Annotated in this window: 110 protein-coding genes (1 of these 110 running past the window's edge); 59 read left to right on the plus strand and 51 right to left on the minus strand. The window is 72.0% G+C overall.

Annotated elements, in window-relative coordinates; genetic code table 11:
• Positions 1 to 200 precede the first annotated feature (200 nt).
• Entirely contained in the window at positions 201 to 776 is a 576-nt protein-coding gene (locus tag ISU07_RS16550; protein ID WP_194707938.1) for a hemerythrin domain-containing protein, read from the plus strand.
• On the opposite strand, the gene ISU07_RS16555 is transcribed toward ISU07_RS16550, so the two are convergent.
• Positions 773 to 1,321: a DUF1707 SHOCT-like domain-containing protein gene (locus tag ISU07_RS16555; RefSeq protein ID WP_323742656.1), complete on the minus strand. Its 549-nt coding sequence runs from the start codon at positions 1,319 to 1,321 to the stop codon at positions 773 to 775. The two genes, ISU07_RS16550 and ISU07_RS16555, sit on opposite strands and share 4 nt — an antisense overlap.
• Positions 1,322 to 1,357: 36 nt before the next feature.
• Here ISU07_RS16555 and ISU07_RS16560 point away from each other — a divergent pair, with 36 nt between their 5' ends.
• Positions 1,358 to 1,723, plus strand: a complete 366-nt coding sequence (locus tag ISU07_RS16560) for an MmcQ/YjbR family DNA-binding protein (RefSeq protein ID WP_323742657.1) — start codon at positions 1,358 to 1,360, stop codon at positions 1,721 to 1,723.
• Positions 1,724 to 1,739: 16 nt separating this feature from the next.
• Here ISU07_RS16560 and ISU07_RS16565 read toward each other — a convergent pair whose 3' ends face one another.
• Entirely contained in the window at positions 1,740 to 2,438 is a 699-nt protein-coding gene (locus tag ISU07_RS16565; protein ID WP_323742658.1) for an ion channel, read from the minus strand.
• Positions 2,439 to 2,513: 75 nt separating this feature from the next.
• Between ISU07_RS16565 and ISU07_RS16570 the strand changes: the two genes are divergently transcribed.
• From ISU07_RS16570 to ISU07_RS16580, 3 genes are read left to right on the plus strand one after another with little or no spacing between them, the layout of a single operon-like run.
• A complete protein-coding gene (locus ISU07_RS16570; protein ID WP_194707940.1) occupies positions 2,514 to 3,023 on the plus strand; it encodes a hypothetical protein in 510 nt (169 codons plus the stop codon).
• A 1-nt stretch (position 3,024) separates the two neighbouring features.
• The gene (locus ISU07_RS16575; RefSeq protein ID WP_194707941.1) at positions 3,025 to 3,525 is read left to right on the plus strand and encodes a hypothetical protein; all 501 of its coding nucleotides are present in this window, start codon (positions 3,025 to 3,027) and stop codon (positions 3,523 to 3,525) included.
• 20 nt (positions 3,526 to 3,545) lie between these two features.
• Positions 3,546 to 4,544, plus strand: a complete 999-nt coding sequence (locus ISU07_RS16580; RefSeq protein ID WP_323742659.1) for an NAD(P)/FAD-dependent oxidoreductase — start codon at positions 3,546 to 3,548, stop codon at positions 4,542 to 4,544.
• A gap of 215 nt (positions 4,545 to 4,759) precedes the next feature.
• On the opposite strand, the gene ISU07_RS16585 is transcribed toward ISU07_RS16580, so the two are convergent.
• Positions 4,760 to 5,347 carry a TetR family transcriptional regulator gene (locus ISU07_RS16585; RefSeq protein ID WP_323742660.1) on the minus strand — a complete coding sequence of 196 codons (588 nt, stop codon included), beginning with the start codon at positions 5,345 to 5,347 and terminating at the stop codon, positions 4,760 to 4,762.
• 25 nt (positions 5,348 to 5,372) lie between these two features.
• Here ISU07_RS16585 and ISU07_RS16590 point away from each other — a divergent pair, with 25 nt between their 5' ends.
• The 3 genes from ISU07_RS16590 to ISU07_RS16600 are packed head-to-tail and all read left to right on the plus strand — an operon-like array spanning position 5,373 to position 8,423.
• Positions 5,373 to 6,641 carry a glycosyltransferase family 4 protein gene (locus ISU07_RS16590; protein WP_228522069.1) on the plus strand — a complete coding sequence of 423 codons (1,269 nt, stop codon included), beginning with the start codon at positions 5,373 to 5,375 and terminating at the stop codon, positions 6,639 to 6,641.
• Positions 6,628 to 7,341: a class I SAM-dependent methyltransferase gene (locus ISU07_RS16595; RefSeq protein WP_194707943.1), complete on the plus strand. Its 714-nt coding sequence runs from the start codon at positions 6,628 to 6,630 to the stop codon at positions 7,339 to 7,341. The genes ISU07_RS16590 and ISU07_RS16595 overlap by 14 nt, the downstream gene beginning before the upstream one ends.
• Positions 7,341 to 8,423, plus strand: a complete 1,083-nt coding sequence (locus ISU07_RS16600) for a prenyltransferase/squalene oxidase repeat-containing protein (RefSeq protein ID WP_194707944.1) — start codon at positions 7,341 to 7,343, stop codon at positions 8,421 to 8,423. Before ISU07_RS16595 ends, ISU07_RS16600 begins: the two co-directional genes overlap by 1 nt.
• Here ISU07_RS16600 and ISU07_RS16605 read toward each other — a convergent pair.
• Positions 8,382 to 9,047 carry a class I SAM-dependent methyltransferase gene (locus tag ISU07_RS16605; RefSeq protein ID WP_194707945.1) on the minus strand — a complete coding sequence of 222 codons (666 nt, stop codon included), beginning with the start codon at positions 9,045 to 9,047 and terminating at the stop codon, positions 8,382 to 8,384. The genes ISU07_RS16600 and ISU07_RS16605 overlap by 42 nt on opposite strands.
• A gap of 97 nt (positions 9,048 to 9,144) precedes the next feature.
• On the opposite strand from ISU07_RS16605, the gene ISU07_RS16610 reads away from it, so the two are divergent.
• A complete protein-coding gene (locus ISU07_RS16610; protein ID WP_194707946.1) occupies positions 9,145 to 9,687 on the plus strand; it encodes a hypothetical protein in 543 nt (180 codons plus the stop codon).
• Positions 9,687 to 9,974, plus strand: coding sequence for a transcriptional regulator (locus ISU07_RS16615; protein ID WP_194707947.1), 288 nt, complete (start codon positions 9,687 to 9,689; stop codon positions 9,972 to 9,974). The genes ISU07_RS16610 and ISU07_RS16615 overlap by 1 nt, the downstream gene beginning before the upstream one ends.
• A 110-nt stretch (positions 9,975 to 10,084) precedes the next feature.
• Here the strand turns inward: ISU07_RS16615 and ISU07_RS16620 are convergent, their stop codons facing one another.
• The 5 genes from ISU07_RS16620 to ISU07_RS16640 all read right to left on the minus strand — a co-directional run bounded on the left by ISU07_RS16620 (position 10,085) and on the right by ISU07_RS16640 (position 17,552).
• Complete coding sequence (locus ISU07_RS16620) at positions 10,085 to 12,985, minus strand: M36 family metallopeptidase (protein WP_194707948.1); 2,901 nt, start codon at positions 12,983 to 12,985, stop codon at positions 10,085 to 10,087.
• A 165-nt stretch (positions 12,986 to 13,150) separates the two neighbouring features.
• Positions 13,151 to 14,401 (minus strand): NAD(P)/FAD-dependent oxidoreductase, encoded by a 1,251-nt coding sequence (locus ISU07_RS16625; RefSeq protein ID WP_194707949.1) that lies wholly within the window; start codon positions 14,399 to 14,401, stop codon positions 13,151 to 13,153.
• A 5-nt stretch (positions 14,402 to 14,406) separates the two neighbouring features.
• Entirely contained in the window at positions 14,407 to 14,961 is a 555-nt protein-coding gene (locus ISU07_RS16630; protein WP_194707950.1) for a LemA family protein, read from the minus strand.
• Complete coding sequence (locus ISU07_RS16635; protein WP_194707951.1) at positions 14,958 to 15,653, minus strand: DUF3137 domain-containing protein; 696 nt, start codon at positions 15,651 to 15,653, stop codon at positions 14,958 to 14,960. The genes ISU07_RS16630 and ISU07_RS16635 overlap by 4 nt, the downstream gene beginning before the upstream one ends.
• 63 nt (positions 15,654 to 15,716) lie before the next feature.
• A complete protein-coding gene (locus tag ISU07_RS16640) occupies positions 15,717 to 17,552 on the minus strand; it encodes an amylosucrase (RefSeq protein ID WP_323742661.1) in 1,836 nt (611 codons plus the stop codon).
• Positions 17,553 to 17,660: 108 nt separating this feature from the next.
• Between ISU07_RS16640 and ISU07_RS16645 the strand changes: the two genes are divergently transcribed.
• Entirely contained in the window at positions 17,661 to 18,338 is a 678-nt protein-coding gene (locus ISU07_RS16645) for a response regulator transcription factor (RefSeq protein WP_194707952.1), read from the plus strand.
• Between the two features lies 1 nt (position 18,339).
• Here the strand turns inward: ISU07_RS16645 and ISU07_RS16650 are convergent, their stop codons facing one another.
• On the minus strand, positions 18,340 to 19,011 hold the full coding sequence (locus tag ISU07_RS16650) for an MBL fold metallo-hydrolase (protein WP_194707953.1): 672 nt from the start codon (positions 19,009 to 19,011) through the stop codon (positions 18,340 to 18,342).
• Position 19,012: 1 nt separating this feature from the next.
• On the minus strand, positions 19,013 to 19,720 hold the full coding sequence (locus ISU07_RS16655; RefSeq protein WP_194707954.1) for a maleylpyruvate isomerase family mycothiol-dependent enzyme: 708 nt from the start codon (positions 19,718 to 19,720) through the stop codon (positions 19,013 to 19,015).
• A 68-nt stretch (positions 19,721 to 19,788) separates the two neighbouring features.
• Here ISU07_RS16655 and uvrA point away from each other — a divergent pair, with 68 nt between their 5' ends.
• The 11 genes from uvrA (at position 19,789) to ISU07_RS16710 (ending at position 32,279) form a co-directional block, all read left to right on the plus strand.
• Positions 19,789 to 22,782, plus strand: a complete 2,994-nt coding sequence (uvrA, locus tag ISU07_RS16660) for an excinuclease ABC subunit UvrA (protein WP_194707955.1) — start codon at positions 19,789 to 19,791, stop codon at positions 22,780 to 22,782.
• Positions 22,783 to 22,916: 134 nt separating this feature from the next.
• Positions 22,917 to 23,351, plus strand: a complete 435-nt coding sequence (locus tag ISU07_RS16665; protein WP_194707956.1) for a Rieske (2Fe-2S) protein — start codon at positions 22,917 to 22,919, stop codon at positions 23,349 to 23,351.
• A 143-nt stretch (positions 23,352 to 23,494) separates the two neighbouring features.
• Entirely contained in the window at positions 23,495 to 25,462 is a 1,968-nt protein-coding gene (uvrC, locus tag ISU07_RS16670) for an excinuclease ABC subunit UvrC (RefSeq protein WP_323742662.1), read from the plus strand.
• A gap of 2 nt (positions 25,463 to 25,464) precedes the next feature.
• Positions 25,465 to 26,346: an RNase adapter RapZ gene (gene rapZ, locus ISU07_RS16675; RefSeq protein ID WP_194707957.1), complete on the plus strand. Its 882-nt coding sequence runs from the start codon at positions 25,465 to 25,467 to the stop codon at positions 26,344 to 26,346.
• Position 26,347: 1 nt separating this feature from the next.
• Positions 26,348 to 27,298, plus strand: a complete 951-nt coding sequence (locus tag ISU07_RS16680; protein WP_194707958.1) for a gluconeogenesis factor YvcK family protein — start codon at positions 26,348 to 26,350, stop codon at positions 27,296 to 27,298.
• 54 nt (positions 27,299 to 27,352) lie between these two features.
• Complete coding sequence (whiA, locus tag ISU07_RS16685; protein ID WP_194707959.1) at positions 27,353 to 28,339, plus strand: DNA-binding protein WhiA; 987 nt, start codon at positions 27,353 to 27,355, stop codon at positions 28,337 to 28,339.
• A gap of 155 nt (positions 28,340 to 28,494) precedes the next feature.
• Positions 28,495 to 29,490: a type I glyceraldehyde-3-phosphate dehydrogenase gene (gene gap, locus ISU07_RS16690; RefSeq protein WP_194707960.1), complete on the plus strand. Its 996-nt coding sequence runs from the start codon at positions 28,495 to 28,497 to the stop codon at positions 29,488 to 29,490.
• 3 nt (positions 29,491 to 29,493) lie between these two features.
• A complete protein-coding gene (locus ISU07_RS16695) occupies positions 29,494 to 30,693 on the plus strand; it encodes a phosphoglycerate kinase (protein ID WP_194707961.1) in 1,200 nt (399 codons plus the stop codon).
• Between the two features lie 5 nt (positions 30,694 to 30,698).
• Positions 30,699 to 31,487, plus strand: coding sequence for a triose-phosphate isomerase (gene tpiA / locus ISU07_RS16700; protein WP_194707962.1), 789 nt, complete (start codon positions 30,699 to 30,701; stop codon positions 31,485 to 31,487).
• A 99-nt stretch (positions 31,488 to 31,586) separates the two neighbouring features.
• Positions 31,587 to 31,823, plus strand: a complete 237-nt coding sequence (gene secG / locus ISU07_RS16705; protein WP_194707963.1) for a preprotein translocase subunit SecG — start codon at positions 31,587 to 31,589, stop codon at positions 31,821 to 31,823.
• 96 nt (positions 31,824 to 31,919) lie between these two features.
• Complete coding sequence (locus ISU07_RS16710; RefSeq protein WP_194707964.1) at positions 31,920 to 32,279, plus strand: RNA polymerase-binding protein RbpA; 360 nt, start codon at positions 31,920 to 31,922, stop codon at positions 32,277 to 32,279.
• Positions 32,280 to 32,295: 16 nt separating this feature from the next.
• Here ISU07_RS16710 and ISU07_RS16715 read toward each other — a convergent pair whose 3' ends face one another.
• The 7 genes from ISU07_RS16715 to tkt form a co-directional block, all read right to left on the minus strand.
• A complete protein-coding gene (locus ISU07_RS16715; RefSeq protein ID WP_194707965.1) occupies positions 32,296 to 32,670 on the minus strand; it encodes a hypothetical protein in 375 nt (124 codons plus the stop codon).
• A 97-nt stretch (positions 32,671 to 32,767) separates the two neighbouring features.
• Positions 32,768 to 33,514, minus strand: coding sequence for a 6-phosphogluconolactonase (gene pgl / locus ISU07_RS16720; RefSeq protein ID WP_194707966.1), 747 nt, complete (start codon positions 33,512 to 33,514; stop codon positions 32,768 to 32,770).
• A complete protein-coding gene (locus ISU07_RS16725) occupies positions 33,511 to 34,419 on the minus strand; it encodes a glucose-6-phosphate dehydrogenase assembly protein OpcA (protein ID WP_194707967.1) in 909 nt (302 codons plus the stop codon). Before ISU07_RS16725 ends, pgl begins: the two co-directional genes overlap by 4 nt.
• A 13-nt stretch (positions 34,420 to 34,432) precedes the next feature.
• On the minus strand, positions 34,433 to 35,980 hold the full coding sequence (zwf, locus tag ISU07_RS16730) for a glucose-6-phosphate dehydrogenase (protein ID WP_194707968.1): 1,548 nt from the start codon (positions 35,978 to 35,980) through the stop codon (positions 34,433 to 34,435).
• Positions 35,977 to 37,635, minus strand: a complete 1,659-nt coding sequence (locus tag ISU07_RS16735; RefSeq protein WP_323742663.1) for a glucose-6-phosphate isomerase — start codon at positions 37,633 to 37,635, stop codon at positions 35,977 to 35,979. The genes zwf and ISU07_RS16735 overlap by 4 nt, the downstream gene beginning before the upstream one ends.
• Positions 37,632 to 38,738 (minus strand): transaldolase, encoded by a 1,107-nt coding sequence (gene tal, locus ISU07_RS16740; RefSeq protein ID WP_194707969.1) that lies wholly within the window; start codon positions 38,736 to 38,738, stop codon positions 37,632 to 37,634. Before tal ends, ISU07_RS16735 begins: the two co-directional genes overlap by 4 nt.
• 39 nt (positions 38,739 to 38,777) lie before the next feature.
• Positions 38,778 to 40,898, minus strand: a complete 2,121-nt coding sequence (tkt, locus tag ISU07_RS16745) for a transketolase (protein ID WP_323742664.1) — start codon at positions 40,896 to 40,898, stop codon at positions 38,778 to 38,780.
• Positions 40,899 to 41,054: 156 nt separating this feature from the next.
• On the opposite strand from tkt, the gene ISU07_RS16750 reads away from it, so the two are divergent.
• Complete coding sequence (locus tag ISU07_RS16750) at positions 41,055 to 42,008, plus strand: heme o synthase (RefSeq protein ID WP_194707971.1); 954 nt, start codon at positions 41,055 to 41,057, stop codon at positions 42,006 to 42,008.
• Here the strand turns inward: ISU07_RS16750 and ISU07_RS16755 are convergent.
• The 6 genes from ISU07_RS16755 to ISU07_RS16780 form a co-directional block, all read right to left on the minus strand.
• Positions 41,998 to 42,936: a hypothetical protein gene (locus tag ISU07_RS16755; protein WP_194707972.1), complete on the minus strand. Its 939-nt coding sequence runs from the start codon at positions 42,934 to 42,936 to the stop codon at positions 41,998 to 42,000. The genes ISU07_RS16750 and ISU07_RS16755 overlap by 11 nt on opposite strands.
• 163 nt (positions 42,937 to 43,099) lie before the next feature.
• A complete protein-coding gene (locus tag ISU07_RS16760) occupies positions 43,100 to 44,095 on the minus strand; it encodes a COX15/CtaA family protein (protein WP_323742665.1) in 996 nt (331 codons plus the stop codon).
• Positions 44,086 to 44,862: an ABC transporter permease gene (locus ISU07_RS16765; protein ID WP_194707973.1), complete on the minus strand. Its 777-nt coding sequence runs from the start codon at positions 44,860 to 44,862 to the stop codon at positions 44,086 to 44,088. Before ISU07_RS16765 ends, ISU07_RS16760 begins: the two co-directional genes overlap by 10 nt.
• Positions 44,859 to 45,584 carry an ABC transporter ATP-binding protein gene (locus ISU07_RS16770; RefSeq protein WP_323742666.1) on the minus strand — a complete coding sequence of 242 codons (726 nt, stop codon included), beginning with the start codon at positions 45,582 to 45,584 and terminating at the stop codon, positions 44,859 to 44,861. The genes ISU07_RS16765 and ISU07_RS16770 overlap by 4 nt, the downstream gene beginning before the upstream one ends.
• A 9-nt stretch (positions 45,585 to 45,593) precedes the next feature.
• Positions 45,594 to 46,787: an NAD(P)-binding domain-containing protein gene (locus ISU07_RS16775; RefSeq protein WP_194707974.1), complete on the minus strand. Its 1,194-nt coding sequence runs from the start codon at positions 46,785 to 46,787 to the stop codon at positions 45,594 to 45,596.
• Between the two features lie 57 nt (positions 46,788 to 46,844).
• Positions 46,845 to 49,199, minus strand: a complete 2,355-nt coding sequence (locus ISU07_RS16780) for a xanthine dehydrogenase family protein molybdopterin-binding subunit (protein WP_194707975.1) — start codon at positions 49,197 to 49,199, stop codon at positions 46,845 to 46,847.
• Between the two features lie 94 nt (positions 49,200 to 49,293).
• On the opposite strand from ISU07_RS16780, the gene ISU07_RS16785 reads away from it, so the two are divergent.
• The 10 genes from ISU07_RS16785 (at position 49,294) to ISU07_RS16830 (ending at position 57,693) form a co-directional block, all read left to right on the plus strand.
• A complete protein-coding gene (locus tag ISU07_RS16785; protein ID WP_194707976.1) occupies positions 49,294 to 50,283 on the plus strand; it encodes an ATP-binding cassette domain-containing protein in 990 nt (329 codons plus the stop codon).
• On the plus strand, positions 50,280 to 51,125 hold the full coding sequence (locus tag ISU07_RS16790) for an ABC transporter permease (RefSeq protein WP_194707977.1): 846 nt from the start codon (positions 50,280 to 50,282) through the stop codon (positions 51,123 to 51,125). Before ISU07_RS16785 ends, ISU07_RS16790 begins: the two co-directional genes overlap by 4 nt.
• 62 nt (positions 51,126 to 51,187) lie before the next feature.
• Entirely contained in the window at positions 51,188 to 51,865 is a 678-nt protein-coding gene (locus ISU07_RS16795) for a helix-turn-helix transcriptional regulator (RefSeq protein ID WP_194707978.1), read from the plus strand.
• Positions 51,862 to 53,280, plus strand: coding sequence for a Fe-S cluster assembly protein SufB (sufB, locus tag ISU07_RS16800; protein ID WP_194707979.1), 1,419 nt, complete (start codon positions 51,862 to 51,864; stop codon positions 53,278 to 53,280). Before ISU07_RS16795 ends, sufB begins: the two co-directional genes overlap by 4 nt.
• Positions 53,280 to 54,458, plus strand: a complete 1,179-nt coding sequence (gene sufD / locus ISU07_RS16805; RefSeq protein WP_194707980.1) for a Fe-S cluster assembly protein SufD — start codon at positions 53,280 to 53,282, stop codon at positions 54,456 to 54,458. Before sufB ends, sufD begins: the two co-directional genes overlap by 1 nt.
• Positions 54,458 to 54,805, plus strand: a complete 348-nt coding sequence (locus tag ISU07_RS16810) for a non-heme iron oxygenase ferredoxin subunit (protein ID WP_194707981.1) — start codon at positions 54,458 to 54,460, stop codon at positions 54,803 to 54,805. Before sufD ends, ISU07_RS16810 begins: the two co-directional genes overlap by 1 nt.
• Complete coding sequence (gene sufC, locus ISU07_RS16815; RefSeq protein WP_194707982.1) at positions 54,802 to 55,581, plus strand: Fe-S cluster assembly ATPase SufC; 780 nt, start codon at positions 54,802 to 54,804, stop codon at positions 55,579 to 55,581. The genes ISU07_RS16810 and sufC overlap by 4 nt, the downstream gene beginning before the upstream one ends.
• Positions 55,582 to 55,586: 5 nt before the next feature.
• Positions 55,587 to 56,852: a SufS family cysteine desulfurase gene (locus tag ISU07_RS16820; protein ID WP_194707983.1), complete on the plus strand. Its 1,266-nt coding sequence runs from the start codon at positions 55,587 to 55,589 to the stop codon at positions 56,850 to 56,852.
• Between the two features lie 5 nt (positions 56,853 to 56,857).
• Positions 56,858 to 57,316, plus strand: a complete 459-nt coding sequence (sufU, locus tag ISU07_RS16825) for a Fe-S cluster assembly sulfur transfer protein SufU (protein ID WP_194707984.1) — start codon at positions 56,858 to 56,860, stop codon at positions 57,314 to 57,316.
• Positions 57,313 to 57,693 (plus strand): metal-sulfur cluster assembly factor, encoded by a 381-nt coding sequence (locus ISU07_RS16830; RefSeq protein WP_194707985.1) that lies wholly within the window; start codon positions 57,313 to 57,315, stop codon positions 57,691 to 57,693. The genes sufU and ISU07_RS16830 overlap by 4 nt, the downstream gene beginning before the upstream one ends.
• A gap of 79 nt (positions 57,694 to 57,772) precedes the next feature.
• On the opposite strand, the gene ISU07_RS16835 is transcribed toward ISU07_RS16830, so the two are convergent.
• Both ISU07_RS16835 and ISU07_RS16840 read right to left on the minus strand, forming a co-directional pair.
• Complete coding sequence (locus ISU07_RS16835; protein ID WP_194707986.1) at positions 57,773 to 58,585, minus strand: HAD-IIA family hydrolase; 813 nt, start codon at positions 58,583 to 58,585, stop codon at positions 57,773 to 57,775.
• 21 nt (positions 58,586 to 58,606) lie between these two features.
• Complete coding sequence (locus ISU07_RS16840) at positions 58,607 to 59,497, minus strand: hypothetical protein (protein ID WP_194707987.1); 891 nt, start codon at positions 59,495 to 59,497, stop codon at positions 58,607 to 58,609.
• 41 nt (positions 59,498 to 59,538) lie between these two features.
• On the opposite strand from ISU07_RS16840, the gene ISU07_RS16845 reads away from it, so the two are divergent.
• Positions 59,539 to 60,147 carry an acVLRF1 family peptidyl-tRNA hydrolase gene (locus ISU07_RS16845; protein ID WP_323742668.1) on the plus strand — a complete coding sequence of 203 codons (609 nt, stop codon included), beginning with the start codon at positions 59,539 to 59,541 and terminating at the stop codon, positions 60,145 to 60,147.
• 9 nt (positions 60,148 to 60,156) lie between these two features.
• Here the strand turns inward: ISU07_RS16845 and ISU07_RS16850 are convergent, their stop codons facing one another.
• The 3 genes from ISU07_RS16850 to ISU07_RS16860 form a co-directional block, all read right to left on the minus strand.
• Positions 60,157 to 61,497, minus strand: a complete 1,341-nt coding sequence (locus tag ISU07_RS16850) for a serine hydrolase domain-containing protein (RefSeq protein WP_194707988.1) — start codon at positions 61,495 to 61,497, stop codon at positions 60,157 to 60,159.
• Positions 61,498 to 61,522: 25 nt separating this feature from the next.
• On the minus strand, positions 61,523 to 62,446 hold the full coding sequence (locus tag ISU07_RS16855) for a glycosyltransferase domain-containing protein (protein WP_194707989.1): 924 nt from the start codon (positions 62,444 to 62,446) through the stop codon (positions 61,523 to 61,525).
• A gap of 93 nt (positions 62,447 to 62,539) precedes the next feature.
• A complete protein-coding gene (locus tag ISU07_RS16860; protein WP_194707990.1) occupies positions 62,540 to 63,049 on the minus strand; it encodes a GbsR/MarR family transcriptional regulator in 510 nt (169 codons plus the stop codon).
• Positions 63,050 to 63,103: 54 nt separating this feature from the next.
• Here ISU07_RS16860 and ISU07_RS16865 point away from each other — a divergent pair, with 54 nt between their 5' ends.
• From ISU07_RS16865 to ISU07_RS16875, 3 genes are read left to right on the plus strand one after another with little or no spacing between them, the layout of a single operon-like run.
• On the plus strand, positions 63,104 to 64,006 hold the full coding sequence (locus ISU07_RS16865; protein WP_323742669.1) for an ABC transporter ATP-binding protein: 903 nt from the start codon (positions 63,104 to 63,106) through the stop codon (positions 64,004 to 64,006).
• Positions 64,003 to 65,568: an ABC transporter permease gene (locus tag ISU07_RS16870; RefSeq protein ID WP_194707992.1), complete on the plus strand. Its 1,566-nt coding sequence runs from the start codon at positions 64,003 to 64,005 to the stop codon at positions 65,566 to 65,568. The genes ISU07_RS16865 and ISU07_RS16870 overlap by 4 nt, the downstream gene beginning before the upstream one ends.
• 10 nt (positions 65,569 to 65,578) lie before the next feature.
• Positions 65,579 to 66,496, plus strand: coding sequence for a phosphotransferase (locus tag ISU07_RS16875; protein WP_194707993.1), 918 nt, complete (start codon positions 65,579 to 65,581; stop codon positions 66,494 to 66,496).
• Here ISU07_RS16875 and ISU07_RS16880 read toward each other — a convergent pair whose 3' ends face one another.
• Positions 66,497 to 67,309 carry a bestrophin-like domain gene (locus tag ISU07_RS16880; protein WP_194707994.1) on the minus strand — a complete coding sequence of 271 codons (813 nt, stop codon included), beginning with the start codon at positions 67,307 to 67,309 and terminating at the stop codon, positions 66,497 to 66,499.
• Between the two features lie 7 nt (positions 67,310 to 67,316).
• Complete coding sequence (ypfJ, locus tag ISU07_RS16885) at positions 67,317 to 68,273, minus strand: KPN_02809 family neutral zinc metallopeptidase (RefSeq protein WP_194707995.1); 957 nt, start codon at positions 68,271 to 68,273, stop codon at positions 67,317 to 67,319.
• Between the two features lie 71 nt (positions 68,274 to 68,344).
• Here ypfJ and ISU07_RS16890 point away from each other — a divergent pair, with 71 nt between their 5' ends.
• Both ISU07_RS16890 and ISU07_RS16895 read left to right on the plus strand, forming a co-directional pair.
• Positions 68,345 to 69,943, plus strand: a complete 1,599-nt coding sequence (locus ISU07_RS16890) for an ABC-F family ATP-binding cassette domain-containing protein (protein WP_194707996.1) — start codon at positions 68,345 to 68,347, stop codon at positions 69,941 to 69,943.
• A 20-nt stretch (positions 69,944 to 69,963) separates the two neighbouring features.
• Entirely contained in the window at positions 69,964 to 70,767 is an 804-nt protein-coding gene (locus ISU07_RS16895) for an enoyl-CoA hydratase/isomerase family protein (RefSeq protein ID WP_194707997.1), read from the plus strand.
• 89 nt (positions 70,768 to 70,856) lie between these two features.
• Here the strand turns inward: ISU07_RS16895 and ISU07_RS16900 are convergent, their stop codons facing one another.
• The 4 genes from ISU07_RS16900 to ISU07_RS16915 form a co-directional block, all read right to left on the minus strand.
• Positions 70,857 to 71,801, minus strand: coding sequence for a PDR/VanB family oxidoreductase (locus ISU07_RS16900; protein WP_194707998.1), 945 nt, complete (start codon positions 71,799 to 71,801; stop codon positions 70,857 to 70,859).
• Between the two features lie 68 nt (positions 71,802 to 71,869).
• Positions 71,870 to 72,562 carry a DUF5995 family protein gene (locus tag ISU07_RS16905; RefSeq protein WP_194707999.1) on the minus strand — a complete coding sequence of 231 codons (693 nt, stop codon included), beginning with the start codon at positions 72,560 to 72,562 and terminating at the stop codon, positions 71,870 to 71,872.
• A 40-nt stretch (positions 72,563 to 72,602) separates the two neighbouring features.
• Positions 72,603 to 73,220: a dihydrofolate reductase family protein gene (locus ISU07_RS16910; RefSeq protein ID WP_194708000.1), complete on the minus strand. Its 618-nt coding sequence runs from the start codon at positions 73,218 to 73,220 to the stop codon at positions 72,603 to 72,605.
• Positions 73,217 to 74,056, minus strand: coding sequence for a hypothetical protein (locus tag ISU07_RS16915; RefSeq protein ID WP_194708001.1), 840 nt, complete (start codon positions 74,054 to 74,056; stop codon positions 73,217 to 73,219). Before ISU07_RS16915 ends, ISU07_RS16910 begins: the two co-directional genes overlap by 4 nt.
• A gap of 35 nt (positions 74,057 to 74,091) precedes the next feature.
• Here ISU07_RS16915 and ISU07_RS16920 point away from each other — a divergent pair, with 35 nt between their 5' ends.
• From ISU07_RS16920 to ISU07_RS16930, 3 genes are read left to right on the plus strand one after another with little or no spacing between them, the layout of a single operon-like run.
• Positions 74,092 to 74,550, plus strand: a complete 459-nt coding sequence (locus tag ISU07_RS16920; RefSeq protein ID WP_194708002.1) for a GNAT family N-acetyltransferase — start codon at positions 74,092 to 74,094, stop codon at positions 74,548 to 74,550.
• A gap of 28 nt (positions 74,551 to 74,578) precedes the next feature.
• On the plus strand, positions 74,579 to 75,643 hold the full coding sequence (locus ISU07_RS16925; RefSeq protein ID WP_194708003.1) for a VanZ family protein: 1,065 nt from the start codon (positions 74,579 to 74,581) through the stop codon (positions 75,641 to 75,643).
• Positions 75,644 to 75,687: 44 nt separating this feature from the next.
• Positions 75,688 to 76,689, plus strand: coding sequence for a TolB family protein (locus ISU07_RS16930; RefSeq protein WP_194708004.1), 1,002 nt, complete (start codon positions 75,688 to 75,690; stop codon positions 76,687 to 76,689).
• Here the strand turns inward: ISU07_RS16930 and ISU07_RS16935 are convergent.
• Positions 76,673 to 77,332, minus strand: coding sequence for a hypothetical protein (locus ISU07_RS16935; RefSeq protein ID WP_194708005.1), 660 nt, complete (start codon positions 77,330 to 77,332; stop codon positions 76,673 to 76,675). The genes ISU07_RS16930 and ISU07_RS16935 overlap by 17 nt on opposite strands.
• Entirely contained in the window at positions 77,322 to 77,861 is a 540-nt protein-coding gene (locus tag ISU07_RS16940) for an RNA polymerase sigma factor (RefSeq protein WP_194708006.1), read from the minus strand. The genes ISU07_RS16935 and ISU07_RS16940 overlap by 11 nt, the downstream gene beginning before the upstream one ends.
• Before the next feature lie 154 nt (positions 77,862 to 78,015).
• Between ISU07_RS16940 and ISU07_RS16945 the strand changes: the two genes are divergently transcribed.
• Both ISU07_RS16945 and ISU07_RS16950 read left to right on the plus strand, forming a co-directional pair.
• Positions 78,016 to 79,881: an ABC transporter ATP-binding protein gene (locus ISU07_RS16945; protein ID WP_228522090.1), complete on the plus strand. Its 1,866-nt coding sequence runs from the start codon at positions 78,016 to 78,018 to the stop codon at positions 79,879 to 79,881.
• A gap of 73 nt (positions 79,882 to 79,954) precedes the next feature.
• Complete coding sequence (locus ISU07_RS16950) at positions 79,955 to 80,710, plus strand: SDR family oxidoreductase (protein WP_194708007.1); 756 nt, start codon at positions 79,955 to 79,957, stop codon at positions 80,708 to 80,710.
• Here the strand turns inward: ISU07_RS16950 and ISU07_RS16955 are convergent.
• Positions 80,596 to 81,477: an SURF1 family cytochrome oxidase biogenesis protein gene (locus ISU07_RS16955; RefSeq protein WP_194708008.1), complete on the minus strand. Its 882-nt coding sequence runs from the start codon at positions 81,475 to 81,477 to the stop codon at positions 80,596 to 80,598. The genes ISU07_RS16950 and ISU07_RS16955 overlap by 115 nt on opposite strands.
• Before the next feature lie 71 nt (positions 81,478 to 81,548).
• Here ISU07_RS16955 and moaA point away from each other — a divergent pair, with 71 nt between their 5' ends.
• Positions 81,549 to 82,544 carry a GTP 3',8-cyclase MoaA gene (gene moaA, locus ISU07_RS16960; protein ID WP_194708009.1) on the plus strand — a complete coding sequence of 332 codons (996 nt, stop codon included), beginning with the start codon at positions 81,549 to 81,551 and terminating at the stop codon, positions 82,542 to 82,544.
• A gap of 20 nt (positions 82,545 to 82,564) precedes the next feature.
• Here the strand turns inward: moaA and ISU07_RS16965 are convergent, their stop codons facing one another.
• Together ISU07_RS16965 and ISU07_RS16970 are read right to left on the minus strand one after the other, a co-directional pair.
• The gene (locus ISU07_RS16965) at positions 82,565 to 82,786 is read right to left on the minus strand and encodes an acetone carboxylase (RefSeq protein ID WP_194708010.1); all 222 of its coding nucleotides are present in this window, start codon (positions 82,784 to 82,786) and stop codon (positions 82,565 to 82,567) included.
• A 121-nt stretch (positions 82,787 to 82,907) separates the two neighbouring features.
• A complete protein-coding gene (locus ISU07_RS16970) occupies positions 82,908 to 83,234 on the minus strand; it encodes a DUF3099 domain-containing protein (RefSeq protein WP_194708011.1) in 327 nt (108 codons plus the stop codon).
• 89 nt (positions 83,235 to 83,323) lie between these two features.
• Here ISU07_RS16970 and ISU07_RS16975 point away from each other — a divergent pair, with 89 nt between their 5' ends.
• Genes ISU07_RS16975 through fabI form a run of 3 tightly spaced genes read left to right on the plus strand, consistent with a single transcriptional unit; the run spans position 83,324 to position 85,087 of the window.
• The gene (locus ISU07_RS16975; protein WP_194708012.1) at positions 83,324 to 83,536 is read left to right on the plus strand and encodes a dodecin; all 213 of its coding nucleotides are present in this window, start codon (positions 83,324 to 83,326) and stop codon (positions 83,534 to 83,536) included.
• Positions 83,537 to 83,577: 41 nt separating this feature from the next.
• The gene (locus ISU07_RS16980) at positions 83,578 to 84,315 is read left to right on the plus strand and encodes a beta-ketoacyl-ACP reductase (RefSeq protein ID WP_323742670.1); all 738 of its coding nucleotides are present in this window, start codon (positions 83,578 to 83,580) and stop codon (positions 84,313 to 84,315) included.
• Position 84,316: 1 nt separating this feature from the next.
• The gene (gene fabI / locus ISU07_RS16985; protein ID WP_194708014.1) at positions 84,317 to 85,087 is read left to right on the plus strand and encodes an enoyl-ACP reductase FabI; all 771 of its coding nucleotides are present in this window, start codon (positions 84,317 to 84,319) and stop codon (positions 85,085 to 85,087) included.
• Positions 85,088 to 85,091: 4 nt separating this feature from the next.
• Here the strand turns inward: fabI and ISU07_RS16990 are convergent, their stop codons facing one another.
• Both ISU07_RS16990 and ISU07_RS16995 read right to left on the minus strand, forming a co-directional pair.
• Positions 85,092 to 87,602: a polynucleotide kinase-phosphatase gene (locus ISU07_RS16990; protein WP_194708015.1), complete on the minus strand. Its 2,511-nt coding sequence runs from the start codon at positions 87,600 to 87,602 to the stop codon at positions 85,092 to 85,094.
• On the minus strand, positions 87,599 to 88,978 hold the full coding sequence (locus ISU07_RS16995) for a 3' terminal RNA ribose 2'-O-methyltransferase Hen1 (RefSeq protein WP_194708016.1): 1,380 nt from the start codon (positions 88,976 to 88,978) through the stop codon (positions 87,599 to 87,601). The genes ISU07_RS16990 and ISU07_RS16995 overlap by 4 nt, the downstream gene beginning before the upstream one ends.
• A gap of 153 nt (positions 88,979 to 89,131) precedes the next feature.
• Between ISU07_RS16995 and ISU07_RS17000 the strand changes: the two genes are divergently transcribed.
• Both ISU07_RS17000 and ISU07_RS17005 read left to right on the plus strand, forming a co-directional pair.
• Positions 89,132 to 90,820: a Mur ligase family protein gene (locus ISU07_RS17000; RefSeq protein WP_194708017.1), complete on the plus strand. Its 1,689-nt coding sequence runs from the start codon at positions 89,132 to 89,134 to the stop codon at positions 90,818 to 90,820.
• A 55-nt stretch (positions 90,821 to 90,875) separates the two neighbouring features.
• On the plus strand, positions 90,876 to 94,712 hold the full coding sequence (locus ISU07_RS17005) for an adenylate/guanylate cyclase domain-containing protein (RefSeq protein ID WP_194708018.1): 3,837 nt from the start codon (positions 90,876 to 90,878) through the stop codon (positions 94,710 to 94,712).
• 4 nt (positions 94,713 to 94,716) lie between these two features.
• Here the strand turns inward: ISU07_RS17005 and ISU07_RS17010 are convergent, their stop codons facing one another.
• Positions 94,717 to 95,742 carry a hypothetical protein gene (locus ISU07_RS17010; protein WP_194708019.1) on the minus strand — a complete coding sequence of 342 codons (1,026 nt, stop codon included), beginning with the start codon at positions 95,740 to 95,742 and terminating at the stop codon, positions 94,717 to 94,719.
• A 186-nt stretch (positions 95,743 to 95,928) separates the two neighbouring features.
• On the opposite strand from ISU07_RS17010, the gene ISU07_RS17015 reads away from it, so the two are divergent.
• On the plus strand, positions 95,929 to 96,420 hold the full coding sequence (locus ISU07_RS17015; RefSeq protein ID WP_194708020.1) for a cyclic nucleotide-binding domain-containing protein: 492 nt from the start codon (positions 95,929 to 95,931) through the stop codon (positions 96,418 to 96,420).
• On the opposite strand, the gene ISU07_RS17020 is transcribed toward ISU07_RS17015, so the two are convergent.
• Genes ISU07_RS17020 through ISU07_RS17035 form a run of 4 tightly spaced genes read right to left on the minus strand, consistent with a single transcriptional unit; the run spans position 96,417 to position 102,273 of the window.
• Complete coding sequence (locus tag ISU07_RS17020; protein WP_194708021.1) at positions 96,417 to 97,133, minus strand: metallophosphoesterase family protein; 717 nt, start codon at positions 97,131 to 97,133, stop codon at positions 96,417 to 96,419. The genes ISU07_RS17015 and ISU07_RS17020 overlap by 4 nt on opposite strands.
• Positions 97,134 to 97,175: 42 nt before the next feature.
• On the minus strand, positions 97,176 to 98,492 hold the full coding sequence (locus ISU07_RS17025) for a serine hydrolase domain-containing protein (protein ID WP_194708022.1): 1,317 nt from the start codon (positions 98,490 to 98,492) through the stop codon (positions 97,176 to 97,178).
• On the minus strand, positions 98,489 to 101,260 hold the full coding sequence (cphA, locus tag ISU07_RS17030; protein WP_323742671.1) for a cyanophycin synthetase: 2,772 nt from the start codon (positions 101,258 to 101,260) through the stop codon (positions 98,489 to 98,491). The genes ISU07_RS17025 and cphA overlap by 4 nt, the downstream gene beginning before the upstream one ends.
• A complete protein-coding gene (locus ISU07_RS17035) occupies positions 101,257 to 102,273 on the minus strand; it encodes a cyanophycinase (RefSeq protein WP_194708023.1) in 1,017 nt (338 codons plus the stop codon). The genes cphA and ISU07_RS17035 overlap by 4 nt, the downstream gene beginning before the upstream one ends.
• A gap of 34 nt (positions 102,274 to 102,307) precedes the next feature.
• Here ISU07_RS17035 and ISU07_RS17040 point away from each other — a divergent pair, with 34 nt between their 5' ends.
• The gene (locus tag ISU07_RS17040) at positions 102,308 to 102,844 is read left to right on the plus strand and encodes a SixA phosphatase family protein (RefSeq protein ID WP_323742672.1); all 537 of its coding nucleotides are present in this window, start codon (positions 102,308 to 102,310) and stop codon (positions 102,842 to 102,844) included.
• Positions 102,845 to 102,881: 37 nt separating this feature from the next.
• On the opposite strand, the gene serB is transcribed toward ISU07_RS17040, so the two are convergent.
• The gene (gene serB / locus ISU07_RS17045; RefSeq protein ID WP_194708025.1) at positions 102,882 to 104,126 is read right to left on the minus strand and encodes a phosphoserine phosphatase SerB; all 1,245 of its coding nucleotides are present in this window, start codon (positions 104,124 to 104,126) and stop codon (positions 102,882 to 102,884) included.
• Positions 104,127 to 104,185: 59 nt separating this feature from the next.
• Between serB and ISU07_RS17050 the strand changes: the two genes are divergently transcribed.
• A complete protein-coding gene (locus tag ISU07_RS17050; RefSeq protein WP_194708026.1) occupies positions 104,186 to 104,542 on the plus strand; it encodes a VOC family protein in 357 nt (118 codons plus the stop codon).
• A gap of 8 nt (positions 104,543 to 104,550) precedes the next feature.
• Here the strand turns inward: ISU07_RS17050 and ISU07_RS17055 are convergent, their stop codons facing one another.
• Positions 104,551 to 105,291 (minus strand): hypothetical protein, encoded by a 741-nt coding sequence (locus ISU07_RS17055; RefSeq protein ID WP_194708027.1) that lies wholly within the window; start codon positions 105,289 to 105,291, stop codon positions 104,551 to 104,553.
• A gap of 52 nt (positions 105,292 to 105,343) precedes the next feature.
• Between ISU07_RS17055 and ISU07_RS17060 the strand changes: the two genes are divergently transcribed.
• The 5 genes from ISU07_RS17060 (at position 105,344) to ISU07_RS17080 (ending at position 109,604) form a co-directional block, all read left to right on the plus strand.
• The gene (locus ISU07_RS17060; protein ID WP_194708028.1) at positions 105,344 to 106,144 is read left to right on the plus strand and encodes an ABC transporter ATP-binding protein; all 801 of its coding nucleotides are present in this window, start codon (positions 105,344 to 105,346) and stop codon (positions 106,142 to 106,144) included.
• A 123-nt stretch (positions 106,145 to 106,267) separates the two neighbouring features.
• Positions 106,268 to 106,732: an NfeD family protein gene (locus ISU07_RS17065; RefSeq protein WP_194708029.1), complete on the plus strand. Its 465-nt coding sequence runs from the start codon at positions 106,268 to 106,270 to the stop codon at positions 106,730 to 106,732.
• Between the two features lie 34 nt (positions 106,733 to 106,766).
• Complete coding sequence (locus ISU07_RS17070) at positions 106,767 to 107,921, plus strand: SPFH domain-containing protein (protein WP_194708030.1); 1,155 nt, start codon at positions 106,767 to 106,769, stop codon at positions 107,919 to 107,921.
• Between the two features lies 1 nt (position 107,922).
• Positions 107,923 to 108,687 carry a sulfite exporter TauE/SafE family protein gene (locus ISU07_RS17075; protein WP_194708031.1) on the plus strand — a complete coding sequence of 255 codons (765 nt, stop codon included), beginning with the start codon at positions 107,923 to 107,925 and terminating at the stop codon, positions 108,685 to 108,687.
• Between the two features lie 17 nt (positions 108,688 to 108,704).
• Positions 108,705 to 109,604 carry an alpha/beta fold hydrolase gene (locus ISU07_RS17080; RefSeq protein ID WP_194708032.1) on the plus strand — a complete coding sequence of 300 codons (900 nt, stop codon included), beginning with the start codon at positions 108,705 to 108,707 and terminating at the stop codon, positions 109,602 to 109,604.
• Here ISU07_RS17080 and ISU07_RS17085 read toward each other — a convergent pair.
• Entirely contained in the window at positions 109,589 to 110,545 is a 957-nt protein-coding gene (locus ISU07_RS17085) for an alpha/beta hydrolase (protein ID WP_194708033.1), read from the minus strand. The two genes, ISU07_RS17080 and ISU07_RS17085, sit on opposite strands and share 16 nt — an antisense overlap.
• Before the next feature lie 115 nt (positions 110,546 to 110,660).
• Positions 110,661 to 111,881: an HNH endonuclease signature motif containing protein gene (locus tag ISU07_RS17090; protein ID WP_194708034.1), complete on the minus strand. Its 1,221-nt coding sequence runs from the start codon at positions 111,879 to 111,881 to the stop codon at positions 110,661 to 110,663.
• A gap of 540 nt (positions 111,882 to 112,421) precedes the next feature.
• Here ISU07_RS17090 and ISU07_RS17095 point away from each other — a divergent pair.
• Positions 112,422 to 113,027, plus strand: the 5' portion of a protein-coding gene (locus ISU07_RS17095) for an NPCBM/NEW2 domain-containing protein (protein ID WP_194708035.1). Its footprint extends 186 nt past the window's final position; the window shows 606 of its 792 coding nt (coding positions 1–606); the start codon lies at positions 112,422 to 112,424; its stop codon lies off the right edge, out of view.

Here is a 113,027-nt window from a genome sequence, read left to right on the forward strand (position 1 = left end):
CGCCGCCGTGGTGGGTCTGGCGGCTCGTCGTGAGGGACGAGCGACGAGTGGGTAGGCGGCGGGATCTTCTCGTGCAGCCGCCGGCGACCACGGTCCCGATGCCCGCCGCAGGCGACCAAACAAGACACCAACCACAGACAAACCCCGCCTAGGTCTCCAGGGGTGAGGCACGCACGTGCCGTCATCCCTAGCGTGCCCTCATGACCGCGATCGATCTCGGCAGGCCGGTGTCCGGCGACGTCGTCGAGCTGATCCTCGAGGACCATCGGAGGTTCGAGGCGCTGCTGCGCGACCTCCGGGACAGCACGTCCGACCGGGACGCGGTCCGGCGGGCGTTCGCGACCCTGCACGTCGCGCACGCGGAGGCCGAGGAGAAGCACGTGTACCCCAAGCTGCGCCGCACGGACGCGATCACGGGGCACGAGGCGGAGCACGGCGAGGAGGAGCACGCCGAGGGGCACCAGACGCTGCTGGCCGTCCTCGAGCTCAAGGGCACCGACACCCAGGCGTTCGACGACGCCGTCGAGGAGCTGGCTGAGCTCGTGAACCACCACCTCACCGAGGAGGAGCTGACGATCCTCAACCCCGCGCGCGAGGAGGTCGGCGAGCGGGTCCGCGAGGAGCTCGGCGAGGCGTTCGCCATCGAGCGCAACCGGCAGATCGACGACGGCTGCGGGACGTTGACCAACGTACGCCGCATCGTCGCCGCCGCCCGCAAGGCCGGCGTGCTCGACGGCGAGGAGGACGAGGGCGGGGACGAGAGCGGGGAGGACTAGCTCGGGGGCGGGAGCTGCCGCTTCTGCAGCTTGCGCATCTCCCTCTCCTGCCGGCGCACGATGGCACGCTTGTTGGACTCGATGATGTCCTTCTTCTGCACGACGGAGTGCAGGAACGGGATCGCCGTCGCGATCATCGGGAAGACAGGCCACGGGAACCCGCCACCGACGGCCAGCCAGATCGCCCAGCAGATGAGTGTCGGGACAAGGAAGCCCATGAGGACCTCGCGACGGCCCTTCTCCCACTTGGCGATCGCCTGCTCCTCGATCGACCGCGTGTCCAGGGCACCCGCGCCGACGTAGGGCACCACGGCGGAGGTCGGCACCAGGTCGGCCAGCACCTCGGGCAGCTCGCCGAGGGTCTTGGCCCCGGCGACGGCGTCGGAGCGCTCGTCGTACTCCTCGCGGTCCAGGCGGCCCTCGGCGTACGCCTCGCCGAGCGTGCGCAACACGATGTCGCGGTCCGCGTCGGACGCGCGCATCGGGGCGTGCTCGGGGTGCCGCGGGTCGTGGTCGAACTCCCGCCACACCTCCGGTCCGGTCACGGGCACATGGTAGGCGGGCGTGGTAGGCAGGGCCCCGTGGACGTCGCGCGCATGCAGGCCCACTGCCTCGGCAAGCCGGGGGCGTGGCCCGACAACCCCTGGGAGCACGACCACCCCGTCGTCAAGGTCGGGCCGGGGGAGCGCGGCAAGATCTTCGCGTTCCTCGGCGGCGACAGCGTGGGCGTCAAGAGCGGCCGCAGCCGCGAGGTCGCCGACGAGTGGCTCCTGCGGTACCCGCAGGACGCGACCGTGATGGCGTACATCGGCCGGTCCGGGTGGAACACCCTGGCCCTCGGCGGCGCGATCCCCGACGACGAGCTGCTCGAGGCCGTGGACGACTCCTACCGGCTGGTCGTCGAGGGACTGCCGAAGAAGCTGCGGCCCGACGGCTGGGACGGCTGAGACAGCGACGCGCGAGCTACCGGTTGGCCGCCCGCGCGACGGTCAGCCCGACCAGGCGGGCGATCACCAGCGCGACGTACAGCACCCCGGCCACCTGCTCGACCATCACCAGCGACCGGGCATGACCCAGGATCGGGACGATGTCGGAGAGACCGACGCTGGTCAGGTTGGTGAAGGAGAGGAACAACAGGTCGAAGAACCGGTGCGCCTCGGCCCCGCCCGCCCCGACGAACGACCCCGGCCAGACGGCCTGGCACGCGACGTACACGTAGGCGAAGCCCCAGGCGACGACCGTGAACGCGGCCCCGGTGGCGTACAGCTCGTCGGTGGTCACGCGGTCGTCGTGGAAGAGGTACCGGATCATCCCGTAGCTGACGTAGAAGTAGAACGGCGCGTGCAGCAGGGCCGAGGTCAGCACGACGCCGTCGCTGTCGGGGAAGAACGCCTCCAGCACGCTGAACACCATGGCCGGCCCGCCGAGCAGCACCGCGATCCAGCCGAGGGCCGGCGTGCGCCGCACCGCCCACAGCGCGATGAGCACCACGCCCGTGCCCATCGCCCCGAGGAAGGCCCGGCCGGCGGTGTTCGCGTCGGCGAACGGGTAGGCCAGGACGGCGAGGAGCTGGGCGGCCAGCAGCACGCCCGAGGGGTGCCGGCGCACGGCCTCCAGCAGCCCGGCGGACGGGTGGTGGTCCGGCTCGGGCTCGGGAGGCACAGGCCGATCCTAGGAGCCGCGCCCCGGCTCGAGGGGTTGCCGGACGGGAGCGTCGCCAACACCTACGATGCCGGGGTGAGGGAGGCCGGGGAGGGCCGACCTGTCGCGCTCTGGGCGCTGGTCTCCGTACTGGTGCTCGCGTGCGTGGTCGGGGGAGTGCAGGTGGCGCACGCGCACGACTCGCGCGAGCGCGCCGCCGAGCGGCAGCAGCGGTACGCCGACGCGCTGGCCGCCGCGCGCACCGAGGCCACGGCCTTCGTCAACGTCCGCCACGACACCGCCGAGGAGGACCTCGGCCGGATCGCCGCCGGCGCCACCGGACCGCTGAAGGACCGGTACGTCGAGGATGCCGACCGGTTCGTCGCCGCCCTGCGCCGGGACAAGACGGTCACCACCGGGTCCGTCGTGTGGGCCGGCGTCGTCCGGGTCGACGCCAACGGCGCGACCGTGCTCGTCGCGACCACGGGCACCCGCGCCGACCGCACGACCAAGGGCGAGGAGGTCTCCCGCGACCTGCGGCTGCGCCTCGAGCTGGTGCCGGTCGACGGCGACTGGCTGACCTCGGACATCAGGCCGGTGGGCTGACGTGCGCCTGCTGGGGAGACGCGTGCTGGCGGTGGTCGCCCTCGTGCTGGCCGGCGTGGTCGGCGTCGAGGTCTGGTACCTCGCCGTCGAGCCCCCCGCCTCCGCCGAGCACCGGCCGGTCGTGCTCGGTGACCTCGAGGCGCGCGCGGTCGTGGACGAGGCCGCCCAGTCGCTGACCGAGATCACCTCGACCAGCTTCCACAACTACGACGACCAGGTCACCCAGGCCACCACGCTGATGACGCCGGAGTACGCCGAGTCCTACCGCGCCACCGCCGAGTCGCTGCGCGCGACGTTCATGGACCGGCAGCGGGAGGTCGCCGCGCAGGTCGTCGCCTCCGCCGTCGTCCGCGCGACCAGCCAGCAGGTGCAGGCCCTGGTGTTCCTGGACTCGCGGCTCAGCGAGCGCGGCTCGGCGCCGATCACGCTGCCGTACCGCACCCTCGTCACCATGACCCGCAGCGGCCACGACTGGCTGGTCTCCGACATCGAGACCCAGTAGGCACCCCTAGGATCGCCAGCGTGGCTCCTGAGGTGAGAGAGATCGAGACCGACCTGCTCATCATCGGCGCCGGGCCGAGCGGCCTGTACGCCACGTACTACGCGGGGTTCCGTGGCCTGCGCGTCGCGCTCGTCGACTCGCTGCCGGAGCTCGGTGGCCAGGTCACCGCGATGTACCCGGAGAAGATGATCTTCGACGTCGCCGGCTTCCCCGCGATCAAGGGCCGCGACCTGGTCGCGGGTCTGGTCGAGCAGGCCGCCAGCGCGCACCCGGAGTACTTCCTCGACCGCACCGCCACCGGCCTCAGCCACGACGAGGACTCGGTGACCATCACCCTCGACGACGGCACGAGCGTCCGGGCCGGCGCCGCGATCATCACCGCGGGCATCGGCAAGTTCAGCCCTCGCCCGCTGCCTGCGGGCGACGGGTGGGTCGGCCGCGGCATGGAGTTCTTCGTGCCGAGCTTCGCGCCGTACGCCGGCAAGGACGTCGTCATCGTGGGTGGCGGCGACAGCGCGTTCGACTGGGCGCTGCACCTCGAGCCGGTCGCCAGGTCGGTCACCCTCGTGCACCGCCGCGACGCCTTCCGCGCGCACCAGCGCACGGTCGACCAGGTGCTGTCCTCTTCCGTCGAGGTCGTCACCAAGGCCCAGGTGACCGCGCTGCTCGACAACGGGTCGGGCAACGGCGTGGTCGAGGAGGTCGAGATCACCGTCGACGGCGCGGAGCCGATACGCCGCCCTGCCCAGGCGGTCGTGGCGGCCCTCGGCTTCGTGGCCGACCTCGGCCCGCTCCAGCAGTGGGGGATCGAGGTGCAGAAGCGGCACATCGTCGTGGACGCCTCGATGCGCACCAACCTGCGCCGCGTGTTCGCCGCCGGCGACGTCACGGAGTACCCGGGCAAGGTCCGGCTCATCGCGGTCGGGTTCGGCGAGGCGGCCACCGCCGTCAACAACGCCGCGGTCGCCATCGACCCCACCGCCCACGTGTTCCCCGGTCACTCCAGCGAAGGCACCTGACCTCCCGTCCCCTCATGCTGGTCGAGCCGCGAGGCCGGCCACGGCCGAGCGTGTCGAGACCGTGGGATCGCTCACGGGGTCTCGACACGGGCTCGCTGGCGCTCGCCCGGCTCGACCACCATGGGCTGGTTGAGGTGCGAGGAGCGCCAGCGACGAGCCTCGAAACCACGTCGCGAGAAGTGGTTTCGAGGCTCGGCCGTGAACGGCCTCGCACCTCAACCACCGGGGGCGAGCAGGAGGCGTACCGCGGTCTCCAAGGACCGCGACACCTCGGCGGAGCTGGTCCGGCCCGTCACCCAGCCGACCAGTGCGGCCAGCCAGACGTCGCGGACGACTGCGGCGGCGGCGAGGTCGTCGGGCGTCGGGTCCGCGTCGGGACGGATGGCGTGGGCCAGCATGCCGACCAGCAGCCGGCTGACGGCGCGGATCTCGTCGCGGGCCGAGGAGTCGGCGAAGACGAACGCCCGGGTGAGCGCCTCGGTGACGCGCGGCTCCTGCTGCATCCGGGCGGTGGTCGCCGCCAGCAGCTCGGTGACCCGCTCGGCCGCGGTGTCGCCAGACGGCTCGCGGGTGAGCGGCTCGGCGGCCTCGAGGTCGCGGGCCAGCGCGGAGACGAGCAGGTGCACCTTGGAGGGGAAGTAGCGGTACAGCGTCCCCAGCGCCACGTCGGCGTCCTCGGCGACGGCGCGCATCTGCACCGCGTCGTACCCGCCCTCCCTCGCCAGCGCGACCGTCGCGTCGAGGATGCGCTCCCGCCGGCGCCGTTGCGCGACCGCCTGGACGGCCGACTCCCTCCCGCTCACCAGGCTCATGATAGGAACACGTTCTATGTCAGTGCCGGGCCCGCTGCGGATCGCGTTGCTGTCCTACCGCAGCAAGCCGCACTGCGGGGGGCAGGGTGTCTACGTCCGCCACCTCAGCCGTGAGCTGGTCGCGCTCGGGCACGACGTCGAGGTGTTCTCGGGCCAGCCGTACCCCGACCTCGACCCCGGCGTCCGGCTGACGAAGGTGCCGAGCCTGGACCTGTACCGCGAGCCGGACCCGTTCCGGGTCCCCAAGCCGCGGGAGTTCCGTGACCTGGTGGACGTGGAGGAGTTCCTCACCATGTGCACGGCCGGCTTCCCCGAGCCGAAGACCTTCGGCCGGCGCATCGCCCGGGCGATGAGGGGGCGGGTCGGCGACTTCGACGTGGTGCACGACAACCAGGTGCTGGCCCACGGCATCCTCGACATCGAGGAGCTCGGACTGCCCGTCGTGACCACGATCCACCACCCGATCACCGTCGACCGCCGGCTGGACCTCGCGGCCGCGGACGGCTGGCGGCGCCGGCTGGCGATGCGGCGCTGGTACGGCTTCCTCCGCATGCAGACCAAGGTGGCCCGCCGCGCCCGCTCGATCCTGACCGCCTCGACCGCGTCCAAGCGGGACATGGTGGCCGACTTCGGCGTCGACCCGGCCCGGGTGCGGATCATCCCGCTCGGGGTCGACGACGGGTTCCGGCCGCCGACCGGGCCGCGCGTACCCGGCCGCATCCTGGCCATGGCCAGCGCGGACATGCCGGTCAAGGGCATCGCCACGCTGCTGGAGGCCTTCGCCAAGCTGCGCACCGAGCGCGAGGACCTCGAGCTGCTGCTGGTCACCAAGCCGCAGGCCGGCGGCCGCACCGAACAGCTGGTCGACGGCCTCGGCATCCGCGAGCACGTCCGTTTCGTGCACGGCATCAGCGACGCGCAGCTCGTCGAGGTGATGGGGTCGGCCGAGATCGGCTGCGTGCCGTCGCTGTACGAAGGCTTCTCCCTGCCGACCGCCGAGCTGATGGCCTGCGGCACGCCGCTGGTCGTCTCCGACGCCGGGGCCATCCCCGAGGTGGTCGGGCCCGACGGCCTCTGCGCCGACCTGGTCCCGCCCGGCGACGTCGGCGCGCTGGCCGCGGCGATCGCGGCGCTGCTCGACGACCCCGGACGGCGCGAGAGGTACGGCGCGGCCGGGCGGGCCCGCGTCGAGGAGCGGTTCAGCTGGCGGGCCGTCGCCGCCGCGACCGCGGCGGCGTACCAGGACGAGATCGACGCGAGGTTGCGGCGCGATGCTCACCGTTGACTTCGACCGCCTCGGCCTGCTGCCCGGAGACCGCGCGCTCGACATGGGCTGTGGCGGAGGCCGGCACGCGTTCGAGATGTACCGCCGCGGCGCCGACGTCGTCGCGTTCGACCAGGACGCCGACGAGCTGGCCGGGGTGCGGGACCTCTTCGCGGCCATGAAGGCCGAGGGCGAGGTGCCGGAGGGCGCCGAGGCGGACGTCAAGGAGGGCGACGCCTTGTCGCTGCCCTTCGCGGACGGCGAGTTCGAGCGGGTGGTCGCGGCGGAGGTGCTCGAGCACATCCCCGCCGACATCCAGGCGATCGGCGAGCTGGTGCGGGTGCTGCGCCCGGGCGGCACGATGGCCGTCACCGTGCCGCGGTGGTTCCCCGAGATCGTCTGCTGGCAGCTGTCCCGGGAGTACCACGACACCCCCGGCGGCCACATCCGGATCTACACCGACAAGGAGCTGGCCACCAAGGTCGAGAACGCCGGCCTGGAGCTCCTCGGCAAGGGGTACGCCCACGGCCTCCACGCGCCGTACTGGTGGCTCAAGTGCGCGGTCGGCGTCCACAAGGACGACAACCCGGCGGTGAAGGCGTACCACCGCCTGCTGGTCTGGGACATCATGAAGAAGCCGCGCACGACCCGGTACGCCGAGCGCCTGCTCGACCCGGTGATCGGCAAGAGCCTGGTCCTCTACTTCCGCAAGCCCGCCTGATGCTGACGTCCGGCGAGCTGGCCGCCTCGGCCCGGTCGATCATGGCCATGCAGGAGGCCGACGGCGCGATCCCGTGGACCACCGGCGCGCACACCGACGTCTGGAACCACCTCGAGTCGGCCATGGCGCTGACCGTCGCGGGCGAGCACGAGGCGGCCGAGCGGGCCTACGCGTGGGTGCTCGAGCGGCAGCGGGCGGACGGGTCCTGGCCGATGAAGTACGTCGCGGGCGAGGTCGTCGACGCCAGCGGCGAGACCAACATGTCGGCGTACCTCGCGGTCGCGGTGTGGCACCACTGGCTGGTACGCCGCGAACCGGCGTTCGTGGCCCGCTGCTGGCCCGCGGTGCGCCGGGCGCTCGACTGGGTCGTCTCGCGGCAGCTGCCGTTCGGCGGCATCGCGTGGGCCCAGGAGTGGGACGGCGACCGGCCCGCGCGGACGCACCAGGACGCGCTGCTCGCGGCGTCGTCGAGCGTGCACCACGCGCTGCGCGCGGGCGTCTCGCTGGCCGCGCTGGTCGACGACCCGCAGCCGCACTGGGAGCTGGCCGGCGGCCGGCTGCGGCACGCGATCGCCGCGCACCCGGACCTGTTCCTGGACAAGTCCGAGTTCTCGATGGACTGGTACTACCCCGTGCTCGGCGGTGCGGTCCGCGGCCCGGACGCCGACCGCCTGCTCGAGGCCCGGTGGGACGACTTCGTGGTCCCCGGTCTCGGCATCCGCTGCGTCATCTCCAACGAGTGGGTGACCGGAGCCGAGACCTGCGAGCTCGCTCTCGCGCTGGAGGCCATCGGCGACCGGGAGCGGGCGCAGCGCCTGTTCGCCGACATGCAGCACCTGCGGGAGCCGGACGGCCGCTACTGGACCGGGTACGTCCTCCCCGACGACGTCCACTGGCCCGACGAGCACTCCACCTACACGACGGCCGCGGTGATCCTGGCCGCGGACGCCCTGTCGGACACCACGGCCGGCGCCGACATCGTCCGCGGCCGGACCCTGGTCCCGGCCTTCGAGCCGGTCGACCTCGAGTGCGGCTGTCCCTCACCCCACCGGGTCGCCGGCGGCACCCGCCGTTCGGCGTAGCACCCGCAGCGAGCCGACCGCCTTGCGGTCCTCGACGTACGACCCGCCCGCCAGCGCGCGCAGGTACAGCTCGTAGGGCGGCCGCCCGCCGTCCGCCGGGTCCGGGAACACGTCGTGGATCGCCAGCAACCCGCCGGGCATCACCCAGGGAGCCCAGCCCTCGTAGTCGTCCATGGCCGGCTGCTCGCCGTGCCCGCCGTCGACGAACAGCAGCGACAGGGGAGTGCGCCAGTGCGCGCTGACCACCAGCGACGGCCCGACGACCGCCACCACGTGGTCCTCCAGCCCGGCGCGCTCGACCGTCCGGCGGTACGCCGGCAGGGTGTCCATCCGCCCGGACTCGGCGTCCACGAGCGAGGAGTCGTGGTGCTCCCAGCCGGCCTGGTTCTCCTCCGACCCACGGTGGTGGTCCACGGTGAACACCGTGCCGCCGACCTCCCGGGCGGCCGCGCCGAGGTAGATCGCCGACTTGCCGCAGTACGTGCCGACCTCGAGCACCGGACCGTGCGGCAGCCGCTCGCGGGCCAGCGCGTGCAGGGCCAGCCCCTCCTCCTCGGGCATGAAGCCCTTGGCTGCGCGAGCATGTGCGAGCCAGTCCACCGGCCCGTCAGGCTCCTGCGTCATCGAGCACCGCCTCCGTGTGCAGCCGGGTCACGGGGCGCCACGCTAGGCGACGCGCTGCTGCTTGCCAATCTGGAAAGTACGACGCATACTTTCCAACATGGAAAGTGACGACGAGCTGACCGCTCTGCGCGACGCCGAGCGGGCCCGCGACCAGCTGGCGGCCGACCTGGTGGTGCCGCCGCGGTTCGACGAGGCGATCGGTGCCGCGGTGGCGTTCCAGATCGCGACCAGCGTCGTGGCGCTCACGGTCGACCAGACGTGGGCGCGGTCGCTGCTCCCCGTGGGTGTGGTGGCGTTCGGCGTGGTCGCGGCCCTCCAGGTCCTGCGGTTCCGCCGGCTCAACGGCGTCCGGGTGCGTGGCTTCGTGAGCCGGGTGATCCTCGGGTCGGCCACGACGGCGTCGTTCGGGTACGCCGTGGCGCTGGTGTCGGCGTACGTCGCGGCGCTGCGCGACCTCTGGTGGCTGGTCGGCCTGGCCGCCGTCGCCGGCGGCGTGGTGTACGTGCTGAGCGGCCGGCGCTGGCTGCGCGCCTACCGCCGGGAGCCGGACCGCCTCGGCCCCGGCGAGTCGGCCCTGTGGCTGGCGCTGGTGGTCGTGTTCGCGGTGGCCGCCCTCGTGCTGCTGGTGCTTCAGCGCTGATGGCCGATCTCGACCCGCATCTCCAGGCCCCGGCCCGGCTCAAGCTGGTCACCATGCTGTCCGCCGTCAGCGAGGCGGAGTTCGCGGTGGTCCGGGACCGGCTGGACGTCAGCGACTCGGTGCTCTCCAAGCACCTGTCGGCGCTCGGCGAGGCCGGGTACGTGCGGATGCACAAGGGCACCCACCAGGGCCGGCGCACCACCTGGATCGCGCTGACCCACCGCGGCCGCAAGGCCCTCACCAGCCACGTCGCGGTGCTCCGGGCGCTGATCGCCGACGTCCCATGAGACGCGTCCGCTGGTCGAGGAAGGCCGTCAGGCCTGTCACGAGACCCGGTGAGGATGGTCGCCGGGCCTCGTGACGGTCGCTGGCGCGACCTCCTCGACCAACGTGCCGGCTACGGAGCCAGCGTGCCGTACACCTCGAGCTCGGTGAGGTCGGTGAAGCGGCACCCGTCGTACGGGCCGTTCGGGCAGTTCACACCGAAGTCCGGGACCTGGTTGCCCAGGATCGTGAACTTCACGAACTGCACGCCGTTGACGCCCGAGGTCGGCGTCAGCGGGACCAGCTTGGCCCGGTCGGCCTCGGTGAACTCGCCGCTGTAGGCCAGCGTCCAGGACACCCCGTCGGCCGAGGTCTCGATCTGGAACTTGCCGGTCGAGGCGCTGCCGGCGTCACCACAGGTGGCGGTCGGGTCGACCGCGAACTGGGTGATGTTCACCTTGTGACCGAGGTCGACGGTGAGGAACTTGGGCACGAACTGGTTGGTCGGCTTGCCCCTCTTGTTGCCGGTCGTGCTGCCCCAGCCCGTGGCCTGCGAGGTGTCGAGGGCCTGCTCCGGTCCGCAGGCGAAGACCGTGAGGTCCGGGCCGTTGAAGCCGACCACCTTGGCGCCGCCACTGGTGGCCGCCCAGTCGCGCCGGACCGCGAAGTCCCGCGTCGTGGTGGAGGCGCCGACCTGCACCGACGTGCGGATCGGGTCGAACCCGGCGCCGTTCACGACCAGCTTGTTGTAGGTGCCCGCGGGCACCGGGCCGATCGAGTACGTGCCGTCGGCGGCGGTGACCGCCGTCGGGTTCGCGATGCCCTCGCCCTGGAACGCCAGGGTCACCGGGACGCCGGCGACCGGCTGGCCGGTGCCGAGCTCGGTCACCCGGCCGGTGAGCAGGCCCCTCTGGCCGGATGTCGGCGGCCGCGAGCTGCTCGCGGCCGGCGTGCCGTCGCTGCCGCCCAGTGAGCCGGCGAAGAAGCCCATGCCCCTCTTGGCGAAGACGTTCCAGATCTTCTTGTGGTACTTGCCCTTGTACACCGCCTGGTCGGCCACCAGGATCGCGTTGCGCGCGTCCAGGTACGACGGGTTGCCCGCCGTCAGCTCCAGGCCGCGGGTGACCAGGGACAGCGAGACGCGGGAGCCCAGCTTGTCGCGCAGCGACCAGAGGGTCTGGCCCCAGATCTCGCCGTCGGCGTGCACCTCGTTGAAGCCGATGACCTTGCCGTAGTCGGCGTACGTGTAGCCGCCCTTGTGGCCGGTCGTGGACAGGGACGACTGCGGGCAGGCCTCGGGCGGCGAGGCCGGCGTGCAGTCCATGCCCTGGGTGCGGACGAGGGCGCCACCGAGACCGTCGTAGGCGTAGATGTCCATGTCGGCCACGCCCTTCTTGTCGGACTCCAGACCCTGGCCCACGAGGTAGTCGTTGGCGTACCAGTCGCTCCAGGCCTCGCCCATGGCGCCCGCCTGGACGGGGCCGAGGGTGCTGTTGCCGTTGACGTCGACGACCAGGCGGTTGGACAGGCCGTGGGTGTACTCGTGGTAGACGGTGTTGGCCTCGTCACCGGTGTTGTTGGCCGGGAACGGCTCGTCGAAGTCGGAGTACGTCGTGCCGGGCAGGTGCTGCAGGTACATCTGCATCCGCGGCGAGGTGCCGTCCGGCGGGGTGTTCATGTTGGCGTTGTCGACGTGGTCGCTGTCGGGGAGCCCGCCGGCGGTGTCGGCGCCGTCCATCGTCTGGGTCTCGACCGCGTCGTGGCCCTTGCCCTTGCCGGAGGAGTTGACCGTCTCGAAGTTGCCCGCCGCCTCGGTGAAGCCGATCGGCTTGGCCAGCAGGTGGTCGTGCCAGTTGTTCACGAAGAAGAAGACCTGCGCGGCGTTCTGCGCGCGGTTGACCTTCCACGAGAACGGCTTGTCGGGGTTCCACGAGCAGGGGAGGTCCTTGCAGAACGACATGTTCTTGACCATGAAGCGCTTGAGCGGGTCGTTGACGCGGCCGCCGGGACCCGGGTGCACCTCCTCCGAGGGGTTGGCCTTGTCGTCGTCGTTGACGTCGGAGTAGGTGTGCGAGTTGTTGCCCTTGAGGGCGCCCGCCCCGCGCGGCAGCCAGCCGTTGCGGGTGAAGTTCACCGAGATCACGTTGCCGCCGCGCTTGCTGCCCGGGTAGTTGCGGAACACCTGGCCGATGGCCTCGCCGGAGGCGTCGTCGCCGAGCGGGTTGCGGTAGAGCAGGCGGCCGGAGGCGGCGTCCACGACCTGGGTCGCCGGGTCGGCGACCGACATCACGGTGGTGGCCCAGGCGAGGTACGTGCCGCGGGCGGTCACGAACAGGACCTGCTCGGCGTGGTCGCTGCTGCCCGCGCGCTCGTCGGTCGCGCCGAGGCGCGTGCGCGCGTCGGCGATGGCCGCCGTGGACGAGGCGATCTCGGGGTTTGCCGGCGCCGGCAGGTGGGCCTTGCTGACCGGCGAGCCGCCGACGGTCAGCAGCTTGCCGTCCTTGGTCACGGCCGCGGTGAGGCCGTTGCCGAAGACGTTGTGCCCGCCGATGCGCTGGATCCAGTAGAGGTGGTGGATGCCGGCGATGTCGACGTACTCGCGCTTGAGCTTGAACGTCTTGAGGTCGTTGGTGGTGAGGCCGAGCGCGTCGTGGTTCTGCTTGACGAACTTCAGCGCCACCTTCTTGGCCGGGTTCTTGCTCTTGCCGGTGAGGCTCCCGTCCAGGCGCGACAGCATCCGGACCGTGCCCGTGGTGCCGTCGATGTCCAGCACCGCCTTGCCCGGGAGGGCCCGGGCGAACGCTCGCGTGGCCGCGCGGTCGGCGGTCCTCGCGGCCGTCCGGGCCGAGATGGCCCGGGCCGCGGTGGACTGCCCGGAGCGCGCGTCGTAGAAGCCGCGCGCCTCGACCGGCTGCTTGCTGGTGCGTTCCGGGGTGGTGCTGCCGGGCGTGCCGGCGGTGGTGGCCGAGGCCAGGGACGTCGAGGCCAGGGCCGTCGTCAGGACGACGGCTCCCGCGGCCACGCATCCGGCCATCCGGCGAGCCCCTGGCCGAGTGGGGCGAGGGAGGGGCAACGCAGACATGAGTCTCCTCATCCGAGTTCAGGTGATCCGAGAGTGCTGGGGGAACCGGGCCAACTCTCGCCGGACACCCCTGCGGAGGCAAGCACCGGGGTCCGTGAGTCGGGGTCCGCGACGACTTCAGAGATCGCCCAGCGGGACCCGCTCGTCGGCGAGCCGGTCCGGGTCCACCCGGGTGCCGACGAGGCGGCGCACGTCGTCGATCGCGTCCCAGTCGTTGACGTGCATGCCGGCCACGATCGTGCCGTCGCGGAGCCACCAGGCGGTCCAGGTACCGCCGTCACTGGACTCGTCACGTGCGTCCGGTGTGCCGCGCACGACGACGCGGTCGAACCCCGCCGGGCCCGGGTTGCCGACGTACTCCATGCCGAGGTCGTACTGGTCGGTGAAGAAGTACGGCAGCGCGTCGTGCTGGGTGTCCTGGCCCAGGAGGTTGGCGGCGACCACCTTGCCGTGCTGGATCGCGGTGTCCCAGTGCTCGACCCGCAGCGGGCGGCCGAGGACGGGGTGGTCGGCGTTGGCGACGTCGCCCGCGGCGTACACGTCGGCCGCGCTGGTGCGCAGCCGGCTGTCGGTGCGGACGCCCCCTGACTGCCGGTCGACGGTGAGCCCGGCAGCCTCCGCGAGGCTCACGTCGGGCACCGCGCCGATGCCGACGACCAGGCGGTCGACGCTCACCGCGTCCCCGTCGACCTCGATCTCGACCCCGTCCGGCGTGGAGCGGATCGCGCCGAGCTCCACCCCGGTGCGGAGGTCGACGCCGTGGGCGCGGTGCAGGTCCGCGAAGTGGCCGGCGACCTCGTCGCCGAGCACCGCGTGGAGCGGCTGCGGGGCCATCTCCAGGATGACGACGTCGACGCCGTGCTTGCGGGCGGCGCTGGCGATCTCGAGGCCGATCCAACCGCCGCCGATGAGCGCGAGCCGGGAGCCCTCGGTCAGGGCGGCGCGCAGCCGCTCGGCGTCGTCCCACTGCCTCAGGTAGTGGACCTCGGCACCGCTGTCGTCCGCGGACGGGAGGTGGCGGGCGCGGGAGCCGGTGGCCAGGACGAGGGAGGAGTACGTCGCCTCGTTGCCCGCCGCCGTGATCGTGTGGCGCGCCGGGTCGATCGCCGTGACCGGCGTCGAGGTGTGGAGGTCGACCCGGTGCTGGGCGTACCAGTCCTCGGGGTGCACGAGGGCGTCGCTCAGCGGCCCCTTGTCGAGCATGAAGTCCTTGGAGAGCGGCGGGCGCTCGTACGGCGGGTGGGCCTCGTCGGTGTAGACCGCGATGGGTCCGTCGTACCCGCCCTCGCGCAGCTCGGTGACCACGGTGCCGGCGGCGAGGCCGCCACCGACCACGACGACGGGGGCAGTGGTTGACGGTTCAGCCATGGGGCTCAGCCTGCCACGGGCGGCCGCACGGCCTCGCGGAGCTCGAAGAACTCCCGTGGCCGGAACCGGAAGACGGCCGCGACCAGGTTGGACGGGAAGGTTCGGACCCGCGTGTTGTAGGCGCGGACGTTGCCGTTGTAGAAGCGCCGGCTGGCGGCGATCCGGTCCTCGGTGTTGGTCAGCTCGTCCTGGAGCGCAAGGAAGCTCTCGCTGGCCTCGAGGTCCGGGTAGGCCTCGACGCGTGCGAGGAGCTGCTGGAGGGCGCCGCCGAGCGAGTCCTCGTAGCCCTGGCGGTGCGCGGGGGAGTCGGTGTGGTGGGAGGTCGCCGCCTCGCGGGCCTCCACCAGCCGGGTGAGCAGGGCCTGCTCGTGGGCGGCGTACCCCTTCACCGTGTCCACGAGCTGGGGGATGAGGTCGTGGCGGCGGGTCAGCTCGACGTCGATGCCGCCCCAGGACTCGTCGACGAGGGTGCGCTGGCGGACGAAGCGGTTGTACATGACCAGCAGGCTGACGAGCAGGAGGGCGCCGACGCCGACGAGGGCCCAGGTGACGGGGGTCATCGGCCGCGGACCTCCTTCCAGACGAAGTCGGGCACGGTGTCGAGGATCGCGTCGAGGGCGGCCAGCTTGGCGTCGATCTCCGGGATGTCGTGGCTGCCGTCTCGGACGGCGAGGAGCGAGTCGGCGTCGAACCGCCACGCCATCTCGGGCCACTGGAGCACCAGCTCCATCATCCGCGGGTGCAGGACGTCGGAGGCGAACCGGCGGTTGGGGCAGGTGACCCGGAACGCCCGGTTGAAGTCCTCGGACTCCAGCTCGATGTCGGAGTTGGTCAGCCGGCCGAAGAACCGCGAGAACATCCCCTCCGGCGTCACCGACAGGGCCGGCATCACCGCGCCGGCGTTGACCGCGACGACCGAGAAGGGGTGGGTGTGGCGCTCCGTGCGCGTGTGGCCCTCGGCGTCCGTGGTGGTACTGGTCGTGACGTACCGGTAGTCGAACACCACGAACGGCCGGCCGTCGGAGGTGCCGCGCAGGACGTTGGACGCCTCCCGGTCCTCGCCCTCACCGAACGGCGCGCCCGCGAACCGGTCGAGCAGGGTCTGGTCCTGCTCGGTGTACGTCCAGCCGCGGCCCGCCGCCAGCGCGGCGAAGCCCTCGCGGCGCCGCTTCGCACGCAGCCAGCCGACGACCACCGCGACCACGACGAGCAGCAGGAAGCCGCCGAACACGGCAGGGATCAGCGCGGACACGGCGAGAAGGTACCCGCTGGTCGAGGAGGGCGCGCTAGCGCCCGTCACGAGACCCGGTGAGAGTCAGGCGGTCAGCCACGCGGCGGCGTACGGCGCCAGCGCGATGCCGTCGCGGTCGAACCGCGGGCGCTCGCCGGACAGGTGGTCGTGCAGGTCGCCGGCGGCCAGGCCGAGCCAGTGGAAGACGTCGCTGGGCACGCGTGCGGGACGGTCGGACACGTTCGCCGCGGCGAGCAGCGGACCGTGCGAGGACCGGCGGACGACGAGCAGGACGGCCGGGTCGCGCGGGTCCCAGATCTCGGTGGCATGGGCCGCGTGGAGGTGGGGGAGACCCCGGCGTACGTCGAGCAGGTGCGCCAGCCCGTCGCGGATGCCGTGGGTCTCGGTCGGGACGGGCCACGGCATGCGGGGCCGGTGGACCCAGCGGTTGTCGGTGGCGTGCGCCGGCTCGTCGGCCCAGCCCTTGTCGTTCAGCAGGCCGAGCTCGTCGCCCATCCAGAGGACCGGCAGCCCACCGAAGGACAGCACGATCGCGTGGGCGAGAAGGATCCGGTCGACGGCGCCGGGGTCCTCGCACTCGAGCCCGGCCAGCGACGCCAGCGACCCGCTGATGCGCCGGTCGCCGGTGGCGGGGTTCTCCTGGAAGACCAGGCCGCGCGCCCACGAGCCGGGGAACGCGCCGGCGTACCAGTCGCTCAAGAACCGCCGGTGCGCGAACCCGTCGACCCCGGCCCGCCACGCGTCCGTGTCGTCGATGGCCCAGCCGATGTCGTCGTGGCACCGCAGGTAGGTGATCCACGAGGTGGTGGCGGGCGGCTGCGGGAGGTTCTGGAGCGCGACGCTGGCCAGCCGGCTCTCCCCGGAGGCGAGCATCGACCAGACGTGCACCATGAGGCTGTTGTGGTAAGCGAGGTCGGACACCTTGCCGGTGTGCAGGCCGGTGCCCAGGTACGCCGGCAGGTCGGCCGGCCCCACGATCGCCTCGGCCTTGAAGAGGACGGCCGGCGCGGCGATCCGGGCCACGGTGCGCAGCGCCTGGGTGAGGTCGTGCACCTCCGGCTGGTTCTGGCAGTTGGTGCCCAGCCGCTTCCAGAGGAACGCGATGGCGTCGAGGCGGAACACCTCGACGCCGAGGTTCGCGTGGCCGAGCAGGATCTCGGCGAACTCGCACAGCACCGAGGGGTTCGCCCAGTTGAGGTCCCACTGGTAGTCGTTGAACGTCGTCCAGACCCAGCCGTCCAGCTCGGGGTCCCACGTGAAGTTGCCCGGGGCGAAGTCCGGGAAGACCTCGGGCAGCGACTGCTCGTACCGGTCCGGCTCGTGCCGGTCGGGGAACACCAGGTAGTAGCCGCGCTTCTCCGCGTCGCCGTTCCGCGCGGCCGCGGCCCACGCGTGCTCGCGAGCGGTGTGGTTGAGCACCAGGTCGATGCACAGGCTGATGCCGGCGTCCCGGAGCGTCGTCGCGAGCTCCCGCAGGTCGTCGGTGTCGCCGAGGTCGTCGCGGACGGTCGTGTAGTCGGCCACGGCGTACCCGCCGTCGTTCGGCGAGGACCGCGGCGTGAGCAGCGGCATCAGGTGCAGGTACGTGACGCCCAGGGCGCTCAGGTGGTCGACGTGCTGCCCGACCCCCTTGAGCGTCCCGCCGAACCGGTCGGCGTACGCCGCGTAGCCCAGCGCGTCGCTGCGCTGGAACCAGTCCGGCTCGGCCAGCCGTCGCTCGTCGAGCTCGCGCAGCACGTCAGGACGCGCGTCGTACGCCGCCCGTGCGATGCCCAGGAGCCGGTCCGCGACGGCCTCGGGGTCGTCGTACACCCGCTTCAGCGCTGCCATGAGGTCGGGCCGCCACCGGTCGACTCGCCCCTCGAACCCGGGGTCGAACACGGGGTCGCTGCGGCTCACGGGGGACAGTATGTCGGCACGCCGCCGTCCTGGGCCCGGCGTTCCTGCGCACCCCTCCGGTGCCGTCGGCAGGGAGGAGACCCGACGGGGTAGGTCTAGGGTCGGGGCATGGAGCCACCGAGGCGTCCGCTGCGGCTGGCCATCGTCGACGACTACGCCGTCGTCGTCGCGGGTGTCGCCTCGCTGCTCGCCGAGGAGCGCATCGAGGTGGTCGAGACCGAGGCGTCGCTCCCGGTCGTCACCGACGTCGACGTCGTCCTCTACGACACGTTCGCCCAGGTCAAGGGGGACGGCTTCGACCTCAAGGACTACGTCCGCGACAGCGACGCCAAGGTCGTGCTCTACAGCTGGAACCTCAACGCGGACCTGATCGAGCAGGCGATCCGGGCCGGAGCCTCGGGCTACCTGTCCAAGGTGCTCACCGGGCCGGCGATCGTCGACGCGCTCGAGCGGATCATGGCCGGCGAGACCGTCGTGCTGGTGGGCGACAACGAGACGAGCGTCGGAGGCGCGGGCGACTGGCCGGGTCGGGCCGCGGGGCTGTCCCCGCGCGAGGCCGAGGTCCTGGCGCTCATCACCCGCGGGCTGACCAACCAGGAGATCGCGGACCGGGCGTTCCTGAGCATCAACTCGATCAAGACCTACATCCGGTCGGCGTACCGCAAGATCGGCGTCGAGCGACGCGCGCAGGCGGTGCGCTGGGGCATGAACCACGGCTTCGAGGTCGACGAGGAGCGCAAGGTCGATCCCGCCCTGAGAGTGCGTCCGTCCTGGGACAGGCCCTAGCTCACCAGCCGCGCTCGCGCCACTCCGGGAGGTGCGGGCGCTCGGCGCCGAGGGTCGAGTCGTTGCCGTGGCCGGGGTAGAACCAGGTCTCGTCGGGCAGGGTGCCGAACACCTTGGCCTCGACGTCGTCGATCAGCAGGCGGAAGTTGTCGGCGTTGCCGCGGGTGTTGCCGACGCCGCCGGGGAACAGCGAGTCGCCGGTGAAGAGGTGCGGCCGGCCCGAGCCGTCGTCGTAGAGGAGGGCGATCGACCCGGGCGTGTGGCCGGTCAGCCGGATGACCCGGAGCGAGCACGACCCGACCGGGATGGTGTCACCGTCCTCGACGGAGGTGGTGACGGGTACGCCGGTCTGCTCGGTGATCGCGCCGGCGTCGGGAGCGCCGGCCACGACCTCGGCTCCGGTGGCCGCGACCACGTCGGCCAGGGCGCGGTGGTGGTCCCAGTGCTGGTGGGTGGTGACGACGTGGGTCAGCCCGCCGTCGCCGACCAGCGCGAGGAGGGTCTCCGGCTCGGCGGCCGCGTCGACCAGCACCTGGTCGCCGGTGGAGGCGCAGCGCAGCAGGTAGGCGTTGTTGGACATCTCGGCGTCGACGGCGACCTTGGTGATGACCAGGTCGCCGGCCTCGCGGGTGTCGGCCGGGCCGCCGGGCGCGACCTCTCCGGTGTACGTCATGTCACCAGGCTTTCACGCGGGGCAGGTCGCCGGTGCTGCACGTCAGCGAGTCCGCCGGCGGCCGGCCGGTGAGCCACCAGGCGAGGTCGCCCGCCGGTCCGCTGACGGTGGTCTCGTCCGGACTGCCGACCTCCCAGGTCCGCGCCAGGTCGGTGGCCAACACGCGGAAGCCCTCGTCGGAGGGCTCGCGCTTCACCATCGCGGTGATGAGGTGCGCGGCGAACGCGTCCGACCAGCCGGTCGGGTCGAACCCGGCCGCCAGGTCGACGTGGTGGATCTCCACCTCGCGCAGGCGCATGCCGGGGATCGCGGCGTACCGGATCACCCGGCCCCCCGGCGTACGTTCGAACGTCTCGCCCCACCACTCGTCGGGGAAGTGGTCCACGGCGTCGGTCACTAGCGTGGTGCCGGCGAGGAAGCGCTCCCGCAGCTCGGCCCGGTCGCCGGCGGCCAGCTCCTCGATGTCGGCGGACCGGGCGTCGTCGGAGGGGTACATGGTCGTCGGCTCGCCCGCCATCCGGCCCTGGAGCACGCCGGCCAGGCCCTCGGAGTTGAGCGCCAGGTGCGCGACCACGTGAGCGCGCGTCCAGTCCGGGAGCCCGCTCGGCTCGCCCAGCTCGTCGTCCCCGAGCCGGTCCACCGTCCTGACCAGGCGCTGGGTCGCCTCCGGGAGCAGCTCGAAGGCACCTTGGGGGTCGAGGTCGTCCATGGGCCCATCCTGCCCCCAAGGGGTGAACGATCGGAGGAGTGTCGGAGCCCCGTCATAGGGTGGCGCACGTGGCAGATCAGCTCATCATCCGAGGCGCTCGCGAGCACAACCTCAAGGACGTCTCCCTCGATCTCCCGCGTGACTCGCTGATCGTGTTCACCGGGCTCTCGGGGTCCGGGAAGTCCTCCCTGGCGTTCGACACCATCTTCGCCGAGGGTCAGCGCAGGTACGTCGAGTCGCTGTCGGCCTACGCCCGCCAGTTCCTCGGCCAGATGGACAAGCCCGACGTCGACTTCATCGAGGGCCTGTCGCCCGCGGTGTCGATCGACCAGAAGTCCACGTCGAAGAACCCTCGTTCCACCGTCGGCACGATCACCGAGGTCTACGACTACCTCCGCCTGCTCTACGCCCGCGCCGGCCGCGCCCACTGCCCGGTCTGCGGCTCGCCGATCGAGCGGCAGACACCGCAGCAGATCGTCGACCGCGTGATGGCGCTGGAGGAGGGCACCCGGTTCCAGGTGCTGGCCCCGGTCATCCGGGGTCGCAAGGGGGAGTACGTCGAGCTCTTCCGGCAGCTCCAGACGCAGGGCTTCTCGCGGGCGAGGGTCGACGGGGAGACCTACTCGCTGGACGAGCCGCCCACGCTCGACAAGCAGCGCAAGCACACCATCGAGGTGGTCGTCGACCGGCTGTCGGTCAAGGCGTCCTCCAAGCGGCGACTCACCGACTCCGTCGAGACGGCCCTCAACCTCGCTGCCGGCCTGGTCCTCTTCGACCTCGTCGACCTGCCGCCGAAGGACCCGGGCCGCTGGCTGCGGTTCTCGGAGAAGATGTCGTGCCCCAACGACCACCCGATCGACACCGACGAGCTCGAGCCGCGGTCGTTCTCCTTCAACTCTCCCTTCGGCGCGTGCCCGGAGTGCCACGGCCTGGGCACCCGCATGGAGGTCGACCCCGAGCTGGTCGTGCCCGACCCCGAGGCCACGCTCGGCGAGGGCGCCATCCAGCCGTGGAGCCAGGCCCACGTCGCCGACTACTTCCTCAAGCTGATGGACGCGCTCGGCAAGGAGCTCGGCTTCGACCTCAACACGCCGTGGGACGACATCTCGGCCAAGGGCCAGAAGTCGCTCCTGTTCGGCCACCCGACCAAGGTCCACGTGGTCTCCCGCAACCGCTACGGCCGGGAGCGGGCCTACTACGCCGAGTTCGAGGGCGTCCAGCGCTACATCGAGCGTCGCCACCGCGAGGCCGAGTCCGACGTGAGCCGGGAGCGGTTCGAGGGCTTCATGCGCGAGGTGCCCTGCCCGGTCTGCGAGGGCAGCCGCCTCAAGCCGGTCTCGATGGCCGTGACGCTGGGCGACAAGGACCGCGGCGGCCGCAACATCGCCGAGGTCTGCGCCCTGCCGATCAACGAGTGCGCGGAGTACCTCCGCACCGTCGACCTGAGCGCCCGCGAGCGGCAGATCGCCGAGCGGGTGCTCAAGGAGATCCTCGAGCGGCTCAACTTCCTGCTCGACGTCGGCCTCGACTACCTCTCCCTCGACCGGCCCTCCGGCTCGCTGTCCGGCGGCGAGGCGCAGCGCATCCGGCTGGCGACCCAGATCGGCGCCGGCCTGGTGGGGGTGCTCTACGTCCTCGACGAGCCGTCGATCGGCCTCCACCAGCGCGACAACCAGCGGCTGATCGAGACGCTGGTCAGGCTCAAGGACCTCGGCAACACCCTGATCGTGGTCGAGCACGACGAGGACACCATCCGCACCGCCGACTGGGTCGTGGACATCGGCCCGGGCGCCGGCGAGCACGGCGGCCAGGTCGTGCACTCCGGCTCGGTGAAAGGGCTGCTCGAGCACCCCGACTCGATGACCGGGCAGTACCTCTCCGGCCGCCGCGAGATCCCCGTCCCCGCCGTACGCCGTCCCCGCACGCCCGGCCGCGAGCTCACCGTCAAGGGCGCCAAGGCCCACAACCTGCGCGACATCGACGTGACGTTCCCGCTCGGGCTGTTCGTCTCGGTGACGGGCGTGTCCGGCTCCGGCAAGTCGACGCTGGTCAACGACATCCTCTACACGTCGCTGGCCAAGCGCATCTACAACGCCCGCGCGGTGCCGGGCCGGCACCAGACGATCACCGGCCTCGACCACGTCGACAAGGTGATCCACGTCGACCAGTCGCCCATCGGGCGCACCCCGCGGTCCAACCCGGCGACCTACACCGGGGTCTTCGACCACATCCGCAAGCTGTTCGCCTCGACGGCCGAGGCCAAGATGCGGGGCTACCAGCAGGGCCGGTTCTCCTTCAACGTCAAGGGCGGCCGCTGCGAGGCGTGCTCCGGCGACGGCACGATCAAGATCGAGATGAACTTCCTGCCGGACGTCTACGTCCCGTGCGAGGTCTGCCACGGGGCTCGCTACAACCGCGAGACGCTCGAGGTCCACTACAAGGGCAAGACCATCGCCGAGGTCCTCGACATGTCGATCGAGGAGGCTTCCGACTTCTTCGCGGCGGTCCCGGCGATCAGCCGGCACATGAAGACGCTGGTGGAGGTGGGCCTGGGCTACGTCCGGCTCGGTCAGCCGGCGACGACGCTGTCCGGGGGCGAGGCCCAGCGGGTCAAGCTGTCCTCGGAGCTGCAGAAGCGGTCGACCGGCCGCACGGTCTACGTCCTCGACGAGCCGACCACCGGCCTGCACTTCGAGGACATCCGCAAGCTGCTGCTGGTGCTCGGCCGGCTGGTCGACCAGGGCAACTCCGTGCTGGTCATCGAGCACAACCTCGACGTGATCAAGACCTCCGACTGGCTGATCGACATGGGTCCCGAGGGCGGGTCGCGTGGCGGCCTGGTCATCGCGGAGGGCACCCCGGAGGACGTCGCCGACAACCCCGACTCCTACACCGGCGCGTTCCTCAAGCCGCTGCTCGAGGGTCGGGAGGCGGCCCAGCCCAAACCGGCGCGCCGCACGCGTGCGTCGGCGACCAAGGCGCCGGCGGCCAAGAAGGCACCGGCGAAGAAGGCCGCCGCGAAGCGCCCGACGAAGAAGGCAGCCGCCAAGAAGTCCGCGTGAACGTCCGGGACCTGTGACTTCCCTGTGAGTTGGGTCCTAGGACCACCGGACAGTGGGTTCCGTGCCGGCGTCCCTCTACGGTTGCCAGTGCTCTTTCTCGCGCAACGACCTCCGACGATGGGAATCCCTCCACCATGTCCGCCCCCGCGCACCAGCCCTTCCTGGACCGACGCCGTGCCCTCGCCGGCGCGGCCACCGTCGGGATCGGCGTACCCCTGCTCGCCGCCTGCTCCGGCGGCGGCTCGACGGCCACGGACACCGGGGGCGGTGGCGGCTCCTCCAGCGGGCCGCTGACGGCCACGTCGGACATCGAGGTCGGCGGCGGGACGATCTTCCGCGACCAGCAGGTCGTGGTGACCCAGCCGGCCAAGGGGCAGTTCAAGTGCTTCACCGCCGTGTGCACCCACCAGGGCTGCATTGTCAGCTCGGTCTCCGGCGGGGACATCCGCTGCGGGTGCCACGGCAGCGCGTTCTCGATCGACGACGGCTCGGTCGTCAACGGCCCGGCCACCCAGCCGCTCGCCGAGCAGCAGATCACCGTCCAGGGCGGCGAGATCACCCTGGCGTGAGGCCTGCCGGTCGAGGAGGGACGAAGTCCCGTCACGAGACCCGGTGAGAGGCGGGCGGTCGTCTCGCCGGGTCTCGTGACGGTCGCTGCGCGACCTCCTCGACCAGCGGTGAGGCTGTCCCCACCCGACCGTAGGGTTGGAGGGTGGCCCGGCGACCCGTGAACGACTACCGCCCTGCGCCGGGGTCGATCCCGACGCAGCCGGGCGTGTACCGCTTCCGCGACGCCCGGGGGCGGGTGATCTACGTCGGCAAGGCGAAGAACCTGCGGGCCAGGCTGTCGTCGTACTTCCAGGACCCGATCAACCTCCACCAGCGCACCGCGGCCATGGTCGCCAGCGGCGCCAGCGTCGAGTGGACGGTCGTGAAGACCGAGGTCGAGGCGCTCCAGCTGGAGTACTCCTGGATCAAGGAGTTCGACCCGCGCTTCAACGTGAAGTACCGCGACGACAAGTCCTACCCGTGGCTCGCGGTGACGGTCGGCGAGGAGTTCCCGCGGGTGATGGTCGGCCGCGGGGCCAAGCGCAAGGGCACCAAGTACTTCGGCCCCTACAGCCACGCGTGGGCCATCCGCGAGACCGTCGACCAGCTGCTCCGCGTCTTCCCGATGCGCTCGTGCAGCAACGGCGTGTTCAAGCGGTCCGGGCAGATCGGCCGGCCGTGCCTGCTGGGGTACATCGAGAAGTGCTCGGCCCCGTGCGTCGGCAACATCAGCGCCGAGGACCACCGCGCGATCGTCGACGACTTCTGCGACTTCGTCGGCGGCAACACCAACGCGTTCGTCAAGCGCATCCGCACCGAGATGTACGCCGCGTCCGAGGCCCAGGAGTACGAACGGGCCGCCCGTCTCCGCGACGACCTCGGCGCGATGGAGAAGGCGCTGGAGAAGCAGGCCGTCGTCTTCGGCGACGGCACCTCCGCCGACGTGATCGCGCTCGCCGAGGACCCGCTCGAGGTCGCGGTGCAGATCTTCTACGTCCGCGGCGGCCGGATCCGCGGCCAGCGCGGCTGGGTGGCCGACCGCGTCGACGAGGGCGGTACCGCCGAGCTGGTCGAGGACTTCCTGCTCCAGCTGTACGGCGGGGCGGACGGCGACGACATCCCGCGCGAGATCCTGGTGCCCTGTCTCCCGCCGGACCCGGAGACCATCGAGGCGCTGCTCAGCGACCTGCGGGGGAGCCGGGTGCGCATCCGGGTGCCGCAGCGCGGCGACAAGCGCAGCCTCCAGGAGACCGTCGCCCGCAACGCCGGCCAGGCGCTGGTGATGCACAAGACGAAGCGGGCCTCCGACCTCACCGCCCGCAACCAGGCGCTGGAGGAGATCCAGCAGGCGCTCGGCCTCGACGAGGTGCCGCTGCGGATCGAGTGCTACGACATCTCCAACCTCCAGGGCACCGAGGTGGTCGCCTCGATGGTGGTCTTCGAGGACGGGCTGGCGCGCAAGTCGGAGTACCGCCGCTTCGTCATCAAGGGCGTCGACGGCCAGAACGACGTGGCGTCGATGCACGAGGTGATCACGCGGCGGTTCCGGCGGCTGCTCGACGAGCAGGCCCGGTCGACGGAGGTCGCGACCGAGAGCGGCCCGATGCTGGTCGACCCCGAGACGGGCCGCCCCCGGAAGTTCGCCTACGCCCCGGGTCTGGTCGTGGTCGACGGCGGCCCGCCGCAGGTGGCCGCCGCGCAGCGAGCGCTCGACGAGCTCGGGATCGACGACATCCCGGTGTGCGGGTTGGCCAAGCGACTCGAGGAGGTCTGGGTGCCCGGCCGGGAGGACCCGGTCATCCTGGCGCGGTCGAGCGAGGCGCTGTACCTCCTCCAGCGGGTCCGCGACGAGGCGCACCGGTTCGCGATCACCCACCACCGGTCGAGGCGGAGCAAGTCGATGGTCGAGAGCCTCCTCGACGACGTGCCCGGCCTGGGGGAGGTACGCCGCAAGACGCTGCTGAAGTACTTCGGCTCCCTGCGCAAGCTGCGGGCCGCCACGGTCCAGGAGATCGCCCAGGTGCCCGGCATCGGCGACCGCACGGCTATCGCCATCAAGGCGGCGGTGGACCAGCCGACACGCAAGACTGTCTCCGTGAACACCGCGACGGGCGAGATCGAGGAGGGCTGACCATGTCCTCCTCCGTGATCGAGTTCGAGGCCGGCGAGCTCGTCGTCGTCACCGGCATGACCGGCGCCGGTCGCAGCACCGCGGCCAAGGAGCTGGAGGACCTCGGCTTCTTCGTCGTCGACAACCTGCCCCCGGGCCTGCTCCGCGAGATCGTGCGGCTGGTCGACGAGAGCAGCGGCCCCGAGCAGCGCATCGCGGTCGTCGTCGACGTCCGGTCCGGCTCGTTCTTCGAGTCGCTCCACGCGAACCTCGCCCACGGCGCCACCGGCCGGCACACCACGCTGCTGTTCCTCGACGCCACCGACGACGTCCTCGTACGCCGCCAGGAGGCCGCGCGCCGTCCCCACCCGCTCCAGGGGAGCGGCCGGCTGCTCGACGGCCTCCAGCGGGAGCGGGCCGTGCTGGCCGACCTGCGCAGCGACGCGGACCTGGTCATCGACACCTCGAACCTCAACGTCCACCAGCTGACCTCACGGATCCGCGAGTCGTTCGGCGACCCGGACGCCACCCGCCTGCAGATCAACGTGATCAGCTTCGGCTTCAAGTACGGCATCCCCGCCGACGCCGACTTCGTGGCCGACATGCGCTTCCTGCCCAACCCGCACTGGCAGCCCAAGCTGCGCCCCAAGAGCGGCCTGGACCCCGACGTGGCCGACTACGTGAAGGGCCAGCCCGGCGCGATCCAGTTCCTCGCGGCGTACCTCCCGGTCCTCGAAGGGGTGGCGATGGGCTACCTCGCCGAGGGCAAGCGCTTCATGACGATCGCGATCGGGTGCACCGGCGGCAAGCACCGCAGCGTGGCGATGGCCCAGGAGATCACCCGGCGCCTGAGCGACGCCGGGTACGACGTCTCGACCGTCCACCGCGACCTCGGGCGGGAGTGAGGTGCCCCCAGCCGGTGCCGCGGTCGTCGCCCTGGGCGGCGGGCACGGCCTGCACGCCTCCCTCTCGGCGCTGCGGCGGGTCGTCGACGACCTGACGGCAGTCGTGACGGTGGCCGACGACGGCGGCTCGTCGGGGCGCCTGCGCGAGGAGTTCGGCGTGCTGCCGCCGGGCGACCTGCGGATGGCGCTGGCCGCGCTGTGCGGCGACGACGAGTGGGGCCAGACGTGGGCCGACGTGCTCCAGCACCGGTTCGCCGGCCACGGTGACATGCGCGGCCACGTCGTGGGCAACCTGCTGATCGTGTCGCTGTGGGAACAGCTCGGCGACCACGTGGCCGCCCTCGACTGGGTGGGCCGGCTGCTCGGGGCGTCGGGCCGGGTGCTGCCGATGGCGCTCACCCCACTGGTGATGACGGCGCAGATCCGCGGCGTCGACCCGGCGGCCCCGGACGAGGTGACGACCGTGCGCGGTCAGGTCGAGGTCGCGACCAGCGAGGGCACCATCCAGTCGGTGGCCCTCGACCCGCCCGACCCGGCCCCCTGCCCGGAGGCCGTGCTGGCCGTCCGCGCCGCCGACTGGGTCGTGCTCGGGCCGGGCTCCTGGTACACCTCCGTCATCCCGCACCTGCTCGTCCCCGACCTCTGCCGGGCCGTCGTCGACACCCGGGGCAAGGTCATCGTGGTCCTCAACCTGGCGCCGCAGGACGGCGAGACCCCCGGCTTCGCGCCCGCCGACCACCTGGCCGCGCTGCTCGAGCACGCGCCCGACCTGCGGGTGCACACCGTGCTGGCCGACGTGCGGAGCGTGCGCGACCCGGGTTCCCTGGAGACCGCGGTCAAGGAGGCCGGCGCCCGGCTGGTGCTGGCCGACATCGCGGCCAGCGACGGGTCGGCCCGCCACGACCCGGTCAAGCTCGCGGCGGCGTACGACGCGGTCATCTCCGACGACTGACCCCAGATCCCCTGCGCCGTTGGGGTGATTGACGCGCGTGGCAGGATTCGCGGCATGGCGATGACCGGACAGGTGAAGGCGGAGCTCGCCAACACCCAGATCACCAAGACCTGTTGTCGCAAGGCCGAGGTGGCCACGATGCTCCGGTTCGCCGGGGGCCTGCACATCGTCGCCGGGAAGATCGTGGTGGAGGCCGAGCTGGACACCGGCGCCGCGGCCCGGCGGCTGCGCAACGACATCGCCGAGGTCTACGGCCACCAGGCGGAGTTCGCGATGGTCCAGGGCAACGGGATCCGCAAGGGCTCGCGGTACCTCGTCCGCGTCGTCAAGGAGGGCGAGGCGCTGGCCCGCCAGACCGGCCTCCTCGACCAGCGCGGGCGCCCGGTCCGCGGCCTGCCGCCGGCCGTCGTCTCCGGCGGCGGCTGCGACGCGGTCGCCGCCTGGCGCGGGGCCTTCCTCGCCCACGGCTCGCTCACCGAGCCCGGCCGCTCGTCCTCGCTCGAGGTCACCTGCCCCGGCCCCGAGGCCGCTCTGGCCCTCGTCGGCGTGGCCCGCCGGCTCGGCATCCAGGCCAAGGCGCGCGAGGTACGCGGCGTCGACCGCGTCGTCATCCGCGACGGCGACGCCATCGGCGAGCTGCTCACCCGCCTCGGCGCACACGAGTCGCTGATGGCCTGGGAGGAGCGGCGGATGCGCCGCGAGGTGCGCGCGACCGCCAACCGGCTGGCCAACTTCGACGACGCCAACCTGCGGCGCTCCGCCCGTGCCGCGGTGGCCGCCGGGGCACGCGTCGAGCGGGCCCTGGAGATCCTGGCCGACGACGTACCTGACCACCTGCGGCTCGCCGGCGACCTGCGGCTCAAGCACAAGCAGGCCTCGCTCGAGGAGCTCGGCCAGCTGCACGACCCGGTGCTCACCAAGGACGCCATCGCCGGGCGGATCCGGCGGCTGCTGGCCATGGCCGACAAGCGCGCCGAGGAGCTCGGCATCCCGGACACCGAGTCCTCGCTGACGCCCGAGATGCTGGCCGACGAGGCCTGAGCACCCGATTCCCGCAAGTTACCCGGACGTACGGCGGACGGCCGGGCGTCCCCGGGTGGCGTCCCGCTAGGCTCGAACGGCGGGTGACTGAACACCCGTGACCTTCAGTCCGGCGGGTGACCGAACGCCCGCGACACCGACCCAAGGAGCAACCAGTGACAGTTCGCGTAGGCATCAACGGCTTCGGCCGGATCGGCCGCAACTTCTTCCGCGCCGTGCGTGCGTCCGGCGCCGACATCGAGATCGTCGGGGTCAACGACCTCACCGACAACAAGACGCTCGCCCACCTGCTGAAGTACGACTCGATCCTCGGCCGCCTCGACGCCGACGTCTCGTCGACCGACACCACGATCAACGTCGGTGACCAGGAGATCGCGGCGTACGCCGAGCGCGACCCCAGCCAGCTCAAGTGGGGCGACCTCGGGGTCGACGTGGTCGTCGAGTCCACCGGCTTCTTCACCGACGGCACCAAAGCGAAGGCCCACGTGGACGCCGGCGCCAAGAAGGTCATCATCTCCGCGCCCGCCTCCAACGAGGACATCACGATCGTGATGGGCGTCAACCACGAGCTGTACGACCCGGAGAAGCACACGGTCATCTCCAACGCGTCGTGCACGACGAACTGCCTGGCCCCGATGGCCAAGGCCCTCAACGACGAGTTCGGCATCGTCAAGGGCCTGATGACCACCATCCACGCCTACACCGCCGACCAGAACCTCCAGGACAACATCCACAAGGACCTGCGTCGCGCCCGCGCCGCGGCGCTCAACATCGTGCCGACCTCGACCGGCGCCGCGAAGGCGATCGGCCTGGTGCTGCCCGAGCTCAAGGGCAAGCTCGACGGGTTCGCCCTGCGGGTGCCCGTGCCCACCGGCTCCGCCACCGACCTCACCTTCGAGGCCGGCCGTGAGACCAGTGTCGAGGAGGTCAACGCCGCGGTCGAGAAGGTCGCCGACGGTCGTTTCCTCAAGTACTCCGTCGACCCGATCGTGTCCTCGGACATCGTCACCGACCCGGCGTCGTGCATCTTCGACTCCCCGCTGACCAAGGTCATCGGCAACCAGGTGAAGGTCATCGGCTGGTACGACAACGAGTGGGGCTACTCCAACCGGCTCGCCGACCTGATCACCCACGTCGGATCGTCGCTCTGACGCATGTCCGGCATCGACGACCTGGGTGACGTGCGTGGCCAGCGGGTCCTGGTCCGCTCGGACCTGAACGTGCCCCTCGACGGGGACACCATCACCGACGAGGGGCGCATCAAGGCCAGCGTGCCGACGATCAAGGCCCTGACCGACAAGGGCGCGCGCGTCGTCGTGGTCGCCCACCTCGGCCGGCCCAAGGGTGAGCCCGACCCGAAGTACTCCCTGCGCCCGGTGGCCGAGCGGCTCGGCGAGCTGCTCGGTCAGGACGTCGCCTTCGCCACGGACACGGTGGGGGAGAGCGCCCAGGAGACCGTGGCCGCGCTCGAGGACGGCCAGGTCGCCGTCCTCGAGAACGTCCGCTTCAACGGCGGCGAGACCAGCAAGGACGACGAGGTGCGTTCGGCGTTCGCCGGGCAGCTGGCCCAGCTGGCCGACGCGTTCGTCTCCGACGGGTTCGGCGTCGTGCACCGCAAGCAGGCCAGCGTGTACGACGTCGCCCTGCGCCTGCCGCACGCGATGGGTGGCCTGGTGGCCGCCGAGATCGACGTGCTGCGCCGGCTGACGGTCGACCCCGCCCGGCCGTACGTCGTGGTGCTCGGCGGCTCGAAGGTGTCCGACAAGCTCGGCGTCATCGACAACCTGCTGGGCAAGGCCGACAAGCTGCTCATCGGCGGCGGCATGGTGTTCACGTTCCTCAAGGCGCAGGGCCACGAGGTCGGCAAGAGCCTCCTGGAGGAGGACCAGCTCGACACCTGCCGGTCCTACCTGGAGCGCGCCGAGGAGTCGGGCGTCGAGATCCTGCTGCCGACCGACGTGGTCGTCGACACCGAGTTCCCGTCCGGGGACCGCGAGCCGCACCCCCGCGTCGTGCCCGCCGACCAGATCCCGGCCGACAGCCTCGGCCTGGACATCGGGCCGGAGTCCGGGAAGGCCTTCGCCGCGGCCCTGTCCGACGCGCAGACCGTGTTCTGGAACGGTCCGATGGGCGTCTTCGAGACCCCGGCCTTCGCCGAGGGCACCCGTGCCGTCGCCCAGGCCCTCACCGAGGTGCCCGGCCTGTCCGTGGTCGGTGGCGGGGACTCCGCCGCGGCCGTCCGCCAGCTCGGCTTCGACGAGTCCGCCTTCGGTCACATCTCGACCGGCGGTGGCGCCAGCCTGGAGTTCCTGGAGGGCAAGGAGCTCCCGGGGATCGCCGTACTCGAAAGGTAGACCGCATGCCCCGCACGCCCCTGATGGCCGGCAACTGGAAGAGCAACCTCAACCACCAGGAGGCCGTGGTCCTGGTGCAGAAGCTCGCCTGGACGCTCAACGACAAGAAGCACGACTACGCGAAGGCCGAGGTGGTCGTCCTCCCGCCGTTCACCGACATCCGGTCGGTGCAGACGCTCGTGGACGGCGACCAGCTGTCGATCGGGTACGGCGCGCAGGACGTGTCCGCGCACGACGGCGGCGCCTACACCGGCGAGATCTCCGCCTCGATGCTGGCCAAGCTGGGCTGCAGCTACGTGGTGGTCGGGCACAGCGAACGGCGCGAGTACCACCAGGAGTCCGACGAGCTGGTCAACGCCAAGGCGAAGGCCGCGCTGGCCGGCGGCATGACGCCGATCGTCTGCGTCGGCGAGCCGCTGCCGATCCGGCAGGCCGGGGACCAGGTGTCCTACACGCTGGCCCAGCTGGACGGCTCGTTGGCCGGGTTCAGCGCCGAGCAGGTCGGCGGGCTGGTCGTCGCCTACGAGCCCGTGTGGGCGATCGGCACCGGCGAGGTGGCCACCCCCGACGACGCGCAGGAGGTCTGCGCGGCGATCCGCGCGCGCATCCGCGAGGTGCACGGCGACGCGGCCGCGGACGCCGTACGCGTCCTGTACGGCGGCTCGGTCAAGGCCGCCAACGTCGCGGGGATCATGGAGAAGGCCGACGTCGACGGGTGCCTGGTGGGCGGAGCCAGCCTCCAGGCCGACGAGTTCGGCGGGATCTGCCGCTTCTACGACATGCCGGTCCTCTGACCCCTGCCTCGCGTCACCTCGTTGACGGTGGAGGTCCGCGGTCTGGACCGGTGGTGCGGTTGCGGGCCGTGACCCACCTGTGACGTAGGCTTTCTGCTTGTGACGATCGTCTTCACCATCCTGCTCGTGCTCACCAGCATCTTCATGATCGGCCTGATCCTGCTGCACAAAGGTCGCGGCGGAGGTCTCTCCGACATGTTCGGTGGCGGTGTCTCGAGCTCTCTCGGCGGATCCTCGGTGGCGGAGAAGAACCTCGACCGGATCACCATCGGCATCGGCGTGATCTGGTTCGCCTGCATCGTCGCGCTCGGGCTGATCCTGGCGTACCAGAACTGACGGCCGGACTGACGCAACACCTGTACGAACTCAGGCCTGCGGGGGCCGAGGGCCACACCGAGAGCGTCAACTGAACAAGCAAAGGGGTCACCAACAGTGGCTGGTGGTGGAAACGCAATCCGTGGGTCCCGAGTCGGGGCGGGTCCCATGGGTGAAGCCGAGCGGGGCGAAGCCGCGCCTCGGCAGGCCGTCACTTACTTCTGCTCGCACGGGCACCGGTCCGTGGTCACCTTCGCCATCGAGGCGCAGGTACCCGACTCGTGGGACTGCCCCAAGTGCGGCCTCCCTGCGTCCCTCGACTCCGACAACCCGCCCCCGGCACCTCGGATCGAGCCCTACAAGACGCACCTCGCCTACGTGAAGGAGCGCCGCTCCGACGCCGAGGCCAAGGACATCCTCGAAGAGGCCCTCTCCCTGCTGCGCTCGCGCCGCAAGTCCGGGGACATCGTCTTCTGAGCTCCTGGCGCTCGGGTCACGCGTGGCCGACGGGGTGTCCGCGGCGACGACGGTCGTCCGCATGCCGGCCGCCGTGAGGGGTCGGCTCCTGAGTCCGGCGCGCGACGTACCGCATCACCAGCACGACCGCGGCTGTGGTCAGCAGGCTGGACAGCAGCACCTCATCGCGTGACAGTCCGTCGACGTTGGGCTGGAGATCCTCCTCGGTGGCCCAGCCGAACACACCTTCACTGGTGAGCATCCCGACGCCGAAGCACGCCACGGTGGTGATCGCCACCGCCCACAGCCGTCGGGCCCAGCCGGCTCCGACGAGCAGCCCGGCGAGCACGCCGAAGCCGACCGAGATCAGTGCGAGTACCGCCAATCCCTGAAGTCCCAGGTCCCACTGCATGGCAGTGCCTCCCTTCTGGGCTCTCGTTCCATCGTCGGCCGGGGAGTGCCGCCCCACCAGGGTCGGTGTGCCTGTCCTGGTGGGTCGAGGGGCCTGCCTAGAGCGCCGACGCCGAGGCCCGGTCGAGGAACCAGATGGTCTCGGCCTCGCCGCTGACGCCGACGGCGGGGATGTCGTGCTTGTCCGTGCCCTCGGCGAGGGCCCGGGCGACCGCGTCGGCCTTCTCCTCCCCGCTGACGAGGAACCAGACCGCGCGACAGTGGTCCATGGCCTCGTAGGTCAGGGTGACCCGCTCCGGCGGCGGTTTGGGGGAGTCGGTGACGCCGACGGCGATGGCGTCGGTGGCGTCGAGCTGTGACGAGCCCGGGAACAGCGAGGCGACATGGCCGTCCGGGCCGACGCCGAGCATCAGGACCTCGAAGAACCCGGCCCCCTCGGCACGCAGGAGGGCGGAGTACGCCGCGGCGGCCTCGTCCACCGAACCCGCGTCGTCGCTCGACGCGATCGCGTGCACCTTGGCCGGGTCGAACGCCAGCCGGCCGTCGAACGCCGCCATGGCCTGGCCCACGTTGCGGTCGGGGGAGTCGGCAGCCACGAACCGCTCGTCGCCCCACCAGAGGACGACCCGGCCCCAGTCGACCTCGGACGACGGGCCCATCCGGCCGAGCTCACGGTGGACGTGCTCGGCGATGCTGCCGCCGGTGAGCCCGATCTGCGGCTCCTCGCCACGCGCCTGCGCGTCCTCGAGCCGCGCGATCAGCTCGCCGGCCACCGACGTGGCCAGGTCGGCGGCGTCCACGTGCACCTCGACGCGCGGGGCCGGCCGCTCCGTGGAGCCGGTCACGAGAGACTCTTCTTGGCGAACGCCTTGGCCACGTCGGCGTACACGTTGTCCTCGTCGAGCCGCCGCAGCTCCTCGGCCAGCAGCGCCGGGATCTCCAAGCGCTTCAGCGCGATCGGCCGGTCCGGGCGCTCGGGAGAGGAGATGGTGGCCAGCTTGCCGTCGAGCCGGGTGATCCGGATCGGGCCCTTCTTGGTCTCCAGCACGATCTCGGTGATGCCCGGACCCTTCGAGCTCTTCCGCTCGACCCGTACCTTGAGCCGCTCCCGCAGCCACACGGCCATCAGGTCCGCCGACGGGCTGATCCGCTCGGCGGTGACGACGGCCGAGGTGACGGGCAGCTCGTACTGGTCCAGGGCCGAGGCCAGCAGCGCCCGCCAGGGCGTGAGCCGCGTCCAGGCGAGGTCGGTGTTGCCGGGGGAGTATGCCGCGCACAGCGTGTGCATCGCCTTCTGCTTGCCACGCGTGACAGCGGCGGCGTCGGTGATGCGGCGCTGGGCCAGCGCCCCGAGCGGGTCGTGTGCGGGGTCCATCGGGGCGTTGCCGGCCCACCAGACGGCCACAGGGGAGTCGGGCAGGAGCAGCGGGAGGACCACCGAGTCGGGGTGCTTCACCACCTCGCCGCGCAACCAGATCATGGCGGTCTCGCCGGTCCAGCCCTGGCCGATGCCGACCTGCGCGTGCACCTGGGGAGCGCCGCGGCCGTCGCCGAGGATCACGCCCAGCACGCGGGCCGGATGCTCCTTCGACGCGGCACGAGCGCACGCCATCGCCTCCTCGGCCTCCTCGTCCTCGACGACCACGATGAGGGTGAGCACCATGCCCATCGCCGGGCTCCCGGCGCGGATCCGGTCCCGGACGAAGGCCGCGGCGATCTCGGAGGAGTTGGTGTCGGTCAGCTCGATCATTTCTCGGGGTCCCTCACGGTCGCCTCCAGGTACGTCCGTCACGCTTGAGCATCGCGTTGGCCGAGGACGGGCCCCAGCCGCCGGACGGGTACTGCTCGGGCCGGTGCCCCTTGCGCTCCCAGTAGTCGAGGATCGGGTCGAGGATCGTCCACGACTGCTCGACCTCCTCGTGGTGCGGGAAGAGCGGCGGGTCGCCGAGCAGCACGTCGAGGATCAGCCGCTCGTAGGCCTCCGGGCTGGCCTCCACGAAGGACCCGCCGTACGCGAAGTCCATGTTCACGTCGCGGATCTCCATGGCGGTGCCGGGCACCTTGGCGCCGAAGCGCAGGGTGGTGCCCTCGTCGGGTTGCACCCGGATCACCAGCGCGTTGCGGGTGAGCTCCTCGGTCGCGCTGGCCGCGAACGGCAGGTGCGGCGCGGGCTTGAACACGATCGCGACCTCGGTCACCCGCCGGCCCAGCCGCTTGCCCGTGCGCAGGTAGAACGGCACGCCGGCCCAGCGGCGGTTGTCGACGTGCAGGGTCACCGCGGCGTACGTCTCGGTCGTCGAACGCGGCTTGATGCCGTCCTCCTGGAGGAAGCCGTTGACCTTGACCCCGCCGGACCACCCCTCGGCGTACTGTCCGCGCGCGGTGGTCAGGTCCAGCCGGTGCGGCACCGTGATGCTGCGCAGCACCTTGAGCTTCTCGGCGCGCAGGTTCTCGGCGTCGAACGAGATCGGCTCCTCCATGGCCACCAGGGCCATCAGCTGGAGGAGGTGGTTCTGGATCACGTCGCGGGCCGCGCCGATGCCGTCGTAGTAGCCGGCCCGGCCGCCGATCCCGATGTCCTCGGCCATCGTGATCTGCACGTGGTCGACGTAGTTGGCGTTCCAGATCGGCTCGAACATCTCGTTGGCGAAGCGCATCGCCAGGATGTTCTGCACCGTCTCCTTCCCGAGGTAGTGGTCGATCCGGAAGATCGACCCCGACGGGAAGGCGTCGTTGAGGACGGCCTGGAGCTGCTTGGCAGACTCCAGGTCGTGGCCGAACGGCTTCTCCACGACGACGCGGCGCCACGACCCCGGCTGGGAGTCGACCATGCCGTGCTCCTTGAGCTGCTGGACGACCTGGCCGAAGAAGCCAGGCGGGATCGCCAGGTAGAACGCGTGGTTTCCTCCGGTGCCCCGCACGATGTCGAGCTCGTCGAGGGTGTGGGCCAGGGTGCCGAACGCGATGTCGTCGTCGAACTCGCCCGGCACGAAGCGGAACCCCTCGGAGAGCTGCTTCCACACCTCCTCGCGGAACTCGGTGCGCGCATGCTCCTTGACGGAGTCGTGCACGATCTGCGCGAAGTCCTGGTTGTTCCAGTCCCGGCGCGCGTAGCCGACCAGGCTGAACCCGGGCGGCAGCAGCCCGCGGTTGGCCAGGTCGTAGATCGCCGGCATGATCTTCTTGCGCGACAGGTCGCCGGTCACGCCGAACAGCACCATGCCGCACGGGCCGGCGATACGCGGGAGCCGGCGGTCCTCGGGGTCGCGGAGGGGGTTGGTCCAGCTCGCAGTGCCGTTCGTCTGGGTCACTGCAGCGCCTGGCGTACGGCGTCCAGGTCGGCCGGGCTGTCGAGGTGCAGCCGCAGCACGGGACGCCCCTTCTCGGCCAGCACCTGACCGTCGCCCACCGCCTGAGCGATGAGGAACTCGTGGAAGGTGAACGGCCGGTCGGGCACCGCGAGGTCGCGCTCGGGCTGGCTGGTGACCTGGAGGTAGACGCCGGTGCCGGGCCCGCCCTTGTGGTACTGCCCGGTCGAGTGCAGGAACCGTGGTCCCCACCCGAACGTGACCGGCCGCTCCGTGGCCTCCGCGATGGTGGCGCGGACGCCGGCCAGCGCCCCGTCCCGGTGCCGGTCGAGGTAGGCCTGCACCGCGACGTACCCGTGCGTCGGGTCCAGCCCGGCCAGCAGCTCGGTGATCGCGTCGTGGACCGTGGTGACCTCGGTGCCGAGCCACCCCGGCGAGGCGTAGACCGTGACCGCGCCGTCGGAGAAGACCGGCTCGGGCTGGGCGCCGCCGCCCTCGAGCAGCCCGCGCGAGGCGGCCTTGGCGCTCTCGACGTCCGGCTGGTCGAACGGGTTGATGCCGATGATCGCGCCGCACACCGCGGTGGCGACCTCCCACAGCAGCATCTGCGCGCCGAGCGGGGCGTCCACGCTCACGCCCCACCCGGACTTGGTGCGGACGTCGTCGAACAACCAGCCGGGGCCGAAGCTGCCCAGCACCTCGTCCGCTGAGCTGGGGGAGAAGTTCGGGGAGGTCGGGGACTCGACGATGACGGGGAGCACGCCCTTGCCGTCCTTGCCGGTCGACTCGGCGATCAGCTGCTCGGCCCAGTCGCCGAACCCGGCGTACGGCGCGTCGGCGTTGCAGAGCACGAGCTTGTCGACGCCGTGCAGGTTGGCGACACCGAGCAGCGCGCCGAGCCGCAGTCCCGGGTTGTCGACCGAGTCCTCGGCGAGCGCCGGCCGGATCGACTCGGCCTCGTCGAGCAGCGCGCCGATGTCGGCACCGGCGAGGCCGCTCGGGACCAGCCCGAACGCCGTCAACGCCGAGAAGCGCCCACCGACCGACGGGTCGGCGCGGAACACGCGGTAGCCGGCCTCGGTGGCCGAGGAGTCGAGCGGCGAGCCGGGGTCGGTGACCACGACGATGCGCTCGCGGGCGTCGATGCCGGCGTCGGCGAAGGCCTTCTCGTACGCGCGGCGCTGGCTGTCGGTCTCCACCGTGCCGCCGGACTTCGACGAGACGACCACGACCGTGTGGGCGAGGTCGTGGTCGATGGCGGTGCGCACGAAGTCCGGATCGGAGGAGTCGAGCACGTCGAGCTCGACGCCGGCCGCTCCGCAGATGACCTCGGGCGCCAGCGACGAGCCGCCCATGCCGCAGAGCACGACGCGGGTCAGGCCCTGGCCGTGCAGCTGGTCGCGCAGCGCGGTGATCTCGGCGACCAGCGGCCTGCTGGTCGTCGACAGGTCCACCCAGCCCAGGCGCTTGGCTGACTCGTCCTCGGCGGCCGGCCCCCACAGCGTGTGGTCCCTCGCCGCCATCCGGCTGGCGAACCGGTCGGCCACCAGCTGCTGCACCTGGGACGCGAACGCCGCCTGGTCGCGGTAGCCGAAGAAGAGCTCGAACGGGTGGCCGGCGACGGTGTTCCAGGCGGTGCCGGCTGGGGCCTCGGTCACGAACGGGCCTTCTCGAGCTGCCCCTCGATCGTGTCGACGAGCTCCTGCCAGGACTTCTCGAACTTCTCCACGCCTTCCCTCTCGAGCACGAGCAGCACGTCGTCGAAGTCGACGCCCACCGACTCGAGCCGCGCGAAGACCTGCTCGGCCTCCTGCGCCTTGCCGCTGACGGCGTCCCCCTCGACCTCGCCGTGGTCGGCGAACGCCTCCAGCGTCTTCTCCGGCATCGTGTTGACGGTGTCGGCGACGACCAGGTCGGTGACGTACTTGGTGTCGGGGTAGCGCTCGTCCTTGACCCCGGTCGACGCCCACAGCGGTCGCTGCGCGTGGGCACCGGCGTCGGTCAGTGCCTGCCAGCGGTCACCGGAGAAGACCTGCTCGTACGCCGCGTAGGCCAGCCGCGCGTTGGCGACGGCCGCCTCCCCGCGCAGCGCGTCGGCCTCGTCGGTGCCGATCGCGTCGAGCCGCTTGTCGACCTCGGTGTCCACGCGCGAGACGAAGAAGGACGCCACCGAGTGGATGGTGGAGAGGTCGATGCCGGCTACCTTGGCGTCCTCGAGACCGGAGAGGTAGGCGTCCATCACCTTCCGGTAGCGGTCGAGGCTGAAGATCAGCGTGACGTTGACGCTGATGCCTTCCGCGGTCGCCCGGCGGATGGCGGGCAGGCCCTCGTCGGTGGCCGGGATCTTGATGAGCACGTTGGGCCGGTCGACCGCGTGCCAGAGGTCCTGGGCGGACTTGACGGTGCCGTCGGTGTCGTGGGCGAGGAACGGGTCGACCTCGATGGACACCCGGCCGTCCTTGTGGTCCGCGTCGTACGTCGGCCGCATGATGTCGCAGGCGTTGCGGACGTCCTCGGTAGTCAGCTCGAAGGTCGCCTTCGACACGTCGGAACCCTCGGCGGCGAGCTTGCGGACCTGGTCGTCGTACCGCTCGCCGTCGGCCAGCGCAGCGGCGAAGATCGTGGGGTTGGTGGTGACGCCGACGACGTGGCGGTCCTTGACCAGGTCGGTCAGGTTGCCGCTCTCGATGCGCTCGCGCGAGAGGTCGTCGAGCCAGATGGAGACTCCGGCGTCGCTGAGCGTCTGTAGGCGGTCGGTCATGGGTGGATCCCTCCTGAGATGGGGCGGGTGTGTGGCGGGTCAGCCGGTGGCGACCCGGATGCTGTCCTCCGCCGCGTCGGCGACGGCCTGGGCCGTGACCCCGAACTCGCGGAAGATGCGGGCGAAGTCGGCGGACGCGCCGTAGTGGTCGATGGACACGATGCGACCGTGGTCGCCGACGACCTCGCGCCAGCCCTGCGCCACGCCGGCCTCGACGGAGACGCGGGCCTTCACGGTCGGCGGGATGACGGTCTCGCGGTACGACGCGTCCTGCTCGTCGTACCACTCGCGGCAGGGCATCGAGACGACCCGCGCCCGGACCCCCTTCTCCGCCAGCAGGGTGCGCGCCTCGACGGCGAGCTGGACCTCGGAGCCGGTCCCGATGAGGATCACGTCCGGCCAAGAAGTGTCCTGTCCGTCACCCGCTTCTAGGGAGGGAGCGTCGATCAGGACGTACCCGCCCTTGGCGACGTCGCCGGTGTCGTTGAAGCCCTCCTCGCCGCGCGGGAAGGTCGGGACGTTCTGACGGGTGAGGGCCAAGCCGGCCGGCCGGTCGTTGTGCTCGAGGATCGCCTGCCAGCACGCCGCGGTCTCGTTGGCGTCAGCGGGCCGGACCACGTCGAGACCCGGGATCGCGCGCAGCGCGGCCAGGTGCTCGATCGGCTGGTGCGTCGGGCCGTCCTCGCCGAGGCCGATGGAGTCGTGGGTCCACACGTAGGTCACCGGCAGCTGCATGATCGAGGCCAGCCGGACCGCCCCGCGCATGTAGTCGGAGAACGTCAGGAACGTGCCGCCGAAGACGCGGGTGCCGCCGTGGACGGCGATGCCGTTCATGATCGCGCCCATGGCGTGCTCGCGGATGCCGAAGTGCAGCACGCGACCCTGGAGCGGGTCGCCCTTCCAGAGCTTCGTCGAGCGGTCGCCGGGGATGAACGACGGCGCCCCCTCGATCGTGGTGTTGTTGGACTCGGCCAGGTCGGCCGACCCGCCCCACAGCTCGGGGATCTCGCCGGCGATCGCGTTGATGACCGCCCCGCTGGCCTTGCGGGTGGCCATGCCCTTCTCGTCGGCGGGGAAGCTCGGGATCTTGTCGGTCCAGCCGCGGGGCAGCGTGCGCGTCTGGAGCCGCTCGAAGAGCTCGACGTCCGCCGACGGCTTGCGCGCCCATGCGTCGAACGCGGTCTGCCACTCGGCGCGCGCGGCCTGGCCGCGCTCGATGGCCTTGCGGGTGTGCTCGATGACCGCGAGCGGGACCTCGAAGGTCTGGTCGGGGTCCCAGCCGAGGATCTTCTTGGTGGCCGCGACCTCGTCGGGGCCGAGGGCGTTGCCGTGGGCCTTGAAGGTGTTCTGGAGGTTGGGGGCCGGCCAGCCGATGATCGTGCGGAGCTGGATGAAGCTCGGCTTGTCGGTGACCCGCTGCGCCTCGAGGATCGCCTCGTGGAGGGCCGGGACGTCCTCGCGGTAGGTGCCGCCGCCGTGGGTCCAGTCGACGGTCTGCACGTGCCAGCCGTAGGCCTCGTACCTCTGGGTGACGTCCTCGTTGAACGCGATGTCGGTGTTGTCCTCGATCGAGATCTTGTTGTCGTCGTAGATCAGGATCAGGTTGCCGAGCTGCTGGGTGCCGGCGATCGACGACGCCTCGCTGCTGACGCCCTCCTCGAGGTCGCCGTCGCTCGCCAGTGCGTAGACGAAGTGGTCGAACGGCGAGTCGCCCAGGGCGGCGTTCGGGTCCAGCAGGCCGTGCTCGCGGCGGGCGGCCATCGCCATGCCGACCGCGTTGCCGACGCCCTGGCCCAGGGGACCGGTGGTGGTCTCCACGCCGGCGGTGTGGCCGTACTCCGGGTGGCCCGGCGTCTTGCTGCCCCAGGTGCGGAGGGACTTGAGGTCCTCGAGCTCGAGGCCCCAGCCGCCGAGGAACAGCTGGATGTACAGCGTCACGCTCGAGTGGCCGCACGACAGCACGAACCGGTCACGCCCCGGCCAGTGCGGGTCGGACGGGTCGTGGCGCATCACCTTCTGGAACAGGAGGTACGCCGCGGGGGCCAGACTCATCGCGGTGCCCGGGTGGCCGTTGCCGACCTTCTGCACCGCGTCCATGGCCAGCACCCGGACGGTGTCCACGGCTTGGTCGTCGGTCTCGTTCCAGTCCAGCTTCGCCACGTGGTTCCTTCCCCATCTGCCCAGGTCATCGGCGGTGCGCCGACCCTGGGGAGTACCCGCTCGGGCCTTTCCGAGCCTACTCATGCCCGGGTCTAGACTCGACCCCGCCGCCACCCCGCCGAGACGCGTCCAGCAGCGTCGACCTCAAGGAGCCCCGTGACCCACGTCGAGCAGCCCGTCGAGGCTGCTGCCGGGTCTCCGGCCACGGCGGCGCCGCCGGCCACCTGGCGCGACGTCGTGGCGGCGTACGTCGGCCTCACCAAGCCGCGCGTCATCGAGCTGTTGCTGCTCACGACGGTGCCGGTCATGTTCTTCGCCGCGCGAGGTGTCCCACCCCTCGGTCTGGTGGTCGCGACGGTCGTCGGCGGCACGCTGTCGGCGGGCTCGGCGTCCGCACTGAACTGCGTCTACGACCGCGACATCGACGAGCAGATGCGCCGCACCCGTCGTCGTGCCCTGCCGCGCCACATCGTCTCCCCGCTGGCCGCGTCGGTCTTCGGGGTGGCCCTCGGGGTGCTGGCGACCGTGGTCCTGCTGGTCTGGGTGAACCTGCTCTCGGCGGTCCTCGCCCTGGCCGCCGAGGCGTTCTACCTCGTCGTCTACACGATGATCCTCAAGCGGCGGACGACCCAGAACATCGTCTGGGGCGGCCTCGCCGGCTGCTTCCCGGCCCTGATCGGCTGGACCGCCGTCACCGGCTCACTCTCGTGGGCGCCGGTGGTCCTGTTCCTCGTCGTCTTCTTCTGGACGCCGCCGCACACCTGGGCGCTGGCCCTGCGCTACCGGGAGGACTACGCCGGCGTCGACGTCCCGATGCTGCCGGTCGTCGCGTCGGCGCACGTCGTCGGCCGGCAGATCGTCCTCTACTCCGTGGCGATGGTGCTCGTCTCCCTGCTGCTGTGGCCGGTCGCCTCGACCGGCTGGCTGTACCCGCTGGCCGCCTCGGTGCTCGGCGCCGTCTTCCTCGCGCAGGCCGTGCTGATGTGGCGGCGTACGGAAGGGACGGAGGAGCTCTCGGTCATCCGGCCGATGGAGCTCTTCCACTCCTCGAACCTGTACCTCTCGCTGCTCTTCGTCGCCGTCGCGCTGGACCCGCTGATCACCCGCTGACGCGGTACTCGCGGCCGACGGCCGCGCTCAGGCTCGTGAAGAGCCGTCGCCAGCTCTGCCCGAAGTCCGGCGGCGGCCCGAGGTACCCGCGGCCGCCCAGCACGACGTACACCTCGCCGACCAGCGAGCGCGGGTGGGTCAGCTTCTCGTGGGTCGACTGGACGTACTCGACGTCGTTGCGTCTCATCCAGGCGTAGCGGCCGAGGTCGAGGGTGTACTGGGTGCGGTCCTCCTGGTGCTGGGACCCCTCGTGCTCGACGACCGTCTTGTACTTCTCGTAGACGAGGTCGCAGATCACCTGAGCTTCGTCGTCGACGGCGACGTTGAGGCGGGGCTTCGGGAGCCCGGCAGCCACCAGGAGGGCTCGCACCTCGGACTCGGGCAGCGACCTCGCGCGGCCGTCGAGATGGTCCAGCACCCAGTTGGCTTCCTGGGCGCCCGGTCGCCAGAGCTCGGTGAGCGCGAGCTTGCGGACCTCCTCGACAGTCATGTGCTTGTGGCGCAGCAACCAGTCGCCGACCTTGATCGCATCGATGACCCGGGCTCTGGCGCAGTACGCGATGTACGCCGCCGGCGGGGTGACCCCCACGTCGTCGGTCGGCGGAAGGCGTTTGGTGCGGTGGAGGAACACGTCATCGATGTCGAGGTGGTGGTCGCCCTGGATGACGAACCGCAGCGGGTACCTCGGCCCGAAGGGGAGGCCCAGCTCCTGGAGGCGGGTGATGCCGGTCAACCGGGCGCGGGTGGGCAGAGCCAGCCGCGCCGCGACCAGCCGGTCGTCGTGGGTCATCACGTGGTCGCGGTGCACCCAGACCCCGTGGTGGAGTCGCCGGAAGTGGCGCGCCAGGACCCGGCGCGTGAGGCCCAGCTCGCGTGACCGGGCCAGCGTGAAGGGCCCCGACAGCAGCTCGGGAGGGAGATCGGGCACGGCCCCGATGCCACTCGATCTCGAGGCCTGGTGCCGGCGCCGACGGCGTACCTGTGGATCAGCCCAGCGCGAGAATCCGCTGTTGATGGCCCGCGGGTCCCCGGCGACGGCCCCCAGCGGCGGTGAGTGTGGCACCGTCCGGGGTTTCCAAGCGGTGCCAGGCTCACCGCTGCCCGGCGTCGGCCCCCAGTGGCGGTGAGTGTGGCACCGTCCCGGGCTCCGAAGCGGTGCCAGGCTCACCGCTGCCCCGGGCCGCACGCCCCGTAGCCACGGGCTCCAGCACCGACACCAGCACCCAGGTCACCGACGCCGAGACGAGCGCGGCCCCGAGCATGTGGAAGGCGACCAGGATGACGGGGAGGTCGGTGAAGTACTGCACGAACCCGACGGCACCCTGGAGCACGATCACGACGAGCAGCACGCGCAGCGGAAGGGTCGACCGGCCGGCGAGCCGGACCGCGAGGTACAGACCCACGCACAGCCCGAGGAAGAGGAAGACGAAGTCCGCGTGCAGCTGGCTGACCTGGAGCGGGTCGAGGCCGTTGCGGGCGGCGTCCGCGTCGCCGGCGTGCGGGCCCGACCCGGTGACGACCGTACCGAGGTACAGCACCACCCAGGCCGCCGCGAAGGCCAGCCAGGCCAGGGTCCGGAGCGGGCCGGGCGAAGGTCCGGGGCCGAAGCCGGAGAGCCGGTGCAGGAACACCACCGACAGCCCGATGATCGCCAGCGAGCAGAGCAGGTGGAACGACACGACCCACGGGTTCAGGTCGCTGAGGACCGTGAAGCCGCCGATGATGATCTGCGCCGGGATCCCCAGCGCGATCAGGAACGCCAGGACCCGTACGTCGCGTCGCAGCGAGACCCACGCGGCCACGAACGTCGCCACCGCGATCACCACCAGTGCGCCGGTGAGCATCCGGTTGCCGAACTCGATGGCTCCGTGGACGCCGAGGCTGCCGTGCGGGGTGAACGACGAGTCCGTGCAGCGCGGCCAGGTCGGGCAGCCGAGGCCGGATCCGGTGAGGCGTACGGCGCCGCCGGTCACGACCAGCACGACGTTGGCCACCAGCGTGGCCCAGGCCAGCGGCCACAGCCGGGCGCCCAGCCAGTCGGCCAGCCGGTCGGCCAGCGATCGGAGGGCGCCGACGATCACTCCCACGAGAAGGTCCGCGCCGTCAGGTACCCGCCCACGAGAGCCCACCCCACCAGGCACGGCAGCGACGACCAGGCGACCGCGCCGTCGAGGAACGCGGCCCGCATGGCGTCGCCGAGCGCCCCGGAGGGCAGCCACCGGGCGACCGACCCGAACGCGCCGTACGACGAGCTGGGCAGCACGACGGCCCCGCCGGCGAGCAGCAGCAGGTACACGAGGTTGGCCACGGCCAGCGTGGCCTCGGCGCGCAACGTGCCCGCGAGGAACAGCCCGAGCGAGGCGAAGGAGGCGGTCCCGAGCACGAGCGCCAGGACGAAGCCGAGGCAACCGGCCACCGACCAGGAGGGCGACCACCCGAGCACCAGCCCGACCAGGGACACCAGGACGACCTGGAGCACCTCGACGACCAGCAGCGCGACCACCTTCCCCGCCAGCAGGCCGGACCGCGGCAGAGGAGAGGCGCCGAGCCGCTTGAGCACGCCGTACCGTCGCTCGAACCCCGTCGCGATGGCCACCGACGTGAACGCCGACGACATGATCGCCAGCGCCAGCACCCCGGGCGTCAGCTCGTCGACCGGCCGGTGCGTGAGCGAGAGGTCGACGTGCGTCAGACCGACGACGCCGCCGATCAGCACCAGCACCGGGATCACCACGGCCAGCAGCAGCTGCTCGCCGTTGCGCAGCAGCAGCCGTGTCTCCATCCGGGCCTGCGCGCGCACCTGCGACGACAGGGGAGCCGCGCCAGGCTGAGGTGAGAAGTCCAACGCGCTCACAGGACCGTTCCCGTCTTCTCCAGGAACACGTCCTCGAGCCGTCGCGCCCCGCCGTGGGTCAGGAAGGCGGGCGTCCCGCTCAGCACCAGCCGGCCGTGGTCGATGATGTGCACCTGGTCGGCCAGCCGCTCGGCCTCCTCGATGTAGTGCGTCGTCAGCACCACCGTCACGCCGGCCGCCCGCAGCTCCCGCAGCAGGTCCCACGTCGTCCGCCGCGCCGCCGGGTCCATGCCCGCGGTCGGCTCGTCCACGAACAGCAGCTCCGGTCGCCCGACCACCGCCATCGCCAGGCCCAGCCGCTGCTGCTGCCCGCCGGAGAGGCGCCGGTACGGCGTCCGCCCGCAGTCACCGAGCCCCAGCCGGGTGCCGAGCAGCTCCACGTCCAGCGGGTGCGCGTGCAGGGACGCGACGTGCCGCAGCATCTCCATCGCGTGCACGCCGCCCCACGCACCGCCCTGCTGCAACATCACGCCGATCCGCGGCAGCAGGTCCCGGCGCGAGGCCACCGGATCCAGCCCGAGGACCCGTACGACGCCCGCTTGCGGTCGCCGGTACCCCTCGCACGTCTCCAGCGTCGTCGTCTTCCCGGCGCCGTTCGGCCCGAGCACCGCGGTGATGGTGCCGCGCTCGATCGTCAGGTCCAGCCCGTCGACGGCGACCACGTCGCCGTAGCGCATGACGAGACCGCGGACCTCGACGGCGGGCTCGGCGGGCACGGACACGCCCGAAGTCTAGGAAGCCAGCCTGGAGACGACGGACTCGGCCACGATCGCAGCGTCCTCGCCGACCCCGAAGAGCAACGACGACTGACGCTTGCGCAGGAAGTGGACGCCGCAGAAGTACAGGCCCGGCACCGCTGTGGTGAGGTCGTCGGCCACCACCGGGAAGCCGAGGTCGTCGAAGACCGGGAAGTCCACCCACGTCCGGTGGTCGGGTCGGTAGCCCGAGGTGAACAGCACGGTGCCGAAGTCGCCCAGGTCCACCGACGCCGGCGCCGACGCCTGGAACGGCTCGGGCTCGGGCAGAGCGGCCTCGTCCCCGCACGCGTCGCGCAGCCGCCGGCGCAGGTCGTCGTACCGCGCGTCCCCGAAGGCCACCGAGGCGGCCAGGTCGTCGGCGAAGTACGCCGCCCGGTCGTCGACGCGGTCGAGGTGACCGGCCAGCGTCACGCCGAGGTCCCGCAGCACGCGGACGTGCAGGTCGTGCCCGCCGCGGGCGCCGGTCGCCTGGAAGTTGGCGAGCAGCCTCGCCTGCGGGCTCGGCAGCGACGCCAGGGTGTCGTCGAAGAAGTCGGTCCGCGCGATCCAGGTGACGATGTCGAGGTCACGCCAGCGACGCGGCACCCACGGAGAACGGCCGCACGAGATGACCGGATCACGCCCCGCGAGCTGCAGCTCCTCGGCCAGCTGCACACCCGTCTGGCCGCTGCCGACCACGAGGACCCGGCCCTTCGGGAGCTGGTCGGGGTTCCGGTACTCGAGGGCGTCGAGCACGGCGATCCCGTCCGGGAACGTCGCCGCGACGGCCGGGCGGTGCGGTCGCCGGTACGCGCCCGTGCAGACCACCACGACCTCCGCCTCGCGCGGCCCGTCGGTCGTCTCCAGCACGAACCCGCCCGAGGAGCCGGGTCCCAGCCGCGCGACGCCGACACCGCGTTCGATCGGTCCCGCGTCCCGTGCGAACCCCTCGAGGTAGGCGACGATCTCGTCCCGCGCGACGTGTCCCTCGGGGTCGTCACCGGCGTACGGGTGACCCGGCAGGTCGAGGGTCCAGTTGGGCGTCACCAGGGTGAAGCTGTCCCACCGACCGCGCCAGGACGCGCCGACGTCGGACGCCTCCAGCACCACGTGCTCGACGCCTGACAGGCGCAGCGCGCGACTGACCGAGAGCCCGGCCTGCCCGGCACCGACCACGACGACGCTCACCTGCCCGATGCAACTCCCGTGCGGGCGAACCGGCAAGGGCTGCCGGCCCGGAGGCGGCTACGCCTCGACCATCTCCGGCTCCTCGTCGTCCTCGCCCTCCGGGGGCTCGAAGACGTCCGGGGGCTCGCGCCACTGGTCCGGCCCGTGCCCGTTGGCCGCGAGCCAGACCCGCTCCGCGGTGCAGGGCAGGTCGATGTGCCGGACGCCGAGGTGGCTGAGCGCGTCGACGACGGCGTTCTGGACCGCCGGCGTCGAGCCGATCGTCGCGGACTCGCCGATGCCCTTGGCGCCGAGCGGGTTCACCGGCGTCGGGGTCTCGGTGTTGCTCGTCTCGAGCTGGATGACGTCGGCCGCGGTGGGGAGGGCGTAGTCGACGAACGTCGCCGTGATCGGCGTGCCGTTCTCGTCGTACACCATCTCCTCCCACAACGCCTGCGAGATGCCCTGCACCGCGCCGCCGTGCTGCTGCCCTGCGACGAGGAGCGGGTTCACGATCCGCCCGCAGTCGTCGACCGCGACGTGCCGCAGCGGCCGTACGCGGCCGGTCTCGGTGTCCACCTCGACGATCGACACGTGCGCGCCGAACGGGAACGTCGCGCTCGGCAGCCGGTAGTCGGTGACGACGCCGAGGCCGCCCTCCTGGTCATGGGCGTACGCCGCCAGCTCGGTCCAGCCGATGGAGCTGCCGGGGACGCCCGCCACGCTGAAGTCACCGTCGAGGACGACGTCCTCCGGTGCCGCCTCCAACATGCGCGCCGCGATCTCGATCGCCTTCTCGCGCAGCTCGTCGGCGGCCTTGCCGACCGCGCTGCCGCCGATCTGCAGCGATCGCGAGCCGCCGGTGCCGCCGCCGGTCGGGATGATCGCGGTGTCCGACTGCTCGTAGCGGATCTTCTCCATCGGGATGCCCAGCCGGTCGGACACGATCATCGAGAAGCTGGTCGCGTGCCCCTGGCCGTGGGCGGACGTGCCGGAGCGCACGGTCGCCGAGCCGTCGGCGTGCACCTCCACCTGGCCGAGCTCGCTGCCGCCGAAGCCGGTGATCTCGACGTACGTCGCGATCCCGATGCCGAGGAGCTTGGTCTCGCCCGCGTCGATCCGCCGCCGCTGCTCGGCCCTGGCCCCGTCGACGTCGGCGATCCGCAGTGCCTCGCGCAGCGGCAGGTCGTAGTCGCCGTTGTCGTAGGTCATGCCGGTCTTGGTCTTGTAGGGGAAGGCGTCCGGCGCGATGAAGTTGCGCCGGCGGATCTCCTCCGGCGCGATGCCGAGCTCGTCGGCGGCCACGTCCATCAGCCGCTCGAGGCACGCCGCCGCCTCCGGCCGCCCGGCCCCGCGGAACGCGCCGACAGGAGCGGTGTTGGTGAGCACGCCGATGCCGTCGTAGCGCAGCTCGGGGATCACGTAGGTGCCCTGGGCCATGATGTAGGTCGACCCGGTCGGGAAGGAGCCCCCGAACCCGGCGTACGCCCCGCACTCGCCGATCATCCGCAGCCGCAGGCCGACGATGCGGCCCTCGGAGGTCAGTCCCAGCTCGGCGTACTGCACCTGGCCGCGGCCCTGCATCGACAGCATCGCCTCGCTGCGAGTCTCGACCCACTTCACGCCGCGGCCCAGCCGGACCGCGGCCAGCGCGACGGCCGCGTGGTCGGGACCGATGCCGGCCTTGCCGCCGAACGCACCGCCGACGTGCGGGGCCACGACGCGGACCTGGTCCTCCTCCAGGCCCAGGGTCTCGGCGAGCAGGTCGCGCGAGAGGTGCGGGTGCTGGGTGGAGACCCACGCGCTCACGTGGTCGGGCCCGACCGATGGTCCGTCGGGGCGGACGATGATCGCGTTGCCCTCGATCGGAGCGGTCGCGATGCGCTGGTTGACCATCCGCACCCGGGTCACGTGGTCAGCGCCCTCGAACGGGTCCGACCGGTCCTTGCCGTGGCGGCGGACGGCGATGTTGGAGCCGATCTCCTCGAACTGCAGCGGAGCATCGGCGGCCAGCGCGGCCTCGACGTCGCTCACGGCCGGCAGGTCGTCGTAGTCCACGTCGACCAGCTCGGCCGCGTCGACGGCCGCCGCACGCGACTCGGCGACCACCAGCGCGACCGGGTCCCCGACGTACCGGGCCTTGTCGCGGGCCAGGGCGTACCGCGGCGCCAGCTTGTTGATGACCGCGAACGCGGGGACCGGGTCGTCGCCGAGGTCGGCCGAGGTGTACACGGCGAGCACGCCGGGAGCCGCCTCGGCCTCGGAGGTGTCGATCCCGGTGATCCGCGCGTGGGCGAACGGGGACCGCACGAACACCGCGTGCGCCAGCGTCTCGTCCTGGGTGTTGTCGACGAACGTGCCCTTGCCCACCAGGAGCTCCGGGTCCTCGACGCGACGGACCTGGGTCCCGAGCAGTGACGTCCCTTCCGGCATGCGGTCAGACTACGACCGGACCGGAGAGCCTCTCCGTCAGGGCGTGCTCGCCGGGCGCCGCTCCGCGTCGGTGGCCCCGCCTACAGTTCGGGGCATGCCCCCGCCCTCGACCTCGTCCCCGGCCGTCGAGGCCGACCACCTCGTGAAGCACTTCGAGGACACCGTCGCCGTCGACGACGTCACCTTCTCCGTGCCCGAGGGCAGTGTGCTCGGCCTCCTGGGCCCCAACGGCGCGGGCAAGACCACGACCGTCCGGATGATGACCACCCTGAGCCGGCCGACCAGCGGCACCGCCCGGGTGGCCGGCCACGACGTGCTCACCGAGCCCGACGCCGTACGCCGCTCGATGGGCCTCACGGGCCAGAGCGCGACCGTCGACGAGCTGCTCACCGGCCGCGAGAACCTCGACCTCATCAGCGCCCTCTACGGCCTGGACCGCAGCACCGCCCGCAGGGTCGGCGACGACCTGCTCGAGCGGTTCTCCCTGGCCGAGGCGTCCGACCGGGTCGTCAAGACCTACTCCGGCGGCATGCGCCGCCGCCTCGACCTGGCCGTCAGCCTGGTCGCGACGCCGCCGGTGCTGTTCCTCGACGAGCCGACCACCGGCCTCGACCCGCGCAGCCGCGTGGAGCTGTGGGACGTCCTGCGCGAGCTGGTCACCGACGGCACCACCCTCGTGCTCACCACGCAGTACCTCGAGGAGGCCGACCAGCTGGCCGACAACATCGTGGTGATCGACCACGGCCGCATCATCGCCGAGGGCACGCCCCTCCAGCTCAAGGACCAGTCGGGTGCCGCGGCCGTCGTGGTGACGGTGTCCCACGCCGACGACCTGCCCCGGGCCCAGGAGGTGATCCGCACGGTCGTCCCCGAGTTCCACGTCGAGGAGGGCGCTCGCCAGATCAGCGCACCGGCCGGCGGGCTCGGTCACATGACGAAGATCGCGGCGGCGTTCGACGGGAGCGGCATCGAGCTCGACGACCTGGGCCTGAAGCGGCCCAGCCTCGACGACGTGTTCCTCCGGCTGACCGGGCACCGCGCCGAGGAGCCCAGCGAGCCCGAGTCCGAGGAGGCACTGCGATGACCACCACGCCCGCCCGCCTCGAGCGACCCGAGATCCGTCGCACCACGCTGCTGACTCAGTCGCTGGCCATCACCCGCCGCAACCTGATCCACATCAAGCGGATGCCCGAGATGCTGCTCGACGTCACCATCCAGCCGGTGATGTTCGTGCTGCTCTTCGCGTTCGTGTTCGGCGGCTCGATCGCCATCAGCGGAGGGGACCCCCGGGAGTACCGCGAGTGGCTGATGGCCGGGATCATGGGCCAGACGATCGCGTTCGCGTCGTTCATCGTCGCCGTCGGGCTCACCGCCGACATCGACAAGGGCATCGTCGACCGGCTGCGGTCCCTGCCGATCCACCCGGCGGCCGTCCTGGTCGGGCGCAGCATCTCCAGCCTGCTGCACTCCAGCATCGGCATCGTCATCATGTCGCTGACCGGCCTGGCCATCGGCTGGCGGATCCATGACGGCATCGCCCGAGCGGCCCTCGCCTACCTCCTGCTGCTGGCCTGGGGCTTCGCGATGATCTGGGTCGGCATCCTCGTGGGCGCGACGATGCGGTCGGTCGAGGCGGTCAACGGGCTGATGTTCGCCACGATGTTCCCGGTCACGTTCCTGGCCAACACGTTCGCCCCGGCGGAGAACATGCCGACGCTCCTGCGGATCTTCGCCGAGTGGAACCCGATCTCCTCGCTGGTGCTGGCGGTGCGCGAGCTCTGGGGCACGCCCCTCCCGCCGGCCGAGCACGAGCTGGCGCTGCCCCTGCAGCACCCCGTGATCTCGACCATCGTGTGGACCGTCGTGATCACCGGGGTGATGGCCCCGCTGGCCCTGCGGGCCTTCAAGCGGCGTACCGACGTCTGACCCGTGGTCGGTAAGGCCACCCTTACTTGAACCGGCCCGAGCAATAACGGCACACTGGCGTTGTGGAATTCGAGACCGATCAGCCGACGCGTGAGCGCGTGGCCCGGTCGATCCTCGAGCAGGGTCCCTCGACGGCCGCCGCACTGGCCGCTCGGCTGGACCTGACACCGGCCGCCGTACGCCGCCATCTCGACCACCTGGTCGCCGACGGCACGATCGAGGCGCGCGAGCCGCGCACCCAGACCAGCCGGGGCCGCGGACGGCCCGCCAAGGTCTTCGCGATCACCGAGTCCGGCCGCGACGGCTTCGACCAGCAGTACGACGACCTGGCGCTGCAGGCGCTCCGGTTCCTGGCCGAGACCGGCGGTGACGACGCCGTGCGGGCCTTCGCCGACCGGCGGATGTCCTTCATCGAGGAGCGCTTCGCCGACGTGCTGGGCGCCGACCCCGCGCTGACGCCGGCCGAGGCGTTGGCCAGGGTGTTCACCGACGAGGGCTACATCGCCAACGTCAAGCAGCTGCCCGTCGTGGGGGAGCAGCTGTGCCAGCAGCACTGCCCCGTCTCCCACGTCGCCCACGAGTTCCCCCAGCTCTGCGAGGCCGAGACCGCGGCGATCAGCCGGGTGCTCGGCCGGCACGTGCAGCGGCTGGCCACCATCGCCCACGGCGACGGGGTGTGCACCACGTGCATCCCCGCGCCGCGACAGAACGACGACAAGAGAGAGAAGGTCACGACGTGACGTCGATCGAAGAACTCAACCCGGAGCTCAAGGGCATCGGCCGCTACCAGTTCGGGTGGGCCGACAGCGACGAGGCCGGCGCGATCGCCCAGCGCGGGCTCAACGAGGACGTCGTCCGCGACATCTCGAGCAAGAAGAGCGAGCCGCAGTGGATGCTCGACCTGCGGCTGAAGGGCCTCAAGCTCTTCCACCGCAAGCCGATGCCCACGTGGGGCTCCGACCTGTCGGGGATCGACTTCGACAACATCAAGTACTTCGTCCGCTCCAGCGAGAAGCAGGCGTCGTCCTGGGAGGACCTGCCCGAGGACATCAAGAACACCTACGACAAGCTCGGCATCCCGGAGGCGGAGAAGCAGCGCCTCGTGGCGGGCGTCGCCGCGCAGTACGAGTCCGAGGTCGTCTACCACTCGATCCGCGAGGACCTCGAGGAGCAGGGCGTCATCTTCGTCGACACCGACACCGCGCTGAAGCAGCACGAGGAGCTCTTCAAGGAGTACTTCGCGACGGTCATCCCGGTCGGCGACAACAAGTTCGCCGCGCTGAACACCTCGGTGTGGTCCGGCGGCTCCTTCATCTACGTGCCGAAGGGCGTGCACGTCGACATCCCGCTGCAGGCCTACTTCCGGATCAACACCGAGAACATGGGCCAGTTCGAGCGGACGCTGATCATCGTCGACGAGGGCGCCTACGTGCACTACGTCGAGGGCTGCACCGCCCCGATCTACTCCTCCGACTCGCTGCACTCGGCGGTCGTGGAGATCATCGTGAAGAAGGGCGGCCGCTGCCGCTACACGACCATCCAGAACTGGTCGAACAACGTCTACAACCTGGTGACCAAGCGCGCGACCTGCGAGGCCGGCGCGACCATGGAGTGGGTCGACGGCAACATCGGCTCCAAGGTGACGATGAAGTACCCCGCCATCTACCTCATGGGCGAGCACGCCAAGGGCGAGACCCTGTCGATCGCGTTCGCCGGCGAGGGCCAGCACCAGGACGCCGGCGCCAAGATGGTGCACGCCGCCCCGCACACCTCCAGCTCGATCCTGAGCAAGTCGGTGGCCCGCGGCGGTGGCCGGACGTCGTACCGCGGACTCATCCAGATCAACGAGGGCGCGTACGGCTCGAAGTCCAACGTCCTGTGTGACGCGCTGCTCGTCGACCAGATCAGCCGGTCCGACACCTACCCGTACGTCGACATCCGCGAGGACGACGTGTCCATGGGCCACGAGGCGTCGGTCTCCAAGGTGTCCGAGGACCAGCTGTTCTACCTCATGTCCCGCGGCATGGCCGAGGACGAGGCGATGGCGATGATCGTGCGCGGCTTCGTCGAGCCGATCGCCAAGGAGCTCCCGATGGAGTACGCCCTCGAGCTCAACCGCCTCATCGAGCTGCAGATGGAAGGGGCCGTCGGCTGATGGGTCTCGACGTCTCATCCCACCTGCACCCGGTGGGATCCTTCGACCTGGCCGACCACCCCGTGCCGAACGGCCGCGAGGAGGTGTGGCGGTTCACCCCGCTCAAGCGCCTCCGCGGCCTGCACGACGAGGCGGTGCTGACCGGCACGGACTTCGACGTGAAGGTCGAGGCGCCCGAGGGCGTGGTCGCCCACTCCGTTCCGTCCGCCGGCTCCGAGCGCGGGGCGAGCGGCTTCGTGCCGACCGACCGTGTCAGTGCGCGCGTGTGGCAGTCCGCTGCCGACGTGTTCACCGTCGAGGTCCCGGCCGAGGCCGAGCTGAGCGACCCGGTGTTCGTGACGTTCACCGGCCACGGCACGGCCGAAGCGGTCGCCGGGCAGCTGCTCGTCAAGGTCGGCGCCCACGCCACCGCGACGCTGGTGCTGCGCTTCCAGGGGTCGGCCACGTTTGCCGACAACGTCGAGATCGTCCTCGGCGACGGTGCGCGTCTGACCTACGTGACGCTGCAGGACTGGGCCGACGACGCCGTGCACCACTCGACCCAACACGCGCTGGTGGGTCGCGACGCCTCGCTCAAGCACGTCGCCGTGACGTTCGGCGGTGACGTGGTGCGCCACGACGTCACCGCGACGTACGCCGGCCCGGGCGGCGACATCGAGATGCTCGGCCTGTACTTCGCCGACGCCGGCCAGCACATCGAGCACCGGCTGTTCGTCGACCACAACGCGCCCAAGACCCGCAGCCACGTGACCTACAAGGGCGCGCTCCAGGGCCAGGGCGCGCACACCGTGTGGATCGGCAACGTGCTGATCCGCAAGGAGGCCGAGGGCATCGAGACCTACGAGGAGAACCGCAACCTCGTGCTGACCGACGGCTGCCAGGCCGACTCGGTGCCCAACCTGGAGATCGAGACCGGCGAGATCGAGGGCGCGGGCCACGCGTCGGCGACCGGCCGGTTCGACGACGAGCAGCTGTTCTACCTCCGCTCGCGCGGCATCGAGGAGAAGGAGGCGCGCCGCCTGGTCGTGCACGGCTTCTTCAACGACCTGATCCGCCGGATCGCGGTGCCCGAGCTCGAGGAGCAGCTGGCCGCCACGGTGGAGGCCGAGCTCTCCAAGAACGTGCTTCGAGACGCCTCGTCCCTCGGCTCCTCGGCAACCATGGTGAAGGAGGACTGATGGCCTTCCTCCGCGCCTGCGCGCTCGCCGACATCAAGGACGACGCGGCCCTCGGCGTCACCGTCGACGGTCAGGACGTCGCGCTCGCCCGCCACGGCGACGAGGTCCTCGCCATCGAGGACATGTGCAGCCACGCCAGCGTCGCGCTGAGCGAGGGCGACTACGAGATCAGCGACGGCGACTGCACCGTCGAGTGCTGGCTGCACGGGTCGCGCTTCGACCTGCGCACCGGCAAGCCCACCGGCCTCCCGGCGACCGAGCCGGTCGCCACCTTCCCGGTCGACGTACGCGATGGAGACGTGTACGTCGACGTCGAGACCTTCCTGAACGGAGTCACCCCGCAATGAGCACGCTGGAGATCAAGGACCTGCACGTCACCGTGGACGCTGAGAAAGACACAGGGGACGGCACCGGACATAAAGAGATCCTGAAGGGCGTCACGCTCACCGTGAAGAGCGGCGAGACGCACGCGATCATGGGCCCGAACGGCTCGGGCAAGTCGACGCTGGCCTACTCCGTCGCCGGCCACCCCAAGTACACGATCACGGGCGGCAGCGTCACTCTCGACGGCAACGACGTGCTGGCGATGACCGTCGACGAGCGGGCGCGGGCCGGGCTGTTCCTGGCCATGCAGTACCCCGTCGAGGTGCCGGGCGTCTCGGTGTCGAACTTCCTGCGCACGGCCAAGACCGCGATCGACGGCGAGGCCCCCAAGCTGCGCACGTGGGTCAAGGACGTCAACGCGACCCTCGACGCCCTCAACCTGGACGCGACCTTCGGTCAGCGCTCGGTCAACGAGGGCTTCTCCGGTGGCGAGAAGAAGCGCCACGAGATCGCTCAGATGGAGCTGCTGGACCCGGGCATGGCGATCCTCGACGAGACGGACTCCGGCCTCGACATCGACGCCCTGAAGATCGTGTCCGAGGGCGTGAACCGCTTCCGCGCCAAGGAGGACAAGGCCGTCCTGCTGATCACCCACTACACGCGGATCCTGCGCTACATCCAGCCCGACTTCGTGCACGTGTTCGTCAACGGCCGGATCGCCGACGAGGGTGGCCCGGAGCTGGCCGAGGAGCTCGAGGCCAGCGGCTACGACAAGTACGTCAAGGCCGCGGCGGTCTGACCACCATGACCCAGCTGCCCGGGATGCTGCCCGACCTCGACATCATCCGCAAGGACTTCCCGATCCTTGCGCGGTCCGTCGCGGGTGGGCAGCCGTTGGTGTACCTCGACTCGGCGAACACGAGCCAGAAGCCGCAGGTCGTCATCGACACGATGGTCGACCACCTCGAGCGCCACAACGCCAACATCGCCCGCGCGATGCACACGCTCGGGGCGGAGTCGACCGAGGCGTTCGAGGCGGCCCGCGACAAGGTGGCGACGTTCATCGGGGCGCCCGAGCGCGAGGGCGTGGTGTTCACCAAGAACATCACCGAGGCGCTGAACCTCCTGTCCAACACCTTCGCGTGGGCCGAGGGCGACCTGCGGGTCGGCCCGGGCGACGAGGTGCTCATCACCGAGATGGAGCACCACTCCAACATCGTGCCGTGGCAGCTGCTCACCGAGCGCACCGGCGCGACGCTGCGCTGGTTCGGCCTGACCGACGACGGTCGCCTCGACCTCTCGAACATCGACGACCTGATCAACGAGCGCACCAAGGTCGTCTCGCTGACGTGGGTCTCCAACATGCTCGGCACGGTCAACCCGGTCCGCGAGATCGCCGACAAGGCGCACGCGGTCGGCGCCGTGGTGGTCGTGGACGCAGCCCAGGCCGTGCCGCAGCTGCCCGTCGACGTGATCGCGTCCGGCGCCGACTTCCTCGGCTTCACCGGCCACAAGACCGTCGGCCCCACCGGCATCGGCGTGCTGTGGGGCAGGCCCGAGCTGCTGAACGCCCTGCCGCCCTTCCACGGCGGTGGCGAGATGATCGAGACCGTCACCATGGAGCGGTCGACCTACGCCAAGGCCCCGCACCGCTTCGAGGCGGGCACCCCGCCGATCGTGGAGGCGGTCGGCCTCGGTGCCGCGGTCGAGTACCTCGGTCACCTGGGCATGGACGCCGTGCACGCCCACGAGCAGGCCGTCACGGCGTACGCCCTCGAGGGCCTGGCCTCCGTGAAGGGCGTGACGGTCCTCGGTCCGCTGGACGCCGCCTCGCGCGGGGGAGCGATCTCCTTCGAGCTCGACGGCGTGCACCCGCACGACGTGGCGCAGGTGCTGGACTCCCGCGGGATCGCGATCCGTGCCGGCCACCACTGCGCGAAGCCCGCCCACGCGCGCTTCGGCGTGCAGGCGTCGTCCCGGATGTCGTCGTACCTCTACACGACGCCGTCGGAGATCGACGCGTTCGTGGAGGGCCTGGAATACACCCGCTCGTACTTCAAGTTGAGTTGAGAGAGATGGCTACCGAGCTCGACGCGCTGTACCAGGAGATCATCCTGGACCACTACAAGAACCCCCACCACAAGGGCCTGCGCGCCCCCTTCGAGGCCGAGGTCCACCACGTGAACCCGACCTGCGGCGACGAGGTGACGCTGCGCGTCCACCTCAGCGACGGTGTGGTCGAGGACGTGTCGTACGACGCGCTCGGCTGCTCGATCTCCCAGGCGTCGGCGTCCGTGATGACCGACCTCGTCATCGGCAAGCCGGTCGGCCAGGCGATGGACATCCACGAGGAGTTCCTGACCCTGATGCAGGGCAAGGGCGCCGTCGAGCCCGACGAGGAGACCCTCGAGGACGGCATCGCGTTCGCCGGCGTCGCCAAGTTCCCCGCGCGCGTGAAGTGCGCCCTGCTGTCGTGGATGGCCTGGAAGGACGCCACCGCACAAGCACTCGAGACCACCGGAGGCAAGGTATGACCCCCGACCAGCAGATCGACCACAGTGATCTCCCCGACGTTCCCGAGGCCGGCGGCTCCGGCGGCGGCACGACGACGATCGACGACGTCACCGAGGCGATGAAGGACGTCGTCGACCCCGAGCTCGGCATCAACGTCGTCGACCTCGGCCTCGTGTACGGCATCCACCTCGACGACGACACCAACGCCGTCATCGACATGACGCTGACCTCGGCGGCCTGCCCACTGACCGACGTGATCCAGGACCAGACCAACCAGGCCCTCGAGGGCCTGGTCAACGACGTCCTCATCAACTGGGTCTGGATGCCGCCGTGGGGTCCGGACAAGATCACCGACGACGGCCGCGACCAGCTGCGCGCCCTCGGCTTCAACGTCTGAGACGCAGTCCTGCGCCGGCTCCGCGATTCGTCAGAGCTCGGCGGGCTGCGGGTACCCGGAGGAACGCTGACGAATCGCCCTAGTGGGCGTCGAGCGGCTGCACGTACTCGACCAGGTCGGCGATCGAGTCCACCACCCGGGTCGGCCGGTACGGGAACCTCTCGACGTCGCCGGGGCGGGTCGAGCCGGTGGTGACGAGCACGGTCCGGAGCCCGGCCTCCAGGCCGCTGATGATGTCGGTGTCCATCCGGTCGCCGACCATCACCGTCGTCTCGGAGTGGGCCTCGAGCCGGTTGAGGGCGCTGCGCATCATCAGCGGGTTGGGCTTGCCGATGAAGTAGGGCTGGCGGCCGGTCGCGGTGCTGATCAGCGCGGCGACCGACCCGGTGGCCGGCATCAGCCCCTGGTGGGACGGACCGCTCGGGTCGGGGTTGGTGGCCAGGAACCGAGCCCCGCCGTCGATGAGCCGGATGGCGCGGGTGATCGACTCGAAGGAGTAGGTCCGGGTCTCGCCCAGCACGACGTAGTCGGGGTCGCGGTCGGTCATCACGTACCCGATGTCGTGCAGCGCCGTCGTCAGGCCGGCCTCGCCGACGACGTACGCCGTGCCGTGCGGTCGCTGGTCGGCCAGGAACTGCGCGGTGGCCAGCGCGGAGGTCCAGATCGCCTCCTCGGGCACGTCGATGCCGCTGGCCAGCAGCCGCGCCCGCAGGTCCCGCGGCGTGAAGATCGAGTTGTTGGTGAGGACGAGGAACCGCAGCCCCGATGCCTTCAGCGCCTCCACGAACTCCACCGCACCGGGGATCGGCACCTCCTCGTGGACGAGCACGCCGTCCATGTCGGTCAGCCAGGTCTCGACGGGGCGGGGCGTCTCGTCGTCGCGGAGGGACATGGCCCCATCCTGGCAGCAGCGCTAGGGCGAGCCGTCCCAGGCGGGCAGCGCCGGATCCCAGGTCAGTCGCTGCTGGACGGAGCCGTGCGACAGGTAGTCGTCCGGCCAGACGGACGTCCCGACGTACTCGTCGTCGCCGAAGAACAGGTGGACCTCGACGCGCTCGGTGGCGTGGAGCCCTGGGAGGACCCTGCTGCCGACGAGCTGGTCGTCCTGCGCCAGGTCCACGACGCCGTCGCCGGGGCAGCCGAACGCACCGAGGTGCAGCACGTACGGCGCGATGTCGGGGTGGTCGGGCAGGATGAGCTCCGCCTCGGCGAAGGGCGGGTCCTCGGCGAGCCCCCGGAGCGTGAGGACCGGAGGGCTGGTGACCCCGCGCTGCGGCCACAGGAACGTGAGGTCGCCGACCACGTCGGTGCCGGGGTCGCTCGCGGCCGTCGTCCAGCGGAAGGTCGCCATCAGGCTGCCGCCCTCGTCGGACCGCCCCGACACGGTGACGTCCCACGTGCCCGCGGCGCCGGGGGCGGCCACGACGTACGTGCCGTCGTCCCCGGCCTCGAGCGACTCGTGCGCGGTCCGGCCACATCGTCCGGCGCCCGGATAGGTGAACGCGGCCTCGAAGACCCAGCCGTCCTGGGGGAAGGAGAACGCGACCGACCCCTCGGCCGCCGTGAGCGGCGGGTCGTCCGGCGGGTGGTCCGCGCCCCAGCAGCCGTTCGTCGACGAGCACGCGTGCCACGGGTAGAGCTCCACCAGGCCTTCGGGACGACGCAGGGTGAGTGGCTGCGGGCCGAGAGGCAGGTCGGTCCTCACCACGCGCTTGCTGACGTGGCCGGCCGCAGGCCCGCTGTCCGAGGTGCAGCCCGTGAGGATGCCGACGAGGACCAGCGCCACCACGCCGACGACCCTCATGGTGCGAGGGTCCCGGGCTGCGGCATGTAGAAACAGACGTCGTGGAGATCGTGACGGTTTCGGTACCCGCCGCGCGCCTCGAGCGCTGGGCGGAGAACTTCGCGACCCGTCACGGCGAGACGGCGTACGTCGTCGAGGACGGGGCGCTCGCCGGCACCGCGGCCGACGGCTCGACGTTCGTCGCGCGGCTGCCGTTCGGGAGGGCGTACGACGGGGCGGCCGAACCGTCGACGTTCGCCGCGACCGTCGGCGCGCCGGGGGAGTGGGGCGTGTTGCTGGTGCGCAAGGGCGGGTTCGCGGTCGCCCGCCTGGCCGGCGCGATCCTCGCCGAGCACAAGATCGGCCAGCGGCACGTGCAGGGCCGGACCAAGGCAGGCGGGCAGAGCCAGCAGCGGTTCGCGCGCCGGCGGGACAACCAGGCGCGTCAGGCCTACGAGGCGGCCGCCGACCACGCCGCCCGGATCCTGCGGCCGGGGCCGGTCGTGACGGGTGGGGACCACGCCGCCGTGGACGAGGTGCTCGCCGACCCCCGGCTCAAGGGGCTGACCGTCGTCGAGCCGTGGCTGCCCGTGCCCGACCCCCGGCGGGCCGTCCTCGACGCCGCGGTCGCCCACGCCCAGGCCGTGCGGGTCGAGGTGGCGAACGCCTGAGCGCCACGGTCAGGCGGGCTGCTCGCCGAACCCGAGGGGCTCGCGGGTGACGCGGTACGTCGCCCAGTGCATCTCGGTGACGACCCCGGAGTCGTCGCGGGCCACCCGCAGCAGCTCGCCGCGCTCACGCCCGCTGACGGTCCGGTAGCGGTCCGGCCCCTCGGCCGCGAAGACCGACGGCTTGCGTCCCGGCTGGTTGTCGGCGGAGGCCTCGAGACGACCCTCGCGCACCGCGAACGTGAAGGGCTGTCCCTCGGAGTACCAGCGGCCGATGACGGCGGCCAGGTCGGCAGGTACCTCGGTGCCGGGCTGCCACGGGGCGTCGTCGGTCGGGACGTCGTCCACCACGCGGCTCGCCAGCTCGATCGCGAACGCCGTCGGGTCGGGCGAGCCGGTGTTGTTCATCAGCACGATGCCGCCGGTGCCGCTCTCGCGGTGGGTGTGCACGCCGGTGATGTGGCCGGGCATGCCGCCGTCGTGGCCGACCCAGGAACGGTCGCCCGCGCGGACCACGAAGAGCCCGAGCCCCATGCCGGCGTTCCAGCGGTCGGGGTCCATCAGGACCTGCGGCTGGGTCATCTCCTCGACCGTGTCGGGGGAGAGGACCGCAGGGTCGGGATCGGCGAGGAACGCCGACCAGCGAGCCAGGTCCCGTGCGGTCGAGGCGAGCCCGCCGCACGGCGTCATCGCGCGCGTCTGCACGAGCGGCTCGGGGCGGGGTACGTCGTGGAACGGCGGCACGAAGTAGCCCTGGGCCTGCGGCCCGCCGTCGAAGCCGACCGTCGTGCGGGTCAGCCCGAGCGGGTCGAGCAGCCGCGACCGCAGCGACTCCTCCCACGCGCGGCCGTCGAGGGTGGCGACGAGCCGGCCGAGCACGGCGTACACGATGTTGGAGTAGTGCCAGCGGTCGTGCGGCCGGCCGACCCGCTCGATGGCGGCGAAGTTCTTCAGCAGCTCGTCCTCGTCGGGCTGGACGAGGGTGTCCCAGACGTCGCCGACCGGCTCGCGCTGGAGCCCGGAGACGTGCGCGAGGCCCTGGCGGAGCGTCGTCGGGTGGCTGACGTCGGGCAGGTGGTCCCCGATCCGGTCGTCGAGGCCGAGCCGTCCCTCGTCGCGCAGCTGCATCACCATCGCGGCGGTGAACGTCTTGGTGATGGAGGCGATCAGGAACTGGTCGTCCGGCCCCGGCGCCCGGTCGGTGCCGACCTCGGCGGTGCCGATGCCCTCCCACCACAGCAGCTCGCCGCCGCGCGCCACCGCGGCCAGGAGGCCCGGCACCCGGCCCTCGCGCTGGCGGGCCAACGCGGTCGCGTGCAGGAACCGGGTGGTCTCGTCGGGCAGCCGAGTCATGCTCGGACGCTACCGCCGTGCGCGGTCAGGCGCCCGTGCGCCGCCGCCCGCGCAGCTCGCGCACCTTCGCGGTCGCCGCGGCCAGCCGCGCCTCGAGCTCGTAGATCCACGCGTCCGGGTCGTCCAGGTCGGCCAGCACCTGCTCGATCTCCGCCCGGACCCGTCGGGCGCCGTCGCTCGCCTGGTCCTCCGGGGCCCCCGATCGGATCTGTGGACCGAGCGGCCAGCGGTGCAGCTCCGAGCTCAGGTTGGCCAGCGGCACCGACGCGACCCAGACGCCCGCCTCGGTCATCGCCACGTTGAAGGAGAGCTGGTCGCGGCGGGAGTACCTCAGGACGTGCTCCCACCACAGCGCCATCGCCGTCTCCGTGGTCTGGGTACGCCGCCGCGCCAGGAGGGCGGTCCAGTGCGGGTTCGCGTCGAGGGCGGCCGCCGCGGTCTGGACGTAGTGGGCCAGCTGCTCGAAGACCCGCAGGTGGTCGTCCTTGCCGAGGTCGATGCAGGCCTGCGCCTCCGCCAGCACGCTGGGGTAGAAGGTGTGCAGCGGCGCCGCGACGTGCGCGTCGGCCAGCCACTCCCCGACGAAGGTCTCGGGCGCCGCCAGCAGCTCGAGCCCCGGGTCGACCCAGAGCGTCCGGTCGTACCCCGCCAGCGCGGGGTGGCCGACGATCTTCAGGTACCGCTCGCTGCGCACCGCGTCGCCCGGGAGGCGCGGGCGCACCAGCACGACCTCCCACGTGTCGCTGCGCAGGCCGGGGTCGTCGGTGAAGCACAGGAAGTCGGCCGCCGACTCGCGCGCGACGGGCACCTCGGGAAGTGCGCGGCCCGGACCCAGCACGGAGGTGTAGACGACCAGCCGCGAGGCGTGCCGCCCCGCTGGCGAGGCCGAGTGCCGGCCTGCCACCTGGCCAGTGACCTGGCCGTCCCCCGGCTGTCCCCCCTGGGACATGGGCGTCTCCTGTGCGAACGTCGGGTGAGCGCCCGAGCCGCGGCGGCCCCCCACGGTCCGCCACCCGCAACCTAGCCCGGAAACGCCCGGCGGTCAGCGCGACACGGGGCGTGTCGCGGCCGGTTCCTCAAGCGCCTGGCGGTGGGCGATCCACCGCTGGGCCAGACCGTCCATCTCGGCGTCCACGAACAGCAGGAACTCCCGCATCAGCCACAGCCGGTGCCGGGCCGGCGCGTCCTCGGTCAACCCGTCGAGAGCGGTGGCGAGGGCCGTCATCATCGGCGCGTACGTCTGGTCCTTGCGCATCATCGCGCCGAGCCAGGCGTCGTCGTCCACGACGTACACGTCCTTGCGCGAGCCTCGCTCGCGCTCGCGGTGCAGGAAGCCGATCTGGCCCAGGAAGTTCACGGCGCCGGAGACCGCGGCGGGGCTGACCCCGAGAGTCTCGGCCAGCTCGGCCGCCGTCATCCGGCCGTCGTCGTCGACCACCAGGGCCGAGAACACCCGCGACGGGAGCCGGGGGAGACCGGCGTCGGTGAGGGCGCCGCCCATCCGCTCGACGAACCGGTCGGCGACCGTCCGGTCGTGCGACGCGGGAGACATGGTCGAAGTGTAACAACATTCAGGAAATACTGAATGCTGTGTATCGTGAGGGTCGTGACCGATCCCGTCGTCCACATCGAGCAGCTGGTCAAGACCTTCGGCGCCACCCGGGCCCTGGACGGGCTCGACCTCACCGTCGCGGTCGGCGAGGTGCACGGCTTCCTCGGCCCGAACGGCGCCGGGAAGTCGACCACCATCCGCGCGCTGCTGGGCCTGCTGCGCACCGACTCCGGCGCGCTCTCGGCGTTCGGGATGGACCCGTGGGCCGACAGCGTCGCCATCCACCGGCGGCTGGCGTACGTGCCCGGTGACGTGAACCTGTGGCCGAACCTCTCCGGCGGCGAGACCATCGACATGCTGCTGCGGATGCGCGGGATCGAGCCCGCCGGCACCCGCCGCGCCGAGCTGCTGGAGCGCTTCGACCTCGACCCGACCAAGCGCGGCCGGGCCTACTCCAAGGGCAACCGGCAGAAGGTCGCTCTCGTCGCCGCCCTCGCCGCGGACGTCGACCTGCTCGTGCTCGACGAGCCGACCTCCGGCCTCGACCCGTTGATGGAGCAGGTGTTCGCCGACACCCTGGCCGAGCGGGTGGCGGCCGGCACCACCGTGCTGCTGTCCAGCCACATCCTCAGCGAGGTCGAGCGGCTGGCCGACCGCGTCACCATCATCCGCGCCGGCCGGGCGGTGGAGAGCGGCACGCTGGCCGACCTGCGGCACCTGCGCCGCAGCCGGGTGGTCGCCGAGGTCGTCGGTGAGGTCCCCGGCCTGGCGCGCCTGCACGGGGTGAGCGACGTGCACGTGGACGGCCGGACCGTCAGCTGCTCGGTCGAGCCCGACGCGATGACCGACGTGCTCGGCGCACTCACCGCCGCCGGGGTGCGCTCGCTGACCAGCGCCCCGCCGACCCTCGAGGAGCTGTTCCTGGAGGCCTACCGCCCTGCGGCGGTGCCGCGGTGACGGCGTTCGCCGGCACCTGGGCGCTCACCCGCGCGGCCCTGCGCCGCGACCGGGTGCTCGCCTCGGTGTGGGTGCTGCTGCTGGTGGCCGTCGTGTACGCCTCCGCCGCCGCGACCGAGTCGATCTACCCGACCGCCGCCGACCGCGTCGAGGCCGCCGAGGCGATCAACTCGAGCCCGGCCATCGTGGCGCTCTACGGCCCCATCCTCGACGTGCGCAGCGCGGGCGAGCTGTCGATGACCAAGCTGACGGTGCTGTACGCCGTGTTCGCGGCGCTGCTGTTCCTGGTGCTCGTCCGCCGCCACACCCGCTCCGAGGAGGAGTCGGGGCGCGCCGAGCTGCTCGGCGGCACGGCGGTCGGGCGCGACGCCCAGCTGGCGGCGGCGGTGCTGGAGAGCGTGCTGGTGTCACTGGTCCTCGGCGCGCTTTGCGTGCTGGCCTGCGTCGGCGGTGGCCTGCCGCTCGCCGGGTCGGTCGGGTTCGCGCTCTCGTGGGTCGGCGTGTCCTGGGTGGCGATCGGCCTGACCGCCGTCGCCTGCCAGCTCTCCGCCAGCGCGCGCACCTGCGCGGCCCTGGCCGGAGCCGGGATCGGGGTGCTGTACGTGCTCCGCGCCGTGGGCGACACCGGGCCGGAGTGGGTGTCGTGGCTGTCGCCGTTCGGCTGGTCGACCCGGCTGCGAGCGTGGTCCGACCCGCGCTGGTGGGTGCTGCTCCTCGACCTCGTCCTCGGGGCGGCCCTCCTGGGCACCGCCGTCCTGCTGCGCGCACGGCGCGACCTGGGAGCCGGCCTCTTCGCTGCTCGTCCGGGCCCCGCAACCGGGTCGCCCCGGCTCGCGGACGCCTTCGTGCTGACCTGGCGGGTGCACCGCACGATGCTCTGGTCCTGGTCGGCCGGCGTCGGCGTGATGGGCCTGGTGATGGGCGCGATCGCGCCGGGCGTCGGGGACCTGCTGGACAGCGAGGCCGGTCGTCAGGTGATCGAGAGCCTGGGCGGCGTCGGCAAGCTGGAGGACGCCCTGGTGGCCGCGGTTCTGTCCATCGCCGGCGTCGTGGTGACCTGCTTCGCGATCGCCGTCGTCGGCCACGGCGCCGGCGACGAGCGCGACGGCCGCACCGAGCAGGTCCTCGCGACCGCGACGTCCCGGTCGCGGTCGTTCCTGGCCACCGCCGTCGTGGCCCTCGGTGGCGGGACCTGGCTGCTCCTGGTCACCGGTGTCGGCGCCGCCGTCGGCCTGGGCGACCACCTCGGCGGGTTCGTCGGCGCGGCCCTCGACCAGTCGTTCGCCGTGTGGGCGGTGGCCGGGCTGGCCCTGCTCCTGTACGCCGCCGGCACCAGGTACGCCGTGCTCGCCTGGAGCGTGCTGGCCGCCTTCTTCGCGCTCGGCCAGCTCGGCGAGCTGCTCGACCTGCCCGCTGCGGTGACCGGCCTGTCGCCGTACACGCACCTGCCCGCGATGCCGGTCGAGGCCTTCGCGCCGGGCACCGCTGTGGCCCTCACCGCCGTGGCCGCCGCGCTCGTCGCGGCCGCGTGGTGGCGCTTCCTGGGGCGCGACATCGGTTAGCGTGCCCGCTATGGCCTGGGAGCCGGAGCCGGGATGGCTGTCGGTGCCCGCCGGCACCGGACCCTCCACCGTCGGCGTGTGGCGCACCGAGAGCGGCGGGCAGCCGCTGGTCGTCAAGCGTCTCGCCCGGCCGACACCGCACGACCCACCCGAGCTCTCCGACCCGACGCACTTCGCCTACTGGCGCCGGGAGGCCGACGTCGCCCAGTCCGGCGTCGTCGAGGACACGCCGGGCGTCCGCGGCCCGGCGGCCGGGGTGGAGGAGGACGACGAGGGCGTCACGATCTGGTGTGATTTCGTGGAGGACGCCGGCACCAACGGGCTGTTCGTCGCCCACGCCCTCGGGCGGTTCGCATCCGCGGACCTGGGTGAGCCGGCGTGGTTCGGGCGCGATCAGCTGCGCCGCCGCCTCCAGCGGACCGAGCGTCGCGGGGGCTGGCCGACGCTGGCGCGGACCGCCGCCGCCGACCTGGCCGACAGCCTGTGGACGCGTCGCGAGCACTTCCTCCAGCGGTACGACGCCCTGCCCCGCGTCCCGCACCACGGCGACGTCTCCGCCCAGAACTTCCGCGGCCGCGAGGGCGACGTGGTCGTGGCCGTCGACTGGCAGTGCCTCGGCACGGACCCGGTCGGCCTGGACCTCGGCCTGCACGTGGCGAGCGCCCGCGAGGCTCCCGAGCCGCTGGTGGACGCCTACCTGCTGGGCATGTCCGATGCCGGCGCCGCCGACCTGGCGACCCGCGACGAGGTGCTGCTCGGCACGCGCATCGTGGCGGCCTACACCGCCCTCGGCCGTGCCGAGTGGGCCCTGGCGCGGGTGGCGGGTGGCGAGGGCGCGCTCGCGGCCAAGTTCCGGCACCCGAGCGTGGCGCCGTACCTGCGCGCGCTCGAGCGGGTGGCCGGCGAGATCGAGGCGCTGCTCAGCTGATCACGCGCGGGTGGGCGTGCCGTCGGCCGTGCAGGGCAGCGTCGGCGGCGCCGTGCGCGACATCAGGGCGATCGCGTGGTCCATGCGGATGTGGCTGATCTCCGCGCCGCGGTCGTTGAACGGGCGGTCGACCATGAACACGACGGCCAGCGCGGCGAACACCGTGATCGCCATCGCGGCCATGCTGTAGGCCTGCCCGAACACCTTCACGCTCGGGTCGATCATCAGCAGCTGGTAGCCCAGCACGACCAGGGAGATCAGGATCAGCGCCGCCCACAGGAAACCGGGCACGAACGGCTTCGACTCGGCCAGCCGCTCCCGCCGGCCGTCCTGGCGGTCGTTGTTGACGTCGAACCAGTGCGCCAGGGCCTCGACCTGCTTCTGGGTGTCCACGGTGGACGCGCGCATCGAGGTGTCCATCGCGTCGACCCAGCCCTGCACCCGGGCGCTCTCGTCGTTGCGCTGCATGGCCGGCCACTCGTCGTCGACGACGGCCCTGGCGTAGCAGAGCACCTCACCGCGCAGCTGGTCGCTGTCGGCCTGGTCGAAGTACGACGCCATGACGTACTGCTGCTGGACGGCGACGGCCTCCTTGCCCACGGCGTCACGCGCGTTCTGGTAGTGCCCGAACGCCGCCACGATCAGGAACGCGACCAGCACGGCCAGCCCGGTGCCGACGGTGCTGAAGATCTCGCCGGCGTCCTCCATCTGGCGCAGCCAGCCGCCCTCGGGCGCGAGGTAGTCGTGGATGACCACGACCAGTCCGACGAACAGGATGGTCGGGCCCAGGACGAGCAGGGCGGTGGTCCACACGAGCGCGCTACTCAACGGTTGCCGGCGCGAAGGTGTCGCACGCCTTCAGCGAACCCTGCGAGTACCCCACCTGGAACCACTTCATCCGCGCCGCGGCAGACCCGTGGGTCCACTGCTCCTTGTTCACGGTTCCGGTCGTCTGCTGCTGGATGCGGTCGTCGCCCACCGCCTTGGCGGCCTCGAGCGCCTGCTTGATGTCGTCCTGGCTGAGCTCGAGGATCAGCGGCTCGCCCTGGGCGTTGTCGGTCGAGGTCGCGGCGTTGGTCCACATGCCGGCGTAGCAGTCGGCCTGGAGCTCGAGGCGCACCGAGTCGCTGTTGGGGCCCTGCTGGGTGCGCACCTGGCCCATCGTGCCGAGGAGGTTCTGGATGTGGTGGCCGTACTCGTGGGCCAGCACGTAGGGCTCCACGAAGTCGCCCGCCGGGCCGTTGAGCTGCTTCTGGAGCACGTCCTCGAAGAAGCTGGTGTCGAGGTAGATCGTCTCGTCGGTGGGGCAGTAGAACGGGCCGACCTGCGCCGTGGCGTTGCCGCAACCCGTGCCCGTCGCGCCGCTGAACGTCTGGATGCTGCTCTCGGGGTGGAACGCCTTCCCGCTCTGCGCGGGCAGCGCGTCGGACCAGTAGCTGGTCAGGGAGTTCTCCACCGCGACCCGGGCGCAGTCGGTGCTGTCCTGGGCGTCCTGGCCGGTCTTGCACTGGGCGTAGCGGCCGGTGTCCGTGCCCTGGAACCGCTGGGTGTCCAGGCCGGTGTCGGGCAGCTGGATGCCGCCGGTGCCGCCGCCGACGCACTGGGTCAGCACGAGGAACAGCACGATGACGAGCACGCCGCCGATGCCGCCACCGGCCTTGGTGCCGCCCGGGATGGGGATGCGCATCCCGCCGCCGCCCATGCCGCCCCCAGCGCCCGAGCCGCCGACGTCGCGGGTGCGGGAGGTGTCCAGCCGGGCCTTGGGGTTGAAGCGCATTGCCTGCTCTCCTTGTCCGGGCCCCGCCGTCTGCGTGAGGTGGGTGGGCCGCCCATAGACTACTGAGCCTGATGATCACCGCCCAACACCTCGAGGTGCGAGCCGGGGCGAGGCTGTTGATGCAGGACGTCAGCTTCCGCGTGGCGGCCGGCGACAAGATCGGCCTCGTGGGCCGCAACGGCGCCGGCAAGACCACCCTCACCAAGATCCTCGCCGGGGAAGGCCTGCCGGCCGCCGGCAGCGTCCACGCGACCGGCTCCGTCGGCTACCTGCCGCAGGACCCGCGCACCGGCGACCCCGACGTCCTCGCGCGCGAGCGCATCCTGTCGGCCCGCGGCCTGGCCGACGTCGTCCGCCGGCTGCGGAGCGCCGAGACCGAGATGGGCAGCGACGACGAGAAGGTCCGCGAGCGGGCCATGCGGAGGTACGAACGGGCCGACGCCGAGCTGCACGCCGGGGGCGGGTACGCCGCGGAGTCGGAGGCCGCCCAGATCGCACACAGCCTCGGGATCGACGACCGCATCCTCGGCCAGCCGATCCGCACCCTCTCCGGTGGCCAGCGCCGCCGGGTCGAGCTGGCGCGGATCCTGTTCTCCGGGGCCGAGACCCTGCTCCTCGACGAGCCGACCAACCACCTCGACGCCGACTCGATCGTCTGGCTGCGCGAGTTCCTCAAGGCCCACAAGGGCGGTCTCGTCGTGATCAGCCACGACACGGGCCTGCTCGAGGCGACGGTCAACAAGGTGCTCCACCTCGACGCCAACCGCGCCGAGATCGACGTCTACAACCTCGGCTGGACGGCGTACCTCGCCCAGCGCGAGACCGACGAGCGGCGCCGTAAGCGCGAACGCCAGAACGCCGAGCGCAAGGCCGACGCCCTCATGGACCAGGCCAACAAGATGCGCGCCAAGGCGACCAAGGCCCAGGCCGCGCAGTCGATGATGAAGCGCGCCGAGCGGCTGATGGCCGGCGTCGAGGCCGAGCGCCGCGGCGACCGGGTGGCGCGGATCAAGTTCCCGGCACCGGCGCCGTGCGGCAAGACGCCGCTGACCGCGAGCGAGCTGTCGAAGTCCTTCGGCTCGCTGGAGGTGTTCACCGACGTCGACCTCGCCATCGACCGCGGCTCGCGCGTGGTCGTGCTCGGCCTCAACGGCGCCGGCAAGACCACGCTGCTGCGGCTGCTCGCCGGCGTCGACAAGGCCGACACCGGGGAGGTGCTGCCCGGCCACGGGCTGAAGATCGGCTACTACGCCCAGGAGCACGAGACCCTCGACACCTCGCGCACCGTCCTGGAGAACATGCACTCCGCGGCGCCGCAGCTCACCGACACCGAGGCACGGTCCGTGCTCGGCTCGTTCCTCTTCTCCGGCGAGGACTCCGCCAAGCCGGCGCGGGTCCTCTCGGGTGGCGAGAAGACGCGGCTGGCGCTGGCGATCCTGGTCGTCAGCAGCGCCAACGTGCTGCTGCTCGACGAGCCCACCAACAACCTCGATCCCGCCTCCCGCGAGGAGGTGCTGTCCGCGATCCGCAGCTACGAGGGCGCCATCGTGCTGGTCACCCACGACGAGGGAGCGGTCCGCGCGCTCGAGCCCGACCGGGTGCTGATCCTGCCCGACGGCGTCGAGGACCTCTGGAACGACTCGTACGCCGACCTCGTCACGTTGGCGTGACCAGCAGCTAGCGTCGCCGCATGACTCCCGAGGAGCTGCAGGCGGCCGGGCTCGCGTACGACGTCACCGGCGAGGTCGCCGTCGTCACCCTCGACCGGCCCGAGGCCCGTAACGCCCAGACGCCGCTGACGTGGCGCACCCTGGCCCGCATCGGGGACGAGCTGCCCGACGACGTACGGGTGGTCGTGCTGCGGGGGAGCGGACAGTCTTTCTCGGCCGGCCTGGACCGGGCCCAGCTGAACGTCGGGCTCGATCCGTCCGGGGGCGATGACGGTGTCGAGACCGTGGCGGGGCTGCTCGCGCTCTCGGACGAGGAGGCGTCGGCCACGATCGAGGAGTTCCAACGGGGCTTCACCTGGTTGCGGGACCCGAGGTTCGTGTCGATCGCCGTGGTGCAGGGCCACGCGATCGGGGCCGGGTTCCAGCTCGCGCTGTCCTGTGACCTGCGCGTGCTGGCCGACGACGCCCAGCTCTGCATGAAGGAGTCGGCCCTCGGGCTGGTCCCGGACCTCACCGGCACGCAGCCGCTCGTCGCCCTGGTCGGGTACGCCCGGGCCCTGGAGATCTGCGCGACCGCGAGGTACGTCGGCGCCGAGGAGGCGATGGCGATCGGACTGGCCAACGTCGTCGTGCCGCGGGCCGAGCTCGACGCCACGGTGAACGACCTGATCGGTGCGCTGACCGCGGCGCTGCCGGGCGCCGTGCGCGAGACGAAGGCGCTGCTGCTCCAGGCCACCGACCGCTCGCTGGACGAGCAGCGCCGCTTCGAGCGCGAGGCGCAGGTACGCCGGTTCCGCGAGCTCTCTGGACTTCGAGACGCGTGACTCAGCTCCTCGCACGCTCGGACCTGAGTGACGCTCCTCAATCCGAGTGCCTCCTCCGGGCCTCGCAAGCGGCTTGGGGCGCTCACCCACTAGAGCCCCAGGACCAGCCGCGTGCCGCAGGCGCGCGAGACGCACAGCATCATGCAGTCACCGGCGGCCTTCTCGCGCTCGGTCAGCACGTAGTCGCGGTGATCCACCTCGCCTTCGACGACCTTGGTCTCGCACGACCCGCAGATGCCCTCGGTGCAGTCGTGCAGCACGTCGACACCCGCGTCGAGGAGGGCCTGGAGGATCGAGGTGTCGGGTCCGACCATCACGGTGCGGCCGGACTCGGCCAGCACCACCTCGACCTCGTGCTCCGACGCCGGGTCCCGGACCGGCTGGTCGGGAGCCGCGAAGCGCTCCACGTGCAGGGCGTCGGCGGGCCAGGCTGCCATCCGCTGCTCCACCGCGCGGAGCAGGGGCTCGGGGCCGCAGCAGTAGACCAGTGTGTCCGCTCGCGGCGTGCCGAGGAGCCCGTCGAGGTCGAGGAGCCCGTGGGAGTCCTGCGGGTGGAGGGTGACCCGCTCGCCGTACCGGGCCAGCTCACCGGTGAACGCCATCGAGGCGGCGGTGCGCCCGCCGTACAGCAGCGTCCAGGCCGCCCCGTCGGCCTCGGCGCGGGCCAGCATCGGCAGGATCGGCGTGATCCCGATGCCGCCGGCGACGAAGAGGTACGCCGGCGACGGCTCCAGCCGGAAGTGGTTGCGCGGCCCGAGGTGCTCGACCGTGTGGCCCGGACGGAGCACGTCGTGCACGTACGCCGAGCCGCCGCGGCCGCTCGGCTCGCGCAGCACGCCGAGCCGGTAGCGGTGCCGGTCGTGCGGGTCGCCGCACAGCGAGAACTGCCGGCTCATCCCGTTCGCGAGGTGCACGTCCAGGTGGGCCCCCGGCTCCCACGGCGGCAGCTCGCGGCCCGCGTGGTCGACCAGCTCGAGCGACAGCACACCGTCGGACTCGACGGCCAGTGCGCGCACCAGGAGGGGATCGGGCATCGACGGGCTCCACGTTTGACTGACTGTTCAGACAATGATGCCGTACGTCGCCCCCCGGGCGCGAGCCATCAGAGCAGGATGCCGCGGCTGGTGAGCTCGACGGTGCGGCTCAGGCTGTCGCGGAACATGCGGTCCAGGGAGTCCTTGTCCGCCAGCTCCCACATCAGCTCGGAGGTCTGCCAGGCCGCCGCGCGAGCCACGTGGATGCCGAACGTGGCGAACCCGTCGTCGACGCGGCCGCCGAGGCGGTCGACGGTGGCCACGATGCCGGTGCTGAACCAGTCCTTGATCTCCTCCTGGGCCGCGGCGAGCACGTCGTTGGTGTGGGTGAAGTCGGTGTGCTCGGGGCAGTTGTTCCGTGGCACCACGGCGAGTTCGCGGCAGGTGGTGACGACGGCGTGCGGCAGGTCGTGGCTGATGTGGGCGTTCATGCCGGCCAGGGCGAACTGGATCGGCAGCGTGCGCTCGCGGCCGCGACCCTCGAACAGCGGCGCCCAGGCGGGGCTGATCGGCCGGCCGTCCTGGTCCGCGCCGTACGCCGCGAAGAACAGGTTCGCGAAGTTCACGTCCAGGCGGCCGAGGAACTCGCCCGCGACGAAGCTCTTCGCGTCCACGGCCTGGTCGACGAGCTTGGTGACCTGCCAGTACATCCGGTTGAAGTAGGCGACCCCGTCGTCGTGCGGGAGCGCCGCGTCGATGGCCGCCATCCGCTCGAGGACGTCGTCGATCGTGGCGGCCTGGTCCCAGCCGTCGATGGCCATGCGAGCAGCGTAGGTCCCGCGTGGCGGCGGGTGGGGCGGTTCAGCCCACGCGGTAGCGGATGTGGGTGGCGAGAGGTGACGACAGCACCTCGACCGGCGTGAGACCCGGGTCCGCCACACCGTCGAGGAGGCGCTCCCCGCCGCCGAGGAGCATCGGCGAGACGTCGAGGACGATCTCGTCGAGGACGCCGGCCGCGAACGCCTGGCGGATCGTGGACGCGCCTCCCGCGATGAGCACCTCACGGTCCCCGGCGGCCTCGGCGGCGGCGGCGAACGCCGCGTCGAACCCGTCGGTGACGAAGTGGAACGTCGTCCCGCCCTCCATCTCGATCGGGTCGTGCGCGTGGTGGGTGAGCACGAAGACGGGAGCGTGGTACGGCGGCTCGTCGCCCCACCAGCCCCGCCACTCGCCGTCCCAGGTCTCCCAGCCGCCGCGGACCGGGCCGTACATGTTGCGACCCATGACGTACGCGCCGCGGGGCTTGGCCAGGTGCTCCCGGGCCTTCAGGTCGTCCGGCTGGGGCTGCTCACCCTCCGGCGGGAACATCCAGCGGTGGAGGTCCTCGCCGCCGATGCCCAGCGGCGTCTCGAGGGTCTGGTCGGGTCCGGCGAGGTACCCGTCGAGGGAGATCGTCACGTGGCAGGTCGTGAATGTCATGTCGGGGCAGACCTCTCTGCTGGTTCCAGCTCATCGGTCGGGGCTTCGGGGTCGAGGGCCAGTCCGGCGTCGAGGGCGGTCCTGCAGAACGCCAGCACGTCGTCGGCGAGCTCGTCCTCGCGTCCGGCCCAGAACCCCGACGCCTCTCCGAGCGCCCGGTGGGTCAGCGCCTCGGCGACGACGGGCCGCCAGCGCTGCTTGCCGAACACCTCGAGGGCGTGGTGTCCGGCGCCGTCCTTGGACGTCTGGGCACCCGTCGCGACCACGTGGTGCAGCCGGGGGATGCCGAGCACGAACCACTCGACGACGTCGGGCCTTCCCGCGCGCTCGCGGTCCTCCTCGAGCTGGGTCAGGAGGGGTGACCAGTACTCGGTGAGGTTGCGGTGCGAGTACCTGCGGAGCTCCTGCTCGTCGGCGCGCACGTCGAGGTCCTGGACCGCCGGTCCGTGGACCCGGATCCCGTGGTGGGCGAGCTGGTGCCACTCGACGGGGGACGGCCCCGGCCCGGCGTCCCGCCATGCTCCTTCGAGGATCCCGGGCACGGCGGGCAGCCTGGCCGGTGAGCGTCCCAGGTCGGACCAGGTGACGTACGAGCCGCTGAACCAGGGGCGGGGGAACGCCTGGCCCAGCTCCGCGTGCAGCTCGTGGAGCGGAGCGGGGTCGGGACGCTCCCCGGTGACCGCGAGGAAGTCGACGTCGCTGCGCCCGTCGTACCACTCTCCCCACCCGAGCGACCCCAGCAGGTACAGCCCCTCGACGACGCCGGGTACGCGCTCCTCGGCCAGGGCCAGGTAGTGCGCGGTGACCTGGCGCACCGGCTCGGGGAGGGCGTCCATGTCCCCACTCTGCCCGAGCGGCTAGCGTCGCGCTCATGACCGCGGACGCCGTCGTACCCGCCGACTTCGACCCCCCGACCCACCTCGTCACCGAGGACTTCGTCCTCGAGCCGCTGGGTCCGCAGCACAACGAGGCCGACCACGCGGCCTGGACGTCGAGCATCGACCACATCCGCTCGACCACCGGGTTCGTCGGCAGCAGCTGGCCGCCGCCGGAGGGGATGACCCTGGAGAGCAACCTCGCGGACCTCGTCCGTCACGCCGAGGACTTCGAGCAGCGCAGGGGCTTCACGTTCACCGTGCTCGACCCCGCGGACGGGGACGTGATCGGCTGTGTCTACGTGTACCCCTCCAAGGACGATGCCTGGGACGTCAGCGCGCGCTCGTGGGTGCGGGCCAGCCACGCCCACCTCGACACGCCGCTCGCCGACGCGGTCGCCGACTGGCTCGCCCGCGACTGGCCGTGGGCACGGGTGGACCGCCGCGGCCGCTGACACCGACCGCCTCCTAGGCTCCTGAGCCGTGGGCGACCAGGGGACCAACGCGCTCGCGGCGCTGATCCTGGGCTCGGCGGTCGCCGTGCTGCTGTTCATCCCGGTGGCCGCGGTGCAGTACCGCCGCGACGGGAGGCTCGGCGGCAACGACCTGGCCGTGCTCGTCACCGCCGCCGTGTACGGCGTCGCGCTGTGGACCTACACCCTGCTGCCGCTGCCCGACGTGGGCGACTACACCTGCCAGCACGCGCAGACCCGGCTGATGGCCTTCGCCGACGACGTACGGCGGGCGGCCGAGCAGGCCGGGTACGCCGGACTGGGCACCCCGAGCGCGCTGCTGCGCAACCAGGCGTTCCTGCAGCTGGTGCTGAACGTCGTGCTGTTCCTTCCGTTCGGCCCGTTCGTCCGGTTCATCACCCACCGCGGCGTCGTGGTGGCCACCGGCTTCGGGCTCGCCGTCTCGCTGCTCATCGAGGTCACCCAGCTCACCGGCGTGTGGGGCGTCTACCCGTGCGCGTACCGGCTCTTCGACGTCGACGACCTGGTCACCAACACGTTCGGCGCCTTCCTCGGGGCGGTCGTGTCCTACCCGTACGCCGCCCGCAGGCACCGCCGGCTCGGGACCGCCCGCCGACGCCTGCCGACCTCGGTCACGGCGGGGCGCCGCCTGGCGGGCACGGTCTGCGACGTGCTCCTCGTGGTGCTCGCGGGCACGGCTGCGGCGGCGCTGTGGCGTGGGTACCTCGTGTTCGCCGAGCACGAACGTCCGGCGACCGACTCCCCGTCGATGATCGTGCTGCGCGCCGGCGTCCCGCTGCTCGTCCAGGGCGTGGTGGTCCTCGTGGCGGGCAAGACCGTCGGCGAGCTCGTCGTCGACCTGCGCACCACGCCCGCGTCGTACGGCCGCCGCCTGGTCAAGCTGCTGGTGGGCGTCGTCCCCCTGGTCCTGCTGGCCGTGGTGACCGTGCCGGCGGCCCAGGTCGTGCTGGCCGTGCTCGCGGTGGCGACCGTCGTGGGCGCGTACGTCACCCGCGGCCATCGCGGCCTCGGGAACGCCGCCGCTCGCCTGGAGCTCGAGGTCGACGACGGCTGAGCACGGGACTGGAAGTGCGGGGGGCCTGCTGACTGTCAAGAGGCATGCGCACCTCTGCCATCGCACTCCTGTCCGTCGTCCTCACCGCCTGCGGCGGAGTCGACGCAGCACCAGCACCCACGGCGACCCCGGAAGCCGACCACGGTCCGTGGGTGCTCTTCCAGCAGGACGCAGGGGCCCGCTACGAGGTCGCGATGGTGCACGCCGACGGCACCGGGCTCGTGGCGCCGGTGGCCGAGGTCGGGCACGGCCACCAGACCAACCCCGACTGGGATCCGTCGGGCGAGCACATCGTCTTCGTGATGAACGACGGCGAGCGCGACGATCTCTGGATCGCCGACGCCGACGGCAGCCACCCGCGGATGCTGCTCGACTGCCGCGGCTCGTGCCGGTGGTTGGACGACCCGGCCTGGTCGCCCGACGGGACGCGGGTGGCGTACAGCCGCGGCTCGGAGCGCGCCGGGAAGGGGCACGACGCGCTCGAGACCGTCGACGTCCGGACCGGCGAGGTGACCGTGCTGCGTGAGGGCACGCCGCTGGACTTCACCGCCGGCGTCCGCTGGTCGCCGGACGGGACGTACGTGGTGTTCGAGCTCGTGCACACCGTCGAGCAGGACCTCGAGTCCGACCTCGACGGCGTCACCCTCACCGTGATGCCGGTCGACCGATCGGCGGGCCCGGAGCGGTCGCTGACGGACCCGCTGTTGTACGCCGCGACGGCGGACTGGAGTTCCGACGGGACCCGCATCGTGTACTCGGCGCTGCCGACGGCCGACGCGGAGGCACCTGACCTGTTCACGGTCGCGCCGACGGGCGGTACGCCGGCGCGCGTGACCACCGTGGCGGACCACGGCGGGTTCGCCGCCGAGCCGACCTGGCTGCCGGACGGATCCGGGCTCCTCTTCTCCGGACTGCTCTCCGGGAGCGGGTCGTCGCAGCTGCTGGCCGTCGACGCGGACGGGACGGACGTACGGTCGGCCTTCCCGGACCGGGACGTCCTGGGTCGTCACCCGCGGGTGCAGCCCGCCGTCACCCCTGGCGGGTGAAGGGCGCGGCGTCGTAGAGGAGTCGCTGCCACGCCTCGGCCGGCGCGCCCTCGGACGGTGCTTCGGTCGTCGAGACGAACGTCAGCCTCAAGGTGTCGCCCTCGATCGACCACCGGTGCACGGTCCCGCCGTCGGCGAGCTGGGGGGTGAGCAGGACCCGGTCGCCGTCCACCTCCACGTTCTCCTGGTCCGTCAGGTCCTCCTGGCCGCCGTGGCGCAGGCGGGTGACCATCTCGTTGCGGCTGCCGTCCACGAACAAGGTCACCCGGAACGGGAGCGCCGGCAGGCCCTCGAGCATGGTGGCGGCGTCGGACGCATCGCCCGCCAGCCGGGCCGCGCGGCGGACGTCGGCGCGGGTGACGGGCTCGCTGACCCAGTGGCCGGCCAACGGGTTCGCGACCTCGGACGTCGGGGTGGGCGTGGGCGGCTCGGGGGCCGGGACCTGGTCGCGGTCGCGGGGGTTCGTCACGACCAGGGCGACGGCGACCGTCGCAGCCGCGGCGGCCACCGTGATCGCCGTACGCCGGGTGACGCGCTCGCGCCGCTCGCGCGCGGCGACCTCCCGCAGGGCGGTCGCGGTGCGGTCGTCCCAGGTGAGGTCGGTCTCGCCGAACGCCTCGCGCAGGCGGTCGTCAACGGACATCGTCGGTCACCTCCTCGCCGAGTGCGCTGGCCAGGTGCCGGCGTGCGGTGTGCAGCTGGCTCCACCCGGTCGACTCCGAGCACTCGAGGATCTCGGCGATCTCGGCCATCGGGCGGTCCTCGAAGTAGAAGAGCACGACCACCGCGCGCTGCTTGGGCGCCAGCCGGCGGACCGCGGCGAGCACCTCGGGAGCGGGCGTGGGCGGTTCGACGGACCCGTCCGGGGAGGCCGACCGCTCCAGCTCGACACGGCGCCAGGCGCGGTGCCGCTCGCGCTGGGCCTTGCGGATGGCCACGCGGCGTACCCACAGGTCCGGACGGTCGTACGCCGCCACCTTGGACCAGTGCCGAAGCAGCTCCAGGAAGGCGTCCTGGGTGACCTCCTCGGCCCGGGCCCGGTCGCCGAGGACGTGGTGGATGGTGCGGGCCACGCGCGGGAACTCGCGCGCGAACAGCGCGTCGAAGCCCTCCGTGGCGTCCTCCGCGCGGGGCCGTCCCGCGGGGACGTCGGCGCGGGTCAGCTCGTCCACGCGCACCACCTCCACCGGATGACAGTCACGAGCCTCCTCCGACTTCCACCGGCCCGTCACCCTTTCTCCGGGGCGGTGTCGGTGGCAGGAGGAACAATGGAGGGCGTGCCGGGGTTCCCCCGGTCCCACCGCGAGGAGTCAGCGCTTGTCAGGCATGAGTGGCATGGGTCAGGTGTGGCGCCACATGCGCACCGACCGCAACGACGTACCCACCCGCGTGGACCGCCAGACGGTCCGCCGGGTGCTGGCGTTCGCCCGCCCGCACCGCAAGCTGATCAGCGTGTTCCTCGGCATCACCGTGGTCGACGCGTGCCTGGTGATCGTCACGCCGCTGCTGGTCCAGCGCATCGTCGACGACGGCATCCTCCAGAAGGACACCGCGCTCGTCGTCGAGATGGCCGGCCTGATGGCGATCACCGCGCTGTTCGGCGCCGGCCTGGCCGTGGTGGCCGGTTGGCTCTCCTCGCGCATCGGTGAGGGTCTCATCTACGACCTGCGCACCCAGGTGTTCGCGCACGTCCAGCGCCAGTCGCTGGCCTTCTTCACCCGCACCCAGACCGGCGCCCTGGTCTCCCGCCTCAACAACGACGTGATCGGCGCCCAGCGCGCGTTCACCTCCACGCTGTCGGGCACCGTCTCCAACGCCATCTCGGTGGTGGTCGTCGGCGTGGCGATGATCGCGCTCAGCTGGCAGGTGACGCTGCTGTGCCTGGTGCTCTTCCCGCTGCTGTTCGTCACGTCGCGGCTGGTGAGCGCCCGCCTGGCCGGGCTGACCCGCCAGCAGATGGACGGCAACGCCGACATGGGCAACGTGATGACCGAGCGGTTCAACGTCGGCGGCGCGATGCTGCTCAAGCTGTTCGGGCGGCGTGCCGAGGAGGACGCGCTGTTCGCCGGCAAGGCGGCCACGGTCCGCGACCTCGGCGTCCGCATCTCCCTGATCACCCGCATCTTCGGCGCAGCGATGATGACGGTGCCGTCCCTGGCCACGGCGCTGGTCTACGGCGTCGGCGGCTACCTCGCCATCCAGGGCGAGCTCACCGTCGGCACCCTGCTCGCGCTGACCACGCTGCTGCTGCGGCTGCTCGGCCCGCTCCAGGGGCTGTCCAACGTCCGCATCGACGTGATGACCGCGCTGGTCAGCTTCGAGCGCGTCTTCGAGGTCCTCGACCTGCCGTCGTCGATCCAGGAGAAGCCGGACGCCGTCGCCCTCCCGGTGACCGCGTCGAGGGTCGAGTTCGACCACGTCTCGTTCCGCTACCCACGCGCCGAGGACATCTCGCTGGCCTCGCTCGAGTCCGTCGCCCGCACCGAGACCCGCGACACCGGCGAGGTGCTGCGCGACGTCTCGTTCGTCGCCGAGCCGGGCCAGATGGTGGCGCTCGTCGGGCCGTCGGGCGCCGGCAAGACCACGATCACGCACCTGGTCGCCCGGCTCTACGACGTGGGCACCGGCGCCGTGCTCGTCGGCGGTCGCGACGTGCGCGAGGTGACGCTGGAGTCGCTGGAGGACGTCGTCGGCTACGTCACCCAGGACGCCCACATGTTCCACGACACCATCCGGGCCAACCTGCTCTACGCCCGGCCCGGGGCCGACGACCTCGCGATCTGGGCCGCTCTCGAGGCCGCCCAGGTCGCGACCCTGGTCCGCTCGCTGCCCGAGGGCCTCGACACCGTCGTCGGCGACCGCGGTTACCGGCTGTCGGGTGGCGAGCGCCAGCGTCTCGCCATCGCCCGCCTGCTGCTGAAGGCTCCCGCCGTGGTGGTGCTCGACGAGGCCACCGCCCACCTCGACTCCGAGTCCGAGGTGGCCGTGCAGCGCGCCCTCGACGCCGCCCTCGAGGGCCGCACCAGCCTGGTCATCGCCCACCGGCTCTCCACGGTCCGCCAGGCCGACCAGATCCTCGTCGTCGACGACGGCCGGATCGTCCAGCGCGGCACCCACGCCTCGATGCTCACCGAGGGCGGCCTGTACGCCGACCTCTACCGCACCCAGTTCGTCGACGACCTCGTCCCCTGACGATTCGTCAGCGGTCCTCCGGGTCGTCCCAGCGGGGGAGTCTCTGACGAATCGCCGAGGCTAGGGTCGAACCATGGACCTCGACCTCAAGGACCGTGTCTACATCGTCACCGGGGGAGCGAGGGGGCTGGGTCGCGCCACGGTCGACGCGCTCGTCGCCGACGGCGCCCGGGTGGTGGTGTCCGGGCGCAGCGCCGAGTCGCTGGCCGCCGCGAAGGCCGACCTGGGCGACGCCGTCGTCACCGTGGAGGCCGACAACGGCGACCCGGGGACGCCGGCGCGGCTGATCGCGGCTGCCAGGGAAGGGTTCGGCCGGCTCGACGGTGCGCTCATCTCCGTCGGCGGGCCGCCCACGGGGACGGTGTCGAGCACGTCCGACGCCGACTGGGAGACGGCGTTCGGGTCGGTGTTCCTCGGCGCCGTCCGGATCGCTCGCGAGGTGTGCGCCGCGCTCGAGCCGGGCGGGTCGGTGGCCTTCGTGCTGTCGTCGTCGGTCCGGGCCCCGATCCCGGGCCTGGCGATCTCCAACGGCCTGCGCCCCGGGCTGGCCATGGTCGCCAAGACACTGGCCGACGAGCAGGGGCCGCGCGGCATCCGCGTGAACGGCCTGCTGCCCGGCCGGGTCGGCACCGAGCGGGTGGCCGAGCTCGACGAGTCCACCGGCGACGCCGAGGCGGCCAGGGCCAAGGCGATCGCCACGATCCCGCTGGGCCGCTACGGCGAGCCGGAGGAGTTCGGGCGGGCGGCGGCGTTCCTGCTCTCGCCCGCGTCGTCGTTCGTCTCCGGCGTCATGCTGCCCGTCGACGGAGGGATGCTGCGCGCCGTCTGAGGCCCATGGCTCCCGGCCTGTGCGCGCGGTGGCTTCCGGCCGGTGCCGATCCGCCACTCGTCGTAGGCCAGGTAGAAGAACCCGAACACCGCGAGCACGCCGAAGAACCACCACTGCAGCCCGTAGAAGAAGTGCGGACCCTCGCCGAGGTCGGGCAGCTCGGCCTTGGCCAGCGGCGTCCCGGCCGGCGGGTCCTCGGAGCGGAGGTCCACGAACCCGCCGTATACCTCGGTGCCGATCGCCGCCCCGATCGCGGCGCTCGAGATCGCCCGCGTCGAGCGGTCGGTGACCTTGGTCGAGCCGCCCGACGCGTCCACCCGCACCCAGCCGGTCACGGTCACCGTGCCGGACGGGGGAGCGGGTACGTCGTCCGGTGTCGCGCCGCTGTTGCTCGTGGCCAGCCAGCCGCGGTCGACGAGCAGCGCCGGGCCGCCGTCGGTCTGGAGCGGCACCACGACGTCGACGCCGGAGGAGCCCTCGCGGGTCCGGTACCGGACGATGACGGTCTCGTCGGTGAGGTAGCTCCCGGTGGCCGTGACGACCCGCCACTCGTCGTCGTCGTCCACGTCGCGGCCAGGTGCGAGCACGTCGCCGACCGGGGTGGCGGTGGCGGCCTCGTTGCGCTCCACCACGGCGTTGTCGTGCCGGCGGTCGTGGAGGCGGTGGAACTGCCAGCGGCCGAGCCACCAGGTGGCGTACGCCAGCAGCACCACCACCAGGAAGAACACGATCCACCGGCGGCTCAGCAGGAAGCGCCAGGACCGCACCCGCCGAGGCTAGCCGGGAGTCCTCGGCGCTCCCGACCGCGGGCCAACCTGCCCGCACCTAGACTGAGTCGGTGACACGCGCACTGGCAGACCGTTACGGCCGGGTGGCGACCGACCTCCGGGTCTCGCTGACCGACCGGTGCAACCTGCGCTGTTCCTACTGCATGCCGGCCGAGGGCCTGGAGTGGCTGCCGGACGAGTCCGTGCTCACCGACGCCGAGATCGTCCGGCTCATCGACATCGGCGTGCACCAGCTCGGGATCCGCGAGGTGCGGTTCACCGGTGGTGAGCCGCTCGTACGCCGCGGTCTCGTCGACATCGTCGCCGGCACCCGCGCCGTCTCGCCGGACCTCGAGATCTCGATGACCACCAACGCGCTGGGCCTGGCGCGCACCGCCCACGCGTTGAAGGCCGCCGGCATGGACCGCGTCAACGTCAGCCTCGACAGCGTCCGCCCGGAGTCCTTCCACGCCGTGACCCGGCGCGACCGGCTGCACGACGTCGTCGACGGCCTGGCCGCGGCGGCGGAGGCCGGCCTCGGCCCCATCAAGATCAACGCGGTGCTGCTGCGCGGGCTCAACGACGAGGAGGCACCCGAGCTGCTGCGGTGGTGCCTGGACCGCGACTACCAGCTCCGGTTCATCGAGCAGATGCCCCTGGACGCCCAGCACGGCTGGAGCCGGATGGAGATGGTCACGGCCGACGAGATCTTCGCCAGCCTCGAGAAGGAGTTCGTGCTCACGCCGGCCACGGAGCCGCGGGGGAGCGCTCCCGCCGAGCTGTTCCTGGTCGACGGCGGCCCGGCCACCGTGGGCGTGATCGCGTCGGTGACGCGGCCGTTCTGCGGCGACTGCGACCGCGTGCGGCTCACCGCGGACGGCCAGGTGCGCAACTGCCTGTTCGCCCGCGAGGAGTCCGACCTCCGCGGTGCGCTGCGGGCCGGCGCCACCGACGAGGAGATCGCGGACCGCTGGGTCGCCGCGATGACCACCAAGCGACCGGGGCACGGGATCGACGACCCGACGTTCCTCCAGCCCGACCGGCCGATGTCCGCCATCGGCGGCTGACCTCGTCCCTGCTGGTGCGGCTAGCGCCCGGGTCCCGGGTCCTGCGGCGCCTCGTCCACCGGTACGACGTCCAGCAGGAACTGCCGAGCGCCGAGGAACCCCGCCAGCTGCTCGCGGTGCTCCTCGCACGCCAGCCACGTCTTGCGGCGGTCCGGGCTGTGCACCTTCGGGTTGTTCCAGACCAGGGCCCAGACGGCGTGCTGCTGACAGCCCTTGGCGGAGCAGAGGAGCGGGTCGGTCACGGCGTCCTCTCGTCGCTCGACGCGGCGCAGATGCCGTCGGCAGAAATGCAGGGAGTGCCGGACAGCCACGGGGGAAGCTGTCCGGCACTCGTGGGAGAGTCTGGCACTTTTTGGCCGGTTGTCAAAGGTGGTCTTGACCGTCGCCGCGGCCGGAATCGTCGCCGGGCGGGAGCTGCCGAGCACCGGATGTGCCGTCCAGCAGGGCGAACCCGTCGGATTTCGTCGAGCCGGCGTTCGCCATCACGACCGCGACGTACGGGAGGACCAGCGCGCCGATGATCAGCACCACGCGCAGCCACACCGGGGTCACGAAGATGGCCGCCACGAAGCAGAGTGTGCGGAAGCCCATCGCCAGCAGGTAGCGCTTCTGGCGCGCGGCGATGTCCTCGTCGCGACTGGCGCTCGCGGTCGTGATCCGCACCGGTTCACCGGCCTGATGCCGGGCCATCCCCCCACTGTACGTCGCTACGATCGACGTCCAACCCGGCCCGCTCCGGGCCGGGCCGCAGATCCGTCCATCCACCTGGGGAGCCTGTCTTGTCGAACCGCACCTATCGCGTGACCGAGATCGTCGGCACCTCGCCCGACGGCATCGACCAGGCCGTCCGCAACGGCATCGAGCGCGCCGCCCGCACCTTGCGCCACGTCGACTGGTTCGAGGTGACCCAGGTGCGTGGCCAGGTCAAGGACGGCGAGGTCGAGCACTTCCAGGTCGGGATGAAGGTCGGGTTCCGGCTCGAGGACGACTGACGCTAGCGTCGGCCAGATGGGTGACCCAGATGAGTGACCAGGTGAGCGACCCAGACAGTCAGCCAGAGGAGCCGTCCGGCCGTTCCGTCCTCGTCACCGGAGGCAACCGCGGCATCGGCCGCGCGATCGCCGAGGCGTTCCTGGCCCAAGGCGACCGGGTGGCGGTGACCAGCCGCAGCGGCGGCGGCCCCGACGGCGCCCTCGACCTGACGTGCGACATCACCGACGCGGCCGCCATCGAGGCGGCCTTCACCGAGATCGAGTCGGCGCACGGCCCGGTCGAGGTGCTGGTGGCCAACGCGGGCATCACCGCCGACACCTTGCTGGTGCGGATGTCCGACGACGAGTGGTCGTCGGTCATCGACACGAACCTCACGGGTTCGTTCCGGCTGGCCAAGCGGGCGGTCTCGAAGATGATGCGCCTGCGCCGCGGCCGGATCATCTTCATCTCCTCGGTCGTGGGACTGCTCGGCTCCGGCGGTCAGGTCAACTACGCGGCCTCCAAGGCCGGCCTGGTCGGCATGGCCCGGTCGATCGCGCGCGAGTACGGCTCGCGCGGGATCACCGCGAACGTCGTCGCGCCGGGGTTCGTGGAGACCGACATGACCGAGACCCTCAGCGACGACCTCAAGGCGACGTACAAGGCCCAGGTCCCCCTGGGCAGGTACGGCTCGACGGACGAGATCGCCTCGGCGGTCACCTGGCTGGCGTCGGACGGCGCGGCCTACATCACCGGGGCCGTGATCCCGGTCGACGGTGGACTCGGAATGGGGCACTGACATGGGCATCCTCGACGGCAAGCGCATCCTCATCGCGGGGGTCACGCTCGACTCCTCGATCGGCTTCGCGACGGCCAAGGTCGCGCAGGAGCAGGGCGCGACCGTGCTGATCTCGAACTTCGGCCGGGCGCTGAACATCACCAAGCGCATCGCCAAGCGGCTCCCGACGGAGCCGCCGGTGCTCGAGCTCGACGTCACCGACGAGTCGCACCTCGAGCGGCTGCCCGACCTGGTCCGTGAGCACGTGGACGGGCTGGACGGGCTGATGCACTCGATCGCCTACGGCAACCCGGAGACCATCCTGGGCGGCAAGTTCCTCACCGGGCCGTGGGAGGACGTGGCGCAGGCGGTGCACGTCTCGGCGTACTCCTTCAAGTCGCTGACCACCGCCTGCCTCCCGCTGATGGGCGAGGGCGCGAGCGTGGTCGGCATGACCTTCGACGCCAGCGTGGCGTGGCCCGGGTACGACTGGATGGGATTCGCCAAGGGTGCGCTGGAGTCCTGCAACCGGTACCTCGCGCGCGACCTCGGCCCCCACGGCATCCGGGTGAACCTCGTCAGCGCCGGCGCGCTCAAGACACTGGCCGCCAAGGCGATCCCGGGCTTCGAGCGCTTCGAGGACGAGTGGACCAAGCGTGCGCCGCTCGGGTGGGACCTGAACGACCTGGAGCCGACCGCCAAGACGGTCGTGGCGGTGCTGAGCGACTTCATGCCCAAGACGACCGGCGAGATCATCCACGTCGACGGCGGCTACCACGCGATGGGCGCCTGACCGGCTACAGGCGCGGATCCACCGGCTCGGACTCCAGGGCGAGCACGGCGAACACGGCCTCGTGCACGCGCCAGAGCGGCTCGCCGGCGACGTACCGGTCGAGCGCCTCGAGGCCCAGGGCGTACTCGCGCAGGGCAAGGGACCGCTTGTGCTGGAGGTGGCGGTCCTTGAGCCGGGACAGGTGCTCGGGCCGGGTGTAGTCGGGGCCGTAGATGAGGCGCAGGTACTCGCGCCCGCGCACCTTCAGTCCCGGTTGCACGAGACCCTTCGGAGTCCGCGTGAGGTTGGCCAGCGGCTTGACCACCATGCCCTCGCCGCCGTCGGCGGTCAGCTCCTCCCACCACGTGACGCCGGCGTCGCGCGACGCGGGGTCGCCGGTGTCGACCACCAGCCGCCGCGTAGCACGGAACAGGCCCGGGTCCTGGGCGGCGAGACGGTCGGCGACGTCGAGGTGCCAGGGGTGCTCGCGATCGGCCCACGTGCGGCCGGCCGAGGCGAGGACCTGGAACGGCGCCAGCAGGACGCCTTGTGAGCCGTCGGTCGGCCAGCAGTAGCGCCGGTAGACGTCGGTGAACGCCGCAGCGTCGGTACGCCGCGCGACGGTGCGGTCCGCCAGGGCGCCGACGTCGACGCCCCGGGCGCGGGCGGTCTCCAGAGCGGCGACCGCCGGGGTGAGCACCGAACGCGCGGCCGAGCCGGTGGCGGCGTACTGCTCCCTCAGCAGTCCCTCGGCCTTGGCCGACCACGGGAGGAGCTCGGCGTCGAGCAGCAGCCAGTCGGTGGCCAGCTCGTCCCAGAGGCCGGCACCGGAGACGGCGTCCCTGACCTGCCCGAGCAGGCTCGCGGTCACCTCCGGCTCGAAGAAGGACCGGCCGGTGCGGGTGTAGACGGCGCCGGGCCCGCCGCCGTCGTCGTCGCGGACGAAGACGACGGCACGCGAACCCATGTGCTTCTCCTCGCACAGGAGCGAGGTGACGCCGAGGTCGGCGTACGCCGCAAAGGCCTCGTCCGGGTGCTCGAGCAGGTCGTCACGGCGCGAGGTCGCGACCGGGGCCATCGTCGGGGGCAGGTACGGGAGGTACCTGGGGTGCAGGGCGAACCGGCTCATCACCTCCAGGGCGCCGGCGGCGTCCTCCTCGCGCACGGTGACGCGACCGTGGTGCGCCGTATCGACGACCCGCTTGCCGAGGACGTCGCCGATGTCGAGCTGGTCCGGCTCGCGCACCGGCGTCGTGGCGGCCAGCGGCTTCACCGGCTCGTACCAGACCCGCTCGGCCGGCACCGAGACGAGCTCCTTCTCGGGGTAGCGCAGCGCGGTGAGCCGGCCGCCGAACACGCAGCCGGTGTCCAGGCACAGCGTGTTGTTGACCCAGGTCGTCTCGGGGACCGGGGTGTGGCCGTAGAGCACCATCGCGCGGCCGCGGTAGTCCTCGGCCCACGGGTACCGGACCGGCAGGCCGAACTCGTCGGTCTCGCCAGTGGTGTCGCCGTACAGCGCGAAGCTGCGCACCCGGCCCGACGCGCGGCCGTGGTAGGCCTCCTTGAGGCCGGCGTGCGCGACCACCAGCCGGCCGTCGTCGAGGACGAGGTGCGCGACGAGCCCGTCGCAGAACTCCTTGACCTGGTCGGTGAACTCGGGGGACTCCGCCTCCAGCTGCTCGAGCGTCGTCTCGAGGCCGTGGCTGATCCGGACCTGGCGGCCGGACAGGGCGCGCACGAGCTTGTTCTCGTGGTTGCCCGGCAGGCAGAGGGCGTGGCCGGCGGCGACCATGCCCATCACCAGGCGGAGCACGCCGGGGGAGTCGGGACCACGGTCCACCAGGTCGCCGAGGAAGACCGCTCGCCGTCCGTCGGGAGGTACGGCGTCGACCGGTCGTCGGCGGTCGTCGCGCACCACGGCGTACCCGAGCTGTCCGAGGAGCGCCTCGAGCTCGGACCGGCAGCCGTGCACGTCCCCGACGACGTCGAACGGTCCGTGCTCGTCGCGGCGGTCGTTGAGCAGTGGCTCGCGGACGATCGTGGCTTCCTCGATCTCCTCGACGCCCCGGAGCACGTGGACGCGGCGGAAGCCTTCCTTGGTCAGGTGGCCGAGGGAGCGGTGCAGCTGGGACGACTGCCGCTTGACCACCCCGGCGCCGAAGTCCCGGTCCGGACGGCCGGCGTTGCGCTCGATCGCGACCCCGTCGGGCACGTCGAGCACGATGGCGACCGGGAGCAGGTCGTGCTCCTTGGCCAGGCCGAGGAGGTGGCGGCGTGCGCTGGGCTGGACGTTGGTGGCGTCGACGACCGTGAGCCGGCCGCGCTCGAGGCGCTTGCCGACGATGTAGCCGAGCACGTCGAAGGCGTCCTTGGTCGCGTCCTGGTCGTTCTCGTCGTCCGAGACCAGGCCGCGGCAGTAGTCGCTGGAGACGACCTCGTAGGGACCGAAGTGCTTCGTGGCGAACGAGGACTTGCCCGAGCCCGAGACGCCGACGAGCACCACGAGGGACGGGGACGGGATCGCGAGGGCGGTCATCGGGTGAACACGGCCAGCTGGGTGGGTGGGCCGACCTCGGGGTCGTCGGCGCCGACGGGGGTGTACCGGACCTCGTAGCCGTGCGTGGCCGCGACCCGGTCGGCCCAGGCGCGCAGCTCGTCGCGGGTCCACTCGAAGCGGTGGTCGTGGTGGCGGTACCCGCCGCCGGCCAGGCCGTCGTACCGGATGTTGTGCTCGGCGTTCGGGGTGGTGAGGACGACGGTGCCCGGCCGCGCGTGGGCGAAGACGGCGTCCTCGAGCGCGGGCAGGCGCGGTGGGTCCAGGTGCTCGACGACCTCCATCAGCACCATCGCGTCGAACCCGGCGAGCCGGTCGTCGCGGTAGGTGAGGGACGACTGCACGAGCCGGATGCGCTCGCGTCGCCGGTCGTCCATCGTCGACAGTCGCAGGTGGCGCTCGGCGGTGGCCAGCGCGTGCGGGGAGACGTCGACGCCGAGGATCTGGGTGTACGACGCGTCGTCGAGCAGCGCCCGGAGCAGCGAGCCCTCGCCGCAGCCGACGTCGACGACGGTGCGGGCTCCGGACGCCTTGACCGCCGCCAGGACGGCGTCGCGCCGCAGGGCGACGAGCGGCCTCGCCTTCGCCTCGTCCACGGGCTCGTCGGCCATCGGCTCGTCGTTTGTCGGCTCGTCGTCCGAGGCGAGGAGCCGGGCGGTCGCGTCGTCGACGAGGCGGCGCTGGTGCGCGAGCGCGCGGCGCAGGATCGTCTCACGCAGCGGGTGCGCGGCGAGCCAGTCGCCCCCGGCCCGGACGAGCTTGTCGATCTCCTCGTCGCCGACCCAGTAGTGCTTGCCGCCGTCGAGGACGGGGATGAGGACGTACAGGTGGGACAGCGCGTCCTGGAGCCGCTGCCGGCCCGCGAGGCGCAGGTCGACGTACCGGCTCGCTCCCCAGTCCGGGACGGTCTCGTCGAGCTCGACCGGCGTGGCCGTGACGGCCCAGCCGACCGGCTCGAACAGCCCGCGGACCAGGGCGGGGTCGCCGTCCGCAGGGAGGGCAGGTACGTGGATCTCGAGGTCCAGCTCCCGCTCCACGAGCTCCCGCCGCGCGTCGCACCGGCCGGCCAGAGCGGTGCGGAACGCCTTCCCGAGCGCGACCGCCAGCATCGAGGAGGCGGCGTACGGGCGGTCGTTGACGTACTGGCCGAGGACGTGTCCCTTCTTGTTCCGCGCCAGCGCGACGGGGTCGACCTCCACGAGGAGTCCGACGGTGCAGCGCTCCTCGGTCGCCTCCGGGTAGAACACGTGCGCCTCGCCCGCCGTCACGCTCACGCTCTGCGCGCGGTCGGGGTGCTTGTGCAGCAGGTACCCCAGGTCCGTCGCGGGTCGCGTCGTGCTGGTCAGGGTGAGGAACACGCTGTCGATTCTTTCCCAGGTGTCCTGAGAGGGTCGGGGGTTATCCGGGTGGCGGTGACCTGTGGTCGGTTGTCAGGAGGCGAACCGACCGCAGCTCACCGCCAGTTCAGGCGGCCATCCACCTCCCGAAACCGATTCGCTAGCGTGCTGGCCGTGACGTCCCTCGTCGAGCTCCGGGTCCTCGAAGGGCCCAACCTCTACTTCCCCCGGGCGACCATCAAGCTGACCCTGGACATCAGCGGGCTGGCCGACGCGCCGACGGCGACGGCGAAGCGGCTGGCCGCGCGCATCGGGCTGAGGAACGCCAGGCCGGGGGAGCCGGGGACCGGGTTCCGGCAACGGTTCGCGGCACGAGCGGTGGCCCGGCTGGTCCGGGCGGTCGCGCACGAGTCGGGGACCAGCCGGCTGGCTGTGCGGGTGCGGCCGACGAACGACCCGCACACGCTGGTGGTCGCGTACCCCTGGCGGCACCGCGAGCGCGCCCAGGAGATGGGCCGGGCGGTGGCCGAGGTGCTCGACGAGCTGTCGACCAGCGACGTCGAGGAGGTCGTCGAGCGGGCGGCCAAGCGCGTGAAGGACAGCGACCCGGGTGCGGCGCCGACCACCATCACGCCGCGGATCCCGGTGATCGCGGTGACCGGCACCAACGGCAAGACGACGACCAGCCGGATGATCGCCCACATCGCCCGTACCTGGGGCAAGCACGTGGGCTGGTCCAACACCGACGGCATCTACATCGACGGCGAGCTGGTCGAGGCCGGTGACTACTCCGGCCCGAGCGGCGCCGGCAAGATCCTGGCCAACGAGGACGTCGAGCTCGCGGTCACCGAGACCGCCCGCGGCGGCATCCTCCTCAAGGGCATCGGCCTGACCCGCAACGACGTCTCCGTGGTCACCAACGTGACCGCCGACCACCTCGGACTCCAGGGCATCGACACCCTCGACCAGCTGGCCGAGGTCAAGGCCGTCGTCCCGCACATCACCCGCAAGAGCGGCTGGGCCGTCCTCAACGCCGACGACCCGCGCGTCTTCGCGATGCGCCAGATCATCCGCGCACAGCCCTGGGTCTTCTCGCGTGACCCGGACTCACCGGCCGTGCGCGACATCCTCAACGTGGGTGGCCGCGCCACGACGGTCATCGACGGCTGGGTCTCGGTGCTCAGGCCGAACGCCGACGCGCTCCCGGTCGTCGAGCTCGCCGACGTGCCCATGACCCTGGCGGGCCTCTCCCGCTTCAACGTCGAGAACACGCTGGCCGCCGCGTCCGCCGCCCTCGCGATCGGCATCCCGCTCGAGACGGTCGTCGACGGGCTGCGTACCTTCCGCCCCGACGCCGAGCACAACCCCGGCCGGATGAACTTCTTCAGCCTCGGCGAGGTCTCGGTCGTCATGGACCTGGCCCACAACGAGGCCGGGCTCGAGGCGATGCTCGAGATCATGAACGGCGTACGCCGCCCCGGCTGTCGCCTCCTGCTGGGGCTCGGTGCCGTCGGCGACCGTCAGGACGAGCTCCTCGAGCGCCTGGGTGAGATGGCCGGCATGCACGCCGACGTGGTGGCGATCGGCCACAAGCAGAGCTACCTGCGCGGCCGCAGCCAGGAGGCCATGGACGCCCTCTTCCGTGCCGGCCTCGAGCGGGTCGGCATGGGCGACGTCGCGTCGTACGACACGGAGGTGGAGTCCCTGGCCGCGCTCGTCGACCTGGCCGGCCCGGGCGACGTGGTCGGGCTGATGTGCCATGCCGAGAGGCAGGAGGCCTACGACTGGATCGCCGGCCACGGCGGCACGGCGGACGACCCGGCGACGCTGTCCGCCAAGGTCCGCGCTGCCCGGGTGGTCTGACCCGCACACGGAAAGGGGTGTCCTGCTCCACCAGTGACCGCGTTCAATAGGGGCCATGGGTGGGGGCAGCGGGGATGCACTGCGCCCGTACGTGCCCGGAGTCGCCGTCGAGTGGCTCAGCCGGCAGCCCGAGGACCGGCACCGCTCGGTCGAGGGGACCCTCGCCTTCGTCGACATCTCCGGCTTCACCGCCCTGGCGCGCCGGCTGACCCGTCAGGGCGCCGTCGGCTCCGAGGAGCTCAGCGACATCCTGGACGCCGTCTTCGGAGCACTGCTGGCCCACGCTCGTCACGAGGGCGGGGACCTGGTCAAGTGGGGCGGGGACGCCGTCCTCCTGCTCTTCACCGGCGACGACCACGCCACGCGGGCCGCCCGCGCCTCGGTCGACATGCGCAACGAGCTGCGCTCGGCCGGCCGGGCACGCTCGTCCGCCGGCGCCGTGAGCCTGCGGATGTCTGTCGGCATCCACACGGGTGCCTTCGACTTCTTCCTGGTCGGCGACCCGCGCATCCACCGCGAGCTGGTGATCAGCGGGCCGGCCGCCAGCCGGTGCGCCGAGATGGAGGCCCTGGCCACCGCGAGCCAGATCCTGCTCAGCGCGGACACCGCCGCGGCGCTGGACCCGCGGCTCCTCGGCGAACCCGTCGGCGAGGGCCGCCTCCTGCGCAGCCGGCCCCCGAGCGCCGAGGCGTACCCCGAGCTGCAGGTCGACGGCGACACGGTCGACGTCGCCCAGCTGCTCTCGCCGCCGCTGCGGCAGCACCTGCTGGCCGCGGCGGGCACCTCGGAGCACCGCACCGTCGGGGTCAGCTTCGTGGAGTTCTCGGGCACCGACACCCTGCTCGCCGAGCAGGGCCCCGACGCGCTGGCGGCGGCACTCGACGAGATGGTCCGCAACGCCCAGGACGCGTGCGCCAGCCACGGCGTCACGTTCCTCGAGAGCGACATCAACCGCGACGGCGGCAAGCTGATGCTGGTGGCCGGGGCGCCCGGCGGCGGCCGTGACGTCGACGACCGGGCGCTCGGCGCGGCCCGCCTCATCGTGGACCGGGCCGGGGCGCTGTCCCTGCGCGCCGGGGTCAACCGGGGCGGCGTGTACGGCGGCGACTTCGGCCCCAGCTTCCGCCGGACGTACTCCATCAAGGGCGACGCCATCAACCTGGCCGCGCGCGTGATGGGCAAGACACCGAGCGGCGACGTGCTGGCGACCGCGGACGTGATCGGGCACCTGCGCCGGCCGGTCGAGGCGACCCCCGTGCCGCCGTTCATGGTCAAGGGGGTCACCCGGCCCGTCGAGGCGTCGTCCGTGACTGCGCTCGGCGACGAGACCGGCATCGACACGGCCGCTCCACGCGGTGCCACTCCCATCCGCGCCGCCGAGCTCGCGCGGCTGCGCCCGCTCCTCGAGCGGACCCGCGAGGGGCACGGGGCAGTCGCGCAGGTCGTCGCGGATCCCGGGCTCGGCAAGTCGGCCTTCGTCGCCGCGGTCGTCGAGGAGGCCGGCGGACATGCCGTGCTCCGTGGCACCAGCGGCCACTTCGGCGGCGCCGTCACCTACGGCGCGGTCCGGCGCCTGCTGCGTGACGTGGCCGGCGTGGGTGGCGGTACGCCGCGCGACGAGGTGGTCGCGGCCGTCCGGGCGGTCGTCGGCGAGTGCTCGCCCGAGCTGCTGCCGTACTTCCCGCTGCTCGGAGCGGTGCTCGACGTCCGCATCGCCGACACCCCCGAGACCCGGGACCTCGACGAGCGGTTCCGGGCCGGCAAGGTCGTCGAGACGGTCGTGTCATTCCTGCGCGCCGCCCTCGACGCGCCCACGCTGCTCGTCTTCGAGGACGTCGACGAGATGGACGAGTCCTCGGCCATCATCGTCGCCGAGCTCGCGGCGGCCGCCGCGGAGCGGCCCTGGGTCGTCCTCACGTCACGCCAGCGCGGCCCGGCCGGCCTGAGCCTTCCCGAGGACGTCGAGGTCGAGGAGATCGAGCTGCTGCCGCTCGGTCACGACGAGTCGGTGGCGCTGCTGGAGTCCTGGAGCGTGGAGGAGCCGGTCAGCCCGCACCTCCTGGAGGCCATCGCGGTCAAGGCCGGCGGCAACCCGTTGTTCATGGAGGCCCTCCTCGACGTCGCGCGCGAGCGCGGCAGCATCGCCGACCTGCCGGACTCCGTCGGGGCCGTCGTGGCCGGCCAGATCGACCAGCTGGCGCCGCGGGACCGCACGGTCCTCCGGTTCGCGTCGGTCCTCGGCGACCAGTTCTCCTTCTCGCTGCTCCACGAGATGGTCGGCGACGAGGGGTGGAAGCTGGAGCCGGCCGACCTGCGCCGCCTGGACCAGTTCGTCGAGCCGGAGGGCGCGGACGACGTGTGGTGGCGCTTCACCAACGCGGTCGTCCGGGACACGGCGTACGCCGGGCTCCCGTTCCGCCTGCGCCGGCGCATGCACCGCCACGTCGGCGACGTCCTGGAGAAGCTCACGACCGATCCCGACCAGGCCGCCGCCGAGCTGGCCACGCACTTCTGGGAGGCCGGCGACTACGAGCGGTCGTGGCGGTACGGCCGCACCGCCGGTGAGCGGGCCCGGGGCGTGTACTCCTACGCCGCGGCCCTGGAGGAGTACCGCCGCGCCGTCACCTCCGCTCTGGCGGCCGGCGGCGTGCCCCGCGCCGAGGTCGCCGAGGTCCTCGAGGCGACCGGGGACGTGGCCGAGCTGGCCGGTCTCTCGCGGGAGGCGATCGGCGCCTACCGCCGGGCCCGCGAGTTCGCGCGGGCCGACCCGGTGGCGGTGGCGACGTTGATGTTCAAGGAGGTCGGGATCCACCAGCGGATCGGGCAGCTGACCACCGCGCTCCGCATCGTCGCGCACGCGCGCGGGCTGGTCCGCGAGGAGTCGAGCCGCGCGTCCGCCGTGCGCTCCCAGCTGACCTCGCGGCTGGCCTTCTTCAACTACCTCCGGGCGCGGCACGGTGAGGCGCTCAAGTGGAGCGCCCTGGCCGTGCTGGAGGCCCAGACGAGCGGCGACGACCTCGCCGTCGCGTCCGCGTTCAACGTGCGCGACCTGGTCCTGACGGGGGCCGGCCAGTCGGGCGACCAGCCGTTCGGCGAGCTCGCCCTGGCCAGCTACGAGAAGGCCGGCGACCTCGTCATGATGTCGCGCTGCCTGATCAACCTGGCGATTCGCGCGCTCCAGGAGGGCCGCTGGCCCCTCGCGCAGGAGCGGCTCGAGCGGGCCGCCGAGCTGATGGTGCGGGTGGGCGACACCGCGAACGGTGCCCTGGCCGCCTACAACCTCGCCGACCTCGCCATCCGTCAGGGCCGGTACGACCGGGCGGAGGGCCACCTCCTGCACGCGGCGCGGTACGCCCGCGTCGCCGACGACGTCGAGCTCCTCGCCCTGGTCGACCGCGAGACCGCCCGGGTGCGTGTCGGCCAGGGGCGCGTCGACGAGGCTCGTGCGGCGCTCGTGAAGGCGCGCGCCGAGCTGCTCGCCGCCGAGCTGGAGCACGAGCTGATCGAGGTCGAGGTCGGCCTGGCCGACTGCTCACTCATCGAGGGCGACCTCGACGCGGCCCGCCAGATCGCGGTGGGGGCGCTGGCCGCCGTCGCCGCCGTCGGACCGGAGACGGCCGAGGGCGGGCTGCGCCTCCTCGCCGGCGTCATCGCCCTCCGGCAGGGTGACCCCGAGGCGGCCGAGGCGTCGTTCAAGCGCGGCCTGGCCGCAGCCGACGCGGGGGAGGGCGGCTGCGTCCGGGCGCTCAACCTCCTGGGGCGCAGCCTGGCGCGCGCCGCGAGCGGGGCGCCGTACGAGGAAGCCCTCGACGGCGCGCTCGCCACGTTGCGGGACCTCGAGGTCGAGGTCCTGCCCCATGGTCTGGACGAGCTGGTGCGTCAGGTGCGTTGAGCCGTCACATGGTGCCCCGCATGTCCTTGAAGAACAGGACCTGGAGGATCACGTCGCCGGCGTTGTCGCGGTGGCTGCTGACGTAGTCGGTGCAGAAGTCGGCACCGGCCTGGATGACTCCCTTGCTCTCACACGCCGGCACCGCCGTCAGGGCGCCGGTCGCCGAGAGCGAGGCGTACGCCGTGTAGGAGCTGACACCCTTGCCGCCACACCGCGACTTGTCGCACTGGAGGCTCAGGATCGCGGGGTTGGTGCGGGAGTACAGGTCGCCCCCGTTCGCGTCGGACAGGCCCGCGATGAACTGGACCTCCTTGCCACCCGAGCACCCGGTGTCCGAGCAGACGCCGCTGGAGAGCGCGGCGGCTGCCGAGGTGATCCCGCGGGCCAGGTAGACGACGCCGCACACCGAGACGTTGCTGGAGGAGTTGCACGTGTCGGCTCCGAACCCGTCGGTCGGGACCTGGTTCTTCGGGGTCACCCGCAGGCTCTCGAGCACGTCGAAGAAGGCGGTTTGGCCCGGAGTGGGTGAGGTGGAGTTCGCCTTGTGGACCGTGGCCTTGAGGGCGATCCCGTCCTCGGCGGCGGAGTACGTCACCGTGAAGACGGTCGAGACGCCCTTGACGGGCACGGTGTAGCTGCTCGGCGAGAACGACCCCGCGGGCTTCTTGCCGTCCTGCCGGACGGGCGCGAGGTCGAGGACGAGGCCCCGGCTCAGCTCGGTGCCGTCACTGAGGGAGACCGTGATCGTGATCGACGTGCTGCCCTTGGCGGCCAGGACCCCCGGGATGGCGCCCGTGGGTGCGCCGGTGAGAGCGGTGTTGTCCGTGCTCGCGAGGACCACGAGGCTCGGCGGCGTCGTCGGCGCCGCGAACGCGGCCCCGAACCCGGCGGCGAGCATCGCGACCACCAGCAGGAGAGCGGCGGCGACACCGTGCACGGGTCGTGGGCTGAGGCGGGATCGGGACACGAACGACATCGACGGCTCCTTCGACGGGTACGCCGCGCCCGCGGGCACGACGACGTCGGACAACCCCAGACGTCAAGCCGAGCCCATGCCGTCACCAGCCCCCAGGTGAGGGCGGAGCTACCTCCGCAGCGACCATCGTTTCCCTACGCCGTTGAACTGTCAACCGGCGGGGTCGCCTGACTGCCCCGGCCGGTCTCACCAGGCAGATCCGGGAAGGCACCCTCGGCCGGTGACACCACACTGGGGCTCGTGGCCGACCTGCTGGGGCTCACCGCCGACCTTCCGTCCGTGACGGTGCCCGCGGGCGACGTGGTGATCGAGGAGGGCGCGCCCGCCGGGCGGCTGCTCGTCCTGGTCTCCGGGGGCGTCGTCGTCGAGCACGACGGCGTCGCCTTCGCCCGCATCGACCACCCCGGCGCGGTGTTCGGGGAGATGTCGGTCGTCCTGGGGAAGCCGGCGACCGCGACGGTCCGCGCGGTCGACGAGGTCGAGGTACGCGTGGTCGAGGACGCGGAGGCGTTCCTCACCGAGCACCCCGGAGCCGCGCTCGCCGTGCTCCGGACGACGGCGGGCCGCCTGGACGGGCTCACGCAGTACCTCGTCGACGTCAAGCGACAGTTCGCCGACGCTGGAGGCCACCTCGGCATGGTCGACCAGATCCTCGACCGCCTCGTCCACCACCAGGCGCCACGCCCCTCGACCGGATCGGCCCGCGACCCCGAGGGCGACCACGTGCACTAGAGGGCGACCAGCTCCGACTCGTACACCCCGAACCAGTCCGCCGTCATCGCCTCGGTGTCCAGCGTGATGTGCGCCGGCACCGGCCCGATGGCCTTGCCCGCGTTGAAGACCCAGGTGTTGCCGAGACGCGCGTGCCAGCCGCCGCCGTCGGCCCACGGGGACTGGTGGATGTGGCCGCAGAGCACCACGTCCGGACCGTGCTCGGCGATCCAGTCGGCCAGGTCCTGGTCGGGGAAGGTACGCCGCCCGTCGTGGCACAGCGGCGTGCCCGCCGGAGGCGCGTGGTACAGCCACACCCACCGCGCCGGTCGGTCGACCGCCGCGGCGGCCAGCTGCTCGCCGACCTCCTCGCGAGTGAGCGGCCCGTCCCACCACGGGCAGACGGTGAACCGGGTGTCCCCGACGTCCACCGAGGCTCCGTCGACGTGCAGGCGCTCGTGGTCGAGCCTGCGCAGCCAGGTCGCCACCTGCTCGCCGTGCGCCCCGGGACCGTCGAGGTCGTGGTTGCCGGACGCCGCGAGCACGGTCGTCCGCTCGGCCAGCCGGCCCAGGTACTCCGCCACGACCACCGCCTGCACGTCGTGCGGCACGGGGCTGACCACGTCGGCCAGGTCGCCGACGATCGCGACGGCGTCCACCTTCTCGGCGGCGCCGAGCAGCCAGTCGTAGTGCGGAAGCCGGTAGTGCAGGTCCGACAGCACCAGGATCCGCATGGCCGGATCCTCCCGTACGCCGCGGCGTACGGCCGACGGGTCTCACACCCGGGGCGCCACCCGGCCCGAGGAGAACAGCTGGGCCCGGCCGTCGGGAAGCGTCGCGAAGGCGATGCGCCACCAGGCTTCGGTCGGGTCCGGGCGGCCGGCGAACCGGTCGCCGGACCCGTCGGTCGCGAGCATCGTGACCGTCTCGACCTCGTCGAACCCGCCGATGCCGAAGTGCGGCCGGATGGTCACCCGCAGCTCGCCGTCGCCGGGCTCGACGTCGAAGTCGACGCCGCGCCGGGAGTACCGGCCGGCGTGCCGCTCGAGCCCGATCACGGACACGGCGGGGTCGGGCAGCGGGAGCTCCGGCACGGTCACGCCGACGAGCTCGGGGAACACCTCGGGCAGCAGCCGCTCGGCCAGGGCGTCGCCGTTCGCGGAGTTCGTCAGCAGGCACAGGGCGAAGCCGTGGTCGGGGAGCAGCCGCAGCTTGGCGATCTGGCCGACGGTGCCGCCGTCGTGGGCCAGCACGCGCGTGCCGTCCCAGGTGGCGACGCGCCACGACAGCCCGATCCCGCCGAGCTGTTCGGGGATCGGCAGCTGCTCCTCCCACATCGCGGTGGTGGCGTCCTCGGAGAGCAGCTCCCGCCCGCGGTCCAGGTGCAGCCGCGCGTAGGTCAGCAGGTCGGCGGCCGAGCACGTGATCAGGCCGGCGGGACCGATCGCGCGGGGGAGCGTCCAGGTGTCGTACGGCACCACGTCCGGGGGGTCGCGGTGGCCGACCGCGGCGGAGCGGAGGATCGCCTCCTCGGGCAGCGTCACCGTGTCGGCCAGTCCGAGCGGCCTGACCAGCCGCTCGCGCAGCGACTCGTCCCACGTGCGCCCGTCGAGCACCTCGATGACCCGGCCGAGCAGGACGAAGCCGCTGTTGCAGTAGGAGTACGCCGCGCCCGGCTCGAACGCCCGCTCCACGTCGGCCAGCAGCCCGACGTACTTCTCGACCGCGTCGTCGCCGCGGCCCGTGTCGTCGAACACGTCGCCGTCCAGCCCGCTGCTGTGGGTCAGCAGGTGTCGCACCGTGATCCGGCCGGCCGCGTCGTCACGGCCGAGACGTACGCCGGGCAAGAGGTCGGCCAGCGTCGCGTCGTACGTCAGCCGCCCTTCCTCGACGAGCTGGGCCGTCATGGTGCCGGTCCACGTCTTGGTGACGGACCCGATCTGGAAGACGCTGTCGGCGACCGTCGGCTGACCGGTGCGCGTGCTCACGACGCCGTACGGCGTCACCGACAGGTCGTCGTCCCGCCAGACGCCGAGCACGGCGCCGGGGACCGACGTCTCCCGAGCGAGCTCCGCCAGCCTCTCGGCGATCACGTCGAGGCGGGCTCGGCCGGCACGTAGTCGGGGTCGGCGGCAGGTGCGGAGGGGTTGGCCGCGGCGCCGGCGTAGGCCTGCTGCGACCAGTTCTCCAGCTCGGTCATCACGGCGGGGTGCTTGTCGACGCAGAAGACGACGAGGTCGCCGACGTTCGCCCGCGCCATCGCGTGCCGGACCGCCTTGATCTCGTCGAGCACCTCCTCGACCTGCTTGCACCGGCCGCCGTCGGCCATCCCGGCCTTCACGCCCTCGACCACGAGACCGGCCACCTCGCCGGCCTTGCGGCCGCGGAGGTTCTGGTCCTCGCGCACGATGACCACGTCGAAGTGCCGCGACGCGATCTCGCCCAGCTCGCGCATGTCCTCGTCTCGACGGTCGCCGGCGGTGGCGATGACTCCGATGCGCGACGGGCGGGCCAGGTCGTGGGAGAGCGACTCGCCCACGCGGTCGACGAAGTCGCCGAGCATCCTCATGCCCGGAGCGTTGTGGCAGTAGTCGACGATCACGTTGACGCCGTTCACGTCGACCTCGTTGAGACGCCCGGGCGCGAGGTAGTAGTTGGTCGAGAACGTGCGCAGGCCTTGCCGGATGTCGTGCAGCGGAGCGCCGGCCGCGAACGCCGCCGCTGCGGCCGCCAGGGCGTTCTGGACGTTCATCCGGGCCCGGCCGCTGAACGTCGCGGGCAGCAGGTGCGTCCAGGCCAGCTGCATCTCGCGCCGGCCGTGCTTGACCACGATCATCTCGCCGCGGTCGGACGGGTTGAGGACCAGTGCCTTGCCGCCGCGGCGGCAGTGCCCCTCGATCATCTCGCGCACCTCGGAGCCCGGCTCCTCCATGGAGAACCACACGACCTGGCCGGAGCAACGGCGCCGCATCTCCCGGACCAGCGGGTCGTCGGCGTTGAGCACGGCGTGCCCGTCCCGGGGCACCGCCTCGACGAGCACGGCCTTCACGTCGGCGAGCTGCTCGACGGTGTCGATGCCGCGCAGGCCGAGGTGGTCGGGCTGCACGTTCAGCACGACGGCGACGTCGTTGCGCTCGTAGCCGAGGCCCTCGCGCAGGATGCCCCCGCGGGCCACCTCGAAGACGGCGAAGTCGACGCGAGGGTTCTGCAGCACCATCTTGGCGCTGCGCGGTCCGGACGCGTCCGCGCGGATCAGCAGCCGCTCGTCGATCACGACGCCGTCGGTGGAGGTCATGCCGACCTTGCGTCCCATCCCCTTGAAGATGTGGGCGATCATCCGGCTGGTCGTCGTCTTCCCGTTGGTGCCGGTGACCGCGACGATCGGGATCCGGGCCGGCGCGCCGGGCGGGAAGAGCATGTCGACGACCGGCTTGGCGATGAACTGCGGCTCCCCGATGGTGGGGTGGGTGTGCATCCGGAACCCGGGCGCCGCGTTCACCTCGCAGATCGCGCCACCGGTCTCGCGCACCGGCTCGGTGATGTCGGGACAGATGAAGTCGATGCCGGCGATGTCCAGGCCGACCATGCGGGCGGCCTCCTCGGCGATGTCAACGTTCTCCGGGTGGGCGTCGAACGTGCGGTCGATGGAGATGCCGCCGGTCGACATGTTGCCGGTGAGGGCGAGCTTGACCATCTCGCCGTTCTCCGGGACCGACTCGAGGGTGTGGCCCTGGCCGGCCAGGACCTCCTTGGCGGCCGCGTCGACCTTGATGCGGGTGAGCACCTTCTCGTGGCCGACCCCGCGCCGCGGGTCGGCGTTGGTCAGCTCGACCAGCTGCTCCACGGTCGACGTACCGTCCCCGACGACGTGGGCCGGCACCCGCTCGGCGATCGCCACCATCCGGCCGTCGACGATCAGGCAGCGGTAGTCCTTGCCGGTCACGAAGGACTCGACGATGACCGTGCCGCGGCGGCTCTGCTCCTTGGCGATGTCGTAGGCCTCGCGCACGGCCTCCTCGTCACGGAGGTCGAGGCACACCCCGCGGCCGTGGTTGCCGTCGAGCGGCTTGACGACCACCGGGAAGCCGACCCGCTTCGCGGCCGCGACGGCGCCCTCGACGCTGCGCACCGACTCCTGCTTCGGCACCGGCAGGCCGGCCGCGCCGAGCAGGCGGGTGGTGAGGTCCTTGTCGGAGGCCACGTCGACGGCGATGGCCGACGTCGCGGACGTCATGGTCGCCCGGATGCGCTTGGCGTGGACGCCCTGGCCGAGCTGGACGAGGGAGTACTGATTGAGCCGGATCCACGGGATGTCCCGCGACACCGCCTCATCGAGGATCGCTTGCGTGGACGGGCCGAACGCGGTCCGCTCGGCGCGCAGGATGAAGCTCTCGAGCTCGGCGTCCCAGTCGAACTCGGGGTCGGCCTGCACCAGGTGGTTGACCAGCCGGACGGCCAGCCGCCCCGCGGCGAGTCCGACCTGCTCGTCGGCGTACCCGTAGATGATGTTGTAGACGCCCTTGCGGCCCTTCACCATCCGCGTCTTGCCGCGGCGGATGTCGTGGCCGACGACCTGCTGGAGGGCGAGCGCGCAGTGCTCGGCGACGTGGCCGAGCCACGTGCCCTCGTTGAGCCGCTCGACGAAGCCGCCCCGGCGCCCGCGGGAGCACGAGTGGTTCTGCAGGCCGGGCAGCATCTCCAGCAGGTGCTCGGTGAAGCCGGGCAGCGTGTTGGTCGGGTGCTCCTCGAGGCGGCCGAGGTCGACGACGAGGTGGATGGCCTGCTCGTAGGACCAGATGTTGGCCCCCCGGTAGACCCTCGTCTCGAGGATGGTCAGGTCCGGCGTGGGGCGTTCGGTCACGAGACGGGTCCCTCCAGGGGGTCGGGGTTCGGTCCGATCTTGGTGCGCGTGCGGGCCAGACGTCTACGGAGGGCGGCCGGGCTCGCGTCGGCGGCCGCGATGTCGCGGGCCAGCTGGCGCATGTCGCGCTGGGCCTCGGCCAGCTCGGCGGCGTCCTCCGGGTCGATGGCCGCAGGCTGCGGCACGAGCGTGCGGGTGGTGAGGTCGTAGGCCGCCCCGGCCGGCAGGACGTGCAGCAGCACGCCGCTGGCCAGCAGGGGTGAGGAGCGCTTGGCCTCGTGGGCGTTGGACACGATGGAGGCGGGGTCGAAGATCGTCACCGACCCACGGCCGATGACGCGGAGCACCTCGTGGGGCACCTCGTCGGCGTCCTCCTCCACGGTGATGAGCGCGCAGGTGTCCTCGTCCACGCCGATCCCGAGCAGCTGCGGCGACTGGGCCACGATCATCAGCAGCCGCCCGTAGCGGTTGCGCTGGTCGAAGTGCTGGTCGATCACGGCGCTCTTGACCAGTCCGAGCCCGGCCGCGACCTGCGTCATCCGCTGCTTGGGCGTCGCACCGCCCACGCCGAAGGCCACCATGTGCGAGGACTGGATGCTCGCGCCGGCCGACGTGCCGCCGACGACCGCCCCCCGCTCGTGCGCCTCCACGATCGCGTCGCCCAGCGGCGTGCCGCAGATGATCGCGGACAGCTTCAGCTGGTTGCCGCCGGTCATGAAGACGCCGGTGGCCTCACCGACCGCCTTGACCAGGTCCGGGTCGTGCGCCTCCTCGCGGCTCTGGGGCCGCACGGGCACGACCTCGCCGGCGCCCAGTCGCCGGAAGAGGGCGTCGTACACCTCGACGACCTCGTCGCCCAACGACGACGCGGTGGGGATGAGCGCGATGCGCGCGTCGGCACCGCCGCTGGCGGAGACGAACTCCTTGAGGATCGTGCGCTTGCGCAGCTTGTCCTCGGCGCCGCCGATGACCATGAGCGGTCCGGTCGTCCGGTCCGGGCTGGTCAGAGGCATGACACCGCAGGCTAGCCGGTGCAAGAGTTGGCGCGTGCAGGACCAGGGGCCGACGCCCGGAGCGCGCAGCCGCCGCATCGCGGTGATGCGGCACGGCAAGGCCGAGCAGACCGGCCGCACCGACTTCGAGCGGGAGCTCGCCGACCGCGGGCACGCGGACTCCGAGGACACCGGTGCCTGGCTGGCGCGCCAGGGCTTCACGCCCGACCGGGCCCTGGTCTCGGCCGCGCACCGCACCATCGGCACGTGGCGGAGCGTCGCGTCGGGAGGCGGGTACGACGTCGACCCCGACCTCTCCCAGGTGCTCTACGGCGCCGGTCCCGAGACCGCCCTCGACCTGGTGCGCGAGACCCTCGCGGAGGTCACCTCCATCATCGTGATCGGCCACAACCCGACCATGGCCTACCTCGCGTCGCTGCTCGACGACGGCGAGGGCGACCCGGCGGTCTCGTCGGAGATGATGTCGGGCTACCCGACCAGCGCCGTCGCGCTGTTCGAGTACGACGGGGACTGGGGCGACCTCGCCGAGGCCGGCGCGCGTCTCGTGGCCTACCACATCGGCCGCGGCTGACCCTTCCCGCTGGTCGAGGAGGTCGCGCCCGCGACCGTCACGAGACGGGCGGGGCCGGGGTGGTGAACCCCTCGGCGGCGTCGGCCGCCTCGATCTCCTCGCGGCTGATGCCGAGGATGTACATGATCGCGTCCAGGTAGGGCACGTTGACCGCCGTGTCGGCGGCTTCGCGGAGCACCGGCTTGGCGTTGTAGGCGATGCCGAGGCCGGCGGCGTTCAGCATGTCGAGGTCGTTGGCGCCGTCGCCGATCGCCACGACGGCGGAGAGCGGGACGCCGACGTCCTCGGCGAACTGCCGCAGCGCGGTCGCCTTGCCGGCGCGGTCGACCACGTCGCCGACGATCCGGCCGGTCAGCCGGCCGTCGAGGATCTCGAGCTCGTTGGCCCGCGAGTAGTGGATGCCCAGGTCCTCGGCGAGCCGGTCGGTGATCTGACTGAAGCCGCCGGACACGATGGCGAACCGGTAGCCCAGGCGGCGGAGGGTCCGCACCATGGTGCGCACCCCGGGGGTGAGCTGGATGTCGTCGTACACCTGGTCGAGCACGCCGGCGTCGAGCCCTTCGAGACGGGCGACCCGCTCGCGCAGCGCCTCCTCGAAGTCCAGGTCCCCGCGCATCGCCGCCTCGGTGACCGCCGCGACCTCCGCCTCCAGGCCGGCGTGGGCCGCCAGCATCTCGATGATCTCGCCCTGGATGAGCGTGGAGTCGACGTCGAGCACGATCAGCCGCATGCCGTGGCGGCTGAGGTTGGCCGGCTGCACCGCGATGTCCAGGCTCTGCTCGGCGGCCTCGGCCGCCAGGACCGAGCGCAGCTTCTCGGTGTCGACGCCGGAGACGTGGAGGTCGATCGCGGTGACGGGGTACCTCGCCATCCGCTCGATGCGGTCGATGTTGGCGCCGGCGTCGGCGATCCGGCCCGCGACCGCCGAGAAGGCCCGCGCCTTCAGCGGCGCTCCGATCACCGTGACGTGCGAGCGGCCGTCCGGGCGCTGGCGGTTGTCGCCGGTGCCCCGGTCGACGTCGGCGCTCATCCCGAGCTCCTCGGCGGTCTCCTGGATCCGCGTGCGCAGCTTCTTCCAGTCGCGCGGGGCGGTGACGAGCACGCCGAGGATCAGCCGCCGCCGCAGCACGATCTGCTCGATGTCGACGACCTCGACCCCGGCGCTCGCAAGGGCCTGGAAGATCGCCGAGGTGACGCCCGGGCGGTCCTTGCCGACCAGCGTGATGAGGAGGGTCCCTGGCTCGTTGTCCGCCCGATCCGGGTCGGCGTCGCTCGCGGTCATCGCGGGAGCAGGCTACGCCGTGGGCCCGGGGGTCGGTGGCCGCGTCTAGGTTGGTGGACATGGCTCACACCCATCACACGATCGACTACATCGAGCTCAACGTGAGCGACCTCGAGGCGTCCAAGGCGTTCTACGAGCAGGCGTTCGGGTGGCAGTTCAACGACTACGGCCCTGAGTACGCCGGCATCCGCAACCGCTCCGGCGACGGTGAGGTCGGCGGTCTCGGGGTGGGCCGCCAGCCCGGGCCGGGCGGGTCCCTGGTGATCCTCTACTCCGACGACCTCGAGGGCAGCGTGGCCGCGGTCGAGGCCGCGGGCGGCACGGTCACCGAGGGTCCCTACGAGTTCCCGGGCGGCCGGCGGTTCCTGTTCCAGGACAACAGCGGCAACCAGCTCGCCGTCTGGACGCCGGCCTAGGGCCCCGCTCAGGCCGGTGGCCAGACCTCGGGTGAGCAGGCCGCCACCAGCGCGTGCCGGGCCGCGGTGGCCAGCCCCCGGAGCGCCTGCCGGCGCCGGTCGGCCTCCGCCGCGCTGACCGCGGCGCCGTCGTCGGCGAGCGCGAGGTCGACGATGGCGGCCGCCTGCAGGGCCCGGGCGGCCAGCTCCACGCACCGCGGCGGCGTGTCCGGCGGGGCATCGAGCCGGGGGGCCCGGCGCAGGTTGCTCAGCTCGTCGGCGACCTCGGGCCGCCACCGCGCGACGTCGAGGGCGGCCAGCTCGTCGGCGGCGCCGACCAGCGCGCCCCGCAGCGCGCGGTCCGCCTCCCCGACGTCGGTCAGCGGCCGCGGCCGGGCGGCGTACGCGTGCCAGAAGACGACGGCGCCCTCGCGGACCGGCACCAGCGCCCGGGCACCGGCGAGGACGGCCTCACCGGCCTCGAGGGCCGCGGCGTTGAGCTCGGGCGGACCGCCGAGGCCGGCCGGGTCGCCTTCCGCCGGCCAGGCCAGGCCCAGGTGCTCGACGCCGGCCGTGCGCAGGGCGCCGAGCGCCGTCGCGATGCCCTCGGGCACGTCCGCGCCGGCGAGTCCGAGCACCTTGTGCGTCGCGTCGTCGCCGATGACGGCGTCGACGACGAGGTCGGTGACCACGCTTCCTCGCAGCCACGCGGTGCCCCACCAGGCCAGCCGGGCGGACGCCGGCAGCTCGATCGTCTGGCGTGTGGTCACGGCCCGCGAGGATACGCCGGGGGAGCGGTCCCTCTTGGATACGGTGGGGCGCGTGCCCGCCGTCCTCGAGTTCGCCGACGTGACGGTGCGGCGGGGGACCTCGACGCTGCTCGACCGCATCTCGTGGCGCGTCGACGAGCCGGACCGGTGGGTGGTGCTCGGGCCGAACGGCGCCGGCAAGACCACATTGATGCAGGTGGCCGCCGCGATGATCCACCCGACCGACGGGGTGGCCGGCATCCTGGGCGAGGTGCTCGGCACGGTCGACGTGTTCGAGCTGCGCCCGCGCATCGGCGTGACCAGTGCCGCGCTGGCCGAGCGCATCCCGCGCGAGGAGAAGGTCGTCGACGTGGTCGTGTCGGCCGGGTACGGCATCGTCGGCCGCTGGCGCGAGACCTACGACGAGCTCGACTACGAGCGGGCCGACGAGCTGCTCGCCGAGGTGGGGGCGACCCGGCTCGCCGACCGGACCTTCGGCACTCTCAGCGAGGGGGAGCGCAAGCGCGTGCAGATCGCCCGCGCCCTGATGACCGACCCCGAGCTGTTGCTCCTGGACGAGCCTGCGGCCGGGCTCGACCTCGGCGGCCGGGAGGACCTCGTCTCCACGCTGTCGGTGCTGGCGGGTGCCGCCTCGTCGCCGGCGACGGTGCTGGTGTCCCACCACGTCGAGGAGATCCCGCCGAACTTCACGCACGCCATGCTGCTGCGCGACGGTCAGGTCGTCGCGTCCGGGCCGATGGCGGAGGTCATCACCGAGGCCAACCTCACCGCCACGTTCCGGATGCCGCTGGTGCTGTCCCACGAGGGCGGCCGGTACGCCGCCCGCAGGCGCTCGCGGCGGCACCGGGCGTAGTCGACGTCGAGGAGGTGCTGGGTCTCGACGCGCCGTTGCGACCTCGCAGGCTCGGTCGCAGGCTTGCTCGACCTCCCTCGCGACGCCCTGCGCTCGTTCCTCGTGCCGGGCTAGGCTCCTGACATGGACTGGCTGGGCGACAACCTCTGGGCGGGGTGGCTCGCTCTGGCCGTTGCTCTCGGCGCGGCGGAGCTCCTCAGCCTCGACCTGATCCTGCTGATGCTGGCCGTCGGCTGCATCGCCGGCGCGATCACCGGCGCGATCGGCGCCGCGGTGATCCTCCAGGTGCTGGTCGCGGGCGCGGCCTCCGTGGCCATGCTCGCCCTGGTCCGCCCGAACCTCGTCAAGCGGCTGCACACCGGGCCGGACCTCCAGCTCGGCCACAGCAAGCTGGTCGGCCGGCAGGCGATCGTCACCGAGGAGGTCACCAGCCACAAGCCCGGCCGGGTCAAGCTCGCCGGCGAGATCTGGACCGCCCAGCCGTACGACGACTCGCTCACCATCAAGCCCGGCGAGACGGTCGACGTGCTGGCCATGAAGGGCGCGACCGTCTACGTCCACCCGGCCCACACGGCGATCGAGCCGTGAGTCACCACCTACTCGCACCCACTGGGAGCCTCACGTGAACCCGTACGCGCTCGGCATCATCGCTCTGTTCGTGCTGTTCGTCGTCGTGCTGCTGGCGCGGACGGTGCGGATCGTCCCGCAGGCCCGGGCAGGCATCGTGGAGCGGTTCGGCAAGTACAAGGAGACGCTCCCGGCCGGCCTGAACGTCGTGGTGCCGTTCGTCGACAAGGTCCGCTACCTCATCGACCTGCGCGAGCAGGTCGTCAGCTTCCCGCCGCAGCCGGTGATCACCGAGGACAACCTGGTGGTCTCGATCGACACGGTCATCTACTTCCAGGTCACCGACCCGATCGCGGCGACCTACGAGATCGCCAACTACATCCAGGCCATCGAGCAGCTGACCATGACCACGCTGCGCAACATCGTCGGCGGCATGGACCTCGAGGAGACGCTGACCAGCCGCGACCAGATCAACTCCGGACTGCGGGGCGTGCTCGACGAGGCCACCGGCAAGTGGGGCATCCGCGTCAACCGTGTCGAGCTGAAGGGCATCGACCCGCCTCCGTCGATCAAGGACTCGATGGAGAAGCAGATGCGGGCGGACCGCGAGAAGCGCGCCGTCATCCTGACGGCCGAGGGTCAGCGGCAGGCCGCGATCCTGACGGCCGAGGGCAACAAGCAGTCCATGATCCTCAACGCCGAGGGTGACCGGGAGTCGTTGATCCTGCGTGCCCAGGCCAACCGGGAGTCGGCGATCCTGCGGGCCCAGGGCGAGGCACAGGCCATCACCAACGTGTTCCAGGCGATCCACGACGGTCAGCCGGACCAGTCGCTGCTGGCCTACCAGTACCTCCAGATGCTGCCCAAGATCGCCGAGGGCGATGCCAACAAGGTGTGGGTCATCCCGAGCGAGATCACCAAGGCGCTCGAGGGTCTGGGGTCGTCCATCGGCGAGGTGGCCGGGATCCCGCAGAAGAGCGGCGGCGTGCGGCACCGGGTCGACTACGGCTCCACCGAGCCCGCCGTGCTGAGCGGCGGTCTCGACAACGAGCTGTCGAGCACCACCAAGGCCGTCGAGGACGCCATCGCCGAGGCCGAGCACGCCGCCAACCCGGGCTCGGGTCGCGGCACGCCGGACGCGGCGCCGGCCGACGACGCGGCGGGGGACGCACCGGCCGAGGAACCGCCCGCGACGCCGCCGACGACATGAGGTGACGCCGTTCGAGGTCGTGGCCATCCTGTTCGCGGGGTGCGCCGCGGGGGCCATCAACGCCGTCGTGGGCTCGGGCACGCTGATCACGTTCCCGACGCTGCTCGCCTTCGGCGTGCCGCCGGTGACCGCGAACGTCTCGAACACGGTCGGGCTGGTGCCCGGGACGCTGTCCGGGGCGATCGGCTACCGCAGCGAGCTCGGCGGCCAGCGGCCGCGGCTGCTGCGCCTCGGCCCGGCCTCCCTGATCGGCGCGGCCATCGGGGCGGGCCTGCTGCTGTGGCTGCCCAGCTCGGCGTTCGATGCGATCGTGCCGGCCCTGGTGGGTCTCGGCGTGCTGCTGGTCGTCATCGGCCCGCGGGTCCAGCGCTCGGTGGCCGCGCGCGCCGAGTCGCGCGGGGGCATCCCCGACCACGGCGGGTGGTGGGTGTGGCCGGCGATCCTGCTGTTGGGGGTGTACGGCGGGTACTTCGGCGCCGCCCAGGGCGTCCTGCTCACCGCTGTGCTCGGCATCGGCCTCGTCGACACGTTGCAGCGGCACAACGCGACCAAGAACGTGCTCTCGCTGATCGTGAACACCGTCGCCGCGCTGGTGTTCATCGCGGTCGCGGACGTCGACTGGGCGGTGGCCGGCGTGCTGGCCGTCGGCTCGGTCATCGGCGGACAGCTGGGGGCAACCGTCGGCCGCCGGCTCCCGCCCGCGGTGTTGCGCGGCGTCATCGTCGTGGTCGGCGTCGTGGCGCTCCTGGCGTTGCTGGTCGACTGACGCCCTACGCTCACGTCGTGACCGAGACCTGGGTGGACGACCGGCAGATCGCTCTCGACGGCGGCACCTGGGCGGTGCGTCAGGCCGGTGCCCCCGACGGCCTCCCGCTCGTGTACTTCCACGGCACGCCGTCGTGCCGCCTCGAGCCGTCGTTCGCCGACGACCTCGCCGCCGAGCTCGGCGTCCGTGTCGTGTCCTTCGACCGGCCCGGGTACGGCCGGTCGACGCCGGCGCCGTTCTCGCTGTCGTCCGTGGCCCGTGCGACGGCCGTGATCCTCGACGAGCTGGGCATCGACACCTTCGCGGTGACGGGCCAGTCCGGTGGCGGGCCCTTCTCCCTGGCCTGCGCGGCCGTGCTCGGCGAGCGGGTGACCCACGCGGGCGTGAACTCGGGCCCCGCGCCCTTCGACCAGGTGCCCGAGCTGATGGCCATGCTCGACGAGAACGACAGCGAGGCCGTCGCGCTGCTGCCGGACGAGGAGGCGGCCGCGGCCAAGTTCGGGCAAGGCTTCGAGCCGTTCCGCGCGCTGGGCCGGATGAGCCCGGCGGAGATCATCGGCGGGTTCCGGCAGATGTGCAGCACCCGGGACAACGCGCTCCTCGACGACCCGCGCAACGCCCGCGTGCTGGCCGAGGGGCTGGCCGTGGCCCTGGTCCAAGGCACCTCGGGCGGCGGGTGGGACAACGTCGCCTGGGTGGGGCCGTGGGACTTCGACCTCGCGGACGTCCGAGCACCGGTCGACCTCTGGTACGGCGGCGAGGACAAGTTCTGCCCCGCGCCGGTCGGCCCGTGGCTGGAGGAGCACCTGCCCGACGCCAGGCTGCACTTCCGGCCGGGGGACGGGCACCTGGGCGTGATGGACCACACCCGCGAGGTCCTCGAGACCCTCATGGCGAGCCGTCAGCGCTCGACGTAGGCCTCGAGCCAGCGCCCCAGCTCGTCGTACGCGCGGTTGCGCGGCTCCTCGCGGGAGAGGAACACGTCGTGCATCGCGCCGTCGACGCCGACGTACGTCACGTGGCGCCCGAGGGCCGTCGACCAGCGCCGGATCTGGGCGACGTCGAGGACGATGTCGTTCGCGTGTGCCTCGTCCTTCAGCTCGCGGGCGTCCACGGTGGCGCCCGAGCTGAGCACCAGGACGGGGCAGGCGATGTCCAGGCCCTCGTGGACGTCCGCGTGGGCGGTACGGATGGCCCGCAGCCACCCGGCGTACACCGGCCACGACTCGAGGGTCTTCAGCTTGAGGTCGTAGTCCCACTCGCCGGCGTAGTCGCGGTGCAGCGTCTCGCCGTACACCGTCGTGATCTCCCGCGTGATCTCGCGCATCGGCTGCCGCGCGCCGAGCTGCTTGACCACCGCGGTCGCCGCCGTGCGCAGCCACAGCGAGCCGCGCATGTCGAGCCACGGCGCGTTGAGGGCCACGCCCGCGAGGTACGGCGCGCCCTCGTCGGCCCACAGCGCCAGGGTCAGGCCGCCGGTGGAGTGGGCCGTGGCGACGACGTGGTCGTGGCCGTCGCGGTCGGTGATCCGGCCCCACGCGGCATCGATGTCGTCGAAGTACTCGCGGACGTCGGCGACGAAGTTCGGCGTCTGGTACGGCCGCAGGCTGCGGCCGTACCGGCGCAGGTCGATGGCGTAGAAGTCGTACCCGCGGGCCACCCACCAGTCGGCGTACGCCGTGTTGAAGAAGTAGTCGTTGAAGCCGTGGACGTACAGGACCGCCTTGCGGGTCGGCGCGTCCGCCTCGCGCTTGACGAGCGTGGTGACGATCGGTCCCTGCTCGTCCTCGTCGAAGTCGATCGTCTCCGCGGTGTACGGCGGCCCGAGGAGCTCGTCGACCGGCGCCTCGAAGCTCATGGCTCCAGTCTGCCGGACAGGGTGGTGCACCCGGAGGACGCCGTGGACGCGCTGGTCGGGCGGCGCGGGTGGACGGAGATCGGCGCGCGGGCCGTGGAGTCGAGCTGACCGCGGCTCACGTCCTGCGGTGGAAGGTCGTCGATCCGTTGGGGTGGTGGTGGGTCTGCCAGGCGGGGTCGTGGGCGCGGTGGTGGTGGAAGGGGCAGAGGAGCTTGCCGTCGGCGAGGTTCGTCTCGCCGCCGCGGGACCAGGGTTGTCGGTGGTGGGCTTCGCACCAGGCGGCGGGGATGGTGCAGCCGTCGGCGGTGCATCCGCGGTCGCGGAAGGCCATCGCCTTGCGTTGGGGTCCGGTGAAGAGCCGTTTGCTGCGGCCGAGGTCGAGGATCTCGCCCTTGCCGCTCAGGACGACGGGGATGATGCCGGCCTGGCAGGCCAGCCTCCTGACGTGGTCGGCGGTCAGGGTGTCGCCGGTGGTCGTCTCGGCCAGGCCCGTCTCCGAGCGCAGCGCGTCGAGAGTGATCATCACCGTCACCGACGTCGCGGTGCCGCCGTGCTTGGGCAGGGCGTTGGTGGAGAGGTTCTCCAGGAGGGCGCAGAACGCCTCCCCACGACGTCGGGGTGCGGGCAGCTGGTCGACCTCGTCCCCGAGCGCGCCGCCGAGGGGTCCGCGTCGTGGTGAGGTGTAGGACTCCAGGTAGGTCCGTAGCCGGTTCAGCACGGGCATGGGCATCCGGGCGTGGAGGTCTCCCGAACCGTCGCCGCGGTCGCGGAAGGTGAGCCGGGTGACGGCTCGGGCCCGACGGTCCTCGGCCAGGAGCCGCTGGTACTCCGCCTGGTCGGCGTCCTCGGGGGCGATGACCTCCAACAGCCTGGCCCCGAGACGACGCAGCTCCGGGGGTCCGAAGTGCGCGGCCTCACTGATCAGGTACGCCTCGCCCTTGTCGCGTAGCTCGGGGTCGAGGTTCTTAGGCAGCCGCTGCAGGGCGTCCACGATCTCCCGGGCCTGCGCGACCTGCACGGTGCCGTGGCCCATGGCTTCCACGATCCGGGTGCCGGGGTGGTGGGCGATCTTCTCGCGGAGCCGGACCTGCCCGATGCCGTCGCGGGTCTCGGCGGCGAGCCAGTGGGCGATGGACCGGGCTCCGGCCTCGACCGCGATGTCCTCGGCGACGGCGAGGATCCGGATCCGTTCGGCCTCAACCCGGGCGACGATCCGGGAGAGCCGGATGAGCGCGTCCTTCTTCTCACCGGTGCTGCGGTAGTCCGGAGCGATGGTGGCGAGGTCGTCCAGCGCGTGCTCGACCGCATCGAGCGGGGCCGCGTACGTGCTGGACATGGATCAATCCAAGCATCGACCACCGACAGTGGTCGGGCCTCAGAACCCTTTGTCCACAAGGGATTCCGGGAATCTGGCCAACTAATTTCGGGAGGTTGTCTCGGGCGGTGACCACAGCGGTCGACCACCCACGGACCTGCCAGCGCGCACGGTCTTCAGCTGGCCACCGCCACCACCTACGGCGCCCGGCCACCCCTGTTCGTTCTTCACCACCGCAACCCCTGCGGCGGCCGAGTCGAGGTCTCGTGACGGGACTTCGTCCCTCCTCGACCAGCGTGGGACCTCGTCCCTCCTCGACCAGCGGGGTCGCGGGGTCTCGTGACGGGACTTCGTCCCTCCTCGACCAGCGTGGGGCTTCGTCCCTCCTCGACCAGCGGAGGCGACCGGACTTCGTCCCTCCTCGACCAGCGGAGGCGACCGGAGTTCGTGCCTCCTCGACCCACGAATTTCCGAGTCGCATGAACCTAATGGCCGCCCCAAGCATCGGAACTGCCAGAACCACCGCGCCGCGGTGAGGAACACGATCAACGGAGGTTCGCCATGAGGTCCACCCGTCTCGCCGTCTCGCTGGCCCTGCTCGTCTCGAGCGCCGCGACTGCCGGGAGCCTGGCGGCTCCGGCGCACGCGGCAGCGCCCACCACGCCGTACTCGGTCACGCTGCAGTCCTCGACCAAGACCGCCACGGCCAAGGAGGACGACGTCGTCCTGACCGGCCTGGTCACGCCGAAGCCGCCGGCGGGCAGCACCGTCGTCGTGCAGGCGAAGTACGAGAACAGCGACACCTGGCGCAAGATCGGCACCGCAGTCATCAAGCCCAACGGCAAGTACAAGTTCGTCGACCACCCGAGCACGCACCTCGACCGCGCGTACCGCGTCATGAAGAAGGCCGACGCCAAGGGGCTGGCCAAGAAGAGCCGCGAGCGCTCCGTGAAGGTCATCGCGTGGAACTGGCTCATCCAGATGACCACGAGCGCCGGCGCGAACACGCTCAAGACGAACAGCCTGCCGATCAACGGCGACACCTACGACCACGTGCTCTACGCCGACCGGTCCAGCGACACCGCCTTCGCGGAGTACACCCTCGGCCGCAAGTGCACGACGTTCGAGACCACGTTCGGCCTGTCCGACCGCACCGAGACCGGTGGG

It is taken from the genome of Nocardioides islandensis (genome assembly GCF_015352455.1).
Classification (GTDB): Bacteria; Actinomycetota; Actinomycetes; order Propionibacteriales; family Nocardioidaceae; genus Nocardioides; species Nocardioides islandensis.

Excerpts from the sequence above, each read along its gene's own strand:
- ISU07_RS16550 (WP_194707938.1), top strand. The coding sequence starts at position 201 with ATGACCGCGATCGATCTCGGCAGGCCGGTGTCCGGCGACGTCGTCGAG.
- ISU07_RS16590 (WP_228522069.1), top strand. The coding sequence starts at position 5,373 with ATGTCAGTGCCGGGCCCGCTGCGGATCGCGTTGCTGTCCTACCGCAGC.
- ISU07_RS16595 (WP_194707943.1), top strand. The coding sequence starts at position 6,628 with ATGCTCACCGTTGACTTCGACCGCCTCGGCCTGCTGCCCGGAGACCGC.
- ISU07_RS16600 (WP_194707944.1), top strand. The coding sequence starts at position 7,341 with ATGCTGACGTCCGGCGAGCTGGCCGCCTCGGCCCGGTCGATCATGGCC.
- ISU07_RS16605 (WP_194707945.1), bottom strand. The coding sequence starts at position 9,047 with ATGACGCAGGAGCCTGACGGGCCGGTGGACTGGCTCGCACATGCTCGC.
- ISU07_RS16610 (WP_194707946.1), top strand. The coding sequence starts at position 9,145 with ATGGAAAGTGACGACGAGCTGACCGCTCTGCGCGACGCCGAGCGGGCC.
- ISU07_RS16615 (WP_194707947.1), top strand. The coding sequence starts at position 9,687 with ATGGCCGATCTCGACCCGCATCTCCAGGCCCCGGCCCGGCTCAAGCTG.
- ISU07_RS16620 (WP_194707948.1), bottom strand. The coding sequence starts at position 12,985 with ATGGCCGGATGCGTGGCCGCGGGAGCCGTCGTCCTGACGACGGCCCTG.
- ISU07_RS16625 (WP_194707949.1), bottom strand. The coding sequence starts at position 14,401 with ATGGCTGAACCGTCAACCACTGCCCCCGTCGTCGTGGTCGGTGGCGGC.
- ISU07_RS16630 (WP_194707950.1), bottom strand. The coding sequence starts at position 14,961 with ATGACCCCCGTCACCTGGGCCCTCGTCGGCGTCGGCGCCCTCCTGCTC.
- ISU07_RS16645 (WP_194707952.1), top strand. The coding sequence starts at position 17,661 with ATGGAGCCACCGAGGCGTCCGCTGCGGCTGGCCATCGTCGACGACTAC.
- ISU07_RS16650 (WP_194707953.1), bottom strand. The coding sequence starts at position 19,011 with ATGACGTACACCGGAGAGGTCGCGCCCGGCGGCCCGGCCGACACCCGC.
- ISU07_RS16655 (WP_194707954.1), bottom strand. The coding sequence starts at position 19,720 with ATGGACGACCTCGACCCCCAAGGTGCCTTCGAGCTGCTCCCGGAGGCG.
- ISU07_RS16665 (WP_194707956.1), top strand. The coding sequence starts at position 22,917 with ATGTCCGCCCCCGCGCACCAGCCCTTCCTGGACCGACGCCGTGCCCTC.
- rapZ (WP_194707957.1), top strand. The coding sequence starts at position 25,465 with ATGTCCTCCTCCGTGATCGAGTTCGAGGCCGGCGAGCTCGTCGTCGTC.
- whiA (WP_194707959.1), top strand. The coding sequence starts at position 27,353 with ATGGCGATGACCGGACAGGTGAAGGCGGAGCTCGCCAACACCCAGATC.
- ISU07_RS16695 (WP_194707961.1), top strand. The coding sequence starts at position 29,494 with ATGTCCGGCATCGACGACCTGGGTGACGTGCGTGGCCAGCGGGTCCTG.
- tpiA (WP_194707962.1), top strand. The coding sequence starts at position 30,699 with ATGCCCCGCACGCCCCTGATGGCCGGCAACTGGAAGAGCAACCTCAAC.
- ISU07_RS16715 (WP_194707965.1), bottom strand. The coding sequence starts at position 32,670 with ATGCAGTGGGACCTGGGACTTCAGGGATTGGCGGTACTCGCACTGATC.
- ISU07_RS16725 (WP_194707967.1), bottom strand. The coding sequence starts at position 34,419 with ATGATCGAGCTGACCGACACCAACTCCTCCGAGATCGCCGCGGCCTTC.
- tal (WP_194707969.1), bottom strand. The coding sequence starts at position 38,738 with ATGACCGACCGCCTACAGACGCTCAGCGACGCCGGAGTCTCCATCTGG.
- ISU07_RS16780 (WP_194707975.1), bottom strand. The coding sequence starts at position 49,199 with ATGCCGGAAGGGACGTCACTGCTCGGGACCCAGGTCCGTCGCGTCGAG.
- ISU07_RS16785 (WP_194707976.1), top strand. The coding sequence starts at position 49,294 with ATGCCCCCGCCCTCGACCTCGTCCCCGGCCGTCGAGGCCGACCACCTC.
- ISU07_RS16790 (WP_194707977.1), top strand. The coding sequence starts at position 50,280 with ATGACCACCACGCCCGCCCGCCTCGAGCGACCCGAGATCCGTCGCACC.
- sufD (WP_194707980.1), top strand. The coding sequence starts at position 53,280 with ATGGGTCTCGACGTCTCATCCCACCTGCACCCGGTGGGATCCTTCGAC.
- ISU07_RS16810 (WP_194707981.1), top strand. The coding sequence starts at position 54,458 with ATGGCCTTCCTCCGCGCCTGCGCGCTCGCCGACATCAAGGACGACGCG.
- sufC (WP_194707982.1), top strand. The coding sequence starts at position 54,802 with ATGAGCACGCTGGAGATCAAGGACCTGCACGTCACCGTGGACGCTGAG.
- ISU07_RS16820 (WP_194707983.1), top strand. The coding sequence starts at position 55,587 with ATGACCCAGCTGCCCGGGATGCTGCCCGACCTCGACATCATCCGCAAG.
- sufU (WP_194707984.1), top strand. The coding sequence starts at position 56,858 with ATGGCTACCGAGCTCGACGCGCTGTACCAGGAGATCATCCTGGACCAC.
- ISU07_RS16830 (WP_194707985.1), top strand. The coding sequence starts at position 57,313 with ATGACCCCCGACCAGCAGATCGACCACAGTGATCTCCCCGACGTTCCC.
- ISU07_RS16835 (WP_194707986.1), bottom strand. The coding sequence starts at position 58,585 with ATGTCCCTCCGCGACGACGAGACGCCCCGCCCCGTCGAGACCTGGCTG.
- ISU07_RS16840 (WP_194707987.1), bottom strand. The coding sequence starts at position 59,497 with ATGAGGGTCGTCGGCGTGGTGGCGCTGGTCCTCGTCGGCATCCTCACG.
- ISU07_RS16850 (WP_194707988.1), bottom strand. The coding sequence starts at position 61,497 with ATGACTCGGCTGCCCGACGAGACCACCCGGTTCCTGCACGCGACCGCG.
- ISU07_RS16855 (WP_194707989.1), bottom strand. The coding sequence starts at position 62,446 with ATGTCCCAGGGGGGACAGCCGGGGGACGGCCAGGTCACTGGCCAGGTG.
- ISU07_RS16860 (WP_194707990.1), bottom strand. The coding sequence starts at position 63,049 with ATGTCTCCCGCGTCGCACGACCGGACGGTCGCCGACCGGTTCGTCGAG.
- ISU07_RS16875 (WP_194707993.1), top strand. The coding sequence starts at position 65,579 with ATGGCCTGGGAGCCGGAGCCGGGATGGCTGTCGGTGCCCGCCGGCACC.
- ypfJ (WP_194707995.1), bottom strand. The coding sequence starts at position 68,273 with ATGCGCTTCAACCCCAAGGCCCGGCTGGACACCTCCCGCACCCGCGAC.
- ISU07_RS16890 (WP_194707996.1), top strand. The coding sequence starts at position 68,345 with ATGATCACCGCCCAACACCTCGAGGTGCGAGCCGGGGCGAGGCTGTTG.
- ISU07_RS16895 (WP_194707997.1), top strand. The coding sequence starts at position 69,964 with ATGACTCCCGAGGAGCTGCAGGCGGCCGGGCTCGCGTACGACGTCACC.
- ISU07_RS16900 (WP_194707998.1), bottom strand. The coding sequence starts at position 71,801 with ATGCCCGATCCCCTCCTGGTGCGCGCACTGGCCGTCGAGTCCGACGGT.
- ISU07_RS16905 (WP_194707999.1), bottom strand. The coding sequence starts at position 72,562 with ATGGCCATCGACGGCTGGGACCAGGCCGCCACGATCGACGACGTCCTC.
- ISU07_RS16910 (WP_194708000.1), bottom strand. The coding sequence starts at position 73,220 with ATGACATTCACGACCTGCCACGTGACGATCTCCCTCGACGGGTACCTC.
- ISU07_RS16915 (WP_194708001.1), bottom strand. The coding sequence starts at position 74,056 with ATGGACGCCCTCCCCGAGCCGGTGCGCCAGGTCACCGCGCACTACCTG.
- ISU07_RS16920 (WP_194708002.1), top strand. The coding sequence starts at position 74,092 with ATGACCGCGGACGCCGTCGTACCCGCCGACTTCGACCCCCCGACCCAC.
- ISU07_RS16930 (WP_194708004.1), top strand. The coding sequence starts at position 75,688 with ATGCGCACCTCTGCCATCGCACTCCTGTCCGTCGTCCTCACCGCCTGC.
- ISU07_RS16935 (WP_194708005.1), bottom strand. The coding sequence starts at position 77,332 with ATGTCCGTTGACGACCGCCTGCGCGAGGCGTTCGGCGAGACCGACCTC.
- ISU07_RS16945 (WP_228522090.1), top strand. The coding sequence starts at position 78,016 with ATGAGTGGCATGGGTCAGGTGTGGCGCCACATGCGCACCGACCGCAAC.
- ISU07_RS16950 (WP_194708007.1), top strand. The coding sequence starts at position 79,955 with ATGGACCTCGACCTCAAGGACCGTGTCTACATCGTCACCGGGGGAGCG.
- ISU07_RS16970 (WP_194708011.1), bottom strand. The coding sequence starts at position 83,234 with ATGGCCCGGCATCAGGCCGGTGAACCGGTGCGGATCACGACCGCGAGC.
- fabI (WP_194708014.1), top strand. The coding sequence starts at position 84,317 with ATGGGCATCCTCGACGGCAAGCGCATCCTCATCGCGGGGGTCACGCTC.
- ISU07_RS16990 (WP_194708015.1), bottom strand. The coding sequence starts at position 87,602 with ATGACCGCCCTCGCGATCCCGTCCCCGTCCCTCGTGGTGCTCGTCGGC.
- ISU07_RS17005 (WP_194708018.1), top strand. The coding sequence starts at position 90,876 with ATGGGTGGGGGCAGCGGGGATGCACTGCGCCCGTACGTGCCCGGAGTC.
- ISU07_RS17020 (WP_194708021.1), bottom strand. The coding sequence starts at position 97,133 with ATGCGGATCCTGGTGCTGTCGGACCTGCACTACCGGCTTCCGCACTAC.
- ISU07_RS17035 (WP_194708023.1), bottom strand. The coding sequence starts at position 102,273 with ATGCCTCTGACCAGCCCGGACCGGACGACCGGACCGCTCATGGTCATC.
- serB (WP_194708025.1), bottom strand. The coding sequence starts at position 104,126 with ATGACCGCGAGCGACGCCGACCCGGATCGGGCGGACAACGAGCCAGGG.
- ISU07_RS17050 (WP_194708026.1), top strand. The coding sequence starts at position 104,186 with ATGGCTCACACCCATCACACGATCGACTACATCGAGCTCAACGTGAGC.
- ISU07_RS17065 (WP_194708029.1), top strand. The coding sequence starts at position 106,268 with ATGGACTGGCTGGGCGACAACCTCTGGGCGGGGTGGCTCGCTCTGGCC.
- ISU07_RS17085 (WP_194708033.1), bottom strand. The coding sequence starts at position 110,545 with ATGAGCTTCGAGGCGCCGGTCGACGAGCTCCTCGGGCCGCCGTACACC.
- ISU07_RS17090 (WP_194708034.1), bottom strand. The coding sequence starts at position 111,881 with ATGTCCAGCACGTACGCGGCCCCGCTCGATGCGGTCGAGCACGCGCTG.